A 110,349-nucleotide genomic window follows, 5' to 3' on the forward strand; every position below is an offset into this window, starting at 1 on the left:
TTCCAGCACCTGGTCCCACTGGGAAATATCCACTGGACGCTGGGCCGGACGGCCTACCACCGGCAGGTCCGGCAGTTCGCGGCCCACGGGGACGAAATAGCCGGACTTGGGTCTCGGCATCGCCAGCCCACTGTCTTCCAGCACGCGATAGGCCTGCTGCACCGTACTCAAGCTGACCCCATGTTCGGTGCTCAATGCCCGCACTGATGGCAGCCGGTCGCCGGGGCGGTAGAAGCCCTGTTCGATGCGGGTACCGAGCAATTCGGCGAGGTTCACGTAGAGGGTCATGGTGCGCTCCCGATGAGATGGACCACTGCAACCGATACAGTTGGGGTGGAAAATGACAATTCAGTGCTGGAAATAGCGAATCTGTATGCTTATAAAAAAAATGAGTTGAATCTGTATTGCTTTTGACCACCCGCGCATCATGAAACCTCTGGCTACCCAAGTAAACAGGAGCGATCAAAATGAACGGCTTGAGCGATGTGCGGCTGACGTTACACAGTCAGGAACTGGCGGCAGGGCAGGAGAAGGGGCTGCGTAGCGCGATGTTGCGCAATCCGCCGTCCGGCCTGAGCCGTTGGGCCCTGTTCTGGCATCGTCTGCATACACGCCAAGCCTTGCTGGAACTTACACCCGAACAGTTGCGTGACATCGGGCTGACTCGGGAGCAGGCGCGGGAGGAGGGGCTCAAGCCGTTCTGGCGGCTTTGAAGCGGTGTGGGTCCTGAGATTGCTATCGCGGGCAAGCCTTGCTCCCACAGATTTGCTTGCTTCCACAGATTTGAAATTGACCTGTGGGAGCAAGGCTTGCCCGCGATAGCGTCATCCGTAGTGCTGAAGTTCTTTAGACCAACTCTTTCAACCGATGCCACAACATCCCCAGCGCCAACAGCGGCGAGCGCAGGTGCTTGCCGCCAGGGAAAGTCATGTGCGGGACCTGGGCGAACAGATCGAAGCCGCTGCTGTGCTGCCCGCTGATGGCTTCGGCCAACAATTTGCCGGCCAGGTGCGTGGCATTCAGCCCATGGCCGGAATAGGCCTGGGCGTAATACACATTGGGTTGGTCCTTGAGCCGGCCGATCTGCGGCAAACGGTTGGCGCCGATGCCAATCATCCCGCCCCATTGATAATCGATTTTCACGTCCGCCAATTGCGGGAAGACCTTGAGCATCTTCGGCCGCATGTACGCGCCGATGTCCTGTGGGTCGCGGCCGGAATAGTGACAGGCCCCACCAAACAGCAAGCGTCGATCCGCTGAAAGCCGGTAGTAATCCAGCGCCACACGTTGATCGCAGACCGCCATGTTCTGTGGCAACAACGCCTGTGCCTGGGCCTGGCTCAAGGGTTCGGTGGCGATGATGTAGCTGCCGGCCGGCAGCACTTTGCCGCCCAGTTGCGGATTGAGTCCATTGAGGTAAGCGTTGCAGCCCAGTACCAGCGTCTTGGCGCGGACCGAGCCCAGTTGGGTGTGCACCTTCACTTCAGGACCGTACTCGATACGTGTGACCGCCGATTGCTCGAACAGCCTGACCCCCAGTTGCTGCGCGACGGCGGCTTCGCCCAGGGCCAGGTTCAGCGGATGCAGATGCCCCGAGCCCATGTCGATCAACCCACCGACATAACGATCCGAACCCACGACGCTGTGCATTTCGCTGGCTTGCAGCAGTCGGGTCGCGTGGCGATAACCCAGGCTGCGCAGTTCTTCGGCGTCTTCGGCGAAGCCTTCCAGGTCGCTGGGCTTGTTGGCGAGGTCGCAGTAACCCCAGGTGAGGTCGCACGGGATCTGGAAGCGCTCGACGCGCTGTCGGACGATTTCCACGGCCTCAAGGCCCATGAGCTTCATCTGGCGCACGCCGTCGGCGCCGATGATCGGCGCAAACTGATCGAGGCCATGGCCGACGCCACGAATCAATTGGCCGCCGTTGCGCCCGCTGGCGCCCCAGCCGATCCGGTGCGCTTCCAGCAGCACCACGCTCATGCCGCGCTCGGCCAGTTCGATTGCCGTGTTCAACCCGGAAAACCCGCCGCCGACGACGCAGACATCCGCCCGCAATTCACCCTGCAGCAGCGGATGGTCCGGTTGCGGCAGGCTGCTGGCGGCGTAATAAGAGGCGGCGTGCGCGTGGCTCGGGACAGGTTGCTGAACACGGGCGTTCATGTGCGTAATCCTGATTTTTGTGTTTGAGAAATTTTACGGAGCATAAGCTGGCGATTCCTTACTGGGCAACACCGGTCGGCTGGCGCTGTCTGGTGCGCGGCTTTTAAGGCAGAATCCTGGACCGTCTCCTTCGGTAACCGCCTCGATGAGCTGCAACAGTCAAAAAATCCGCACGCTACGCCAGCAGATTCCCTCGTTCGAGTGCGTACCGGGCTGCCATGACTGCTGTGGTCCGGTAACCACCTCGCCGGAGGAAATGGCCCGCTTGCCCCGCAAGACCCGCGCCGAACAGGACGCGGCCATGGAAGCGCTCGACTGCGTGCACCTGGGGCCCAACGGTTGCACCGTCTACGACGAGCGCCCGCTGATCTGCCGGCTGTTCGGCACCACGGCGACCTTGCCGTGTCCCAATGGCCGGCGACCGGTGGAACTGATTCATCCGCGGGTCGAGAAGCAGATTCATGAATACATGGCCAGCACTCGGCAGGTGTTGGTCTAGCGGTCTGAAATACCGAGTCGCAGCTTTCGCGAGCAGGCTCGCTCCCACAATGGATCTCCGTTGCCCACAAGAAGGTATTCACCACCGCACGATGTGGGAGCGAGCCTGCTCGCGAAAGCGGCCGTCCAGACGACCCCTGCCTTGGAAACCGTCATCAATCCGGAATCGGCAGGTTCAAGCTCTCCTTCACTTCTTCCATCACGATATAGCTCTTGGATTCGCGCACATGGGGCAGCTTGAGCAGGATGTCCCCCAGCAGCTTGCGGTACGAAGCCATCTCGGAAATCCGTGCCTTCACCAGATAGTCGAAGTCCCCTGACACCAGGTGACATTCCAGCACGTGAGGCAGTTTCAGCACGGCGCGTCGGAACTCCTCGAACGTGTCGCCGGATTTGTAGTCGAGGCTGATCTCGACAAACACCAGCAGGCTCCCCTTCAAGTGCTGCGGATTGAGCCGGGCGTTGTAGCCCATGATGATGCCCTCGCGCTCCAGGCGCCGTACCCGCTCGGTGCAGGGCGTGGTGGAGAGGCCGACCTTTTCCCCCAGCTCAGTGAAGGAGATGCGCCCGTCCGCCTGGAGAATGCGCAGGATATTGCGGTCGATCTTGTCCAGCTCACGTTTGGTCTGGGTGTTGGTACGCACAGGTGATGCGCCTCCGTGAAAAGGGTTTTTGCCGAGAATTCTCGCCAAATATAGGCGTTTATATAGTGAAAAGCACTGGCTAATCTTTCTTACACTGCGACCATCAAAGCTATGTACAACAAACGTCAGCGGTTATCCGCGATGAGGGCATCAACATGCGCGTTCTGGTCTTGGGTAGCGGCGTCATCGGCACCGTCAGTGCTTATTATCTGGCCCGTGCCGGGTTTGAAGTGGTGGTGGTCGACCGTCAGCCGGCGCCTGCCATGGAAACCAGTTTCGCCAACGCCGGCCAGGTGTCGCCGGGTTACGCCTCGCCGTGGGCCGCACCGGGCGTACCGCTCAAGGCCATCAAGTGGCTGCTGCAGCGCCACGCGCCGCTGGCGATCAAGGCCACTGCCGACATCGACCAATACCTGTGGATGGCACAGATGCTGCGCAACTGCACCGCCAGCCGCTACGCCATCAACAAGGAGCGCATGGTGCGCCTGTCCGAGTACAGCCGTGACTGCCTCGACGAGCTGCGCGCCGAAACCGGCATTGCCTACGAGGGTCGTAGCCTGGGGACCACCCAGCTGTTCCGCACCCAGGCCCAGCTCGATGGCGCGGCAAAAGACATCGCCGTCCTGAAAGAGTCGGGTGTGCCGTTCGAAGTACTCGACCGCGCGGGCATTGCCCGGGTTGAACCGGCCCTGGCGAATGTCACCGACATCCTGGCCGGCGCCTTGCGCCTGCCGAACGACCAGACCGGCGACTGCCAGATGTTTACCACGCGCCTGGCGGAAATGGCCGAGAAGCTCGGTGTGCAATTCCGCTTCGGCCAGGATATCCAGCGCCTGGACTTCGCCGGTGACCGCATCAACGGTGTCTGGATCGACGGCAAGCTGGAAACCGCCGACCGCTACGTCCTCGCCCTGGGCAGCTATTCGCCGCAACTGCTCAAGCCTCTCGGGATCCGTGCACCGGTGTATCCACTCAAGGGCTACTCCCTGACCGTGCCGATCACCAACCCGGCGATGGCGCCGACTTCGACCATTCTCGACGAAACCTACAAGGTCGCGATCACCCGCTTCGACAACCGTATTCGGGTGGGCGGCATGGCGGAAATCGCCGGTTTTGACCTGTCCCTCAACCCGCGTCGGCGCGAAACCCTGGAGATGATCGTCAACGACCTTTATCCTCAGGGCGGCGACTTGGCCCAGGCCAGTTTCTGGACCGGCTTGCGCCCGACTACCCCGGATGGCACGCCAATCGTGGGGGCTACGCCCTTCAAGAATCTGTTCCTGAACACCGGCCATGGCACCCTCGGATGGACCATGGCCTGCGGTTCCGGTCGCCTGTTGGCCGATCTGATGGCGAAGAAAAAGCCGCAGATCAGCGCCGAAGGCCTCGATATTTCCCGTTATGGCAGCAAACACCAGGAGTCTGCAAAACATGTCAATCCAGCGCCAGCTCACCAATGACCGCATGAGCCAGGTTGTCGTGCACAACGGCACCGTTTACCTGGCCGGACAGGTCGGCGACGACATGAACGCCGGTATTGAACAGCAGACCCGCGAAACCCTGGCCAATATCGAGCGCTTGCTGGACCTGGCCGGAACCGACAAGAATCGTTTGCTATCGGTGACGATCTACTTGAAGGACATCGAGGCGCACTTCGAAGGCATGAACGCCGTCTGGGACAAATGGTTGCCCAAGGGTGTCGCCCCGGCCCGTGCCACGGTGGAAGCCAAGTTGTGCGAGCCGGAGATCCTGGTGGAGCTGTCCGTCGTGGCCGCGTTGCCTTAAATACCGGCCCAAACGATCCCTCTCCCGGTGCTGTTGGTGGCTCATGCTGTCAGCCAGCACCGGTTTTTTATTCATGACCGCCTAGAAGCCTGCCGCCATGCGTCCTGCCCGTGCCCTGATCGATCTCCAAGCCCTGCGTCACAACTACCAATTGGCCCGCGAAGTCACGGGGGCCAAGGCCCTTGCGGTGATCAAGGCCGACGCCTATGGGCACGGCGCGGTGCGTTGCGCCGAGGCGCTGCAGGACACGGCGGACGGGTTCGCCGTGGCCTGCATCGAAGAAGCCCTGGAGCTGCGGGCCGGTGGCATCCGAGGGCCGATCCTGCTGCTCGAGGGTTTTTTCGAGGCCAGTGAGCTGCCGTTGATCGTCGAGCACGATTTCTGGTGCGTGGTGCATTCGTTGTGGCAGCTCGAAGCGATTGAAAAAGCCGCACTGAGCCAGCCAATCACGGTATGGCTCAAGCTCGATTCCGGCATGCACCGGGTCGGCCTGCATCCGGCGGATTACCAGGCGGCCTACCGTCGCCTGCTCGCCAGCGGCAAGGTGGCGAAGATTGTCTTGATGAGCCACTTCGCCCGTGCCGATGAACTGCACGATCCCAGCAGCACCGAGCAACTGGCGGTATTCGACAAGGCCCGCCAGGGCCTGGTAGCGCAGATCAGCCTGCGCAACTCACCGGCAGTATTGGGCTGGCCGCAGATACCCAGCGATTGGGTGCGCCCGGGCATCATGCTCTACGGGGCCACGCCCTTTGACGAGCCCAACGCCGTCGCCTCGCGCCTGCAACCGGTGATGACCCTGGAGTCGAAGATCATCTGCGTGCGCGAATTGCCCGCTGGCGAACCGGTGGGCTACGGTGCCCGTTTTGTGACCACGCAACCGACCCGGGTCGGCGTGGTCGCCATGGGGTATGCCGACGGCTACCCACGCCAGGCGCCCACCGGTACGCCGGTGCTGGTGGATGGGCAGCGCAGCCAGCTGGTCGGACGGGTGTCGATGGACATGCTGTGTGTCGACTTGACCGATATCCCCCAGGCCGGGCTCGGCTCGACCGTGGAGTTGTGGGGCAAGAACATCCTTGCCAGCGACGTTGCCAAGGCCGCCGATACCATCCCCTATCAGATTTTCTGCAACCTGCGGCGGGTGCCACGGCTCTATTCCGGGCATTGACGCACGGCGTCAGCTACCGAAAGTCGCTTCACCGAACAGGATTCGGGTCAAAGTGTTGTAAATACTGAACGCTGTCGCCATGATAACGCTCACTTTCCTCACAACCTGATTCCCTGGAGGCTCCAGCATTGGACGTCGGTGAACGACTGCAATCCATTCGTAAACTCAAAGGCCTTTCCCAGCGTGAGCTCGCCAAGCGCGCGGGCGTCACCAACAGCACTATTTCAATGATCGAGAAGAACAGCGTCAGCCCCTCGATCAGCTCGCTGCGTAAGGTCCTTGGCGGGATTCCCATGTCCATGGTCGAGTTTTTCTCCGAAGAAATCCTTCAGGAGAAACCGACTCAGATCGTCTATAAAGCCAACGAACTGATCGACATCTCCGACGGCGCCGTGACCATGAAGCTGGTGGGCAGGGCACACCCGAGCCGGGCGATTGCCTTCCTCAACGAAATCTATCCGCCTGGCGCCGACACCGGTGAAGAGATGCTCACCCATGAGGGCGAGGAAACCGGGATCCTGGTGGAAGGGCGGCTGGAGCTGGTGGTCGGTGTCGAAACCTTCGTGCTCGAAGCGGGCGACAGCTACTATTTCGAAAGCACCAAGCCCCACCGTTTCCGTAATCCGTTCGACGTGCCGGCGCGACTGATCAGCGCAGCCACACCGGCCAATTTCTAGAAAAAGCGGCGCCGGCCCGTACGGTAAAGGCGCCCAGGGAAGGAACCGTCATTGCAAACAAGACCCTTGCGACTTTGGGGTTGTTTCAGTGTGACGGGCTTACCGCTATACTTGCGCCCGCCTGCAAACCGTGGCCGCAGGCGTGACTAGCCACCATTGAGGGTGTACGCGTGAACCTAATTATGAAAATGCTGGCTGCACCAGCAACCGTATTGGCCCTATGGGCAGTCAGTGCCCAAGCGGCGACCACCGACGAAATCGCCAAGCGCCTCGAACCCGTCGGCCAGGTCTGCGTCCAGGGGAAAGAATGCAAAGGCATGGAAGTTGCCACTGCCGCTGGCGGCGCGGGTGGTGCCAAGAAGCCGGCTGAAGTGATTGCAAAGCATTGCAACGCTTGCCATGGCACCGGCCTGCTGGGCGCACCGAAAATCGGTGACAAGGCTGCCTGGAAAGAGCGCGCCGATCACCAGGGCGGTCTCGACGGCATCCTGGCCAAGGCCATTACCGGCATCAACGCCATGCCGCCTAAAGGCACCTGCGCCGATTGCTCGGATGACGACCTCAAGGGCGCCATCAAAGAGATGTCCGGCCTGTAATACGCCGATATCTTGCGCAAAAAAGCCGCTTACGAGCGGCTTTTTTGTGCCTGGGGTTTTTCCAGGGCTGTTCATCGCAACCAAGACGCGGCAAGCTCGGTCCAACCCACATTCATGGAATGTCCAGGAGGGTCCGATGGTGCAGTTGTGTTCAATCGAACAGGCGGTGGATGACGTGCTCGAGCGCCTGCCCGCGCATATTCATCTCGGCATGCCCCTGGGGCTGGGCAAACCCAACCTGTTCGCCAACGCGCTGTACCGGCGCATCGCACAACTGCCCGAGCGACAGCTGACGATCTACACGGCCTTGAGCCTGGGCCGGCCAAACCTGGGCGACGGTCTGCAGAAGCGCTTCCTCGAACCCTTTGTCGAACGGGTCTTCGGTGATTACCCCGAGCTGGATTACCTGGCCGATCTGCATCACGACAGCCTGCCGGTCAACATACGGGTCGAGCAGTTCTTCATGCAGCCCGGCAGTCTGCTGCACAGCGCGTCGGCCCAGCAGAACTATGTCAGCAGCAACTACAGCCATGCAGCCCGGGACATCAACGCCGCCGGCTTGAACCTGGTGGCGCAACTGGTGGCGAGCGATCCTGAGCATCCGGATCGCCTGAGCCTGAGCTGCAACCCGGACATCACCCTCGACCTGCTGCCGATGATCGCCAAGCGGCGCGCGGCCGGAGAGACCATCCTTCTGGTCGGCCAGGTGCACAACGATTTGCCGTACATGCCGGGCGACGCGGAAGTCGGTATCGACGCTTTCGACCTGTTGATCGACGAGAAGGACAGCCACACGTTGTTTTCCACGCCGAACATGCCGGTGGGCTTCCAGGACCATCTGATCGGCCTGCACGCCAGTACCCTGGTGCGCGATGGCGGGACGCTGCAGATCGGCATCGGCGCCATGGGCGATGCATTGACGGCGGCGCTGCTGGCGCGCCAGGCCGATAATGCCGGTTACCAGGCGTTGCTGGCGGACCTGAACCTTAGCCAGTGGGCGCAACTGATCGAGCGCGAGGGCGGGGTCGAGCCGTTTGCCAAAGGGCTGTACGGTTGCAGTGAGATGTTCGTCAACGGTTTGCTGGTGCTGGCCGAGGCCGGAATCATCCGGCGCAAGGTCTACCCCGACGTTCCGACCCAGGAACGGGCCAACGCCGGCACCCTCGACGAGGCCGCGCAACCTGACGGCATCTGCATACACGGCGGATTTTTCCTCGGGCCGCGCAGTTTTTATGAACGCCTGCGCGAGTTGCCGCCAAGCCGTCTGCTCGAATTCAACATGACGCGCATCAGTTACATCAACGAGCTGTACGGCCAGGAACAGCTCAAGCGCCTGCAGCGCCTCGACGCCCGTTTCATCAACACGGTCTTCACCATGACCCTGATGGGGGCCGGGGTGGCCGATCAGTTGGCAGACGGGCGGGTGCTCAGCGGCGTGGGCGGGCAGTACAACTTCGTTGCCCAGGCGCATGCGCTGGAGGGCGGACGCTCGATCCTGCTGCTGCGCAGTTGGCGTGAGGCCGGGGGCGAGATCAGCTCGAACATCGTCTGGGAATACGGTCATTGCACGATTCCCCGGCATCTGCGCGACATCGTGGTGACCGAGTACGGCATTGCCGACCTGCGAGGCAAGACTGACGCCGCGGTGATCGAGGCGTTGCTGAACATCAGCGATTCACGCTTCCAGCCCGGGTTGATCGAGCAGGCGCAAAGTGCCGGCAAGTTGCCGAAGGATTTCCGCCTCGACCCGCGCTTCGCCGACAACACATCGGAACGCTTGCAGGCGATCCAGGCACGCCATCCGAACCTGTTTCCCGAATACCCCCTGGGGTGTGATTTCGACGAGGTCGAGCGGGACCTGTTGCGGGCGCTGAACTGGCTCAAGAGCAAGTTCAAACTCACCGAGATCCTGGAATTGGGCAAGGCCGCGCTCGATGCGCCGGAGCCATGGGAGTTTGCCGGGCATCTGGAACGGATGCAGCTGGCCAGCCCTGAAGGGCTGAAGGAAGAGTTGTTTCAACGGTTGTTGCTGGCGGGGCTTAAGGCTACTGCGCCTTAGCAGCGTGCACATTCCACTGTGGGAGCGAGCCTGCTCGCGATAGCGGAGCGTCTGTCAGACACATTGGTGTAACAGACGCTCCGCTATCGCGAGCAGGCTCGCTCCCACAGGATTGAAATGGATGGTCAGTCGATGAAGGTCACGACCCCACCCGCCAGCGACTGCACCCGGGCCAACGACTCGACGCGATAGCCCTGGGCATCCAGTTCCGCACGGCCGCCCTGGAATGACTTCTCGATCACGATTCCCAGCCCGGCGACGGTGGCGCCGGCCTGCTTGATGATGGAGATCAGCGCCTGGGAGGCTTTGCCGTTGGCCAGGAAATCATCGATGATCAGCACCCGGTCGCTGCTGGTCAGGTGACGCGGGCTGATGGCGACGGTGCTTTCGGTTTTCTTGGTGAACGAATACACGGTGGCCGACAGCAGGTTTTCCGTCAGGGTCAGGGACTGTTGCTTGCGGGCGAAGATCACCGGTACGCCCAGGTTCAGCCCGGTCATGATCGCCGGGGCAATCCCAGAGGCTTCGATGGTGACGATCTTGGTGATGCCCGAGTCCTTGAACAGCGCGGCAAATTCGTCGCCGATCAGCTTCATCAACTGTGGGTCGATCTGATGGTTCAGGAAGGCGTCGACTTTCAGGACCTGGTCGGACAGCACGATGCCTTGTTCACGAATTTTCTGGTGCAGGGCTTCCATGAAGCCTCCTCTGATGACGCGTTCAGCGCCTGAAGTCGATGAAAAAAGTAAGTGATTCTAGCGCTTCAACATCGCGCGTATATCGGCCAGGGCACTGTTGCCGCGAACGACTTTGACTTCCGTCGGCGTGTCGTCGTTGCCTTCCCAGGCCAGGTCGTCCGGCGGCAGTTCATCGAGAAAGCGGCTGGGGGCGCAGTCGATCACTTCGCCGTATTGCTTGCGCTTGGCGGCGAAGGTGAAGGCCAGCGTCTGACGGGCCCGGGTAATCCCGACGTACGCCAGGCGCCGTTCTTCCTCAATGGTGTCGGCCTCGATGCTGGAGCGGTGCGGCAGGATTTCTTCTTCCATGCCCATGATGAACACGTAGGGGAATTCCAGGCCCTTGGAGGCGTGCAGCGTCATCATCTGCACACCTTCGGCGCCGTCTTCCTCTTCCTGCTGGCGTTCGAGCATGTCGCGCAGCACGAGTTTGCCGATGGCGTCCTCGACCGTCATGTCGCCGTCTTCGTCTTTTTCCAGGGTGTTCTTCAACGCCTCGATCAGGAACCAGACGTTGCTCATGCGGTAGTCGGCAGCCTTGTCGCTGGAGCTGTTGGTGCGCAGCCAGTTCTCGTAGTCGATGTCCATCACCATGCTGCGCAGTGCCGAAATCGGATCTTCCCCGGCGCACTGTTCGCGAACCTTGTCCATGAAGCGCTTGAAGCGCGCCAGGCGGTCGGTGAAGCGGCTGTCCAGATGTTCGCCCAGGCCGATTTCATCGGTGGCGGCGTACATCGAGATCTTGCGTTCGGTGGCGTAGTTGCCGAGTTTTTCCAGGGTGGTCGAGCCGATTTCCCGGCGCGGCACATTGATCACCCGCAGGAAGGCGTTGTCGTCGTCCGGGTTCACGATCAGGCGGAAGTAAGCCATCAGGTCCTTCACTTCCTGGCGTCCGAAAAAGCTGTTGCCCCCCGACAGGCGATAAGGGATCTGGTGATGCTGCAGTTTCAGCTCGATCAGCTTGGCCTGGTAGTTGCCGCGGTACAGGATCGCAAAATCGCTGTACGGCCGGTCGGTGCGCAGGTGCAGGCTGAGGATTTCCATGGCCACGCGCTCGGCTTCGGCGTCTTCGTTGCGGCAACGGATCACGCGGATCTCGTCGCCGTGACCCATCTCGCTCCACAGTTGTTTTTCGAACTCGTGGGGGTTGTTGGAAATCAGCACGTTGGCGCAGCGCAGGATGCGGCTGGTGGAGCGGTAGTTCTGCTCCAGCATCACTACTTTGAGCGACGGATAGTCTTCCTTGAGCAACATCAGGTTTTCCGGCCGCGCGCCGCGCCAGGCATAGATCGATTGGTCGTCGTCGCCTACCACGGTGAACTGGTTGCGCGTACCGATCAGCAGCTTCACCAGCAAGTACTGGCTGGCGTTGGTGTCCTGGTATTCGTCGACGAGCAGGTAGCGGACCTTGTTCTGCCATTTTTCGAGAATGTCGGCGTGGTCCTGGAACAGCTTGACCGGCAACAGGATCAGGTCGTCGAAGTCCACCGCGTTGAACGCCTTGAGCGTGCGCTGGTAGTGGGTGTAGACGATGGCGGCGGTCTGTTCCTTGGGGTTGCGGGCGTTTTCCAGGGCCTCGGGCGGCAGGATCAGGTCGTTTTTCCAGGCGCCGATCATGTTCTTGATCTCATCCACGCCGTCGTCGCCCGAGTATTCCTTCTGCATGATGTCGGTCATCAGGGCCTTGACGTCGGTCTCGTCGAAAATCGAGAAGCCCGGTTTGTAGCCCAGCCGCGCGTGTTCCTTGCGGATGATGTTCAGGCCCAGGTTGTGGAAGGTGCAGACCGTCAGGCCGCGGCCTTCACCGGCGCGCAGCAGGCCGCCGACCCGTTCCTTCATTTCCCGGGCGGCTTTGTTGGTGAAGGTCATGGCGACGATGTACTGGGCGCGGATGCCACAGTTCTGGATCAGATGCGCGATCTTTCGGGTGATTACGCTGGTCTTGCCGGAGCCTGCACCGGCGAGCACCAAAAGAGGGCCGCCGACATAGTTCACGGCTTCTTGCTGCCGGGGATTGAGTCGGGACATGACAGAGTCAGGGAGTCGTTTGCGAAATGGGCCGGCATTTTAACAGGCTCAGAGAATTGTGCTGCTCTGTCCGACTTGTGACGCACAGCGCATTGTCATTTGCCGCTTCTGCTACTTTCACGCAGGATGTGGGGCCAATTGCGTCCAGCGCAGGATTTGGAGTGGAAAAAAACCACCAAAACCGCGTATTTGAGAACCATTGGCATTGGTCATTGCCCATCGGCACGTCATAATGCCCGGCGCCTACCACCTTGCAGAGTCTAGGGAGTCAGCTTGTCAACGCCTGTCGAACCCTTGCGTTTGCTGTTATTGGCCCAAGAGCCTGCGTGGTCAGCAATATTGCGCGAGTGCCTGGCGCCCTTGGGGCCCTCGGTCGTGTTGATCAGCGCCCCGAACTGGGAGTCAGTCAGCAGCCTGTTCGAAGATAATCGCAACGCGGTGTTGCTGACCGTTGCGGCGTTGCAGCCGGCGCCGGGCCGTTGCAGCCTGCCGACGATCCTGTTGCTTGAGCACGAGCCGGCGGTTGCCCCCGACGGTGTCAGTGACTGGTTGGTGCGTGATGTCCTCGACAGCGCGACCCTGCGTCGTTGCCTGCGCCATGTGCGCGAACGCGGCGTGTTGGAAAACACCTTGCAGCGCCTCGCCGAACAGGACCCATTGACGGGGATCGCCAATCGCCAGGGTTTCCAGACGCTGCTGGCGGCGCGCCTGGCGGAAAACGACGGCCGTGGCCTGGCGCTCGGTCACCTGGACCTGGACAACTTTCGTCACGCCAACGACGCCCTCGGCCATCAGGCCGGTGACCGCTTGATTCTGCAAGTGGTGTCGCGGCTCAAAAGCTCGCTCGAGGCCGGCGATCAATTGGCGCGGTTGGGCAGTGATGAATTCGCCCTGTTGATCGACACCCGCCGCGCACCACAGCGGGCCGAGTGGATGGCCGAGCGTATTACCGAAGCCTTGGCCGAACCCTATTGGGTGGACGGTGAAAGCCTGCTGATCGGCTGCAGCCTGGGGGTTGCCCACGCTCGCGCCCAGGCCGGCGCCGATCCGCTGATGTGGCACGCCCACATCGCCATGCAGCAGGCCAAGAGCACCCAGGGCTGCACCTTTCATATCTTCAACGAGCGCATCAATCGCAATGCCCGCAGCCTCGCCGACCTGGAAAGCGAACTGCGCCGGGCACTGCGCCGTGACGAGTTGGAACTGCATTACCAGCCACGGCTGAACCTCGATGGCGGCCACATTGTCGGCCTCGAAGCGCTGGTGCGCTGGCGTCACGGCGAACGTGGCTTGCTGCCACCGAGTGAGTTCGTGCCGCTGGCCGAACAGAGCGGCCTGATCGTGCCGCTGGGCTACTGGGTGATTTCCCGGGCGCTGCGGGACATGCAGGCCCTGCGCGAGCGGGGGCTGGCGCCGTTGCACATGGCGGTCAACCTGTCGTTCCGGCAGTTTCAGGACAGCCAGTTGCTGCCGACCTTGAGTCGGCTGATTGCCGAGCGGGGTGTCGAGGCGCAATGGCTGGAGTTCGAACTCACCGAAACCGCCGTCATGCGCCGCAGCGAGCTGGTCAAGCAGACCATGGATGCCCTGGGCCGCCTGGGGGTGCGCTTCTCCCTGGACGACTTCGGCACCGGCTTCTCCTCGTTCGTGCACCTCAACAGCCTGCCGATCGCCTTGCTCAAGATCGACAAGAGCTTCGTCGGTGGCATGGAGCAGCGCGAAGAGAACCGCAAACTGGTGCACGCGATGATCAACCTGGCGCACAACCTCAACCTGGAAGTGGTGGCCGAAGGTGTGGAAACCCAGGAACAACTGGATCTGCTACGCGGCTTCGGTTGCGACCAGGTGCAGGGGTTCCTGATCAGCAAGCCGTTGCCGTTGCCGGAGTTGGTTGAGTACTTGACCTTCGAGGGTGATCAGCAATCGATGCTGGAAATCAGCTGACACAAAACCCTGTGGGAGCGAGCTTGCTCGCGATGGCGATAGATCTGTCCCACTTAGTTTGACTGACACTCCGCTATCGCGAGCTAGCTCGCTCCCACAGGGGCATATCTCAATCGGCCTGGATGGCCTCGAAACGCTGCCGTCCGGGCTCACTGCGAATCATCCGCTTCATCTTCCATTCAAACGCCGCTGTCAGGCTCACGGCCGCGCAGGCCAGCCCCAGGGCCAGGCCCCACCAGACGCCAGTCGGCCCCCAGTTCAGGTGGAACGCCATCCACCACGCCGCCGGCGCGCCGATCAGCCAATAGCAACCCAGCCCCACCAGGAAGGTGGTCTTGGCGTCCTTGAGCCCGCGAATGCAGCCCATGGCGATGGTTTGCGTGCCATCGAACAGCTCGAACCACGCCGCTACGGCCAGCAGGCTCACGGCCAGGTTGATCACCTCGCGAAACGCCGGGTCGTCGTGGTCCAGGAACAAGCCGATCAATTGATGGGGCAGCAGCCAGAACACCATGGCGAACGCCAGCATGGCAGCCGCGCCAAAGCCAATCCCGACCCGACCGGCCAGGCGTGCCATCAGCAGTTGCCCGGCACCGTAGTGCTGGCCGATGCGCATGGTGATGGCGTAGGACATCCCGGCCGGCACCATGAACGCCACCGAGACGATTTGCAGCGCGATCTGGTGGGCTGCCAACGGCGTGCTGCCCATGGTGCCCATGCACAGCGCGGCGAACGCAAACAGCCCGACCTCCACCGCGTAGGTGCCGCCAATCGGCAGGCCCAGGCGCCACAGTTCCTTGAGGTACTGGCGATTGGGCCGCGACAGGCCGTCGAGCAATGGATAGGCACGGTAGGCCGGGTGCCGATGGATATGCCAGGCCAGCGCCAGGGCCATGCAGTTGGCAACGATGGCCGTGACCAGGCCGATCCCCATCAAGCCGAGTTTCGGCAGGCCGAACATACCGGTGATGAGCGCGTAGTTGAGCAGGAAGTTGGCCACCGTGCCGCCGAGGCTGATCACCATGACCGGTGTAGCCCGGCCGATGGCGCTGGTGAAACCGCGCAGGGCCATGAAGCTCAAGTAGCCGGGCAGGGCGAACGGCAGCGCCAGCAGGAACTGTCCGGCGGACAGCACGTTGGTTTCGGTCTGGCCGAACATCAGCAGCACCGGCTTGAGGTTCCACAGCAGCAACCCGGCCATCAGCGCCATCAGCCAGGCCAGCCATAAACCGGCCTGGGTCAACCGGGTGGCGCCTTCGACATCGCCTGCGCCCTGGCGGATCGCGACCAGGGTGCCCACCGCAGCGATCACGCCGATGCAGAAGATCGACACGAACGAATAGGTGGCCGCCCCAAGCCCACCGCCGGCCAGGGCTTCGGGGCTCAGGCGCGCCATCATCACGGTGTCGGTGAGCACCATCAGCATGTGCGCCAACTGCGAGGCAATCAACGGCCCCGCCAGCCGCAGGATGGCCCAGAGTTCGGTACGCACCGGATGCCGCATGATCATCACGCTCCATCTTCAAACAAGGCAGTAAAGCAACGATTCTCGGCGCTCTCGGCGGATTGCACAAAGGGATAAAAAAGATCGCTGGCATGATTAAAACTCATGCTGGAGGCGTTTCTGGTAGGGTTTGCAAACAACGCCATGGAGCTTTTGCGATGTCTCGTCGTCTTCCTCCTCTTTATGCGCTGCGGGCATTCGAAGCCGCGGCGCGCTACAGCTCGTTCACCCGCGCCGCTGAAGAGCTGTCGATCACCCAGAGCGCCGTCAGCCGGCACATTCGCACGCTGGAAGATCACTTTGCCTGTCGGCTGTTCCTGCGCAGCGGCCGCAACCTGCAATTGACCGAGGCAGCGCGGTTGCTGTTGCCGGGCGTACGTGAGGGCTTCATGGCACTGGAGCGGGCCTGCCACACCTTGCATGGCGAGGATGGCATTTTGCGCATGAAGGCGCCTTCCACGCTGACCATGCGCTGGTTGTTGGCGCGCTTGAGTCGCTTCCGGCATTTGCAGCCCGGCAACGAGGTACAACTGACCAGTGCCTGGATGGACATCGATTCGGTGGACTTCAACGTCGAACCCTTCGATTGCGCCGTCTTGCTCGGCAACGGGCATTTTCCGGCGGACTGGGAAGCCAGTCTGCTGTTTCCCGAGGAATTGATCCCGGTGGGCGCGCCGAACCTGTTGAACGACCAGCCCTGGGATGTGGCGCGGTTGGCCAGTGCGGAGCTGCTGCACCCCACGCCCGATCGCCGGGACTGGCGCAATTGGCTGCAACGCATGGGGCTGTCCGACAAGGTCTCGCTCAAGGGGGGGCAGGTGTTCGATACCCTGGAGCTGGGCATGATCGCGGCGGCACGTGGCTATGGGGTCTCCATGGGCGACCTGTTGATGGTGGCCGAGGATGTCGCCCAGGGACGCCTGAGCCTGCCATGGCCGACGGCTGTCGCCAGCGGTGAACACTATTACCTGGTCTGGCCGAAAACCCGGCCGGGAGGTGAACGTTTGCGCCGGCTCAGCGACTTCCTCCAGGGTGAGGTGAAGGCCATGCAATTACCCGACGTGCAGCGTCTGGGCTGAAACGTTGCAGTTGGCGTGATAGCCACTTGACATTAATCCTTCCAAGCCGCTCAAGTATTTGGTTTTGCCGCCGACTCCGTGAAGATGGAACCTTCGTTCAGAAAGGCCAACTTACACCTCACCCGAATAAAATGCCGAGCGTGCGAGCGTGATCAGGATGATCCGGTCTCTCGGCCAGGAGCCGTCATGTCTCAACCCCGTGCCCGGATCGCCTCACAGCTAGGCCTTGCCCTCGCTGTGATATTGGCGGTCGTGATCTCCGGCAGTACCGTCTTCGCCCTGCGTTCGCTGGACGCTGCCAACCTTGCCACCCGTGAAGAACACCTGGCCAGCGAAGCGCGTCTGATGGCCGATCAGCTCAATACGTTCCACAGCACCTTGCGCGAGAGCACGCAGCGGTTGGCTGGTCTGTTCGAAAAGCGCTTCAGCGCGGGCCTGACCGTGCATCCGGACCAGCCGGTGACGGTGGCGGGCGTACAAACCCCAGGCTTGAGCCTGGGCAGCGAAGTGTTGAACAACAACTTCAAGGAAGTGGATGACTTCAAAACGATGACCGCCGGGGTTGCCACGGTTTTCGTGCGCAGTGGCGACGATTTCATCCGCGTCAGTACCTCAGTCAGCAAGCAGGACGGTACGCGGGCCATTGGTACCGTGCTCGACCGCGCCGGCCCTGCCTATGGTCCGGTGATCAGCGGACAGAGCTACATTGGCCGAGCCTTGCTGTTCGGACGCTTCTACATGTCGCAGTACACGCCTGTACGCGACAGCAGCGGCAAGATCATTGCCGTGTTGTATGTAGGCTTCGACTACACCGACGCGCAGAACGCGCAGTTCGAGAACCTCAAGCGCTTCCGCATTGGCCAGACCGGTTCCCTGGCGCTGCTGGACGAACAAAACAAATGGTTGGTACCGCCGGCCGGCGTGCAGGCGCTGGACAACGCTACCGCGGCCATCACGGGTCTGATCAAAAAACCGGGCAAGGGCGCGTTCTGGACAGATACCGCCGAAGATTTCTACAGCGTTGCCGTACCGTTCGAAGGTGGGCCGTGGGCGGTGGTGGCGAGCATGCCTAAGACCGAAATTCGCGCCGTGACCTGGAGCGTCGGTACGCAACTGGCCATTGGTAGCCTGCTGGCTATGTTGTTGGCGGTCGGCTCGGCGATGTGGTTGCTGCGCAGCAAGCTGGCACCGCTCGGCGATCTGGTACGCCAGGCCGAAGCCTTGGGCGCCGGTGACCTGAGCGTGCGCCTGAACGTGTCGAGCCATGATGAGATCGGTCAGTTGGCCCGTGCCTTCAACCAGATGAGCCAGGCCTTGTCGACCATGGTCGAGCACATCCGCAAGGCCTCCCAGGAGGTCAACAGCCGTGCCCAGGCGCTGTCCGGGTTGTCCAGCGGAGCGTATGAAGGCATGGAGCAGCAATCCGGTGAAATCACCAGCATGGCCGGCGCAGTGGAAGAGTTTAGTGCAACCTCGTTGAACATTGCCGACAACATGGGCAACACCGAGCGCCTGGCCCAGGAAAACGCCCAGCAGACCCGCATTGGCCGGACCTCGATGGACGAAGCATCGTCGTCACTGGAACAAATTGCCGGCGCGCTGAACAGCACCGCCACGGTCATCAATACCTTGGGCCAGCGTTCCCAGGAAATCGGCGGCATCGTGGGCGTCATTACCTCGATCGCCGAGCAGACCAACCTGCTGGCCTTGAACGCCGCCATCGAAGCGGCCCGTGCAGGCGAGCAGGGCCGTGGTTTCGCCGTGGTGGCCGATGAAGTTCGCAGCCTGGCTTCCCGCACTCGCCAGGCCACTGACGAAATTTCCGGCATGATCAACAGCATCCAGCAGGAAACCGGCAATGCCATCAGCACGATGGAGCAGGGCAACCTGTTGATGCAGGAAGGCCTGTCGCGCAACGCCAACGTGGCCACGGCCCTGGCGCGCATCGACGAGCAGAGCCGCTCGGCGGGCCAGCAGTTTGCGGCGATCACCACCGCCACCCAGGAACAAAGCAGCACCGCGACCCTGCTCAGCAGCAACCTGCAAAGCATCGCCATGGCCAACAGCGAACAGCGCCAGGTGGTCTCGAACCTGGCACTCACTGCCAAGGAACTGGAAAAACTGGCCCAGGACCTGCGCCAAGAGGTTGATCGGTTCCGCTGAGGCTTCTGCAACCCGCGCGAGCAAGCTCCCCCCCGAGATTAGTGTGGGAGCGAGCTTGCTCGCGAAGGCGGCTCTCCAGCCACATCTCTGCTCACTGACCCACCGCTATCGCGAGCAGGCTCGCTCCCACAAGGAATTGCGGTGATCCCACTTCTGACGCCCGCCGGGAATCAGTGTGGGAGCGAGCTTGCTCGCGATGACAGCCGCCCAGGCAACATCATCTCAATCTGATCCACTGCTATCCGAGCAAGCTCGCTCCCACAAAAGCTGCCATCCGGTGGTCGTTCCTTTTTTAAGGATATTGCTGTTTTTAAGCTTGCTGAAACGTTTCTTCAAGTCTATAAAAACCGCACAACTCCAATAAAAGGTCGTGACCATGACTCCGCTCAAACTCCTCGTTACCCTTGGCGCCCTGGGCGCTACCTCCCATGCGATGGCTTGGGACTACGTCCTGCTGGATACGGATAAATCCGCTCAGCCCTGGCAAATCACCAGCCAGCAACTGGGCGTGAAGACCGGCAAACCCTTTTCCGTGACGATGCGCACCCTGCACGGCGGCCGGCAGGAAGGCGTCAGCATCATCGACATCGACAATGGCACCCTGAAACTTTCGGTCGTCCCGACCCGTGGCATGAACGTGCTACAGGCTTCGGTCGGGAATGTGCGCATGGGTTGGGATTCGCCCGTCAAGGAAGTGGTCAATCCGGCGTTCATCGAACTCAACGGCCGAGGCGGGCTGGGCTGGCTCGAAGGGTTCAACGAGCTGGTCACCCGTTGCGGCTACGAGTGGGTCGGCCACCCCGGCATGGACAACGGTGAGCTGCTGACCCTGCATGGTCGCGCCGCCAATATTCCCGCCAACAAAGTCACCCTGCACATTGATGAAAAACCGCCCTACGCCATCACCCTGCGGGGCGAGTTGAAGGAGCAGGCGTTCAAGAAGGTCGACTTCTCGGTGCAGACCGAACTGGTCACCGAGCCCGGCAGCGTGACGTTCGCGCTCAGCGATACGCTGACCAACAACGGCGATTATCCGAAGGAATACCAAGCGCTCTACCACAGCAACTTCAGCACGCCGTTCCTGGAGCAGGGCGCTCGTTTCGCGGCACCGGTCAAGCAGGTTTCGCCGTTCAACGACAAGGCCAAGGGCGATTTGTCCGACTGGCAAACCTACCGGGGCCCGACCAAGGATTACGATGAAACCGTCTACAACGTCGTGCCATACGCTGATGCCAAGGGCGACACCCTCACCGTGCTGCACAACAAGGCCGGTAGCCTCGGTGTGTCGGTAGGCTTCAACACCAGCACGCTTCCGGTGTTCTCCCTGTGGAAAAACACCGATACCCAGGGGCAGGGCTACGTGACCGGGCTGGAGCCAGGCACCAGTTTTTCCTATAACCGCCGGTATCAGCGCCCTCTGGGTCTGGTTCCTACCATCGCGCCGAAAGAGCACAAGCAGTTCCAGATCCACTACAGCCTGTTGGCGGACAAGGGCGCTGTGGATAAGGCGCTCAAGCGCATCGACGCCATCCAGAACGATCAGAAAACCGAAGTCCGGGAAACACCGTTGGTTGACCTGAGCAAACCATGACGGGGTTCAAGCCGTAGTCGGCCGATACTGCAACGCTTCGGCCAGGTGTTCGCGACGGATGCTCCCCGCTTGCTCCAGGTCTGCCAGCGTCCTGGCGACCTTGAGCAAGCGATGGGCAGCACGCAGCGACAGGGTCAGCCGCTCGCAGGCGGTTTCCAGCCAGGTCTCATCGGTTGTGGATAACTTGCAGTGTTGGCGCAACCCCGGCAGATCGAGGAAGGCGTTGGCGCAGCCTTGGCGCTTGTGCTGACGCTCCCGGGCCTCGGCCACCTGCTCGGCGACCGTGGCTGTATCGTCCCCGGTTTCGCGCTTGGGGTTTAACGCCGTGGCTTCCCGGGCGACGGTCAAGTGCAGGTCGATACGGTCCAGCAGCGGCCCGGAGAGTTTGTTGCGGTAGCGCTGCACCATGTCCGGTGTACAACAGCAGCGGCCGCTGGGCTCGCCAAGATATCCACAGGGGCAGGGATTCATTGCCGCCACCAACTGGAAACGCGCCGGGAAGCGTACTCGGTCACGGGCGCGAGAAACCACGATGTGCCCGGACTCCAGCGGCTCTCTCAAGACTTCCAGTACCCTGCGGTCGAATTCCGGCAGCTCATCGAGAAACAGCACGCCATGGTGGGCGAGGGTGATCTCCCCTGGCTGCGGCTTTGACCCGCCACCCACCAGCGCCGGGCCGGAAGCCGAGTGGTGTGGCTGGCGAAACGGGCGTTGCGGCCAATGGCTCAACGGCACGCAACTGGCCACCGACTGGATGGCCGCGACCTCCAGGGCCTCGCTCTCGGCCAGGGGTGGCAACAGCCCTGGCAAACGGCTCGCCAGCAGGGTCTTACCGGTGCCCGGTGGCCCGCTGAACAACAGGTTATGAGCCCCCGCGGCGGCAATCAGCAAGGCCCGCTTGGCCCCGGCCTGGCCTTGGACTTCGTTCAGGTCGGGGTAGGGCTTGCTCGCCGAAAGCAGCCCGTTGGAAACGAAAGGCTCGACCGGCGTGTGACCGTTGAAGTGCGCTACCGCTTCGAGCAGATGGTCCACGGCGATCACCTTCAGCCCCGAGGCCAGGCAGGCCTCCTCGGCATTGGCCCGCGGCACCACCAGCATGCGCCCGGCCTTGCGCGCCGCCAGCGCCGCGGGCAATACCCCACGCACCGGTCGCACCGCGCCGGACAACGCCAGCTCACCCAGGCATTCCACGTCATCCAGCGTCAGGGTTGGCACCTGCACGCTGGCTGACAGGATCCCCAAGGCAATGGCCAGGTCGAAGCGGCCGCCGTCCTTGGGCAGGTCTGCCGGCGCCAGGTTCAGGGTAATGCGCCGTGCCGGGAAATTCAGCCCCGAATTGATGATCGCACTGCGCACCCGATCCTTGCTTTCCTTCACCGCCGCCTCCGGCAGGCCAACCATCGTCAGCGACGGCAAGCCATTGGCCAGGTGGACTTCAACGGTAACGGCAGGAGCCTCGACCCCTACTTGGGCGCGGCTGTGGACAATGGCAAGCGACATGAATCGTTCCTTGAGTGAATGAGGCGCCGCGTCCTGCGGCTCTGGAAGGTTAGTCGTGGGGGATGAGCTTGGGCGGGGAAATTGAAAGGGGAAATTTTGGCAGGATGTTGCGGCGTGCTGAGCAGCCTGAGTTTTGGCTAAAGAAGGCGAATGGCATGATGCCATTAAAGCCCCGGTTCTCTTCTACACTCCTAGAACTTAAAGGGAGGGGGTCGCATGAAGCTCTTGACGTGGCTGATAACAATTATTGTGCTGGCGGGGTGTGCAGGTCATAAAGGAACCGATTACCAGAATGCCAAATTGCACATGCTTTACATTGATGGGGATGGAAACCTCATTGATCCAAACAAAAAAACAATCATCGGAGAACGAGGCGATCTGAAGAAAACAAAAGCAGATGAGAAGGCGTATCTTGAAAGTATCCTGCAGAACTATCTAGCGCTCCGGAGCAAGGATAAAAAATTAAGAATTACCTTGTTCATACACGGCGGTTTGAATAATTTCTCTACCGCGGTTGACCGTCCTGGAAGAATGGTCGATGACATGCTCGCCGATCATCAATACCCTATCTTTATTGCTTGGAATTCCGATTTCTGGCCTAACTATGCTGATCATCTATTTAGAATTCGAAAAGGGTTGAACAGGCCGGTACTGGGTGCGCTGACCTCGCCCGTAGTGTTGGTTGAGGATTTAGGACGATCCTTGGTCAGGGTTCCATCTTCGCTATACAAGGAAGTTTCAGACCCTGTCGCGGTTTCCAAAAGCGTCAATAGCGTTGATGAGGCGGATTACCAAAGAAGAGTTGATAAGCTCGACGACATGGGATTCCAGATAAGTAATTCGCCGCCCCATGTCGGTGTTCGCAGTGATTACTACACCGTATGGAATCCAGTCAAGCTGGGGATGGCCCCCTTGGTCGACGGCTTTGGAACCGGAGCATGGGATGGGATGCTTCGTCGTACTGATTTGGTGTTGACTAAAAATATCGCGTTTGAAGGCGATTTAATCACCGAACCAGATAAAGAGTTCAAGGGGCCGGTTCGCTCTGCTGATACAGCCGTTACGGCACTGCTCCATCGTTTGGAGAAAAAGGGTGATCAACAGGGGGGCTCATATTCTGTTGATGGGAGTGAGATAAACATTGTTGGCCATAGTATGGGGGCGATTGTCGCGGTTAATATGCTTGCCAGACATCCGGATCTCAACGTGAATAACCTGGTGTTCATGGGCGCTGCTGCGCGGGTAAAAGAAGTCGAGAACGTCGTTGTGCCTTGGTTGATAACAAGGCCTGAAGTGGACTTCTGGAATTTGAGCCTGGATCCGTACAGAGAGATTGGTGAGAATTTCTTTTATGACTTCATGCCGCGTGGAAGTCTCTTGAACTGGATTGACTATACGTTTGGCGAAGTCAATTCATTCAAAGACCGAACGGCCGGGTCGTGGTGGAATATGACGCGGTTGGCTGAAGACATTTTTCCTGATGCCCAGATTGTCGATGACGTGGCGTGTTACAGACCGCTGCGCAATAGGGTGCATTTAACTCGCTTCCCTATAGACAATCACGGTAAGTGGCCACAGAAACATGGAGAGTTTGCTGACTATAAATTCTGGCGGGAGGGCTATTGGATGGCTGCGTCTGCGGTGAAGCTGGACAGGCCATAGAGGTTCACGGTAGCCAATGTGAAAGAGTGCGGAGCGTTAAGGCGCTCCGCGCTTACTCCGCACAAGTTCCTTGGCATCTCTGCTGACAATGTCTTCAGTTTGTGGACTTCTACGCTTTCTTCACTATCACGGGGGCCTCCAAAAAGTCCCGCCGGCGGGCAAATTGTCCGAGACCAGCCCTCTGCTAGACTCCGATTTGCCCAGTCGGCACTTGGCGGTATCAACGGCACAGCGAGGAAGTGGCCATGAACGATCTGCTGGCGCTGTTAACCGACAAGCGCTTCATGCCCCACGGGCATCGCTACATGTGGCGTCCGGATCTGCTATGGACCAATGTGATCGCCGATGGCTTGATCGCCCTGTCCTACGTCACCATCCCCTTCACCCTCCTGTACTTTATCCACAAGCGCAAGGACGTGCCGTTCGACTGGATGCTCGCGGCATTTGGCGTGTTTATCCTGGCCTGCGGGACCAGCCATGTGATGGAGATCCTGACCATCTGGCAGCCGTATTACTGGTTGATGGCGCTGGTCAAGGTAATCACCGCGATTGCCTCGGTGATTACCGCCATCCTGTTGGTCCGGCTGGTGCCGGCGGCCCTGAAGATCCCCAGCCCGCAGCAATTGGCCAAGGTCAACGACGAGTTGCGCGAGGCCCAGGCTGAACTGGTCACCACCGCGCGCCGCGCCGGCATGGCGGAGATCGCTACCAATGTGCTGCACAACGTGGGCAATGTGCTCAACAGCGTCAATGTGTCAGCCCAGGTCCTCTACGAGAAGGTGCACACCTCCAAGGGGCCAGGGGTGGCCAAGGTTGCCCAGTTGATGAAGGAGCATCCCGATGACCTCGGTGACTTCATCAGCAGCGATCCGAAAGGGCGCGCGCTACCGGACTATCTCGACAAGCTGGCCGACGCGCTGGCCGTCGAGCAGCAGGGCATGATCGCCGAGTTGGCACAGTTGACCCGCCGAATCGATCACATCAAGGAAATCGTCGCCACTCAGCAATCCTACGCCGGCAACGCCAGCGTGCTGGAGCCGGGCTCGTTGCGTGAGCTGGTCGAGGATGTCGTGCGCATTTGCGATGTGTCCCTGGCCCGTCACCACATCACGCTGATCAAGGAGTTCAGCGATGTTCCGCAAATGCCGCTGGACAAGCATCGAGTGCTGCAGATCCTGGTCAATCTGATCAACAACGCCAAGCAGGCGCTGGATGCGGGGGCGAACCGGCCGCCGCAGATCATCCTGCGCCTGAAGGTCGTTGACGAGGGGCGCGTGCGAGTCGAGGTCGAGGACAATGGCGAGGGGATATCGCAGGACAACCTTGCACGGGTGTTCGAGCACGGTTTCACCACGCGTGTCGACGGCCACGGTTTTGGCCTGCACAGCTGCATTCTGGCTGCGCACGAGATGGGCGGCGATCTGACCGTGCAGAGCGCCGGGCCGGGCAGGGGCGCGCTATTTATTCTGGTGCTGCCGCTGGCTTCGACTCCGGACCGAGTGGTTGAGCAGTCGGCATGAAGTCTGTCTCACGAAAGTCCAATTCATTCGTTTTACACCGACCAGACTCTAGAGCGAGGTCCGATCAGCGAGGCGGAGAAGCTTGATGTCGTCGAGAAACTCCGATGAGCACAGGTCGCAGAGCAATACCAGCGCCACAATTTATGAAGTTAACATCGCGACCACCTCCACTTGTTGACCTTTTCGAGATAGTTAGACCGATAGGGCCCTCCGCCAATCCTACCCAGCGTGCAAAACACCTCCCCAGCCCCAGGCGAGTAAGGAAGTTGTCTGCTAAAAATAACTCAGACGAAATTTCTCTGCTCCCTGAAATAGGAGAGGCGCATGCCGGAAATAACTTTGACAACTGCTGATACAAGCGGATGGACAAACTGCGTCAGACGCGATTTGCCTGAACGGTCGATTAGCCGATTGATACCCGATGGCGAGCGGAGCAATAGGCCGCTGGAGCCTCCCGGGGCGCTGGACGGAAATTATTGGAAAAGCAGCGGGGTCCCCGCCATTCGCAATCTGCACTACACGTACGTCGATACGATGTTTTCGCGCGTTGAGCAAAACGACGTTCTATGGTCAGACTCGGCATCCTGGTGCACGATGCTTTCTGTATGGTCGCCAGGAAAAGCAGGACTGGCGCATATCCCGCCCAGCCCGCTTGTCAGGGAAGAGGTTGATAAACTACTCGACAGTTTTCATACCATTCCCACCGAAATTCACATGGTGACCATGCCGGTACATCGCGACAGGGCTGACGGCTTTGCAATGGTGCGTCAATGCGTCATGAACTACTACGGGCACAACTACGCCGGTATCAAGGTTTTCCTGATCACTGGGTACAAGGGGAAGGAGTGGGAGCAGCGGCACCAGATTGGAGTGGACCCAAGGAGTGGCGCGTTTCCGGTTTTCAACTGAGCCAACTCGAAGCGCCGTACCAGTGGTTACTTGCAGAATTATTTCGCTCCGGCCACGTAAACAATCACCGTCACAGCCATCCCGAGCATGCCGCGGCTGATGTGTTCGTCAAGTAAGGTGGTCACCAGCGCCAGACCCCAAAACGGCTGCAGCAACTTAAAACATCGCTGCTCTCGGCAGTTCTACGGGGACACTCGTTATTCGATAGGTGGACTCATCTTTGCCTCAAGCTCGGCAACCTTGGCCTCCAGGCTTTCGAGCCGCGCCCGGGTCCGGGCCAGCACAACCATCTGGCTGTCGAATTCTTCCCGGCTTACCAGGTCCAGCTTGCTGAAGCCGCTTTGCAGCAGGGCTTTGAACTGGCTCTCGATTTCACTTTTGGGCAGTGGCGTGTCACCGCTCAAGATACGGGAGGCGTGGCCGCTCAGGGCGTCGAGGAGGTCTTTTGGCGCAAGCATGTGCAGGTGTCCTGAAAACAATGGCGGGCAGTGTATCACGCAGTGTCTATAGTCAATTCGCAAGCAAGGGATGCACGCTTTTCGCGCATGAGGCCGGGCGTCGCTGCACTGTTGTTGTGCGTATCGCTGCGGTTCATGGCGCAGTGCACGTCGAGCAGGTGGCCAAGAGACTGAAATCAGAGGGTTTGGGTGCAGATGGCAAGGTTTCTGCTTAGAGGCTGATGACCCATGCACTGATGCAGTCGCTGTGACGAATGCAGTGCAGCAGGCGGAACGGGGAGTTTCGTCAGGATCGGTTAACTGGCACCTGTCGGGCAACTTGGGCCGACGACGCGTTACAAAGCCAGGCACTGCGCTTAGACTTGAGTCGGGTTTGTTTTCCTGGGGCAAGTCCACCAATTCGGGAGAAAGTTTCATGAAGCTAGTCACTGCCATCATCAAGCCGTTCAAGTTGGACGACGTGCGCGAGTCGTTGTCCGAGATCGGCGTGCAGGGCATTACCGTTACTGAGGTCAAAGGCTTCGGTCGGCAGAAAGGTCACACCGAGCTGTATCGCGGCGCGGAATACGTGGTCGATTTCCTGCCCAAGGTGAAGATCGATGTCGCCATTGACGACAAGGATCTTGACCGGGTGATCGAGGCAATCACCAAGGCCGCCAACACCGGCAAGATCGGTGACGGGAAGATCTTTGTGGTCAATCTGGAACAGGCTATCCGCATCCGTACCGGCGAAACCGATACCGACGCCATCTAAGCCGCCAAACCCAACGCCCCAGGAGAAAACAATATGACTCTGCGTAAATTCGCAGGGCTAGGAGCCCTGTTGTCCTTCGCAATGCCTGGCCTGGCCATGGCAGAAGAAGCGGCAGCCCCAGTCCTGAACTCCGGCGACACCGCCTGGATGCTCACGGCCACGATTCTTGTACTGTTCATGACCATCCCTGGCCTGGCGCTGTTCTACGGCGGTATGGTTCGGTCGAAAAACCTTCTTTCCGTGATGATGCAGTGCTTTGCCATTACCGGTCTGATCAGCGTCCTGTGGGTCATCTATGGCTACAGCATCGCGTTCGACACCACCGGTATGGAGCAGGGCGTCGTCAACTTCAATTCCTTCATCGGCGGTTTCGGCAAAGCTTTCTTGGCAGGCGTCACGCCAGCCAGCCTGACCGGCCCGGCGGCGCTGTTCCCTGAAGCGGTGTTCATCACCTTCCAGATGACTTTCGCCATCATCACCCCGGCCCTGATCGTCGGCGCATTTGCCGAGCGGATGAAGTTCTCCGCCATGCTGATCTTCATGGGCGTGTGGTTCACCCTGGTGTATGCACCGATTGCCCACATGGTCTGGTCCGGTAACGGCGGCCTGCTGTGGGATTGGGGCGTGCTGGACTTCGCCGGTGGCACCGTGGTGCACATCAACGCCGGTATCGCCGGCCTGGTGGCGTGCCTGGTACTGGGCAAGCGCAAAGGCTTCCCGACCACGCCAATGGCACCGCATAACCTGGGTTACACCCTGATGGGCGCGGCCATGCTGTGGGTCGGCTGGTTCGGTTTCAACGCCGGTTCCGCTGTCGCCGCCAACGGCACTGCCGGCATGGCGATGCTGGTGACCCAGATCGCCACCGCTGCGGCGGCGCTGGGCTGGATGTTTGCCGAGTGGATCACCCACGGCAAGCCAAGCGCACTGGGCATCGCCTCGGGCGTGGTGGCGGGCCTGGTTGCAATCACCCCGGCTGCCGGCACCGTGGGCCCGATGGGCGCCCTGGTCATCGGCCTGGCGGCGGGCGTGGTGTGCTTCTTCTGCGCCACCACCCTCAAGCGCAAGCTCGGCTATGACGACTCCCTGGACGCCTTCGGCGTGCATGGCATCGGCGGTATCCTCGGCGCGATCCTGACCGGTGTGTTCGCAGCACCGGCACTGGGTGGCTTCGGCACCGTGACCGATATCGGCGCGCAAGTGTGGATTCAGTTCAAAGGCGTGGCGTTCACGGTGGTCTACACCGCGATCGTCACCTTCATCATCCTCAAGGTCCTGGACGCCGTCATGGGTCTGCGTGTCACCGAGGAAGAAGAAGCCGTGGGCCTGGACCTGGCCCAGCACAACGAGCGTGGTTACAACCTGTAAGCACGCGCAATAAAAAATGCCCGGTTCGCCGGGCATTTTTTTGTCTGGAATTTGTCATTGCTCACAAGGTGCAGCGGTTTTTCCGACGCCTTTTGTTGTGGATGCGACATGGGTTTTTATACCGCCAAAGGCTTACACCGAAGCAAGAATATTAGGCCCTTTGTTTTTTCCCAGAGCGCGCTAGAATGCGCGCCGAACGTGCGGAGATCTGTATGTGGCAACAGACGCTGATAACCCTGCGGGCAAGGCCTCGGGGCTTTCATCTGGTGACGGACGAGTTGCTTGCCGGCATGCCTGAACTCCAGGCGTGTCGTGTCGGTCTGTTGCATCTGTGGCTGCAGCATACCTCGGCTTCGTTGACCATCAACGAGAACGCCGATCCGGCGGTGCGTCGAGACTTCGAACGATTTTTCAATCGGCTAATCCCACAAGGAACCGCCGACTATGAGCACAACGACGAAGGCCTGGACGACCTCCCGGCGCACTTCAAGGCCAGTGTGCTCGGTTGTCAGATCAGCCTGCCGGTCACGGCGGGACGGCTGGCATTGGGTACCTGGCAAGGTGTTTATCTGGGCGAGCACCGTGATCACGGCGGTGCTCGTAAAGTCCTCGCCACCTTGTACGGTGATGGGGCGTAACCGCTGATTGCCGGCGGATGTTGAATTTTTTCTGGCAGCCTTCGAACAGATGGCGAAGCTGGGCTATAACTAATCTGCTTTTCGCAAGTCATGAGGTAGAACATGAGCGACGATGATCTGGAAAACGACGACCTCGAAGTAGGCGACGAAGACGAGACCGAAGAAGGCCTTGAAGCGGCGGCGGAAGACGTTGCCGACGACGATGGGCCCGATGTTCCGGTTCCTACCGCCAAAGGCAAGGCCAAGGCGGCCGTTTCGGTCGACGAGTTGCCGAGCGTAGAGGCCAAGAACAAGGAGCGTGATGCGCTCGCCAAGGCCATGGAGGAATTCCTGGCCAGGGGCGGTAAGGTGCAGGAAGTGGAGGCCAACGTGGTCGCTGATCCGCCCAAGAAGCCTGACAACAAGTACGGCAGCCGCCCTATCTGAGTATCGGCTTCATTGCTTGCTGAAAAAGCCCGCCGTCGCTGCGGGCTTTTTCATGGGTGCGATTCCATCCCCAGGCCAGGCGCAGCCCCTGTGGGAGCGAGCCTGCTCGCGATAGCGGCTTATCCGTCACATCAATGCTGGATGGGCCGCCGCCTTCGCGAGCAAGCTCGCTCCCACAGGGTTTTGTGCCTGGCGCAGAGCCTCAGGGCACAACAGGTCCAGGGTGGGAGCGAGCCTGCTCGCGATAGCGGCTTATCCGTCACATCAATGCTGGATGTGCCGCCGTCTTCGCGAGCAAGCTCGCTCCCACAGAGGGCTGTAGTGGCTACAGGGAGGGGATCAGCGCTGGCGATGCCACCCTGCCAATAACCCTGGCAGTTCGGTCAGGCTGCGGATTTCTGCATCCGGCGCGTGGTCGGCATTCCAGGGTTTGCCTGCCGGGTTGAACCACACCGCGCGCAGGCCGGCCTGTTGGGCGCCGGCGATGTCGTCGCCCGGGTGATCGCCAATGTGCACGGCGGTCTGCGCCGTGGCGCCGCCGCGTTGCAGGGCTTCGTGGAACAGTCGGGCGTCAGGCTTGGCGATGCCGATGTCTTCGGCGCACAAGGCGAACTTGAAATAGTCCGCCAGCCCCAGGCGCCGCACGTCGGCGTTGCCATTGGTGACCACACCGAGGGCGAAATGATTGGCCAGGATCTCCAGGGTGGGCTGTACCTCGGGGAAAATCTCCAGTTGATGACGGGCGTGCAGGAATGTCTCGAAGGCCTGGTCCGCCAGCTCAGAGGCTTGCCACTGGTCGTAGCCGGCTTCTTGCAGGGCTCGAAACAGCACCCGTCGGCGCAGGGCACTGATGCGGTGCTTCAGCCCAGGCTCCTCGCTCAGCACTTGTTCGCGAATCGAAAAAAGGTGCTCCACTGGCACGCCGCCCAGGTTCGGCGCGTTGTCGGTCAGCCATTGGCGGAGTATGGCTTCGGCGCTGGCGATCACCGGGGCGGTGTCCCACAGGGTGTCGTCCAGGTCGAAAGTGATCAGCTCGATGGTCATGATTCGTCGCCCTTGATGCGTTTGGCCCTGGGATGGGCACTGTCATAGACCGTCGCCAGGTGCTGGAAATCCAGGTGGGTGTAGATCTGGGTGGTCTTGATGTCCGAGTGCCCCAGCAGCTCTTGAACGGCGCGCAGGTCCTGGGAGGACTCCAGCAGATGGCTGGCGAAGGAGTGCCGGAGCATGTGCGGGTGCAGGTTCTGTCCCAGCTCCCGTTCGCCGGCAGCCTTGACCCGCAACTGAATCGCCCGCGGGCCGAGGCGCCGCCCCTGTTGGCTGACGAAGACCGCGTCGTCGGCGGGGTTGGTCAGCGCCCGCAGCGGCAGCCATTGCTCCAGGGCTTCACGGGCCTTGCGGCCGACGGGCAGCAGGCGGGTCTTGCTGCCCTTGCCGAGCACCTGGACCATGCCATCGGCCAGGTCCAGTTGATCCAGGTTAAGCCCCGTCAGCTCAGAAAGCCGCAGGCCGGAAGAATAGAACAGCTCGAGAATCGCCTGGTCACGCCGGGCCAGGAAGTCATCCTCGACGGCGCCTTCGAGCAGTTGCAGGGCGCGGTCGGTGTCGAGGGTCTTTGGCAATCGGCGCTCGCCCTTGGGCGGTGCCAGGCCGGTGGCCGGGTCGTGATCGCACAATCCTTCGCGGTTGAGGTAGTGATACAGGCCGCGTACTGCGGACAACAGGCGCGCCAGGCTGCGGGAGGATTGCCCTTGTTGATGCAGGCGGGCGATCAGGCTGCGCAAGCGCTGGATGTCCAGGGCCGCCCAGCTGCCGATGTTCTGCTTCTGGCACCAGCCCAGCACTTTTTCCAGGTCGCGGCGATAGGCCGACAGCGTGTGGGGCGACACCTGGCGCTCACTGCGCAGATGTTCGCAGTAGGCGTCCAGTTGCCGTTCCATCCTCAGCGTACCGAGCGCAGCGAACCGGCAACCCGTGGCAGCACCCGGCCGGTGACTTCGGCGATGTAGCTCAAGAACAGCGTGCCCACCGAACTTTTGTAGTGCTGCGGATCGCGGCTGGCGATGGCCAGCACGCCGTGCACGCCCTGGTGGGCGATGGCGACGACGGCGGTGGAGCCGATCTGCTTGCGCTGTTCTTCGCCGAACAGGAAGTCCAGCTCATGCTCGCGCAGGCTGCCGCTGACGCTTTTGTCTTCCGTGAGCAGGCCGCCGATGGCCGTCTGCGCTTCGGCGTGGGTCACCCAGCGGCCCACCGGCATGGCGTTGTCGCCGAACAGGATCAGGCTGACAAAGGGCACCTGGAAATCCTGGCGCAGGCTGTCTTCTACGCTCATGACCAGGTCTTCGAGGGTGCTGGCGTCCATCAGGGCCAGGATCAGCCGACGGGTCTTGTCGAACAGTCGGTCGTTGTCCCGAGCCACGTCCATCAGGTGCGAAAGACGATGGCGCATTTCGATGTTGCGCTCGCGCAGGATTTTCATCTGGTGTTCCACCAGCGACACGGTATCGCCGCGCCGGTGGGGGATGCGCATCGTCGCGAGCAGTTCTTCATGCTCGACGAAGAAGTCCGGATGAGCCTCCAGGTAAGCCGCCACGGCTGCGGTTTCCGGCAGGCTGGGGGATTCGTCGGGCTGTGGGGCTGGAACCTGTGGCTGGTCGGTCATGGGTTTGGCTCACTCAAAGACGAACTTGTCCTTCGTATACGCGCACTGCCGGGCCGGTCATCATCACCGGTTGGCCAGGGCCTGCCCATTCGATGGACAGGCGCCCGCCGGGCAGGTCGATCAACAACGGCGAATCCATCCACCCCTGGCTGATCGCAGCGACTGCGGCCGCACAGGCGCCAGTACCGCAGGCCTGGGTTTCCCCGGCGCCGCGTTCCCAGACGCGCAGTTGTGCGCGGTGGCGGTCGATGACTTGCAGGAAACCGACGTTCACTCGCGCCGGGAAGCGCGGATGATGCTCGATTTTCGGCCCCAGCTCATGCACCGGGGCACTGTTGATATCGGCCACGCGCAGCACGGCGTGGGGGTTGCCCATGGAAACCGCTGCCAGTTCCACCATGGCGCCGTCGACGTCCACCTGATAGCTCAAGGCCTGGGCCGGTGCCTGGAAGGGGATGTCCGCCGGTACCAGGCGCGGAGCGCCCATGTTGACGCCGATCTGGCCGTCGCTGCGTACATCCAGTTCGATGATGCCGCTCTTGGTCTCGACGCGGATCTGCCGCTTGGCGGTCAGGCGTTTGTCCAGCACGAAGCGGGCGAAGCAGCGCGCGCCATTGCCGCATTGCTCCACTTCCGAACCGTCGGCGTTGAAGATCCGATAACGGAAATCCACGTCCGGGTTATTGGGTGCCTCGACGATCAACAATTGGTCGAAACCGATACCGGTGTGCCGGTCCCCCCATTGCTTGGCGTGCTTGGGTAGGATATGCGCGTGCTGGCTGACCAGGTCGAGGACCATGAAGTCATTGCCCAGGCCGTGCATCTTGGTAAAACGCAGCAGCATGGTTTTACTCCGGCAGCAGGCTTTCGCCGGCAAACAACTCGGCTACCGTCTCGCGGCGACGCACTTCAAATGCCTGATCACCGTCCACCAGCACCTCGGCGCAGCGGCCGCGGGTGTTGTAGTTGGAACTCATGACAAACCCGTAGGCACCGGCCGAATGCACGGCCAGCAGATCGCCTTCTTCCAGCGCCAGCTCCCGACCCTTGGCCAGGAAGTCACCGGTTTCGCAGATCGGCCCGACGATGTCGTAGCTGCGGGCCGCGGTATCGCGAGGGCGCACGGCGGTGACGTCCATCCAGGCCTGGTACAGCGCCGGGCGGATCAGGTCGTTCATCGCCGCATCGACGATGGCGAAGTCCTTGTGCTCGGTGTGCTTGAGGTATTCGACCTGGGTCAGCAGCACGCCGGCGTTGGCGACGATGTAGCGGCCCGGTTCGAACATCAGCGCCAGGTCGCGCCCGTCGAGGCGCTCACGCACGGCCTTGATGTAGTCGGCCACCAGTGGCGGCTCTTCATCGCGATAGCGCACGCCGACACCGCCGCCGAGGTCGATGTGGCGCAGGTAGATGCCGCAATCGCCGAGGCGATCGACCAGCGCCAGCAGGCGGTCGAGGGCATCGATGAAGGGTTCCAGGGTGGTCAGTTGCGAGCCGATGTGGCAATCGACACCCAATACTTCCAGGTTCGGCAGTTGGGCGGCGCGCACGTACACGTCTTCGGCGTCGGCAATGGCGATGCCGAACTTGTTTTCCTTGAGACCGGTGGAAATGTACGGGTGGGTGCCAGCGTCGACGTCCGGGTTCACGCGCAGGGAGACCGGCGCGCGGACGCCCAGCTCGGCGGCGACGATTTGCAGGCGCTCCAGTTCGTCGGTGGACTCGATGTTGAAGCAGTGCACGCCAACTTCCAGGGCGCGGCGCATGTCTTCACGGGTCTTGCCGACACCGGAGAACACGATCTTGTCGGCGCTGCCGCCAGCGGCCAGCACACGCTCAAGCTCGCCACCGGAGACGATGTCGAAACCGGCGCCCAGGCGCGCCAGGACATTGAGCACACCCAGGTTGGAGTTGGCTTTTACAGCGAAACACACCAGGTGCGGCATGCCCTCGAGGGCATCGGCGAACGTCCGGTACTGGGCTTCGATGTGGGCGCGGGAATAGACATAGGTCGGCGTGCCGAAACGTTCGGCGATCGCGGACAGGGCAACCCCTTCCGCGAACAGCTCCCCGCCACGGTAGTTAAAAGCGTCCATGGCGTTCCCTTAGTAAGTGGTGGTATGGGTATCGTGCGAGTGGGATTTGGCTTGCGACGACTTGGCCTGTTCTTCAGGGGACTTGCTGTCATCAGGCAGGTACAGCGGACCTTTTTGACCACAGGCTGTCACGAGGCAGGCAACCGCGACGAGCGCAGCAAGGGAAGAGATCAGGCGCTTCATGGCGAAATCCTTGAAAATGCTTTAATTGCGCCGGAGTATACCGGCCACCCGTCAGCTTGCCTATGCAACGGGGCGCCCGTCCGGCGGCGCTGGTGGTCGTCAGTGGGTATATCCTTTGCAATCGCCGGGAAGCGTCCGTATCTTGCGGCGCTTGAGCATGAGCAGACATTTTCGAGGTTGCCGCAATGAGTTTGACTGAAGCCCGTTTCCACGATCTGGTCGATGCGACCCAGCAAACGCTGGAGGATGTGTTCGATGACAGTGGCCTGGACATTGACCTGGAAGTCTCTGCCGGTGTGCTCACCGTCAAGTTCGAGAACGGCAGCCAGCTGATTTTCAGTCGCCAGGAGCCGTTGCGGCAATTGTGGCTGGCGGCGGTCTCCGGTGGCTTTCACTTCGACTACGACGAAGAAAGCGAGCGTTGGATGTGCGACAAGAGCGAAGAGCAACTGGGCGAAATGCTCGAGCGCATCGTCAAGCAGCAGGCTGACGTGGAACTCGATTTCGAAGGCCTGTGACGGCGTGAGCCAGACCGCCCCGCTACGGCCACCCAAGCCGCTCTACAGCAACGTCAGCCCGGCCGTGCCATCGCCGTGTACCGGCGTGTGCAAACTGGATGAACAGAAGGTCTGCCTCGGATGTTCGCGCCACGTGGAACATATCCGCGAATGGCGCTCGGCCGACGACGAGCGTCGGCGGGTCATCTGCGCCGAGGCGGCTAAACGCAAATCCCTCTAGGAGCTGCCGAAGGCTGCGATCTTTTGGTCTTGGTCTTTGCGGTTTTCGCTTAAAGCTCAATTGCCCGGGTCAGGATCGCAGCCTCGTTGCACTCGTCAGCTCCTACTGATAGTGTCCGGTTACGCCTCAATCCATCGAGGCCCGTGAAAACCCCGCCTTTTTGTGGCGGGGTTTTGCTTTTTTTGTGCAGAAGAAAGGAGTCTGCCAGGATCATGACCGCACCTTCCATCACCCTTACCCGTCTGGACGTACAGCGTCTGGAACGCCTGATCGACAGCCTTGATGAAACGCTGCCGGGCGTGATTGCACTGCAAACCGAACTGGATCGCGCCGAGAACGTGGTGGGCCACGAAGAAGTGCCTGCCGATGTCGTGACCATGAACTCGCGCGTGCACTGCCGCGAAGAAAGCAGCGGCAAGGACTATCACCTGACGCTGGTTTATCCACAGGACGCAAATGCCGACGAAGGCCGGATCTCGATCCTGGCGCCAGTGGGCAGTGCGTTGCTGGGCCTTAAGGTCGGCCAGCACATCGACTGGCCGGCCCCGGGTGGCAAGACGCTGAAGCTGACGTTGCTGGAGGTCGAGTCGCAGCCGGTCAATGGTGGCGACTGCGCGTTCTGAACCCGTCTCAGACCTGGTTCAATGCCTCGTTCAGGGCGCGTTCCAGATCGGCCTTGTAGCGCAGGTACAAATTGCTTGAACAGGCGCCGTCGCCCACCAGGCCCGAAAGATCCAGGTCGGTGATGTAGCAGCGATAGCGCTGGGCTTCGCTGCGCTGTTCGACGATCTCCCTGGCGACCACGCGGAACAGTTGGTCGCCATGCTCCAGTTCGGAAAACTCCTGCTGATCGCAGTACAGGGTGACGTGCACCTGCCCGTGCGCCGCTTTGCCGATGATCGCCTGCACGTCATAGAACGGCTTGTTGACCAGCATCTGCGGGGCTTGCCGCGCTTCGATCCGGCGCGCCCGGCCGCTGCCTGAGGGCAATAACTGGTAGTACAGGGTTTCCAGGGTCAGCGGCTGGGCGGCATCCAGCGGCAGCAGGGCGTCGCGACGGTACAGTACCGATTGCAAAAAACGTTGCAGCGGCACCAGCAGGCTTTGTTCGTCGTGATAAGGCACGTGTTGTTGCCACAGTGCGTTGAACTCATCGAGCACGTACAGATCGGCCTCGTCTTCGTCGACGCGGTAGAACACCTGGATGCACTCGGGCTGGCCCATGGGCAGGATCAGCGCCAGGTCGTGGTCCTCCAGGGCCATCGGGTCCAGGTGCAAGGGGCTGTAGGCCGTCAGTTCCTCGCCCAGGTAATCCATCAGCGCCGACAGGCTGCCCAGCGCCACGTGATTGACCTGGCCGGGCACCAGCTCCAGCACGTGATAGTGCTGCTGGACCTGAAGCAGATAGCGGTGATTGAGCCTGCTCAGCAGCAGGGTCTGCGCCGTGTCGATGACTTCCTCCACGCGCCGCGCAATGAATTGGGCGCGGTTGTGGCAGAAACAGCGCACCTGCAAGCGCGGCTGGCGCTGGGTAACGGGCAGGTCGTTGAGGTAATCGCGCAGGCAGTCGAGCAGGGCGTGTTCGCCGTCAAAACGGTTGACCAGCACCTCATTCCAGCTGTTGAGCGTGACCTGGTCGAGGGTCAGCACCAGGTTTTCCCGGACCCCTGCATAGCTCAGGGAGTCGGTGCGCTCGGTGGTCATCAGGATATTCAGGTCGCGGTGGTGCTTGAGCGGGTCGACGCCGACGTTCACCAGGATCAGCACTTCGCTGGGCACGCTGGCGCGCAGCAACTGTGCTTCATCCACCGTGGTCAAGGGTAGGGCGATGGACTGTTGCAGGCTGCCCAGCAGGTTGAACAGTTCGAACTCGCTCAGGTCGCTGTCGCCTGGGTGCAGCGCCAGGCGCGTGCTGCTGTCGATCACGCCGTTGCGATGGCACCAGGTCAGCAGTTCCAGCAGCTCGCGGCAGCGCTTGATCGGCGCGAAGTTCTCCCACTCCAGGGCGTTGAGGCTGCCGTTGTAAAGCGCCCACTGGTTCTGCCCCGGTTCTTTCCTGTTGGGAGACTGGACCAGCGTCAGGGTGTCTTCGGCCAGGTCCGGCGCGATGCCAGGGTTGATGAACTCGACCTTGTCGGCCTTGCGTTCGAAGGCTGCGTACAGCCGCCGGCCAAGCACGTTGAGGTCGCGCTTGTTGATCAGGCTGACGGTTTTCTCGGTGCGGGCGAACTGGGTCAGGAAGCGGTAGCTGTGGGTGAGTTCGTTGACCAGGGCCCGTCGCTCGTGGCTGACCTGGCGGACTTTCCATTGGCTGCGGCTGTCCAGCAGCGCCAGTTGACGCTGGTCCCAGCCCCATTCCCGGGCCAGTCGCTCGAGCAGCACCCGTTGCCAGCCGCTACTGCGTACCTGGCCGGTGAGTTTGCGATTGACCTTCAAGTACAGCGCGCGGCGGATCAACTCCAGGCGTTCGGATTCGCCGCGGGCATTGAGGTATTCCTCGATGCGGCGGTAGACCAGCATGTACGGATCCAGCTCTTCGAGGTCCAGGCGATTGGCAAACACGGCCTGTTTGAAGCGCAGGCTCAGGCAGCGAACATTCGGGTGTTCGCTGGCATAGACCTCGGTCAGCAGCAGCTTGAGTACGGACTTGTAGGGCGACTCGATACCTTTGAACAACTGCCAGAGCCCGGCACCGACGAATTCGCCTGGCGGAATGTAGGCCAGGTGCCCCAGGTCCAGGGTTTCATCCGCTCGAATGAAACGCTTGGACATCAACGTATGGGTGTATTGCTCATAGTTCTCTTCTTCATAGACCGGCACCAGCCACCAGATCGGCGTGCGCCCGGCCAGCCAGATCGCGGTGCGGTAGAACTCGTCCAGCAGCAGGTAATGCTGGGTCGTGCCGCAATCGTCGGAACTGAGCTGGTTGTCACGGTCGCCCCGTACGAAACGCGCCGGGTCGATCAGGAAAAAGTGGGCTTCGGCGCCCTGGGTCGCGGCCCAGATCTCCAGCAACTGGCATTTCTTGCGCAGCTCGGCCAGTTCATCGTCGCTCAGGTCCGGCCCGTGGCACACCCACACGTCCATGTCGCTCTGGTCGGCTTGGGCCAGGGTGCCGAGGCTGCCCATCAGGAACAGGCCAAGGATCGGTCGTGGCGGGTTGCTCCCGTGCCGGGGCTTGTAGGAAAACGAACGGGTCAGCCGCTGGGCTTCGGCAAGGATATTGGCGTCAGGCTCGTAGTTCGACAGCCCGGCAGGCGTGCTGCCGGAAACGTAGCCGGGCAGCAGCGGATGGTTGACGTGGAAGAACAGCGGCAGCAACGTCAGCACGCCTTGCTGGCGCGGCGACAGGCCTTCGAGGGCGCGCTCCATCCGCACGGTGTTGAGCTTGAGAAAACGTGCGCGCAGCTGGCTCAGGACTTTGCGGTCGATTCCCTCGTCCAGATCGGGGCGTATTTCGTGATTGCGGGTCATGTCAGCTCAAACCGGCTCGCGGCGTCGAACGTGGGGGTGATGGCAGGTTAGCGCCCGATCTTGGGAATTCTTAAGCTGAAAACGGAATTCGGATGCCGGTTTTTTACGCAAGGCACCCGTGCGCCTGCGGAAATCCCGTAAAGGAGATTCCCGTGGGCGACAGGGGGGATCAGGCGGCTTCTTGCACGCTGAGTATCGTCAGGACGGTTTGGACGTTTTGGGCGGCATCTCGGCCCAGGCTTGTCAGGTAACCACCGTCGGGCTGGGTGATCAGTTCTTTTTCGAACAGGCGTTGGGCAGCGGCAATCGCTTTAGGGGCAGCGGTCTGATGAATTTTCAGGCCTTCCTGGGAACTGTCCAGGTTGAAGAGTGCAAGGATTTCCAGTTCGGCAACCAGCTCAGGGGTAAGCGACATAAGGACTCCAGACTTTCTAGGAATTTGGTCGACAGCGTCACTAAGGTGAGCGCACTCGGCCGAGCTGTCCAGTCTCAGTGTCATGCTTTTTTGTTTAAAGCGATTCTCTGTGGTCCGTAGGAGCTGTGTAGGAACTGTATAGGAGCTGCCGAAGGCTGCGATCTTTTGATCTTTCGCTCCAGACTCAATTGTCAGGGGAAAGATCGCAGCCTCGTTGCACTCGACAGCTCCTACACAGCTCCTACACAGCTCAGCTCCTACAGGGCGCAGCCGAGCGGGGAGCAAGCGCCGTTCAGTTCTTTTCCGGCGGCAACTCAGGCAAGGCGCGCAATGCGGCTTCGTACCACTGGGTATTGAACGGGCGATCTTCTTCCAGGATCGCATCGATCTCCACCGCCAGCACATGGGCCATCAGGTTGAGGATTTCTTCGCGCTCATAACCGACCAGGGTCAACTTGTTGAACGTGGCCTTGGCCGCAGGCGGATTGTCACTTTCTATCTGGTTTTCGATGGCCTGGATCAGCGTGTTCTCGACGAATTCTTCTTCGTCGTTGTCGATGTCGGTTGGCTCGCTCATGGCAGGCTCCTGTGAGAAAGGTCGCCAGTTTACCTGTATTCAGCGGCGTGATGCGCCTGGCAAGAAATGCCCCGGCGGTCTATAACCCAAGGCTGCCAACCCCGCACGGCCTGGAGGCTTTGTAATGCTCGAGCTTTATGGTTTCTCTGTCAGTAACTATTACAACATGGTCAAACTGGCGCTGTTGGAGAAGGGCCTGCCCTTCGAAGAAGTGCCGTTTTACCCCAACCAGACCCCCGAAGCGTGGGCCATCAGCCCGCGCGGGAAGGTGCCGGTGTTGAAAACCGAGCAGGGGTTTATCAACGAAACCAGCGTGATCCTCGAGTACATCGAACAAACCCAACCAGGCAAGGCCTTGCTGCCCAGTGACCCGTTCGAGCGGGCCCAGGTATTGGCCTTGTGCAGGGAAATCGAGTTGTACATCGAGCTGCCGGCGCGGGCTTGCTTTGCCGAGGCATTTTTCGGCATGTCGGTGCCCGAGGCCATCAAGGAAAAGACCAAGGCCGAATTGCTGCTGGGGTTCGCGTCACTGGCCAGGCACGGCAAATTCTCGCCCTATGTGGCGGGTGATAGCCTGAGTATTGCCGACCTGTATTTCTTCTACAGCGTTTCGCTGGCCCTCCAGGTGGGCAGGAAACTGTTCGATATCGACCTGCTGGCAGACATGCCGGCGGCCAAGGCGCTGATCGAGCGCTTGGAGCAGAATCCGCATGTGCAGCGGATTGCGGCGGATAGAGAGGCGGCGATGCCGGCGTTTTTGGCGATGATCGCTGCCAAGAAGTGATTTTTATAGCGTCTTGAAGGACGCCTTCGCGAGCAGGCTCGCTCCCACAGTAGATCTTCAGTGAGCACATATTCTGTGAACATGGAGATCCAGTGTGGGAGCGAGCTTGCTCGCGATGCTTTTAGCGGCTGGCGAGCAACGCCTGGCCGCGTACCACGGCTGCCTTGACCTGCGCCGGCGCGGTGCCGCCGATGTGGTCGCGGGCATTGACCGAGCCTTCGAGGGTCAGCACGGCAAACACGTCCTGTTCGATCTGGTCGCTGAACCGGCGCAGTTCGTCCAGGCTCATTTCCGCCAGATCCTTGCCACTGTCCACGCCGTACTTCACGGCATGACCGACGATCTCGTGGCAGTCGCGGAACGGCAGGCCACGGCGCACCAGGTAATCGGCCAGGTCCGTGGCGGTGGAGAAGCCGCGCAGGGCCGCTTCGCGCATCACTGCATGCTTGGGCTTGATGGCCGGGATCATGTCGGCGAAGGCCCGCAGCGAGTCGCGCAAGGTGTCGGCGGCGTCGAACAGCGGTTCCTTGTCTTCCTGGTTGTCCTTGTTGTAGGCCAGCGGCTGGCCTTTCATCAAGGTCAGCAGGCCCATCAATGCGCCGAACACCCGGCCACTCTTGCCCCGTACCAGTTCCGGCACGTCAGGGTTTTTCTTTTGCGGCATGATCGAGCTGCCGGTGCAGAAGCGGTCCGGCAGGTCAATGAACTGGAATTGCGCACTGGTCCACAGCACCAGCTCTTCGGAGAAGCGCGACAGGTGCATCATCGCGATGCTCGCGGCGGCGCAGAATTCGATGGCGAAATCGCGGTCCGAGACGTTATCCAGCGAGTTGCCGCCCACGGCGTCGAAGCCCAGCAACTGCGCGGTGTATTCACGATCGATCGGGTACGTGGTGCCGGCCAGCGCGGCGCTGCCCAGGGGCATGCGGTTGGTGCGCTTGCGGCAGTCCACCAGGCGCTCGTAGTCGCGGCTGAGCATTTCGAACCAGGCCAGCATGTGATGCCCAAACGTTACAGGTTGGGCGGTTTGCAGGTGCGTGAAGCCCGGCATGATGCTCTCGGCCTCGCGCTCGGCTTGCTCCAGCAGGCCTTTTTGCAGGCGAGTGATTTCGGCCAGGATCAGGTCGATCTCATCGCGCAACCACAGGCGGATGTCGGTGGCGACCTGGTCGTTGCGGCTGCGGCCGGTGTGCAGTTTCTTGCCCGTCACGCCGATGCGGTCGGTCAGGCGCGCTTCGATGTTCATGTGCACGTCTTCAAGGTCGACGCGCCAGTCGAACTGGCCGGCCTCGATTTCAGCCTGGATGGTCTTCAGGCCGTCGATGATGCTGTCGCGCTCGGCATCGGTCAGCACGCCGACCTTGGCCAGCATGGTGGCGTGGGCGATCGAGCCCATGATGTCGTGGCGATACAGGCGCTGGTCAAAGTTGACGGAGGCGGTGAAGCGGGCGACGAAGGCGTCGACGGGTTCACTGAAGCGGCCGCCCCAGGACTGATTGGTCTTGTCAGTGCTCATGAATTCGCTCGTGATCGGCTGTGGAAAAAATAGCGGTTAAAGGCTGCGGCGGATGATAGCAGGGTTGCCGGGACTGGCGCTGGCACTGGTCGGCAGGTTTTTTCGATGCAAGCCTGGGATCCAACCGGGTTTTCCCGCAACGATATTTTTCGATTGAGCAATATCGTCGTGGCAACCGTCTACAGTGGACTGTAGGACTTTTGCTTTTTCCACCCATGGCGCAGCGGATATAGATAAGAAGGGGGTGCTCATATTGGTCAGATCGACAGTTAACAATCCCTACGGCGACGCCGTGCGACAACGGGCCTCGGGCATCGGTCGGCAAGCGCTGGTAAAGATAGGCAACCGCCTCGCGGCACTTTTTGGCCCTCGAACGAGTCTTAGCGTGGATCGCCGTGACGGATGTCACGTCCCCTGTCTACGCTATCCTTGTGCGAGACTCACGCAGGAATCCAGCGCAATATGAATGTCCTGATCGTTGATGACGAACCACTGGCCCGCGAGCGCCTGAGCCGAATGGTTGGCGAGCTCGAGGGTTACAGTGTCCTGGAGCCGAGCGCCACCAATGGCGAAGAGGCATTGGCCCTTATTGACAGCCACAAGCCGGATATCGTGCTGCTCGACATTCGCATGCCTGGCCTGGACGGTCTGCAGGTTGCGGCGAAGTTGTGCGAACGAGAGTCGCCGCCAGCGGTGGTGTTCTGTACCACCCGGGACGATTTCCCACCCGAAGTGCTACAGGCCGGCGCCGTGGGCTACCTGGTCAAGCCGGTGGCGGCCGAGGCGTTGCTCGAAGCCTTGCGCAAGGCCGAGCGACCCAACCGCGTGCAACTGGCAGCGCTGACCCGTCCGGCCGCCGAAAGCGGCAGCGGCCCGCGCAGCCATATCAGTGCGCGCACCCGCAAAGGCATCGAGCTGATCCCGTTGAACCAGGTGGTCTATTTCATTGCCGACCACAAATACGTGACCTTGCGCCATGAGAGTGGCGAGGTGTTGTTGGATGAGCCACTCAAGGCCCTCGAAGACGAGTTCGGCGAGCGTTTCGTACGCATCCACCGCAACGCCCTCGTGGCCCGTGAACGTATCGAGCGTTTGCAACGTACCCCCCTCGGGCATTTCCAACTGTTCCTCAAGGGCCTCAATGGCGATGCGCTGATTGTCAGCCGACGGCACGTGGCCGGCGTGCGCAAGATGATGCAGCAGCTTTAATGCGGCGGTCCAAGGCGTTCGATGCGTTTCATTTCGAGGATTTGGCGGCCAGGGAGGCCTTGGGGTCGTGATTCAAATCAAAGCGGTTTTGGCTGAGCTGTTATTATCTGCCGTATCTTTTAAGTACGGATTGATCCATGTCCCCTCGCGAGATCCGCATCGCCACCCGTAAAAGTGCCTTGGCCCTCTGGCAGGCCGAATACGTCAAAGCCCGCCTGGAAGCGGCCCATCCCGGCCTGATCGTGACCCTGGTGCCCATGGTCAGTCGCGGTGACAAGCTGCTGGATTCGCCGCTGTCGAAGATCGGCGGCAAGGGCCTGTTCGTCAAGGAACTGGAAACCGCGTTGCTGGACAACGAAGCCGACATCGCCGTGCATTCGATGAAAGACGTGCCCATGGACTTCCCCGAAGGCCTGGGCCTGTTTTGCATCTGCGAGCGGGAAGACCCACGCGATGCGTTCGTCTCCAACACGTTTTCCAGTCTGGAAACACTGCCTGCCGGGAGCGTGGTCGGTACTTCCAGCCTGCGTCGCCAGGCACAGTTGCTGACTCGCCGTCCGGACCTGCAAATCCGTTTCCTGCGCGGTAACGTCAACACGCGGCTGGCCAAGCTCGATGCCGGTGAGTACGACGCGATCATCCTCGCCGCCGCCGGCCTGATCCGCCTGGGCTTTGAAGATCGCATCACCTCGGCCATCAGCGTCGACGACAGCCTGCCGGCCGGTGGACAAGGGGCGGTGGGCATCGAGTGCCGCAGCGCCGACAGCGACATCCACGCCTTGCTGGCGCCGCTGCACCATGAAGACACCGCCACGCGGGTATTCGCCGAACGCGCCCTCAACAAACACCTCAATGGCGGTTGCCAAGTGCCGATCGCCTGTTACGCCGTGCTGGAAGGCGAACAGGTCTGGTTGCGCGGGCTGGTGGGCGATCCCAACGGTGGCCGGCTGCTCAGCGCTGAAGCCCGGGCGCCGCGCCACGATGCCGAGGCGTTGGGCGTGCGGGTGGCCGAAGACCTGTTGAGCCAGGGCGCCGCCGACATTCTCAAGGCGGTCTACGGCGAGGCCGGCCACACGTGACGGGGTGGCGGCTGCTGCTCACCCGGCCGGCGGACGAGTCGTCGGCGCTGGCGGCTGTCCTGGCCGAAGCGGGGGTCTACAGCAGCAGTCTGCCCTTGCTGGATATCGAGCCGGTCCCGCTGTCCGATGCCGGGCGGGCGATATTCCAGGCGCTGGACCAATACTCTGCCGTGATCGTCGTCAGCAAACCGGCCGCACGCCTGTGCGTCGAGTTGCTGCACCAATACTGGCCCCAGCCTCCAGACCAACCATGGTTCAGCGTGGGTGCGGCCACCGGGCAGATTCTCGTCGATGCCGGTCTCACGGTGTTTTATCCCGATAACGGCGATGACAGCGAAGCCTTGCTGGAACACTTGGTCTTGCGCCAGGCTGTTGCGCGGCCCGACCCCAAGGTGTTGATCGTGCGGGGCGAGGGCGGGCGTGGCTTGCTGGCAGAGCGTTTGCGCGAGCAAGGTGCTAGTGTCGATTATCTGGAATTGTACCGTCGCCACTTGCCCGACTACGGCGAAGGGGCGTTACCGGCGAAAGTCGAAGCGGAACGCTTGAACGCACTGGTGGTCAGCAGTGGGCAGGGCTTCGAGCATCTGCAGCGGCTGGCCGGCGATGCGTGGCCGGCCCTGGCGCGGTTACCGTTGTTTGTTCCAAGCCCAAGGGTTGCCGAGATGGCGCGTGCCGCCGGGGCCCGAACAGTTGTGGATTGTCGTGGCGCCAATGCCGCGGCTTTGCTGGCGGCGTTACGGGAACACTCCGTGCCGTTTTCTAATGCAAAGGATGGATACGTGAGCGAAACAGCCTTGCCAAAAGAAGATCTAGACCAGCCAGCGATCGATGCGCCGGTTGAAACTCCGCCCCCGGTGGCGCCGCGTCGCGGCAACGGGTTGGCCATTGTTGCATTGCTACTCGGGGCCGCCGGCGTGGCCGTGGGCGGTTGGGGCGTGTGGCAGGTGCGTCACCTGCAAACCAACAACCAGCAGCAGTCAGCCCAGGTCCAGGCACTGAATGACCAGGCCCAGAGCCTCAAGCTCAACGAGCAACGCCTGAGCGAGCGCCTGGCGCAATTGCCTCCGGCCGAAGAGCTGGAGGAGCGGCGGCGCCTGGTGGCCCAGTTGCAAAGTGACCAGCAGCACCTGAACCAGCGCCTGGAAACCGTGCTCGGTGCCAGCCGCAAGGATTGGCGCCTGGCCGAGGCCGAGCACCTGTTGCGCCTGGCCAGCCTGCGTCTTTCCGCCCTGCAGGACATCAACAGTGCCCAGGCGCTGGTCCAGGGGGCGGACGAAATCCTGCGCGAGCAGAACGACCCCGGCTCGTTCGCCGCTCGCGAGCAACTGGCCAAGACCCTCGCCGCATTGCGCAGCACCGAACAACCGGATCGCACCGGGCTGTTCCTGCAACTGGGGGCCTTGCGTGACCAGGTCCTGGAACTGACTGAGCTGGCGCCCGAGTACAAGGACCGCGGTGAATCCCTGCTGGGCCTGACCGCCGACGGCGATGGCGCCAGTCGTTGGGCACAGTGGTGGGACCAGATCTCGCGCTATATCCGTATCGACTTCAACGCCGATGAGAATGTTCGTCCGCTGCTGGCCGGGCAAAGCCTGGTGCAAGTGCGCCTGGCCTTGAGCCTGGCGCTGGAGCAGGCGCAATGGGCCGCCCTCAATGGTCAGGCGCCGGTCTACACCCAGGCGCTGGCCGAGGCCCGGGACGTGTTGAAGAACAACTTCAACCAGGACAACCCGCAAAGCAAGATCATGCTCGAACGCGTGGGTGAGCTGTCCAAGCAGCCGGTGACGGTGGTCACCCCGGACCTGACGGGCACGCTGAGCAGCGTCCAGGCTTACCTTGAGCGCCGCAACCTCAATGCCCAGGAATCGGTCAAGCCGCTGCCCGCGCCTGGCGCGCAGGAGGCCACGCCATGAAGCGTCTCTACGTGATTCTGTTCGTGGTCATTGCTGCCGCTGCTTTGCTGGGCGTGGCGATTGCCGAGCATTCGGGTTACGTGCTGGTGGCGTACAAGAACTTTCGTTATGAAGCGGGCCTGTGGGTCACCCTGGCACTGGTGGCGGTGCTCTGGCTGGTGTGGCGAGGCCTGAGGGCGCTGATCGGGCTGGTGACTACGTCGAGTGGCGTGGTCAACCCGTGGTCGCGGCGCAACCGCAGCCGGCGGGTGCAAGTGGCGATCGAGCATGGCCAGTTGGACCTGGCCGAAGGTCGCTGGGCCAGTGCCCAACGACACCTGCATCGTGCCGCCGAAGCCGAGCGCCAGCCGCTGCTGTATTACCTCGGCGCCGCCCGTGCGGCCAACGAACAAGGTCTTTACGAGCAGAGCGACAGCTTGCTCGAGCGCGCTCTGGAGCGTCAGCCCCAGGCGGAACTGGCCATTGCCCTGACGCACGCACAATTGCAGACGGACCGAGGCGATACCGACGGTGCATTGACCACGCTGCAGGCCATGCATGAGCGTCATCCCCATAACGTCCAGGTCCTGCGCCAACTGCAACGCCTGCATCAGCAGCGCGGCGACTGGTCGGCGGTGATCCGGCTGTTGCCGGAGCTGCGCAAGGACAAGGTCCTGCCGCCGGCTGAACTGGCGGAACTGGAACGTCGCGCCTGGGGTGAGAACCTCAGCCTGGCAGCCCACCGTGAGGAGGACGGCAGCGTCGGTTTGCAGTCGCTCAATCGCGCCTGGCAACAACTGACCTCCGCGCAACGCCAGGAGTCGGCGCTGGTGTTGGCCTATGCCGAGCAGTTGCGCCAGTTGGGGGCTCAGGTCGAGGCCGAAGAGGTGCTGCGAAATGCGCTCAAGCGTCATTATGACAGCCATCTGGCGCGCCTCTACGGGTTGGTGCGGGGCAATGATCCGATCCGCCAGTTGCAAACAGCCGAAGGCTGGCTCAAGGATCATCCGGCCGATCCAAGCCTGCTGCTGACCCTGGGGCGCCTATGCCTGCAGAGCAGTTTGTGGGGCAAGGCGCGGGACTATCTGGAAAGCAGCCTGCGCGTCCAACGCAACCCCGAAGCCTGTGCTGAACTGGCGCGATTGCTGGCGCAGCTGGGAGATGCCGAGCGCAGCAATCAGTTGTTCCAAGAGGGGTTGGGGCTGTTGGACGAGCGCCTGCTGGCCGCGCCGTTGCCGGTTCCGGCTCAGGTGTTGTCCACTTGAGAGGGCATAGTGGAGAGGGCGCTTGCTCTCGCTCGGCTGATGCCCTGTAGGAGCTGCCGAAGGCTGCGATCTTTTGATCTTTGATCTTTGATCTTTCGCTTGAGATTCAAGTATTAGGGAAAAGATCGCAGCCTCGTTGCACTCGACAGCTCCTACACAGCTCCTACACAGCCCCTACACAGCTCCTGCATGCACCCGGCGGGAGCAAGCTTGCTTGCCACAGGTATGTGTAAACCTTGAAAGAGAGGGGGCGAATACCGGTCCGGTTTTGGGGCTTTGGTCATGGCTTCAGTAAAGTCCTACAGCCCATCGCGCTGAATCCTCTTTGGCCTGTCGGGAATTCCCTACATCCCTGGTGAAGTGTCTGCGCGGACCTGCCTTGAAAGGCCCGAGGGCTTTCCTCTACCGTAACTGCTTGTCTCTTCTGTTACGGAACCGCCATGTCTTTGGCCAGCTCACGCTTCTTGTTTTTCATGGCTTCCATCGCCGCAGCCCTGGCTTTGGGCATCGCCACTTATCTGGAATATTCGGTCGGCCTGACGCCTTGCAGCCTGTGTGTCTTGCAGCGGTTGTGCCTGATGCTGTTCCTGGCGAACAGCCTTGTGGCATGCGTACACGGTCCAGGTCAGAGAGGCAGTCTCTTCTATGGTTCGGCAGGGTTGGTTTTTGCGACGGGGGGAATGACCCTGGCATGGCGTCAGGTCTTGATGCAAAGCCATTCGTTCGAGCCGTTTCCTGATTGTATTGCCCAGCCCAAGCTGGTGGACTCGTGGTGGTGTGCGTTGCATCGCGTCCTCGACGGCGCGGCCGATTGCGCGAATATCACCTGGACGCTGTTCGACCTGAGTATTCCCGAATGGAGCCTGTTGTTTTTTCTCGCGGTGTCCAGTGCGATGACCTATCTGCTGCTGCGCCTTGCCCGGAGTGCTCTGGTACGACCGCTCAGCGGCGATACGTCGCAGATGCTCCGGGCCGTGGATTAAACACTTGTATGAACTTTATCTCCTGCGTACCTTGAAGCCATTGTCGTGCGGGCATAATCTGGCCCGCACGTGTTATTGGAATTGTGCCGCTCGATCATGTTGTGTCTGGCTTGTCCCTGATCATCAGGCGTGCACAGGCTGCGAGTGGCATGACTCACAAGGGAAGAAATCACCATGCTCGAAAGTTGTCAGAATGCTCAGGAACGCTGGGGTGGGGTGCATCTGCTGATCGATCGCTGGTTGCAGGAGCGTCACGAGCTGGTTCGGGCCTACGATGCCCTTGGCGATAAGCCTGAAGCGCTGAGCGAAAGCCGCAAACCCTTGCAGGAGTTCTGCGGTGTGCTGGTCGACTATGTGTCTGCCGGTCATTTCGAGATCTACGAACAACTGACGGGCGAGGCCAAGGCCTTCAACGACAAGCGCGGCCTGGAACTGGCCGAGCAGATCTACCCGCGCATCGACGTCATCACCGAAAAGCTGCTGGCGTTCAACGACCTGTGCGATGAAGGCAAGTGCGTAGCGGAAAAATTCAAGGAGCTGGGCGGCTTGCTGCACGAACGTTTCGAACTGGAAGACTGCCTGATCGAAGTGCTGCACAACGCTCACAAGGAAGAAGCCGCGGTCCAGGCCTGAGGGTTTCGCGGTCATGAAAAAACGGTGCGCATTGCGCACCGTTTTTTATTGGGCCCGCGTCAGGTCGTCGCGCCCAGCAATTCGATTTCAAACACCAGTGGCGTGTACGGCGGGATCACATCTCCCGCCCCTTCGGCGCCATAGGCCAGGGTCGATGGAATCACCAGCCGCCATTTTGCGCCTACCGGCATTTGCGGCAACGCACTGCGCCAGCCGTCAATCACACTGTCGAGGTTGAACCACTGGGCCTGGTGGTTGGAGTCGAATACGGTACCGTCCGGCAATCGACCGGTATACAGCACCTGGACTTTGCCGTGAGGACCGGCCTTCGCGCCGTGGCCGGGCTTGATCTCGGTCAGCAGGATGCCGTCTGCGAGTTGCTGGACGCCGGGACGGTTCTTTTCTTCGTTGAGAAATTTCTGCTCCGTTTTCAACGCGGCTTCGATCTGCGGCGTCGTCGATTGCGAATTCAGTTGTGCCTGGTGCTCGGCCAGGATCTGTTCGATGCGTTCATCCTTGAGGGCCAGCGGCTTGCCCAGGTAGGCCTGTTGCAATCCTTCGACCAAGGCCTTGATCTGCAGGTCCGGCACGTCCTGGCGCAGGCGTTCGCCAAGGCTTGCGCCCAGGCTGTAAGCCAAATCGTGGGCATCGTTTGCGCTGGTTTTTTCAACGGCCTGGACCGTGGAGCAAGCCATGCACAGGAATAAAAACAGGTGACGCGACATGTGTGCTCTCCGGCCTCGAATCGAGGAATTATGCCAGTGCCGATATCTGTAGAGGTGGATTGCCAAGGCACTGGCGCAGAAGATTTTTCGTCCCTTGCAACGCAACGTCTTGTGTACTGTCAACATGCCCTAGCGGCGGTTGAAGCAGAGGTCTAGTATGAGCCGCACTCACGTCAGTCAGGAGGTAAACCATGTCGGCCACCAAGAAGCCTGTAAACACTCCGTTGCACTTGCTCCAACAACTCTCGGGCAGCTTGCTCGAACATCTGGAAAATGCCTGCTCCCAAGCCCTGGCTGATGCTGAAAAACTGCTCGCCAAACTTGAAAAACAACGCGGCAAAGCGCAGGAAAAACTGCACAAGTCGCGCACCAAATTGCAAGACGCAGCCTCCGCTGGCAAGGCCAAGGCACAAGCCAAGGCCAAAGATGTAGTGAAAGAACTCGAAGACCTGCTCGATGCCTTGAAGGATCGTCAGTCCGAGACCCGCACCTACATTCTGCAACTCAAGCGTGATGCCCAGGAAAGCCTGAAACTGGCCCAAGGTGTCGGTCGCGTGCAGGAAGCCGCAGGCAAGGCGCTGACGCTTCGTGCTGCCAAGCCTGCCGCTGTATCGGCCAAGAAGCCGGCGGCTAAACCCGTCGCGGCAAAAGCTCCGGCCAAAGTCGCTGCCAAGCCTGCGGCGAAAGCACCGGCAAAAGCTGCCAGCAAGCCTGCTGCCAAACCGGTCGCTGCCAGTGCTGCAAAACCTGCGGCAAAAAAACCAGTCGTCAAAGCGGCGGCCAAGCCTGCCGCAAAAACGGCGGCCGCTAAACCTGCTGCCGCCAAGCCCGCTGTAAAAGCTGCTGCAAAACCTGCTGCAAAACCTGCCGCTAAAACCGCCGCCGCCAAACCTGCCGCGACGAAAACCGCTGCCGCTAAACCTGCTGCCAAAGCGGCGGTAAAAGCCACTGCAAAACCTGCTGCGGCCAAGCCTGCTGCCAAGCCAGCAGCAACCAAAACTGCTGCGGCCAAGCCTGCAGCGAAAACGGCTGCCAAGCCAGTCGCTGCCAAAGCGCCCGCCAAAGCAGTGGCTAAACCCGCCGCCAAACCGGCAGCGGCAAAACCGGCTGCCAAGCCAGCTGTCGCGAAGCCGGCCGCTGCAAAACCTGCTGCAAAACCTGCTGCCAAGCCAGCGGCCAAGCCTGCCGTGAAAAAGCCAGTCGCTGCAAAACCTGCGACTGCGCCAGCCGTCAAGCCAGCGACACCGGCTCCGACCGCGGCACCGGCTCCAACCGCCAGCACTCCGGCCGCGGCGACCAGCCCATCCGCTGCCGTTGCGCCGAGCACCAGCAGCACCCCAACCAGCGCTTCCTAAGTGCCGGACACCGCGACGCGCAGCTGATGCAGCGCGTCGCGGCTCGCTGGCCCGGCATTCGCCGCCAGCCCTTGCAGCCATTGCTCTGAATCGTTCTGTTGTGCCCCGGGCCAATCCTTGGCCAGCGCGTCCAATCGCTCCAGCAATTGCCGTTCGGCTGCCAATTCCAGTTGCTTGACCTGCTCGCGCAGGCTATCGAGTGCCGCGTCCTGAAGGGTGCTGGTTTTCCATTGGCTGCGAAGCGTGCGCAGTGGCCGCACCACCTCGGCATCCCACGGCTCGGCCAATAGTCGAAGCTGCTGCAGCCTGTGTTCATTGCAGGCCACGCCGCGCTGCGCCAGCCACAGGCCACAAAGCAGCAGGCAGACGTTGGCGCCGGCGTCTTGTGACGCCAGGCAGGCAGGCTCTACGCCAGGCTTGGCATAGAGGTCGAGGGAAAAGCTCCACAGGTCTGGGGACATCGTGCTACTCGCGCCAGTTGCGAGCGAAGCTGGTAGACTCCGCCGCCATTATGATCCGACTTCAGAACCTGACTTTACAGCGTGGCCCGCAACGTCTGCTAGAAGACGCCGAGCTGACCCTGCACGCCGGCCACAAAGCCGGCCTCATCGGTGCCAACGGCGCCGGCAAATCGAGCCTGTTCGCCTTGCTGCGAGGCGAGCTGCACCCGGACTCGGGTGATTGCCTGTTGCCGGCCGATTGGCGCATCGCCCACATGCGCCAGGAGGTCGACACTCTCGAGCGCCTGGCGGTGGACTACGTGCTCGATGGCGACCTGCGCCTGCGCCAGGTGCAACGTGACCTGGCTGCGGCCGAAGCGGCCCATGACGGTGCCGCACAGGCCCGCCTGCACGCGGAACTCGACAGTGCCGATGGTTACACCGCCGATGCCCGTGCGCGCAAACTGCTCGCTGGCCTGGGCTTTACCAATGAGCAGATGGATCGCCAGGTCGGGGACTTCTCCGGTGGCTGGCGGATGCGCCTGAACCTGGCCCAGGCCTTGATGTGTCCTTCGGATCTGCTGTTGCTCGATGAGCCGACCAACCACTTGGACCTCGACGCTATCATCTGGCTCGAAGACTGGCTCAAGAGTTACCCGGGCACGCTGCTGCTGATTTCCCACGACCGTGATTTCCTCGACGCGGTGGTGGATCACGTGGCCCATGTCGATCAGCGCAAGCTCACTCTGTACCGCGGCGGCTACAGCGCCTTCGAGCGCGCGCGTGCCGAACGCCTGGCCCAGCAACAGCAGGCCTACGAGAAGCAACAGGCGCAACGTGCGCACATGGAAAGCTACATCGCCCGCTTCAAGGCCCAGGCCACCAAGGCCCGCCAGGCCCAGAGCCGGATCAAGGCGCTGGAGCGGATGGAAGAGTTGTCGGCGGCCCACGTCGATTCGCCGTTCGATTTTGTCTTCCGCGAATCGACCAAGATTTCCAGCCCGTTGATCGACCTGTCCGACGCGCGCCTGGGCTACGGCGACAAGACCGTGCTGGAGAAGGTCAAGCTGCAACTGACCCCAGGTGCGCGGATCGGTCTGCTGGGGCCCAACGGCGCCGGCAAGTCGACCCTGATCAAGAACCTTTCCGGTGAACTCGAGCCTCTGGCCGGGCGTCTGACCCGGGGCGAGAACACGGTGGTCGGCTACTTCGCCCAGCATCAGCTCGATTCCCTGGACTCCAAGGCCAGCCCGCTGTTGCACCTGCAACGCCTGGCACCGACCGAGCGTGAGCAGACCCTGCGCGATTTCCTCGGCGGTTTCGATTTCCGCGGAGCGCGCATCGACGAGCCGGTGCTGAATTTCTCCGGTGGCGAAAAAGCGCGCCTGGCGCTGGCGTTGATCGCCTGGGGCCGGCCAAACCTGTTGCTGCTCGACGAACCGACCAACCACCTGGACCTGGAGATGCGCCTGGCTTTGACCATGGCCTTGCAGGAATTCAGTGGTGCGGTGCTGGTGGTGTCCCACGATCGGCATTTGCTCAAGAGCACCACGGATAATTTCTTCCTGGTGGCTGACGGCAAGGTCGAGGAGTTCGACGGCGACCTGGAAGACTACGCCCGTTGGCTGGTGGAATACCGTCAGCGCAACGCGCCGGTCAGCAGCACGCCGGTCAACCCGGACAAGACCGACAAGAAAGCCCAGCGCCAGGCCGCCGCCGCATTGCGCCAGCAACTGGCGCCGCACAAGCGTGAGGCCGACAAGCTCGAAGCCGAGCTGGGCAAGCTGCATGAAAAACTGCAGAAGATCGAAACCAGCCTTGGCGATAGTGGTCTCTACGAGGCAGCGCGCAAAGATGAGTTGCGCGACCTGCTGGCCGAGCAGGCCAAGCTGAAGGTTCGGGAAGCGGAACTCGAGGAGGCGTGGATGCAAGCACTGGAACTGCTGGAAAACCTGCAAGCGGAGCTGGAGGCGTTGTCCTGATGGAAGCGTTGGCGTTGCCTATACCTGTCATGTGGATCGAGCCGATCTGGCTGGGTGTGCAAATCCTGCTGATCCTGCTGGCCGGTTATGTCGCGCAGCGTGTCGTGGCGCGGGCCCTTACGGGCCTGGGTGAGCGTTACCCGTTCCCACCCCAACTGGTCATTATCCTGCGGGGTGTGCTGCGCTGGCTGATCATGGGCACTGCGGTGCTGGTGGTGCTCGAGCGCCTGGGCGTCTCGGCCACGGTGCTATGGACCGCACTGTCGGGCTTCGTCGCGGTGGCAGCGGTGGCGTTCTTTGCCATCTGGAGCGTGCTGTCGAACCTGTTCTGCGCCGTTTTGATCTACACCGTCGGACCGTTTCGCCTGGGCGATGTGGTCGAGCTGGTGGACACCACCGACAAGCCCGGCATCAAGGGGCGCGTGGTGGCGATCAATCTGCTGTACACCACGCTGATCGAGCCCGAGGAACTCGGCACCGGCAGCGCCATGGTGCAAGTGCCCAACAGCCTGTTCTTCCAGCGTTCGGTGCGGCGCTGGCGCGGCAGCGAGGCGTTTCCGGTGGGTGGTTTCGTCGAGTAAGGGACTGCTACGCAACCCAGCGAGAACAAGCTCCCTCGCCACGGTGTTCATACCGGCTTAGGCGCTTGTGCAAAAAACGGTGGTCAACGGCCTGGCGGCGCATTAGCTTAGTCGTTTCGACGAATCCGAGCCGAGGTGTGCAATGTTGCTGGAAACATGGCTGGCGTTTTTTGCCGCCTGTTGGGTGATTAGCCTTTCCCCAGGTGCCGGTGCCATTGCATCGATGTCCAGTGGCTTGCGCTACGGCTTCTGGCGCGGTTACTGGAACGCCTTGGGCCTGCAATTGGGCCTGGCGTTGCAAATCGTGATCGTCGCCGCCGGTGTTGGCGCGATCCTTACGGCGTCGGCCACTGCGTTCTATGCGATCAAATGGTTCGGCGTGGCCTACCTGGTCTACCTGGGTATCAAACAGTGGCGCGCCATTCCCGGTGACATGACCGACGATGCGGGCCCGCGGCCCATCGGCAAGCCCCTGGCACTGGTGTTTCGCGGCTTTCTGGTCAATGTCAGCAACCCCAAGGCGCTGGTGTTCATGCTGGCGGTGTTGCCGCAGTTCATCAATCCCCATGCGCCGTTGATCCAGCAATACCTGATCCTGGGCGTGACCATGATCATCGTCGATCTCATCGTCATGGCCGGGTACACCGGGCTGGCGTCCAAAGTCCTGCGGCTGTTGCGCACCCCGAAACAGCAACGGCGAATGAACCGTGCCTTTGCGGGTATGTTCATTGGCGCGGCGGGTTTGCTCGCGACGATTCGCAAGGCTGCGGTGTAAAACCGAGCGTGAGTGGAGCTGTAGGAGCTGTCGAGCGAAGCGAGGCTGCGATCTTTTCCCAGGCACTTGAATCTCAAGCGAAAGAAAAAAAGATCGCAGCCTCGCTTCGCTCGGCAGCTCCTACGAGGTCAGCGCAGGATCACCGGCGCCGTATCCCGAGGCAGGTTGTTGCGCTGCACCGGCTCGCTGGGTTGTTGGTAGCTCGGGCCGCCGAGCTGTTCGCTCAGTTGCCGCGCCACGTCTTCCCCCAGGGCCTTGGAGACATCGCGCACCACCCGCGGGCGGTTGAGGCTGATGTGCACGTCCCGGTGGTTCAACAGCTTGGTGTCCTGGCCTTCGCCCATGGCCGTAAAGGCCGAGGTGATTTCATAGGTCTTGGTGTTGATCAGGCTGAAGTCTGCCACCAGGGTCAGCGCCAGCACCGCCGAATAGCTATCGGTATTGGCTAGCTCGTTGATGTCGCGGGTGAAGTCGATGTCCGACACCGTGCCGAACAGCACGTAGTCGGCACCCTTGAAGTTCCCGGCCTTGATGCGCTTGATCACGTCATAGACATCACCCGTGGACGCCGCGGTGTGGGGTGTGCCCTGGGTCAGCTGGAACATCCCGCTGCGCAGGATCTCGCCCTTGATGTCGCCGGTGAACTTGCGCAGTTCGCCCTGCTCGATGTAGCTGCTGGTGGCTTCCATCTCGTCGTAGCTCGAGGAAGCGCTGGCGCTGTAAGGGTTCGCCTGGAAGTTGCTCTGCGCTGAAACGGTGTGGATGTATTCCTCCACCCGTTCCTGGTACGCAAGGTCGGTCACTGCGACTTTCGGGGCCGCCTGCACGCCAAATGCGCAGGCCAGGGCCATGATGCCTATCCATGTGCGCATGGCTTAACGCTCCGTGGTCTTGCGGATTTCTTTTTCGTCCATCCACTCGGCCAGACCGCTTTCGACGTCGATCAATTGCAGGCTGAATTTGTAGAAGACGTCCTTGTAGTCGCTGCTGCGCTTGACGATCGAGCTGATGGAGCCTTCGAGACGGTACTTGGCAGCGATCATGTTGCCGGTCTTGGCCACGGTGCTTTTCTTGTACAGGCCGCTCTGGTTCTGCAACTTGAGCTGGTCGACCTGGCTATCCATGGCGGTGTTGTCGCTGGCAAAACGGGCAGCCCCGGTCTTCATCAGCTGGGTCTTGATGCTGGTGGTGATTTCACGGGTGTCGATGTATTCGCTGGTCTTGTTCTTCACGTCATAGACCTGGACCACCGGGCGACCCTGCAGGATGCCGGACTGGGCCAGGGAGCGGGTCATGGACTCGGCGATCATTTGCAGGTCGGTGGAACCGAACTCGTTGGTCACGGTTTCCACGGCCTTGGTGTCGCCGTAGCTGATGTTCTTGTTGCCCAGCACCGGCGAGTTGTTGGCACAGCCGCTGACCAGCAAGGCGGCGAGGGCGAGGGAGGAGATGCGTACGAACATGTGTGTGCTCTCAATAACTGTATAAAAGGTTTTGTGGCGAGGGGATTTATCCCCGCTGGCTGCGCACTGTAGGAGCTGCCGAAGGCTGCGATCTTTTGATCTTTCGCTTGAGACTCAAGTGTCTGGGGAAAGATCGCAGCCTCGTTGCACTCGTCAGCTCCTACACAGTGCCTACATCAGCTCCTATGGCCCAGGCTCAAGGGGTATTGATTTCCAAACGGAAATCCACCGCCTTGGGTGTCGGTGCGATGGCCGGCAGGAAACTGGTCTGTTCGCCGTACAGCGTCAGGCTTTTCCAGGTTTCTTCCTCGGCGATCGGAAAGCCTTCCGGCCCCAGCCAGGCAAAGCGGTAATACATCGTCTTGTTGTTGTAGCTGGTGTTGCTCAGCTGCACGTTGACGGTCATGTAGCCGTTTTCCCGGGCCACGCGCATGGCGCCGACCACGATGTTTTTGGTCTTGCCCATCGCCACGACCTTGCTGGCGGCGCTGCCCGGCTCCGGTGGCGGCGGGGTGGCGCAACCGGCCAGCAAGGCCAGGGCGCCGACGGCGATCAGTTTTAAACGCATGTGAACAAGACTCCGTTCTTAAGGTTGCTTGAGGGCAAGGGCGGTCGGGTTGGCGCTTGGCATCACCTGGGCAGCCAGGCCACCGGCGAACACCTGGTTACCCACCGCCCGCAGGCTGATGACCTGGTAGCGCTGGTCGACGGTGACCTTGACCACCGAACCGCCCACCGAGCTTGGCAAGGTGACCTGGTGCTCGCCTTTCTTCAGGCGCAGGCGCACCACCTGGGTGTAGTCGGGCAGGGTGCGCCAGGTCCGGGTATCGGCACCTTCGAGTACGGCCGAGGTGAGGCCGACGGCCAGGCCGGCCAGGGGGTTGGTCTCGTTGATCTGCTTTTGCGCCACGCCACGGGTGACGGCGCGCACGGTGGTGCGCAGGATGATGCCCGGCATATCGTCGCGCAGGGCGCGGCGGGACATGGCGGTGGTGCTGTTGAGCTGGGTCAGGTCCAACTGACGGCCGTCAACACCGATCTGGCTGAAGGTGGCCGTGGAGGTGTCAGGTTTGATCAGCGGGAACGACAACGGCGTGATGACCACGTTGCCGCTGATCGGCAAGGGCAGGGGAATGCGGATCGAGTCCCGGGACGGTGCCAGGCCACTCTGCACCACGATCAGGATGTCGCTGTCATCGTTCTTGGTGGCAGGCTTGTCGAGGTTGAGCAGGGCCTGTTCCAGCAGCGGCGTGTTGGGGCGCAGTTCGGCGGCCTTGCGGTAACCCGGTGCGGCCAGGTCCTTTTCACCCAGGGCTTCATAGACGAAGCCGGCCAGGTAATGGCTGAACGCGCTCTGATAACTGTTTTTCAGGCTGACCACTTCCGGGGCGTCGAGGCTGGCCACCGGGTAACCCTTGAGGTCCTTGTATTCGGTCTTGACCCCTTGCTTCTCGGCGTCTTCCTCGCGCTTGAGGTATTCCTTGTCCCGCAGGTCGGCGATCACCGCCTCGCGTTCGTGGGTCTTCTTGATCTGGGTCCGCGCCCCGTCGAAGTCATTCACGGCCAGCAGGTTCAGCGCCATCTGCGTGGTCAGCATGACCTTTTCGTAATCGTAGCCTTCGTAGCGGCGGACTTTATCGTTGACCAGGAAGCTGCCGAACTGGGCCAGGTACTTGGCTGTGTCGAGTTTGACCGCGTCTTCCCATTGGCCTACCTGCTGATCGGCGCTGGTCCAGGCAATCTGGCTGCCAGACAGGTCGCCCTTGGCGCGCAGCAGTTCACCTTTCTCGAAGTAATACAGCAGGTCCTTGTCCTGGTTGGTGTTGTTCTTTTCCAGCAGCGTCAATGCGCCGTCGACGTTGCCGGAAGCCAGCTGCTGGTTGGTCTGGGCCAATTCGCTGTCGTAGTTGCGAAAAGCCGAACAGCCGGACAACAAGGTGATCGCACCGAGGGCGACCGAAAAAACGGCACGGGATGCCATGAATATTTCTTCCCTGAGTAACAGCCGGGGTTTGCGGGTCGGGCTGGAGCGATCCCACGGACAAACGTCGGGACGCTGTCGGTTCCTCATAAGAAGAGGAGCTTTTATGCCATCGAACAATAAGAAGGCGGCGCGATTATAAACATGGCGCTTGGCTATGTAATGGCTTTTCAATCTCGAAATGCCGTTTTTGTGACATCACCTCCAAAGCGGGAATCCGATGAAAATGTGCCGTCAAAGCACATCGGCTCTTGAGCCAAAGTCATTGGAAGTGAACAATGTGTTACTTCTTATTACCAATCGAGAGTCATTCATGACTGCGCCGTTCCGTTTCCTGGCCTGGCTTGTACTGCCATTGCTTGCGCTGTGCAGCACCTCGCTGCTGGCCGACACCGTCGAGGGCGCCCCGCAGGCGCTGCATTTGCTGGATTACATCGGTGCGGACTACCCGGCGACGGTCGAGGCCGGCAAGGTCATCGAGGACGGGGAATACCGCGAGCAGTTGGAATTCACCCAGGTGCTGGAAGGGTTGATCGCCGGGCTGCCGGCCAAGCCGGAAAAGGCTGAATTGACCCAGGGTATCGACACCTTGCGCAGCGCTATCACCCAGCGCCAGGACGGCAGTGACGTCGCCCGCCTAGCGCGGCAACTAGGGGCCAAGCTGGCGGTGGCATATGAAGTCAGCCAGGCGCCGGTGATCACCCCCGATCCCTCCCGCGGTGCGCCGCTGTATGCCCAGAATTGCTCGGTGTGCCACGGCGCCAACGGTGCCGGCGACGGTCCAGCAGGTGTCGGCCTGGAACCGCCACCCGCCAACATGCGGGACGCCCAGCGCCTGGATCGCCTGAGTCTCTATGCGATCTACAACACCGTCGGCATGGGCATCGAAGGCACCGACATGCCGGCCTTCGCCGATCAGCTCGACGACCGTCAGCGCTGGGACCTGGCGACCTACATCGCCAGCTTCAGCGCCGACCCGGCCGCCGCCAAAAGCGAACAGGTCTTCAACCTCGCTGACCTGGCGCGCCAGACCCCGGCCGAAGTCCTCGCCGCGCAAGGCCCGGCAGCGGCGGCGACGTTCCGTGCCCAGCGCGCCCAGCCGCCGCAAGTGCAACGAGGCCCGGCGCAGTTGCTCGACTACACGGCGGCCACCCTGGATAAAAGCATCGCGGCGTACCGTGCCGGAGACCACGACCAGGCCTACGACCTGTCGGTAGCCGCTTACCTGGAAGGTTTCGAGCTGGTGGAAAGCTCGCTGGATAACGTCGACGCCAACGTGCGCAAGGACACCGAAAAGTCCCTGATGGCCTACCGTCAGTCTCTGCAGGACGGTTTGCCTATCGAGCAGGCGGTACAGCGGCTGGACGCGGCCAAGGCCAAGTTGAAGGAGTCAGCCGGCCTGCTGGGCGGTGATGGCTTGAGCTGGTCGCTGAGCTACATCTCCGGCTTGCTGATTCTGCTTCGCGAAGGGCTGGAAGCGATCCTGGTGCTGGCGGCGATCCTGGCGTTCCTGCGTAACACCGGCCAGCAGTCGGCGGTGCGCAGCGTTAACGTCGGTTGGGGCCTGGCGCTGTTGGCTGGCCTGGCGACCTGGGGGCTGGCGGCGTATGTGATCGACGTCAGCGGCGCCCAGCGCGAGCTGCTTGAAGGCGCGACGGCGTTGTTCGCCAGTGTGATGGTGCTGTGGCTGGGTGTGTGGATGCACGACCGTCGCCACGCAGCGGCCTGGCAGGACTACATCAAGAGCAGCCTGGTGGGCGGCGGTGGGCGTTTTGGTTTTGCGATCCTGGCGTTCTTCTCGGTCTATCGCGAACTGTTCGAGGTGATCCTGTTCTACGAAACCCTGTGGCTGCAAGCGGGGCCCGCCGGGCACAACGCGGTACTGGCCGGTGGCGCGACGGCGCTGGTGTTGCTGGTGGGGCTGGCCTGGGTGATCCTGCGCGGCTCGGCGAAACTGCCGCTGGCGCTGTTCTTCAGCATCAATGCCGCGTTGCTGTGCGCGCTGTCGGTGGTATTCGCCGGTCATGGCGTGAAGGCGTTGCAGGAAGCCGGGATTTTCGGCACCCATCCGGTGGCGTTCTTCGACTTCGACTGGCTGGGCATTCATGCCGATGCCTATTCGCTGGCCGCTCAAGTGGTGGCGATCCTGGCGATTGTGGTGCTGTATGGGCGCAGTTGGGTGGCGGATAAGCGTCGGGTCCAGGTTTCCTGAAAAGCATTCGCTGCGCTCATAATCGCGGGCAAGCCTTGCTCCCACACAAGCTTTTCTCCCACAGGCTATGGGAGCAAGACTTGTGGGAGCAAGGCTTGTGTGGGAGCAAGGCTTGCCCGCGATGCTTTTAATCTAGAGGAAACCATTCAATGCGCGTATGGATCGACGCCGATGCCTGCCCCAAGGCGGCGAAGGAACTGGTGGTCAAGTTCGCCTTGAAGCGCCGGTTCGAGGTGGTGCTGGTGGCCGGTCAGCCGCAGATCAAGCCGGCCCTGGCTTGTGTGAAGCTGATCGTGGTGCCCAGTGGTCCTGATGCGGCGGACGATTACCTGGTGGAGCACGCCGAGCCGGGTGAACTGGTGATCTGCAGCGACGTGCCCTTGGCCGACCGGTTGGTGAAGAAGGGCGTCGCCGCCCTGGATCCACGAGGCAAGGAGTTCGATGCCCAGAACATGGGTGATCGGCTGGCGGTGCGCAACCTGTTCACTGATTTGCGTGAACAGGGCCACATGGGCGGCGGCCCGGCGGCGTACAGCGAGCGGGACAAGCAGGGGTTTGCCAATGCCCTGGATCGGATCCTGACGCGCCTGGCCCGAATCGCTTAAGCCTTGCCCGACCCCCTGTGGTGGTGGGGTCAGGCGTCGTTCTCGTGCGTCAGTTCCAACACCCGGTCCACCAGCTTGTTGATACCCGCAGCCGCTTCGCTGATGTTCTGCGCCAGCATGTAGGCCGGGGTGCTGACCAGTTTGCGCGCGCGGTCTTCAACGATATCGGTGACGGCGCACTCTTCGTGAGTGCCCCCCATTTTGGTCACGGCGGCGGCAGTGTCGACGTCGTTGCCGATGGTGCAGACCACACCCGGGCCATAGATTTTCGCCGCCAGGGCCGGGGAGATGCAGATCAGCCCGACCGGTTTGCCAGCCTCGGCAAAGGCTTCGGTCAGTGCCAGGACCTCTGGCTGGACCGTGCAGCCAGCGCCTTCGACGGCAAAGTTGGAGAGGTTTTTCGCCGAGCCAAAACCACCGGGTATGATCAGGGCGTCGAAATCCTCGGCCCTGGCTTCACGCAAGTCCTTCACGTTGCCCCGGGCTATCCGCGCCGATTCCACCAACACGTTGCGGCTCTCGGGCATTTCCTCGCCGGTCAGGTGATTGATCACGTGCAACTGGGCAATGTTGGGGGCGAAGCACTGGACGTGAGCCCCACGCTGATCGAGACGCAGCAAGGTGATCACGCTTTCGTGGATCTCGGCGCCGTCATACACGCCACAGCCGGAAAGGATCACTGCAATTTTTTTGCTCATGGGCTTTTCTCCAGATTCATGGCGTTAAATGTCTACTAATTTGTCACTCGTTGCCATAGGGGGATCGGGCAGCTACACCTAATCTGCCGACTATCTCCCTGCCTTGCATGCCCGGGTTGCGTCATGAACTTCATCCTGTATGCCGTGCCGTTCTTCTTCGTGCTGATCGCCGTCGAGTTGCTGGCCGATCGCTGGCGGGGCGTGAGCCACTACCGTGTGGCAGACGCGATCAACAGCTTGAGCACCGGCGTGCTGTCGACCACAACGGGCCTGTTGACCAAGGGCGTGGGGCTGGTGACCTACGCCTTTGCGTTGAAACACCTGGCTGTCATCGAACTGCCGGCCGACCGGGCCTGGACCTGGGTGTTTGCCTTTGTGCTCTACGACTTCTGTTATTACTGGCTGCACCGCATGGGCCATGAACGCAACATCCTCTGGGCCGCCCATTCGGTGCACCACCAGAGCGAGGACTACAACCTTTCCACGGCGTTGCGCCAGACCAGCACCGGGTTCCTGCTGAGCTGGATCTTCTACCTCCCGCTCGCTGTGCTGGGCGTGCCGCTGGCGGTCTTCGTCAGCGTCGCGGCGTTGAATCTGCTGTACCAGTTCTGGGTCCACACCCAGCACATTCCCAAGCTCGGCTGGCTGGAGTGGTGCTTCGTTACGCCGTCCAATCATCGTGCCCACCATGCACAGAACCCTCTCTACATGGATCGCAACTACGGCGGGGTGTTCATTATTTGGGACCGCCTGTTTGGCACCTTCCAGGAAGAAGACGCCAACGAGCCGGTGATTTTCGGCGTGACCACGCCGTTGGCGAGTTGGAATCCGGTGTGGGCCAACCTGCAGTTCTATGCGCAGCTGTGGGCCGATGCGCGGCGGGCCGGGCGTTGGTGGGACAAGCTGCGGATCTGGTTCATGCCCACCGGTTGGCGACCGGCGGACGTCGCGGCCAAGTACCCGCTGAACAAGCCGGACTTGAGCCTGTTCCGCAAATTCGAAGTGCCGTTGGATGTTCGTCAGCAGTGGTACGTGGGGCTGCAGTTCTGCGCCTACATTGCCTTGGGCAGTTATCTGATGAACCTTGAAGCCAACCTGCCGATCGCCGCCCTGGTGCTGGGTTGGGGCGCGGTGGCGTTCGGGCTGTTCGTGTTGGGGGTGGCCCTGGAGAATCGCCCGTGGGCGTTGCGGCTGGAGCTGTTGCGACTGGCCTCGAACCTGCCGCTGGTATGGCTGGCGCCACTGGCCGGGTTGTGGCCGGCCAGCCCCGTGACCTGGGCCGGGTTGCTCAGCTACAGCCTGCTCAGCGGCATCGGGCTGTATTGCTGCCGTACCCGGTTTACTCGGTTGGCGTCGTAGGTTCGCCGGACCTGGCTTGCTCCAGGCGCTCGGCTTCGAGGACTTTCCTGGCCAGGCGCGCATTCTTGATGCGTCGGCGCAGCCACAAGACCAGGCCCAGCACCAGCAGTGCGCCGAGTACCCACAATTCATACTTCTTGATGCTGCCCAGCATGCCTTCGAGCACCGCGCCAAAGTGGTACGCGGCCGCGGCCAGCGCCGTGGCCCAGACCGCCGCACCGATGCCGTTAAGTAGCAGGTAACGACCTGGCGGATAGCCTGACAGGCCGATCGCCACCGGCATCACCGTGCGCAGGCCATAGACGAAGCGGAAGCTCAGGACCCAGATGTCCGGATGTCGGCGAATGTGCTCCAGCGCCCGATCCCCCATCAACTGCCAGCGCGGCTTGCGCGCCAGGAGCTTGCGCCCGTGCTTGCGGCCCAGGAAATACCACAGCTGATCGCCCGCGTAGCTGCCGCAGAACGCCACGACGACCACCAGATTGATGTCCATGTAGCCACGGAACGCCAGGAAACCTGCGAGCACGAGGATAGTTTCGCCTTCGAAGAACGTGCCGATAAACAAGGCCAAGTAGCCGAAGTCATGCAGAAATTGTTGGAGCATTGTCTGGGTGCTGGCGAAATGAACGCGCAGCCTAACCCTTCAGACACATTCAGGAAAGTATCGAAATGTGTCTCGACGTGAACAATTCCTACAATGACAATAACTGCGACGACAGGACGCAGGTGCACACAACTGTAATGTCTTCGTCATAATGGGCGCTTATAACTGTCACGCTCGCCCGTCAGCACGGGCTCAGGAGTCTGCCGTGAGCTTTACCCCCGCCAATCGTCTGTTCCCTGCTACCCGCCTGCGTCGCAACCGTCGTGATGAGTTCTCTCGTCGGCTGGTGCGTGAAAACGTGCTGACCACCAATGACCTGATCCTGCCGGTATTCGTGCTGGACGGTGAGAACCGTCGCGAAGCGGTGGCGTCGATGCCCGGGGTGGAACGCCTGACCATCGACCTGCTGCTCGAAGAAGCCGCCCACTGGGTCGAGTTGGGCATTCCGGCGCTGGCGCTGTTCCCGGTCACGCCGCCGACCCTCAAGTCCCTGGACGCCGCCGAAGCCTGGAACCCGCAAGGCATCGCTCAACGCGCGACCCGCGCCTTGCGCGCGCGCTTCCCGGAGCTGGGGGTGATCACCGACGTGGCGCTGGACCCGTTCACCACCCACGGGCAGGACGGTATCCTCGATGAAGAAGGCTACGTGCAGAACGACGTTACCGTCGATGCACTGGTCAGGCAGGCCCTGTCCCACGCCGAGGCCGGTGCTCAGGTGGTGGCGCCGTCGGACATGATGGACGGGCGCATCCAGGCGATCCGCGAAGCCCTCGAGGTGGCCGGTCACGTCAACGTGCGGATCATGGCCTACTCGGCCAAGTACGCCAGCGCCTATTACGGCCCGTTCCGCGACGCGGTCGGCTCGGCCCTGAACCTGGGCAAGGCCAACAAGGCCTCTTATCAGATGGACCCGGCCAACAGTCAGGAAGCCTTGCACGAAGTGGCGGCTGACTTGTCAGAAGGGGCAGACATGGTCATGGTCAAGCCTGGCATGCCCTACCTCGACATTCTTTGCCGGGTCAAAGACGAATTCAAAGTGCCGACCTTTGTTTATCAGGTCAGCGGCGAGTACGCGATGCACATGGCCGCGATCCAGAACGGCTGGTTGGGCGAAGGGGTGATCCTGGAGTCCTTGACCGCTTTCAAGCGCGCAGGTGCTGATGGCATCCTGACTTACTTTGCCGTGCGCGCCGCCCAATTGTTACGAGAGCAGAAATAGCCTCCCAGGAACTTGCGATGAATACCGAAGGACTCTCCGAAGTTGCCGTAAAAGATGCTCAGCCCGTGGTCGAGCAGATTGCCGAGACACCGCCGACGCTGGAGCCTGCTGCCCCGGCGGTCGTCGAGCCCGCACCGGCCCCGGCGATTGTGATTCCCAGCCTGGATGACAGCAGCTTGTACATCCATCGGGAGCTGTCGCAATTGCAGTTCAACATCCGCGTGCTGGAGCAGGCGCTGGACGAGTCCTACCCGCTGCTGGAACGGCTGAAGTTCCTGCTGATCTTTTCCAGCAACCTGGATGAGTTTTTCGAAATCCGCGTCGCCGGGCTGAAGAAGCAGATCACCTTCGCCCGTGAACAGGCCGGCGCCGATGGCCTGCAACCGCACCAGGCCCTGGCGCGCATCAGCGAACTGGTCCACGGTCATGTGGACCGGCAGTACGCGATCCTCAACGACATCCTGTTGCCGGAGTTGGAAAAGCACCAGGTGCGCTTCATCCGTCGCCGCTATTGGACCACCAAGCTCAAGACTTGGGTGCGCCGCTATTTCCGCGACGAGATCGCGCCGATCATCACCCCGATCGGCCTCGATCCGACGCACCCGTTCCCGCTGCTGGTCAACAAGAGCCTGAACTTCATCGTCGAACTGGAAGGCATCGACGCCTTCGGTCGCGATTCCGGCCTGGCGATCATTCCGGCGCCACGCCTGCTGCCGCGTATCATCCGCGTGCCGGAAGACGTCGGCGGCCCTGGCGACAATTATGTGTTCCTGTCGTCGATGATCCACGCCCATGCCGATGACCTGTTCCAGGGCATGAAGGTGAAGGGTTGCTATCAGTTCCGCCTGACGCGTAACGCCGACCTGTCGGTGGACACCGAGGATGTCGAAGACCTGGCCCGCGCCCTGCGCGGCGAGCTGTTCTCCCGTCGCTACGGTGACGCGGTGCGCCTGGAGGTGGCCGATACCTGCCCCAAACACCTGTCCGATTACCTGCTCAAGCAGTTCAACCTGCATGAGACGGAGCTGTATCAGGTCAACGGCCCGGTCAACCTGACCCGACTGTTCAGCATCACCGGCCTGGACAGCCATCCGGAGCTGCAATACCTGCCGTTCACGCCGCAGATCCCGAAACTGCTGCAAAACAGCGAGAATATTTTCAGCGTGGTCAGCAAGCAGGACATCCTGCTGCTGCACCCGTTCGAGTCGTTCACGCCAGTGGTCGACCTGCTGCGCCAGGCCGCCAAGGATCCCCACGTCCTGGCGGTGCGCCAGACCCTGTACCGCAGCGGCGCCAACTCGGAAATCGTCGATGCCCTGGTGGACGCGGCGCGAAACGGCAAGGAGGTCACGGCCGTGATCGAATTGCGCGCGCGCTTCGACGAGGAGTCCAACCTGCAACTGGCCAGCCGCCTGCAAGCGGCCGGTGCGGTGGTGATCTATGGCGTGGTCGGCTTCAAGACCCACGCCAAGATGATGCTCATCCTGCGCCGTGAAGCCGGTGAGATCGTGCGTTACGCCCACTTGGGCACCGGCAACTACCACGCCGCCAACGCTCGCCTGTACACCGACTACAGTTTGCTGACCTCTGACGATGCCTTGTGCGAAGACGTCGGCAAGCTGTTCAGCCAGTTGATCGGCATGGGCAAGACCCTGCGCATGAAGAAACTGCTGCATGCGCCGTTCACCCTGAAAAAGGGCATGCTGGACATGATCGCCCGGGAGACGCAGTTCGCCCTGGACGGCAAGCCGGCCCACATCATTGCCAAGTTCAACTCGCTGACCGACCCGAAGATCATTCGTGCGTTGTACAAGGCCAGCCAGTCGGGCGTGCGCATCGACCTGGTGGTGCGTGGCATGTGCTGCCTGCGACCGGGCATTCCGGGGGTGTCCCACAACATCCACGTACGCTCGATCATCGGGCGCTTCCTGGAACATACGCGGGTGTTCTACTTCCTCAACGGCGGAGAGGAGCAGATGTTCCTGTCCAGCGCCGACTGGATGGAGCGCAACCTCGACAAGCGGGTCGAGACCTGCTTCCCGGTGGAAGGCAAGAAGCTGATCCTGCGGGTCAAGAAAGAGCTGGAAAGCTACCTTACCGACAACACCCACAGCTGGAGCTTGCAGTCGGATGGCCGTTACATCCGCAACACGCCGACCGGTAACCAGAACCCGCGCAGCGCCCAGGCGACCTTGCTCGAGCGCTTGAGCAGCCCGGTGTTGGCGGTTCGTTAAACGCTCGAAGGTTGGGGGCAGGCTTAGCTTTTGTGGCGAGGGAGCTTGCTGTGGCGAGGGGATTTATCCCCGCTGGGCTGCGCTGTAGGAGCTGCCGAAGGCTGCGATCTTTTGATCTTTCGCTTGGGACTCAAGTGTCAGGGGAAAGATCGCAGCCTCGTTGCACTCGACAGCTCCTACACAGCCAGCGGGGATAAATCCCCTCGCCACAAGAGATCTGCGTTGCAGTCGATAATCAGTGGATGTTCAACACAATCCCGACCCGGGTCAGCCATTCCGCTTCCTGGGCGAAGTCGGCCTGGGTCAATTGATTCTCTTCCAGCCAATTTTCGGGAAACAGCACATCCAACTGATCGCCATTGGCGTGCAGGACCACCTGGGGCATTTCCTGGGTGCCACGGATGTGATGGAACAGGATCGCAAAGCGCAGCAGCACGCACAGGCGAATCAGCTTGATGCCGTCATCGCCGAACTCGGCAAATTTATCCTTGGGGATATTGCGCCGATGGCCGCGCACCAACAGCGCGAGCATTTGCTGGTCTTCCCGGGAAAACCCCGCCAGGTCCGAATGCTCGATCAGGTAGGCGCCATGCTTGTGGTAGTGATAGTGGGCAATATCCAGGCCCACTTCATGGACCTTGGCGGCCCAGCCCAGCAACTCGCGCCAGACTCCGTCGTTAAGGTCCCAGTCGTCGGCCACCTGGTCGAAGGCGTGCAGCGCCTTGCGCTCGACCCGTACGGCTTGTTCCAGGTCGACGTGATAACGCTCCATGAGCGAGCCCAGGGTACGCTCGCGCACGTCTTCGTGATGATGACGCCCCAGCAGGTCATACAGCACGCCTTCGCGCAGGGCGCCTTCACAGTGGTCCATGCGTTGCAGTTCGAGGGCGTCGAAAATCGCCTCGAGGATCGCCAGGCCCGCGGGGAAAATCGCCCGGCGGTCGGGCTTGATGCCTTCGAAATCGATCTTGTCCGCTTCGCCGAGCTTGAACACCCTGCGCTTGAGCCAGGCCAGGCCCTCGGCGTTGACCTCACCGGTGCCGTGGCCGCCGGCCTTGAGGGCCAGGCCGATGGCGCGAATGGTCCCTGAGGAGCCGATGGCTTCGTCCCAGGTCAGGCGGTGCAGGGCGTGTTCGATGCTCATGATTTCCAGGCGCGCCGCCGTGTAGGCCTGGGCGTAGCGGGCCGGGGTGATCTTGCCGTCGCGGAAATAGCGCTGGGTGTAGCTGACGCAGCCCATCTGCAGGCTTTCGCGCAGCAGCGGTTCGAAGCGCTGGCCGATGATGAATTCGGTACTGCCGCCACCGATGTCCGCCACCAGGCGCTTGCCCGGGGTGTCGGCCAATGTGTGGGAGACGCCCAGATAGATCAGGCGGGCTTCTTCACGCCCGGAAATGACTTCCACCGGATGCCCGAGGATTTCTTCGGCGCGGCGGATGAACTCGCCACGGTTGCGCGCCTCGCGCAGGGCGTTGGTGCCCACGATCCGCACTGCGCCCAGGGGCATGCCGTTGATCAGTTGGGCAAAGCGCTTGAGGCAATCGAGCCCGCGCTGGATGGATTCTTCGCTCAGCTTGCGCTCTTCGTCGATACCGGCGGCCAGTTGGACCTTCTCGCCGAGCCGCTCAAGAATGCGGATTTCACCGTTCTGGGCCTTGGCGACGACCATGTGGAAGCTGTTGGAGCCCAGGTCTATGGCAGCGATCAGGGACAGATTCTTGGCTTGGGATGGCGGCATGGTCAAAAAGTCTCGGTCGATAACCTCGCCATCCTGCCACGATCGACCGCTTACGCCAACGCGCCTGAACCAAACCCTTGAGCCAGAGCAGCTTGCAGGGTGCCTTGTGGCGAGGGAGCTTGCTCCCGCTGGGCCTGTAGGAGCTATGTAGGAGCTGACGAGTGCAACGAGGCTGCGATCTTTCCACTGCCAATTGAGTCTGGAGCGAAAGATCAAAAGATCGCAGGCTTCGCCAGCTCCTACAGAACCGAGCGGGAGCAAACTCCCTCGCCACAGAGTGTTCCTTGGCTGAGAAAATCAGGCCGGCTCGACCATCCCGATAAAATTCGCCAGTTCGGCCGTCTGCGGATTGGCGAACAGCACCTTGGGATCGCCCACCTCATGCACCTTGCCCTGGTGCATGAACACCAGCTTGTCGCCGACTTCCCGGGCAAAACGCATTTCATGGGTGACCATGATCAGCGTCATGCCTTCCTTGGCCAACTGGCGCACCACGCTGAGCACTTCATTGACCAGCTCCGGGTCCAGGGCCGAGGTGATTTCGTCGCACAGCAGTACCTTCGGCGACATCGCCAGCGCCCGGGCAATCGCCACCCGTTGTTGCTGGCCGCCGGACAAACGATCCGGGAAGGCATCGAATTTCTCGCCGAGCCCGACCCGTTCCAGCATCTGCCGCGCCAGCACGGCCGCCTTGGCCTTGGGCACTTTTTGCACAACTTGTGGCGCGAGCATGACGTTCTCGCCCACCGTCAGGTGCGGGAACAGGTTGAACTGCTGGAACACCATTCCGACTTTCTGCCGCAGGCTGCGCAGGTCGGCGCGGGCCGCATCGAGGTATTCGCCGTCGACTTCGATCACGCCATCGTTGATCGATTCCAGGCCGTTGAGGGTGCGCAGCAAGGTGGATTTGCCCGAGCCGCTGCGGCCGATGATCGCCACCACCTGGCCTTCCTCGACACTCAGGTCGATGCCTTTGAGCACGTGATGATCGCCGTAGTATTTATGCAGGGCGGTAATTCTAAGCAGAGGCATGCAGTCTCCTTTCCAGGTAGCGCGCACTGAGGGACAAGGGGTAGCAGAGCAGGAAATAACCGAGGGCGACCAGGCCATAGACCATGAACGGCTCGAACGTGGCGTTGGCGAGCATGCCGCCGGTCTTGGTCAGTTCGGTAAAGCCAATGATCGAGGTCACGGCCGTGCCCTTGACCACTTGCACCGAAAAGCCCACGGTCGGCGCCACGGCGATGCGCAGGGCCTGGGGCAGGATCACGTAGCGCAACTGCTCCAGCGGGTTGAGGGCCAGGCTCGCCGAGGCTTCCCACTGGCCGTGGGAAATCGAGTCGACACAACCGCGCCAGATCTCCGCCAGGTAGGCGCTGGTAAACAGCGTCAAGGCAATTGCCGCCGCCATCCAGGGGGAAATCTCCACCCCGGCCAGGGCCACGCCGAAGAACACCAGGAACAACTGCATCAACAGCGGTGTGCCTTGGAACAGTTCAATGTAGGTACGGGCGATGTTGCGGGGCAGGGCGCTCTTGGAGATGCGCAGCACCATGATCAGCAAACCGATCACGCCGCCACCGATAAACGCCACCAGCGACAGCGCCAGGGTCCATTGCAGGCCGGTGAGCAGGTTGCGCACCACGTCCCAGAAAGTGAAATCGCTCATCGGCCGCTCCCGTTGCTGTTTTTGTACAGGCAGCGGCGGCCCACCCAGTTGAGGAACTGGCGGATCAACAGCGCCATGCACAAGTAGATGAGCGTGGTCAGCGCATAGGTTTCGAACGCGCGGAAGTTACGTGACTGGATGAAGTTGGCGGCAAAGCTCAACTCTTCGGTGGCGATCTGCGAACAGACCGCCGAGCCGAGCATCACGATGATGATCTGGCTGCTCAACGCCGGCCAGACCTTGCCCAGCGCCGGCAGCAGCACCACGTGGCGGAAGGCCTCGAAGCGGCTCATCGCCAGGGCCGCGGCGGCTTCCAGTTGCCCCCTTGGGATCGCCTGGATGCCGGCGCGAATGATCTCGGTGGAGTAGGCGCCGAGGTTGATCACCATCGCCAGCACCGCCGCCTGCCATTCGGAAATCTGCAGGCCCAGGGACGGCAAGCCGAAGAAGATGAAAAACAGCTGCACCAGGAACGGCGTGTTGCGGATCAACTCCACGTACACGCCGAAGATCGCCGCGAACGGACGAATGTTCCACGCCCGCACCACGGCCCCGACGATGCCCAGGCTGACCCCGAGCAACGTGCCGATGGCCGTCAGTTCCAGGGTGAACAGCGCACCGCGCAACAGCAGCTCGGTGTTTTGCACCACCGGTAGAAAATCGAACTGATAAGCCATGCTCAGCCTCTCAAGCGACGGTCAGAGATCGGCCGGCAGCGGCTGCTTGAGCCAGGTCTGGGAGTTTTTCTCCAGGCTGCCATCGGTCTTGGCGGTGGCGAGGATCTGGTTGACCTTGTCCAACAGCGCCGGCTCGTTCTTGTTCACGCCCACGTAAACCGGCGAGTCCTTGAGTTTTACCTTCAGCGCCGGAACACGCTTGGGGTTGCGTTCGCTGATGGCGACCATCACCACGTTGCCGCTGGCGATCAGGTCGACCTGGCCGGCCAGGTAGGCGGCGATGGTCGAATTGTTGTCTTCGAAGCGCTTGATGGTGGTGCCTTCGGGGGCGACCTTGGTCAGCTCGATGTCTTCGATGGCGCCACGGGTGACGCTGATGGTCTTGCCCTTGAGATCGTCCAGGTTGTTGATGGCGGCGTCAGGCGGGCCGAACACGGCCAGGTAGAACGGCGCGTAGGCGCTGGAGAAGTCGATGACCTTCTCCCGTTCCGGGTTCTTGCCCAGGCTGGAAATCACCAGGTCGACCTTGCCGGTGGTCAGGAAGGGGATGCGGTTGGTGCTGTTGACCGGCGTCAGCTCAAGCTTGACCTTGAGCTGGTCGGCCAGCAGTTTTGCGGTGTCGATGTCCAGGCCGCGGGGTTTCATGTCCGGGCCTACCGAACCGAATGGCGGGAAGTCCTGGGGCACGGCGACCTTGAGGGTGCCACGCTTGACCACGTCTTCCAGGCCATCGGCGTGGGCGGGTAGCTGACAGAGCATCAGGCTGGCAAACAGGGCTGTGAGCAGGGCGCTGCAACGCTGAATCATGGCGAATCTCCGCAATCGGTGATGTGATTTCTGCGTTCGGACAGAGCACAGGCCATGCCAAGGCGACTTTTCAGCGGCCCAAGCCGCGGTTTTGCTGGTGGGGAGCGGTCTTACTGGTCTGAACAGTCATGGCGTTTTTCGCACCGTTATCGGGCGTCGGTATTTGTCGCCGAACCCTGCTGGGGCACGACTTGCCGGGCGCGGCGAATAGCTTTACAACTAGCCGCTCACTGGCCCGGTTCGTCTTAAAAATCATGAATTCCATCGCTCGCGCCGTTCCTGAAGTGGCCCTGCAAGCCATCCGCAAACTGATCGTCGATGAAGGCTTCGGCCCGGGCGATGCGTTGCCGTCGCAACGGGACCTGGCGCTGCAATTGGGGGTGAGCCGGGCGTCGCTGCGCGAAGCGCTGTCATCCCTCAGTGCCCTGGGCATGATCAGCGTGCAGCCGGGCAAAGGGGTGTTCGTGCAGGCCCTGGTAGAGGCCTCGCGCAGCGAATCGGCGCCGGGCTGGCCGTTCGCGGCCCAGGCCTCGCCAGTGGATATCTTCCAGTTGCGCTACGCCCTGGAGGGTTTCGCGGCGGGGTTGGCGGCGGTGACCCTCAGCGCCGATGAGCTGGACATGCTGCAAGACAATGTCGAAGCCATGCGCCGGGAATTGAAGACCGGCGATTTCGACGCCGCTGCGCGGCTGGATTTCGAATTTCATCGGCGAATCCTGTTGGCCAGCGGCAACCAGGCGATGCTGAGCATCCTTACTGCCAGCGCCGACATCTTCCTGGAAAGCCAGAAACTACCGTTCATCAGGGCGGAGCGGGCGATGGAAACCTGGCAGGAGCATCGCAAGATCCTTCGCGCCCTGGCCCGTCGGGCTTCAGGCGCTGCGCAAAAAGCCATGCAGGAACATGTACGTAACGCTGCACTGCGTACCGGGATTTCCTTCGTCGCCCCCGCGGCTTCGTGACCTCGGCCATACCCAAAGCCATCGACCGCCATAGCGAGACTCAATCAACTGCGGCTTCCTGAACCCGGGAAGGGCCGCTATGATGGGCCACGTTTTTTTGCTGACAACCCCGGAGATTTCCATGAGCAGCGATCTGATCAAACACGTTAGCGACGCTAGCTTCGAGGCTGACGTACTCAAGGCCGAAGGCGCGGTACTGGTCGACTATTGGGCTGAGTGGTGCGGTCCCTGCAAAATGATTGCCCCGGTCCTGGACGAGATTGCCGAGACCTACAAAGGCAAGCTGACCGTTGCCAAGCTGAACATCGACGAAAACCAGGAGACTCCGGCCAAGCACGGCGTGCGCGGTATCCCGACCCTGATGCTGTTCAAGAACGGCAACGTCGAAGCCACCAAAGTAGGTGCGCTGTCGAAGTCGCAACTGGCTGCTTTCCTCGACGCCAACATCTAAGCGCCGAATGCCACTGGAAAAGCCCCGCAAATCGCGGGGCTTTTTCGTTATTCGGGGCTAGACGCTTGCAAACCCAGGTGGTACATTCGGCCCCGCACTGGTTTCTCCATTGCCCCCTGCAAGCCGTCGCCGACGCTCTCCTTTCGAATAAGTACGCGATCCTGTCGCCTTCTCCGCGGCGCGGCCTCATTAAGCCAAAAGCTTAATTTCCCCCCTCCATAAATGATTACGTCATTCCTATATGAATCTGACTGAACTCAAGCAAAAGCCGATTACCGAACTGCTCGAATTGGCCGAACAGATGGGCATAGAAAATATGGCCCGTTCGCGCAAGCAGGACGTGATTTTCTCCCTGCTCAAGAAGCACGCGAAAAGCGGCGAGGAAATCTCCGGTGATGGCGTGCTGGAGATTCTCCAGGACGGCTTCGGCTTCCTTCGCTCCGCAGACGCTTCCTATCTCGCCGGCCCAGACGATATCTACGTCTCGCCGAGCCAGATCCGTCGCTTCAACTTGCGCACCGGTGACACCATCGTTGGCAAGATTCGCCCTCCGAAGGAAGGCGAGCGTTACTTCGCCCTGCTCAAGGTCGACACGATCAACTTCGATCGTCCGGAAAACGCGAAAAACAAGATTCTCTTCGAGAACCTGACCCCGCTGTTCCCGACCGTGCGCATGAAGATGGAAGCCGGCAACGGTTCCACCGAAGACCTCACCGGTCGTGTCATCGACCTGTGCGCACCCATCGGCAAGGGCCAGCGTGGCCTGATCGTGGCGCCGCCGAAAGCGGGCAAGACGATCATGCTGCAGAACATCGCGGCCAACATCGCCCGTAACAACCCTGAAGTTCACCTGATCGTGCTGCTGATCGACGAACGTCCGGAAGAAGTGACCGAGATGCAGCGCACCGTGCGCGGCGAAGTGGTCGCCTCGACGTTCGACGAACCGCCGACCCGCCACGTGCAGGTTGCCGAAATGGTGATCGAGAAGGCCAAGCGCCTGGTCGAGCACAAGAAGGACGTGGTGATCCTGCTGGACTCCATCACCCGTCTGGCCCGTGCCTACAACACCGTGATCCCGAGCTCCGGCAAGGTGCTGACCGGTGGTGTCGATGCCCACGCGCTGGAAAAACCGAAGCGTTTCTTCGGCGCCGCGCGGAACATCGAGGAAGGCGGTTCGCTGACCATCATCGCCACCGCGCTGGTTGAAACCGGTTCGAAGATGGACGAAGTGATCTACGAGGAATTCAAGGGCACCGGCAACATGGAGCTGCCTCTGGATCGCCGTATTGCCGAGAAGCGTGTGTTCCCGGCCATCAACATCAACCGTTCCGGCACACGCCGCGAAGAGTTGCTGACCGCCGACGACGAGTTGCAGCGCATGTGGATCCTGCGCAAGCTGCTGCATCCGATGGATGAAGTCGCCGCCATCGAGTTCCTGGTCGACAAGCTGAAGACGACCAAGACCAACGACGAGTTCTTCCTGTCGATGAAACGCAAGTAACACGAAGCAACGCTTCAAAAAAGAGCGCCCTTAACAGGGGCGCTCTTTTTTTTGCTGAAGTTTGTATCAAAATCGACACTTTTAAAGGCCGGCAGTGTCCTTCCTGTTGGTATTGTATATTTTAAGGCAACGAGCGTTATGCACACATTTGGCAATCGCCGTGATATCGACGGCTTGAGGGCCTTGGCTGTTATCCCGGTGGTGTTGTTTCATTTCGGCTTCAGCACGTTCAGCGGCGGCTTTGTCGGGGTCGATGTCTTCTTTGTCATTTCCGGGTTCCTGATAACCAGCATCCTGTTCCGTGAGATCAGTGCGCAGCGTTTCAGCTTCGTCGATTTCTGGGCCCGACGTGCGCGACGTATCCTTCCGGCTTTGAGCCTGGTGCTGTTGGTAACCTTGGCCCTGGGCTGGTCGCTGCTGACGGCAAAGGACTTTTCGGAACTTGGCCGGACGGTTCGTTATCAGTCGCTGTTCATTTCAAACATCTTGTTCATGCGTGAAGACGGCTACTTCGAGCCAGCGTCAGACCTGAAGCCGCTGCTTCATACCTGGTCATTGGCTGTCGAGGAGCAGTACTACATTTTCTTTCCGCTGCTGATGGTGTTGTTGATGCGTCATGTGCGTCATTGGCGCTGGATGCTGTTTGCCGTCTTGCTGATTTCCTTCGGGCTGAACATCGCTTATATCGACCGCAAGCCTGACGTCGCTTTTTTCTCCTTGCCGACACGCGCCTGGGAGCTGTTGTGCGGTGCGATGCTCGCGGTATTGCCCACCTCCAGACACGCTGTGAGGCCGTGGCTCTATCAGTTGGCGGGTGTGGCCGGGTTGGCGGCGGTGCTGCTGGCTGTTTTCACCTTTGACAGGACTACGACGTTCCCGGGTTGGGCCGCTCTACTGCCTGTTCTCGGCGCCACCGCGCTGATTTGGTCCGGGGCGCAGGGTTCGACCTGGGTCGCTCAACTGCTCGGTGCCAGGGTGCTCGTCTGGATTGGTTTGATTTCCTATTCCCTTTACCTGTGGCATTGGCCGGTCTATGTCTACGCCAATGCTGTTTCCATCGACGGTATCGAGCATCTGGAGGCGGTGGGCTGGATGTTGCTGGCGTTGAGTCTTGCCTGGCTGAGCTGGCGTTTCGTCGAACTTCCGTTTCGTGAGAAACGCTTGCTGCCCGGACGCAAGCCTGTGTTGGTAGGAGGTTTGCTGGCCATGGTTGCCCTGGCGGTGACAGGCTCGGTGGTGCGTTCGGCGGATGGCTTTCCACAACGCCTTACCGGCAAGGCGCTGGAATATGCGCAGGCGTTGGATTGGAAGGCCGGGCAGATGGAATGCATGCTGGTGACCTCGGACAAGAGTCTGGACAAGGCGTGCCTGATTGGCGGGAGCAAAGAAACCCCGGCGACTCAACTGTTCTGGGGTGACAGCCATGCCGCGGCGTTGTTGCCGGCGATTGAAGATAACGCCACACGTGAGGGGCGCCCGGTATGGCTCTACAGCATGAGCGCCTGCCCGCCGATCCTGAGCGACGATCTGCGTCAGCGTTGCAGGGATTTTAACGAAAACACCATGGAGCAGGTTCGCCGTCTGCAGATCAAAGATGTGGTGCTGGCCTCCAATTGGAGTCTTTACGTTTACGGTCGCGAGGATGGCGACAAGAAGGTGTTGCTCAATCCTCGTGACAACAGGGGCGAGGCCGAGGCGCGTATGGCTGCGGCGCTCAAGGCACGGGTGGCAATGTTGAGGGAGGCGGGCGTGCAAGTGTGGTTGTTCAAGGAAGTCCCGTTGCAGCGCAAGGGGGCTATCAGTCGATTGACCAGCCTGGCCCGTGTCGGGCGTTCGGCCGAGGGGTTGGGGCGTCCACTGCAGGAACACTTGGCACGCCAGGGGTTTCTAAGTGCCTTGTTCGATTCGATGAGCGCTGCCGATCCGGGGGTGCATGTCATCGACCCGACCCCGCTGATGTGTTCGGGCCAAATCTGCAGCATAGAGGTCAACGGCTATTCTCAGTACAGGGACGAGGATCATCTGTCTGACCTTGGCAGCGCCCGGCTGAGCCCATTGTTTACCCCGATGCTGCTGGGTACGACTGACAATTGATCGCGGCCATGCATGCTCGGGCTGCTGTTTGGACGTTAGAGCAGGTAGGATGTACGCCTATTTTCGGGGTGGCATCTCAATGAAATTCAAGGATCTTCGGGATTTCGTGCAGCAGCTTGAGCAGCGCGGCGAGTTGAAACGCATCCAGGTTCCCATCTCTCCAGTGCTGGAGATGACGGAAGTCTGCGACCGTACGCTTCGGGCCAAAGGCCCGGCGCTGTTGTTCGAAAACCCGACGGGCTACGACATTCCGGTCTTGGGCAACCTGTTCGGCACGCCGGAGCGCGTGGCCATGGGCATGGGCGCCGAAGCCGTCAGCGAACTGCGCGAAATCGGCAAGCTACTGGCGTTCCTCAAGGAACCCGAGCCGCCCAAAGGCCTGAAAGACGCTTGGTCCAAACTGCCGATTTTCCGCAAGATCATTGCCATGGCGCCGAAAGTCGTCAAGGACGCGGTTTGCCAGGAAGTGGTGATCGAGGGCGATGATGTCGACCTGGCCATGCTTCCAGTGCAGACCTGTTGGCCGGGCGACGTGGGGCCGCTGATCACCTGGGGCCTGACCGTGACCAAAGGCCCGAACAAGGATCGCCAGAACCTGGGCATCTATCGTCAGCAGGTGATTGGTCGCAACAAGGTCATCATGCGCTGGCTGAGCCATCGCGGCGGTGCACTGGACTACCGTGAGTGGTGTGAAAAACACCCCGGCCAGCCATTCCCGGTGTCGGTGGCCCTGGGCGCGGACCCGGCGACCATCCTCGGCGCCGTCACGCCGGTGCCCGACAGCCTCTCCGAATATGCGTTCGCCGGCCTGTTGCGAGGCAACCGCACCGAGCTGGTGAAATGCCGCGGCAACGACCTGCAAGTGCCGGCCACCGCCGAGATCATCCTCGAAGGGGTGATCCATCCTGGTGAAATGGCCGATGAAGGTCCGTATGGCGACCACACCGGCTACTACAACGAAGTCGACAGTTTCCCGGTGTTCACGGTCGAGCGCATCACCCATCGGATCAAGCCGATTTACCACAGCACCTACACCGGTCGTCCGCCTGATGAGCCGGCTATTCTGGGGGTGGCGCTGAACGAAGTGTTCGTGCCGATCCTGCAGAAGCAGTTTCCGGAAATCACCGATTTCTATTTGCCGCCGGAAGGCTGTTCGTATCGCATGGCCGTGGTGACCATGAAGAAGTCGTATCCGGGGCACGCCAAGCGGGTGATGCTTGGTGTCTGGTCGTTTTTGCGACAGTTCATGTACACCAAGTTCGTTATCGTCACTGACGACGATATCAACGCACGGGACTGGAACGACGTGATCTGGGCCATCACCACGCGCATGGACCCCAAGCGCGACACGGTGATGATCGAGAATACGCCGATCGACTACCTCGACTTCGCCTCGCCGGTGTCCGGCCTGGGGTCGAAGATGGGGCTCGATGCCACGCATAAATGGCCCGGTGAAACCACCCGTGAGTGGGGCCGGGTTATCGTCAAGGATGAGGCCGTTACCCAACGGATCGATGCCATCTGGAATCAGTTAGGAATAGATTGATGCGTGTAACCTTGCAGCCTTCCGGGGCGGTGCTGGAGATCCGGCCCGCCGAGCGGATTCTCGATGGCGCGCGGCGCCTGGGCTATGAATGCCCGCAAAGCTGCCGCAACGGCAACTGCCACGTCTGTGGCGCGTTGTTGGTGGAAGGCCGCGTGGAGCAGGCGGGCGAGGTGCGCGATCATGGTGAGATCTTCACCTGCATCGCCGAGCCGCTGGAGGACTGCGTGGTGTTGTGGGATGGCGTGCTTTCGCCGGGTGAGCTACCGGTGCGCAACCTGGCGTGCCAGGTGGTCGAGTGCGCCGACATGGGAGGCGATGTCTGGCGCGTGCACCTGCGGGCGCCGGCCGGCAAGCCACCGCGCTATCACGCCGGGCAGTACCTGATGATCGAACGGGAGAACGGCGAAAAATCGGCCTTCTCCCTGGCCTCGGCGCCGCATTCGGGGCGCGAGCTGCAATTGCACGTATTGGTGCGCGAAAGCAGTGCACAAGCCTTGCTGGAGCAACTGCGGCGCAACCCCAGCGTGCGTATCGAGATGCCTTTTGGCGACACGCATTTGTCCGAACTGCCCGATGGACCGTTGGTGTTGATCGCCGCCGGAACCGGCATGGCGCAGATGCACAGCCTGATCGAGCATTGCCGGGCAGCGGGTTTCAAGCACCCGGTGCACCTGTATTGGGGCGTGCGCCGGCCGGAAGATTTCTATGAAATCGAGCATTGGGACGAATGGAAAAAACTGCCGAACCTGTTCCTGCATAAAGTCGTCAGCGACTTGTGCGGCTGGAAAGGGCGCTGCGGCATGCTCCACGAAGCCGTGTGCGAGGACATCAGCGATCTTTCCGGCGTGCACGTCTACGCCAGCGGCTCGCCGGCCATGATCTACGCCACGCTCGATGCGCTGGTGGAAGCCGGAATGGACGCCCATCAAATGCGCGCCGACGTGTTTGCGTATGCGCCGCGGGCTTGAGCCACTCTTGAAATTTGCCTGAGGTCTGCTTTTGTGGCGAGGGAGTTTCCGCTTTTTGGGAGCAAGGCTTGCCCGCGAAACAGGCAACTTGGTCTCTGAAAGACCGCATCGCTCTCATCGCGGGCAAGCCTTGCTCCCACAGGGTTATAGGCCTGACGATATATCGATTCAATATTTAGCGCGCGCCTTAGATGTCGTTAAGGTATATGCCAACATCATAGGCAGGAGTGGCATCCAACTTGCCTTGATCTCTATGTGCGCCAGCATCATGACGGCGCGCGACCGAACTCTTTGACCCGCGAGGAGCCAACCGCTACCGGCCATGACCGCTATCGAATCCGCCATTACCTGTGCCTTGTACCCGCCACGACTCGAGCTGGGGCCGCAACTGACCCGTGAGCAATTGCTCGCCTCGATGCAATTGACCATGAGCCTCCACCAGGGCGGTCCGGTCTGGCTGTTCGCGTACGGTTCATTGATCTGGCGGCCCGAATGCACGGCGGTGGAGCGGATGCGTGGCCGGGTCCATGGTTATCATCGCGGTTTGTATCTGTGGTCCCACGAACATCGCGGTACGCCGGAGTTGCCGGGGCTGGTGTTCGGGCTGGATCGCGGCGGCTCGTGCAGCGGTTTCGCCTACCGATTGCCGGAGGAGAACCTCGAGGATTCGCTGTTTGCCCTGTGGCAGCGCGAGATGCCGGTCCCGTCCTATCGCCCGCACTGGCTCAGTTGCCGTCTCGAGGATGGCAGCCGGGTGCAAGCCTTGGGGTTCGTGCTGGAGCGACACCTGCCCAGCTATGCCGGCAACCTGCCGGACCATGTGCTGAGCCAGGTGTTTGAAAGCGCCTGTGGGCGTTACGGCACCACTCGCGATTACGTCGAGCAGACCATCCACGCCCTGCGCAGCCACGCCATGCCAGACCGGAATCTGGAGGCGCGGCTCAAACGCTGCAAATCAGCGCTGGATCAGGCGACCGCTTCGCGGCTCTGACTGGCGATCTGCTTGTGCCACAGGGTAGGCGCGAGGAAGGCCATCGCCAGCAGGCAGGCACCGATCAACAGCACAAAACCACCGTTCCAGCCAAAATGGTCCACGGTGTAGCCCATGGCGGCACTGGCCGCGACCGAACCACCCAGGTAACCGAACAAACCGGTGAAGCCTGCGGCGGTACCAGCGGCCTTCTTCGGCGCCAGTTCCAGTGCCTGCAAACCGATCAGCATCACCGGGCCGTAGATCAGGAAACCGATGGAAACCAGGGCAATCATGTCGACGGCGGGGTTGCCGGCCGGGTTCAGCCAGTACACCAACGTCGCCACGGTCACCAGGGCCATGAACACCATGCCGGTCAGGCCACGGTTGCCGCGGAAGATCTTGTCCGACATCCAGCCACACAGCAGCGTGCCGGGAATGCCCGCCCACTCGTAGAAGAAATAGGCCCAGGAACTCTTGTCCACCGTGAAGCCCTTGGCTTCCTTGAGGTAGGTCGGCGCCCAGTCCAGCACGCCGTAGCGCAGCAGGTAGACAAACACGTTGGCCATGGCGATGTACCAGAGCATTTTGTTGCGCAGCACGTATTTGACGAAGATTTCCTTGGCGCTGAATTCGTTCTCGTGACTGGCGTCGTAGCCTTCCGGGTAGTCGTTCTTGTATTTCTCGATCGGCGGCAGGCCCACCGATTGTGGGGTGTCGCGCATGGTCACGAAGGCAAACACCGCAACGACGAGTGCTACAGCGGCGGGCACATAGAATGCCGCGTGCCAATCATTGAACCAGCCCATCCCCAATAGGAACAACGGGCCGATCAGGCCGCCGCCGACGTTGTGCGCCACGTTCCACACCGACACCACGCCGCCGCGTTCTTTCTGCGACCACCAATGCACCATGGTCCGTCCGCTGGGCGGCCAGCCCATGCCCTGGGCCCAGCCGTTGATGAACAGCAGGATGAACATCATGGTCACGCTGGAGGTTGCCCAGGGCGCGAAACCGAACACGAACATCACCCCTGCCGAGACCAGCAAGCCAAAGGGCAGGAAATAGCGCGGGTTGGAACGGTCGGACACCAGGCCCATCAGGAACTTCGACAGCCCATAGGCGATGGCGATGGCCGACATGGCCAGGCCCAACTGACCGCGGGTGTAACCCTCGTCGATCAGGTATGGCATGGCCAGGGAGAAGTTCTTGCGCAGCAGGTAATAGCCGGCGTAGCCAATGAAAATCCCGGCGAAGATCTGCCAGCGAAGGCGTCGGTAGGTGCTGTCTATTTTTTCTTCAGGCAGGACTGCCTGGTGTGCGGCAGGTCGAAAGAAAGCAAACATTCAAGAGCTCCAAATTTCTTGTTTTGACTGCGGATGCGAATGTTACAGTTTCGTTACCGAAAATAGCATCGGTTCGCATCAACAAAAAAGCCGGAATGTTGGAGATCTTGTGTTCTTTTATGAACATGTCGCTCAGGTATAAATGAAGGGCGGTATGGGAATGGCGGGACCGGGTCGTAGGGCTTCGACCCGGTTTAAAAAAGTTCAGGTAAGCAATCAGCGAACCTGAATCACCACTTTTCCGACCGCCTTGCGTTGGCCAAGATCATTGATGGCTTGTGCGGCATTGCTCAGCGGGTACACCTGCGACACCAGCGGCTTGAGCTTGCCCTCGGCAAACCAGCCGAACAATTGCCGGAAGTTGGCGGCGTTGTCCTGGGGCTGGCGCTGGGCGAAGGAGCCCCAGAACACGCCCACCACGGCGGCGCCCTTGAGCAGCGCCAGGTTCACCGGCAGTTCGGGGATGCGTCCGCTGGCGAAACCGACCACCAGCAACCGGCCGTTCCAGGCGATGGCGCGGATGGCCTGGTCGAACAGGTCGCCACCCACCGGGTCGTAGATCACATCGGCACCCTGGCCGTCCGTGAGACGCTTGATTTCATCCTTCAGGCTGGTTTCGGTGTAGTTGATCAATTCGTCAGCGCCGGCCGCCTTGGCCACGGCGAGTTTCTCCGCGCTGCTGGCAGCGGCGATCACCCGGGCGCCCATGGCCTTGCCGATCTCCACCGCCGCCAGGCCGACACCACCGGATGCACCGAGCACCAGCAGGGTCTCGCCGGGTTGCAGGTTGGCCCGTTGCTTGAGGGCGTGCATCGAGGTGCCGTACGTCATGCTGAAGGCGGCGGCGGTGTTGAAGTCCATGGACGCAGGAATCGGCAACACGTTGTAGCCAGGTACCGCCACCTGTTCGGCAAAGCTGCCCCAGCCGGTCAGCGCCATCACCCGGTCGCCAACCTTCAAGTGGCTGACTTTCTCTCCCACTTCGCTGACCACGCCAGCGGCTTCGCCGCCGGGGGAGAACGGGAAGGGTGGCTTGAATTGGTATTTGCCCTCGATGATCAACGTGTCAGGGAAGTTCACCCCGGCGGCATGCACGTCCAGCAGCACTTCGTTTTTCTTGGCGACGGGGCTGGCGACGTCTTCCAGCACCAGCGATTCGGCGGGGCCGAATTCTTTGCACAGCACGGCTTTCATCAGGGCTATTCCTTTGGGAGTGATGGCCGATAAGTGTAGGTGTGAGAGACAACGGGTCAACGAGCATGCCCTGCCCTGATAGCCGGCTATAAGCTTGTGCTTGAACGGCGGGGCGGTATGCTGGGCCGCAAACCGGATGAGGAATCAATTGTGAAAGCGTGGATCATGTTGATGCTGGCCCTGTCGTTGCCTGTGGCAGCGATGGCCGAAGAGGGCAAGGAAGCGAAGGAAGGCGAGGCGCCGAAGGTCAGCTACATCACCCTCAGCCCACCCTTTGTCGGCAACTATGGGCTCGACGGTTCGGCGAAGCTGAGGGTCTACAAGGCCGATGTGGCCCTGCGCGTGACCGGTGACGCCGCCGCTGCGGCGGTCAAGGCCAACGAGCCGCTGATCCGCAACCAGTTGGTGGCGCTGTTCGCCCAGCAGACCACCGAGGCCATGAATAACCTGGAAGCCAAGGAAAAGCTGCGCCAGGAAGCGTTGAAGCAGACCCAGCAGGTGATGAGCGACGAAACCGGCAAGCCGATGGTCGATGACCTGTTGTTCAACAATCTGATCATTCAGTAAACCGGCTCGATCGCAGCCTTTGGCAGTGCCCGGATCTCCTGGCGCTGCCCAAGGCTGCTTTTTTTCGTCAAGACGCCAGGCTTTTCCGAAACCGGGCCAGGGCGATTGCAAAGAACAATAGCCCGATGGCCGCCAGCGCCAGCAGGTCCGGCCAGATCACGCCAGGGCCGGCATCGCGGAACAGGATCGCCGCGCTGAGGCTGACGAAATGCGTCGAGGGCGAGCCCTGCATCACCCATTGCAACCACTGCGGCATGCTGTCCAGCGGTGTACTGCCGCCCGACAACAGCAGCATCGGGATGATGACCGGGATCGCCAGCAAACCGAATTGCGGCGTCGAACGGGCGAGGGTGGCGAGGAAGATGCCCAGTGAGGTGCTGGCGAACAGGTAGAGTGCGGTCACCAGCAGGAAGAGCACCATGGAGCCGGCGAGTGGAACCCCCAGGGCGAACTTGACGATGATTTCCAGCGACGCCCAGGTGCACAGCACCACCACCAGCAGGTTGCTCCAAATTTTCGCCAGCATGATTTCCAATGCCGTCAGCGGCAGCACCAGCAAGTGGTCGAGGGTGCCGTGCTCGCGCTCGCGCAGCAGCGCGGTCCCCGTCAGGATGATGGCCAGGATCGTGATGTTGTTGACGATCTGGATCACCGCCAGGAACCAGCCACCTTCCAGGTTGGTATTGAACAGCGAGCGCGTGGTCAGCCTCACGGGCGTTGCTTCGCTCGTTTGTGCCTGGCCGGCGTAGGTCGTCAGTTCCTGTTGGAAAATCCGTCCGATGTAGCCGGCGCCCATGAACGCCTGGCTCATGGCCGTGGCGTCGACGTTGAGTTGCAGCGTCGGTTCGCGTCCTGCGAGCAGGTCGGCCTGGAAGTTGGCGGGCACGTTAATGACAAAGGTGTAGCGGCCACTGTCCATGACCTTGTCCAGTTCGGCATAGGGCAAGGCCACCGGGTTCTGGAACTCCGGCGGTTGCAGGACCTGGGCCAATTGGCGCGAGAGATGGCTCTGGTCTTCGTCCACTATTGCGACACTGGCGTTGTGGACGCCGATTACCGAACCGGCGGCCGGCATGTAGATCGCCACCGTGAAGGCGTAGCCCAAAAACAGCAGCAGGACGGAGTCGTAGCGCAGGCTGGTCAGCTCCTTGAGCCCCAGACGCCAGATATGTGAAAGCGTGTGCATCAGGCCTCCTGCTTTTTCAGCATGATCAGGCTGAGCCCGGTGAAGGCCAGGAAAAACCCGCCCAGCGCCAGGCATTGCGGCCATAGCTGGCGTAGATCCAGGGCCTTGGTGAAGGTGCCGACGGCGATATCGAGGAAGTAACCGGCGGGAAACAACTGACCCATCACCGAAGCGGCGCCATCCAGGGACGAACGCGGCACGATCAGCCCCGAAAACTGGATGGTCGGCAGGCTGGTGATGATCATGGTGCCGAGGATTGCCGCGATCTGGGTGCGGGTGAACGCCGAGATCAGCATTCCCATGCTGGTGGTTGCCAGTACATAGAGCAGGCCGCCCACCGCCAGCGTCAGGCCGCTGCCCTTGAACGGCACACCGAACAGCCAGCGGTTCATCGCTGTCAGCAGGGCCAGGTTGATCAGGCTGACCGCCAGGTAGGGCACTTGTTTGCCCAGCAGGAACTCCAGGCGGGTCAGCGGCGTGGCGTAGAAATTGGTGATCGAGCCCAGCTCCTTCTCCCGCACGATGCCCAGCGCCGTCAACATGGCCGGAATGAACGCCAGGATCAGCGCCATGACCCCGGGGCCGATGGCGTTGACGCTGACCACGTCCTGGTTATAGCGAAAGCGCGTCTCCAGCGTCGCGCCGGGTTGCCGGGTCGGCGCGCGACTGCTGAATTCAGCCAGTTGCTCAAGGTTGGCCTGGTGCACGGCCTGGACGTAGTTGCGACTGGTCTCGGCTCGAAACGGTATGCCGCCGTCCAGCCAGGCGCCCACCGTCGGTTGGCGGCCGGCGTAAAGGTCACGACCGAAGCCGGGGGGGATTTCCAGGGCCAGCTTGATCTCCGAGCGCTGCAAGCGTCGGTGCAGCTCCTTTGCGTCGCGGATGATCGGCTGCTCTTCGAAGTAGCGTGAGCTGCGGAACGCTTCCAGGTAGGCACGGCTTTGCGGGCTCTGATCCTGGTCATACACGGCGAAGGCCAGTTTCTCCACATCGAGGGAAATACCGAAGCCGAAGACCACCATCATGAACAAGGCGCCCAGCAAGGCGAACGCCATCCGCACTTTGTCGCGCAGCAGCTCCTTGCCCTCACGGCTGGCGACGGCCCACAGGCGACCGAGGCTCAGGCCGCGCCGGTCCCGGGGGGCGTCGGCACTGTCGAGGGTCACGGGGGCGGCGTCTTGCTGCGTCTCGCCCTGGGCTTTTTCCAGGCAGGTGACGAACGCGGCTTCCAGCGTCTGGCCGTTGAACTGCGCCTGCAAGGCTGCCGGCGTGTCACAAGCCAGGACCTTGCCGGCGTGCATCAGCGAAATGCGATCGCAGCGCTGGGCCTCGTTCATGAAGTGCGTGGAAAGGAAAATCGTCACGCCCTGTTCGCGAGACAGCTCGATCAGCAGCCGCCAGAAGTCATCCCGCGCAGCCGGGTCGACACCCGAGGTCGGCTCATCGAGGATCAGCACTTCCGGGCGATGCAACACCGCCACCGCCAGGGACAAACGCTGACGCAGGCCCAACGGCAGCGCGCCGGAAGGCTGGTCCGCCAACGCCTGGAGATTGAAGCGCTGGATCAGTTCGTCGATGCGTTGGCGGCTCTCCGCCGTGGGCAGGTCGAACAGTTTTGCGTGCAGTTCCAGGTTCTGGCGCACGCTCAGTTCGCCGTACAGCGAAAAGCTCTGGGACATGAAACCCACCCGCTTGCGGGTGGCGAGGTCCTTGGCATTGACCGGGTTGCCCAGCAGCCGGGCACTGCCTTCGCTGGCGGGGATCAACCCGGTCAGCACCTTCATGGTGGTGGTCTTGCCGCAACCGTTGGAACCCAGGAATCCAAAGATCTCACCGCGACCAATCGCGAAACTGACGTTGTCGACGGCGGTGAAATCACCGAAGCGCAGGGTGAGGTCGTGGGCTTCGATGGCAATGTCGGTGGTGTTGGCGCTCCTGGGGGGAATCACCAGCGGTTCGGCGTCGCGACCGCTGTCGCCCTGGAAATGGGTGAAGGCCGAATCGAGCTTGCCGTCCGGGGTGACCTTGGCCAGCTCCGCACTCAAGCCCTTGGCGATCAAGCGACCGTTGTCGAGCATCAGGCAGTGCTCGAATTGTTCGGCCTCCTCCATGTACGCGGTGGCGACCAGCAGGGTCAGTTGCGGGCGTTGTCGTCGCACGTCTTCTATCAGTTCCCAGAAGCGTCGCCGGGACAGCGGGTCCACGCCGGTGGTGGGTTCGTCGAGAATCAGCAGGTCCGGTTCATGGATCAGCGCGCAACACAGGCCGAGCTTCTGTTTCATGCCGCCGGAGAGCTTGCCCGCCGGGCGATCGGCAAAACGCTGCAGGTCTGTGGCCAGCAGCAAAGTGCCCATGCGTTGTTCGCAGTCTGCCCGCGATAACCCGAACAACGTGCCGAAGAACCGGATGTTCTCGCGTATCGACAGGTCCGGGTAAAGGTTGCCTCCCAGCCCCTGGGGCATGAAGGCAATGCGTCGGTAGAGGGTGTTGCGATGGCGTCGGTCGTCGATCGAGGCGCCGAGCACGTCCAGTTGGCCGTGCTGGAGTTTCTTCACTCCGGCAATCAGCCCCAGCAGGCTCGACTTGCCGGCGCCGTCCGGGCCGATCAGGCCGCAGCGAGTGCCGACGGGCAGGCTGAAGGCGATATCGCTCAACGCCATCTGCTGGCCGTAGCGATGCTCGATGCCCGAGGCGTGCAATGCCTCGTCGCGGGCGGTGCTCATTGCAGGTTGGCCGGCCAGTCGATGGGGGCCGTGCGCACATAGCCGGCGCCGGGCATGCCAGGTTTGGCCTGGGGCACTTCGCCGGGTCGGGTCAGGTGTACCTTGACGCGGAACACCAGTTTCTGGCGCTCATCACGGGTTTCGACTTCTTTCGGGGTGAACTGGGATTTGGCCGCGACGAAGCTGACCTTGGCCGGCAGCGGTCGCTCGGGCAGGGCGTCGAGCAGCAGTCGTGCTTCATCGCCCACCGCCAGTTTCCCGGCCACCGAGGCCGGCAGGTAGAGATTCATGTATTGGTCGTTCGGATCGATCATCAGCAGCACTCGGCCGCCTGCGCCCAGTACTTCACCCGGCTCGGCCAGGCGCAACTGGATCACGCCGTCGAGTGGCGCCCGCAACGTACTGTCATCTATTTCACTGGTGAGCTGGGCCACTTGGGCCAGGGTCGCGCCGATCGCCGCATTCGCTGCCGATACCTGGGCCCGTGCGGCGTTGACAGCGGCGTTGGCGGTGTCGACGCGGGCTTGTTGCTGGTCGATGACCTGGCCGCTGGCATAACCGCGCTTGAACAGTTCCTGGGTCCGCTTGAGTTCCTGGTGAGCGAGCAATTGTTCGCTCTGGCGCAACTGCACGTTGGCTTCGGTGGCGGCAAGGTTCTGCCGGGCACGCACGACTTCGGCCTCGGCCTGGTTGCGCTGGGCCTCCAGGGTGCGGGTGTCCATGCGCGCCAGCACTTGGCCCTTGATGACGTTGTCGCCTTCGTCGACATGAACCTCGGCCAGGCGTCCGGGCGTCTTGCTGGCGATCTGGACCTCGGTGGCCTCCAGGCGACCGTTGCCCATGCTCAAGCCTTCCGGCAGGCGATCGTGAAGTGACTTCCAGTAGCCGAAACCGCCGGCGGCCAGCAACACGGTCATCAAGGCAAAGGCAAAAAAACGCGAGGTACGATGGTTCGTCGACATGTCCGGCATCCTGCGGCTATAGCATCGAAGTCTGCGGGATCAATGACCAATCCAGCTTGATATCCATCAACTCATCGGCGATCAGCGCAGGGCAATCACCGCGGCCCACTGTTCGGCCGTGACAGGCATCACCGACAGTCGCGAGCCTTTCTGCACCAATGGCATTTCAGCCAGGGCGGTCTGTTGCTTGAGGTAGTCGAGCTTCAGCACGAGGGGAAACGTTTCGACGTGGGCTACGTCGATCGCGGTCCAGGGATTTTTGTCCGGGCCGGCCTTGGGGTCGAAGTAATGGCTGTCGGGTTCCAGCGCTGTCGGGTCGGGGTAGCCCGCGCGGACGATCCGGCCGATCCCGGCAATGCCTGGCTCGGGGCAACTGGAGTGGTAGAAAAAGAACGCGTCGCCCACCGCCATGGTCCGCAGGAAGTTACGCGCCTGGTAGTTGCGAACCCCGTCCCAGCGTGCCTGGCCGAGCTTTTCCAAGCCTTGGATGGATAATTCGTCGGGCTCGGACTTCATCAGCCAATAGGCCATGATTGCTACTCCTTGGCGGTGTTGAAAAAAATAGTTCAGCGATTTTATGACAAACCGACAGTCGGTTGACGCCAGAGTTTGCGTGTCGGGGCCGGTTGCCGCAAAATGCCGGCCTTCCAAGCTTGACGCTGCTGCACGGCCAATAAGAAAACCGCTGCTGTCATCGTGTGTGATATGCCTTGAGGGGGGCAATCGATGAAACGCAAACCGGATTTGTTGTGGATCTTGGTCATTCTGTTCGGTCTGGGTGTCGTGACCACGGGTTACGCCCAAAGCCTGTGGGCCAACAAGACCGACGCGCCGGTGGAAATCACCCAACCCGCGTCATCGTTCAAACGCTGAATCCGCTTTCCTGGCGCCGCTGATGACTGCGGCGCCTACCCTGCGATATACCAATGCCTGTCGCTGACCGTTCCCTGCAGCGGCACGTCCCAGCTTGCCTGCGCCAATCGTTCGACTTTCTGGCATTCATGGGCCAGCCCCAATAGCGTCGGCTTGCGCCACTGCTTGCGTCGCGCCAGATACGCCAGGCTGCGGTCATAAAAGCCGCCGCCCATGCCCAATCGACCCCCCGCATCGTCAAACCCCACCAGTGGCAACAGCACCAGGTCCAGCGTCCAGACCTTGCGTTGCCGGGCGAGGTTCTTGCGCGGTTCAGGAATACGAAACCGGTTGGGCTGCATTTTTTCGCCGGGGTGGATGCGCTGGAAGACCATCTTGGTCTGCGGCCATGGGCTGAGCACGGGCAGGTAAGTGGCCTTGCCCCGGCGTTGGGCTGCGCGCAGCAGCAGGCGCGGATCGATTTCGCCGTCGTTGGGCAGGTACAGGGCGATGTGCCGCGCACGGCGAAACAGCGGATGCTGGGCCAGTTGCTTGTACAGCCCGCGTGCGGCTTGCCGTTGCTGGGCCGGCGTCAGGGCGCGACGGGCCTGGCGCAGCAGGCGTCGAAGTTGCGGGCGGGGCAGCAGCGCAGGTTCGGTCATATCAGTGCTTCACGCAGTGGCGATGCCACAGCGTAACCGCAAAACAGGCTACTCAGAAATGCCGGCGCCGGAAACGACAATGCCAGTCCGCATGGACTGGCATTGTCTGGAATCAGGCTCCCCGGATGAACCGCTGTCGGCTTAGCCCTTGAACCCGAAAGTTCAAGGTGGAAGTTGCAGGGGGCGTTAAGGCTTTCCGTCAAGCGGACATGCACACCGGCCCCAACGTGCAACCCCCGTGGTTGTGCGTATCGGCTCAGGGACATCACCAACTGGCAAGCACCCCAGGGAGTGATGCGAGTATACCCCAGGCAGCCTCGCGAATCAGCCCTTGCTGACGTCTGGATCGGTGGCGAGCACCAGATCCACCCGATCGAGCAGGTCGCGCACCTGTTCACGGGTCGAGCCGCTGACCTGCAGGTCAGGCGTATCCTGGCGATGCAGCAGGTCGTGGGTGATGTTCAAGGCGGCCATCACGGCGATGCGGTCGGCACCGATGACTTTGCCGCTGCTGCGGATCTCGCGCATCTTGCCGTCCAGGTAACGGGCGGCGCTCACCAGGTTGCTACGCTCTTCCTGGGGGCAGATGATCGAATATTCTTTGTCGAGGATCTGCACGGTAACGCTATTGCTTGAACTCATGAGTCTTGCTCCAGGGCCTTGAGGCGCGAAATCATCGATTCGACCTTACGCCGGGCGATTTCGTTTTTTTCAATGAGGTGCGCGCGTTCCTCGCGCCAGGTTTTTTCCTGAGCTAATAGGAGTCCGTTTTGGCTCTTAAGTTGCTCGACCCGGTCAATTAGCAGTTCGAGTCTGGCCATCAGCGCTTGCAGGTCGGTGTCTTCCATTGTGTCCACTGAAGATTGTGTCTGATGGAGGGTATGGGTCGCACAGCCTCTGATAGTCTTGGCGAGTCTGTCGATGTAGGATACAAGGCCTCCATTCTAGACATAGCGCCGTCTGGCGCCTAGCTGCCCATGCCCATTCAGAATTCCCCGTATCAAGCATTCGCCACCCTGCTGAGCACCAGCGGTCATCCTGTCTCGCCTGCCGAACTGCATGGCCTGCTGCTCGGTCGCAGCTGCGCCGGCGCCGGTTTCGATGCCGCCGGCTGGTTGGCCGACGCCGCCGAGTTGTTGGAAGGCGAGCCGGCGGACAACGTCCGCAACGCGCTTATCGGCCTGCAGGAAATGGTCAAGGGCGAGCTGACCAGCGACGACATGACCGTCGTCCTGCTGCTGCCCACTGACGACGCCCCCTTGGCCGACCGCGCCGCTGCGCTGGGCCAGTGGTGCCAGGGTTTCCTCGCCGGCTTCGGCCTGACCCGCCGCGAATACGCCTTGAGCGAAGAGGCCAAGGAAGTGTTGCAGGACCTGGCCGCGATCTCCCAGGTCCAGGATGCCCTGGAAGAGTCCGATGACGGCGAAAGCGACTACATGGAAGTGATGGAGTACCTGCGGGTCGCGCCATTGCTGCTGTTCACCGAGACCAAGAAAACCGATGCAGCGGCCCCCAAGCCGTCCTTGCATTAATTTGTAGAGGGAACACCGTCTGCCCATGATTCATATCCCGAAATCGGAATACAGCCGTCGCCGCAAGGCCCTGATGGCGCAGATGGAACCCAACAGCATCGCAATCCTGCCCGCCGCCGCCGTTGCGATCCGCAACCGCGACGTCGAGCACGTCTACCGCCAGGACAGTGACTTCCAGTACCTCAGCGGCTTTCCCGAGCCGCAAGCGGTGCTGGTGCTGATGCCGGGCCGCGCCCATGGCGAATACATCCTCTTTTGCCGCGAGCGCAACGCCGAACGTGAGTTGTGGGACGGCCTGCGTGCCGGCCAGGAAGGGGCGATCCGTGACTACGGCGCCGACGACGCGTTTCCCATCACGGACATCGACGACATCCTGCCGGGCCTGATCGAAGGCCGCGACCGGGTGTATTCGGCCATGGGCAGCAACCCGGAATTCGACCGGCACCTGATGGAATGGATCAACGTGATTCGCTCCAAGGCCCACCTCGGCGCCCAACCGCCGAACGAATTCGTTGCCCTGGATCATCTGCTGCATGACATGCGCCTGTATAAATCGGCGGCAGAAGTGAAAGTGATGCGCGAAGCGGCGCGGATTTCCGCCCAGGCGCACATCCGAGCGATGCAGGCGGCGCGTCCGGGGCTGCATGAGTTCAGCCTGGAAGCCGAGCTGGACTATGAGTTCCGCAAGGGCGGGGCGAAGATGCCGGCCTATGGTTCGATCGTCGCGGCGGGGCGCAACAGCTGCATCCTGCACTACCAGCAGAACGACGCGCTGCTCAAGGACGGCGACCTGGTACTGATCGACGCCGGCTGTGAAATCGACTGCTACGCCAGCGACATCACCCGAACCTGGCCGGTCAGTGGCAAGTTCTCACCCGAGCAGAAGGCGATCTACGAAGTGGTGCTGGCTGCCCAGGAAGCCGCGTTTGCCCAGATCGCGCCGGACAAACACTGGAACCAGGCCCACGAAGCGACGGTACGGGTGATTACCGAGGGGTTGGTGCACCTTGGGCTGCTGGAGGGTGAGGTGGATGCGCTGATCGCCAGCGAGGCCTACCGGGCGTTCTACATGCACCGCGCTGGCCACTGGCTGGGCATGGACGTGCACGACGTGGGCGAATATCGGGTCGGCGGCGAGTGGCGGGTACTTGAGGTTGGCATGACGCTGACGGTGGAGCCGGGCATCTACATCGGCCCGAACAACCGCAGCGTAGCGAAAAAATGGCGCGGCATTGGCGTGCGCATCGAGGATGACGTGGTAGTGACCAAAACCGGTTGTGAAATCCTGAGCCACGGCGTACCGAAGACGGTCGCCGACATCGAGGCCCTGATGGCCGCCGCCCGGACGCAAGCGGCATGAGCCGGGTCAATCTGGCGATCGTCGGCGGCGGCCTGGTCGGCGCGAGCCTGGCGCTGGCCCTGCAGGCCGGTGCCAAGGCCCGGGGCTGGAAGATCATGCTGATCGAGCCCTTCGCTCCCGGCGATGCCTGGCAGCCAAGCTACGACGCCCGGTCCTCGGCATTGTCCTACGGCGCCCGGCAGATTTATCAACGCTTGGGTGTCTGGCAGGAGATTTCCCGCCGCGCCGAACCGATCAAGCAGATCCATGTGTCCGACCGCGGGCGGTTTTCCACGGCGCGGTTGTCGGCCATGGAAGAGGGCGTGCCGGCGCTGGGCTACGTGGTGGAGAACGCCTGGCTCGGCCAGTGCCTGTGGCAAGGCTTGGACAAGGAGGTGGTCAGTTGGCGCTGCCCGGCGCAGGTCACCCGCATGGAACCGCTGGTCGGCGGTTATCGCCTGACCCTGGACGACGAAACCACCCTGGAATGCGACCTAGCCGTACTGGCCGATGGCGGCCGCTCCAGTTTGCGCGAGCAGTTGGGTATCGGCGTGCGCAGTCGACCCTACGACCAGAGCGCCTTGATCGCCAACATCACCCCCAGCGAAGCCCACAACGGCATGGCCTTCGAACGTTTCACCGATGACGGCCCGATGGCCTTGTTGCCACTGCCGGAGAATCGTTGCGCGCTGGTCTGGACCCGCCAGGGCATGGACGCACAACGGTTGGCGGCCCTCGACGAGCGCAGTTTCCTCAGTGAATTGCAGGGCGTGTTCGGTTATCGCCTGGGCACCCTGAAACAGGTGGGCGTGCGACATCTGTACCCACTGGCGCTGGTGGAGGCCGAAGAACAGGTCCGTCCGCACCTGGCGATCCTGGGCAATGCCGCCCACAGCCTGCACCCGATTGCCGGGCAGGGGTTCAACCTGTCCCTGCGCGATGCCCAGGCCCTGGCCGATGCCTTGCTCGACAGCGAAAGCGAGCCTGGGGATTTTGCCGTGTTGCAAACCTATCGCGAGCGCCAGCGAATGGATCAGGTCCTGACCGTGGGCTTCTCCGACCAGGTCACGCGGCTGTTCGCCAGCAACCTGCCGTTGGTGTCCCTGGGCCGCAACCTCGGCCTGTTGGGCCTCGACTTGCTGCCGCCGGCCAAGCGCTGGTTCGCCCGCCAGGCCATGGGGCTGGGGACGCGTCCCGATGCTTGAGCCCGGGGCTGTCATTTCTTTTCATGGGCGACCGATGTCGCCAGCAAAACAGGCTTAGAGCATGGAATTGCGTGCAGATCTGCTGATTGTCGGCGCCGGTATGGTCGGCAGCGCCCTGGCGCTGGCGTTGCAGGGCAGTGGCCTGCAAGTGCTGTTGCTCGACGGCAGCCCGATGAGCGTCAAACCTTTCGATCCCCAGGCCGCGTTCGAGCCCCGGGTCAGTGCCTTGTCGACGGCCAGCCAGCGGATCCTCGATCGCCTGGGTGTCTGGGACGGCATCACCGCCCGACGCGCCAGCCCCTATACCGACATGCACGTCTGGGACGGCAGCGGCACCGGGCAGATCCATTTCTCGGCCGCCAGCCTGCACGCCGAGGCGCTTGGGCACATCGTTGAAAACCGTGTTGTGCAGGACGCCTTGCTGGATCGACTGCATGACTGCGACCTGGGCCTGCTGGCCAATGCCCGGCTGGAACAGATGCGTCGTTCCGGTGACGACTGGCTGCTGACCCTGGCCGATGGCCGCACGTTGCGCGCGCCCCTGGTCATCGCGGCTGACGGCGCGAATTCCGCTGTACGCCGCCTGACCGGCGTTGCCACGCGCGAATGGGATTACCTGCACCACGCCATCGTCACCAGCGTGCGCAGCGCCCGGCCGCATCGAATGACGGCCTGGCAACGGTTTACCGACAACGGTCCGCTGGCGTTCCTGCCACTTGAGCGTGACGGCCAGCACGATTGGTGCTCGATTGTCTGGTCCACCACCCCCGGTGAAGCGCAGCGCTTGATGGCGCTCGATGAAACTCAATTCTGCAGCGAGCTGGAACGGGCCTTCGAAGGCCAGCTCGGCACGGTACTGAGTGCCGACCCACGGCTGTGTGTGCCGCTGCGCCAGCGACATGCCAAGCGCTATGTGGCCGAAGGGCTGGCGTTGATCGGCGATGCGGCCCATACCATTCATCCGTTGGCCGGGCAGGGCGTGAACCTGGGCTTCCTCGACGCCGCCGTGCTGGCCGAAGTGCTGTTGCAGGCGGCCGGGCGTGGCGAGCGACTGGCGGACGTGAAGGTGCTGAGCCGCTACGAGCGGCGACGCATGCCCCATAACCTGGCGCTGATGGCGGCGATGGAAGGTTTCGAGCGTTTGTTTCAGGCCGATCCATTGCCAGTGCGCTGGTTGCGTAATACCGGGCTGAAGCTGGTGGACCGCATGCCTGAGGCCAAGGCGCTGTTCGTGCGCGAGGCGCTGGGGTTGATTGGGGATTTGCCGGATCTGGCCAAGGCCTGAGAGGTGTATTGGGGCTTATGGCCCTATCGCGGGCAAGCCTTGCTCCCACAAAAGCTTGTCCCACATTGCACACCTGTGGGAGCAAGAGCTTGTGGGAGCAAGGCTTGCCCGCGATGGCGGACCCAGAATACCGCCCATCTCAAAGCTGCAACATTTGGAAATGTGTCCAGCCATTGTTCGATTGAGATGCCAAATGTGAGTCCTTATCATTTGCGCTTCGTTCATAATCCAGAGACCGCTACCATGTTGGCAACCAAGCGCCTGCTGTCCGCCCTCGCCTTGACCCTGATCGGTACCACTGCCGCCCAGGCTGCCGATGAGGTGGTGGTCTACTCTTCGCGCATCGACGAACTGATCAAGCCGGTCTTCGATGCCTACACCAAGAAAACCGGCGTGTCGGTAAAGTTCATCACCGACAAGGAAGCGCCGCTGATGCAGCGGATCAAGGCCGAAGGCGAGAACGCCACTGCCGACCTGCTGCTTACCGTCGATGCCGGCAACCTTTGGCAAGCCGAGCAGATGGGCATTCTCCAGCCGTTCACGTCACCGGTGATCGACGCCAACATCCCGTCCCAATACCGCGCCTCTTCCCACGCCTGGACCGGCTTGAGCCTGCGGGCGCGGACCATTGTCTACTCCACCGAGCGGGTTAAACCCAGCGAATTGACCACCTATGAAGCGCTGGCTGGCAAAGAGTGGGAAGGCCGCCTGTGCCTGCGGACCTCGAAGAAGGTCTACAACCAGTCCCTGACCGCCACGCTGATCGAAACCCACGGCGCGGAAAAAACCGAGGAAATCCTCAAGGGCTGGGTCAAGAACCTGTCCACCGACGTCTTCTCCGACGACACCGCGTTGCTTGAAGCAATCAACGCTGGCCAGTGCGATGTCGGCATCGTCAACACCTACTACTATGGCCGCCTGCACCAGCAGAAGCCGGACCTGAAGGTGAAGCTTTTCTGGCCGAACCAGGCCGACCGCGGCGTGCACATCAACCTCTCGGGCATTGGCCTGACCAAGCATGCACCGCATCCGGAAGCCGCGAAGAAACTGGTGGAGTGGATGACCACGCCGCAAGCGCAAAACATCTTCGCTGACGTGAACCAGGAATTCCCGGCCAACCCGAAAGTCGAGCCGTCCAAGGAAGTGGCAGCCTGGGGCAAGTTCAAGGCCGACACCCTGCCGGTGGAAGTCGCGGGTAAACGCCAGGCCGAAGCCATTCGCATGATGGATCGCGCTGGCTGGAATTAATCCAAGTCAGACACGGCTCCCTGTGGCGGTTGTAAGATAGGTGCCCGCGCGAATGCGCGGGCATCATCATTTAAACGAGAGCACCCCTTGGCCCACCCCGCCCAACGTCGTTGGTACCCCCTGGTCTTTGCCATTGCCGCGCTGGTCCTGTTGCCCTTGAGCGTCTTGCTGCTGTCCTGGCAGAGCGTTGATCAGCAGATCTGGTCCCACTTGTGGGATACGCAAATGCCACGCTTGTTGGGCAACACCCTCACGTTGATCCTTGGTGTGGGTGTCGGGGTGACGTTGCTGGGCGTCAGTCTTGCCTGGCTCACCAGCCTGTGTGAGTTCCCCGGGCGACGCTGGCTCGACTGGGCGTTGATGCTGCCGTTTGCGATTCCGGCCTACGTGTTGGCGTTTGTCTTCGTTGGCCTGCTGGATTTTGCCGGCCCCGTGCAGACGCTGATGCGGGAATGGTTCGGCAGCGGCCTGCGCCTGCCCCGGGTCCGTTCCACCGGTGGGGTGATCCTGGTGCTGGTGCTGGTCTTTTACCCTTACGTCTATCTGCTGGCGCGCAGCGCCTTCCTGGCCCAGGGCAAGGGGCTGATGGAAGCCGCCCGGGTACTCGGGCAGTCGCCCTGGCAGGCGTTCTGGCGTGTGGCGCTGCCGATGGCCCGGCCGGCCATCGGTGCGGGCGTGGCGCTGGCGCTGATGGAGACCCTGGCGGATTTCGGCGCGGTGTCGGTGTTCAACTTCGACACCTTTACCACCGCGATCTACAAGACCTGGTATGGCTTCTTCAGCCTCTCCAGCGCTGCCCAACTGGCCAGCCTGCTGTTACTGGCGGTGATGCTGGTGCTCTACGGCGAACGTCGGGCCCGTGGTGCCCACCGAGCCAGTAACGAGCGTCCCCGAGCCAAGGCTTTGTATACGTTGCGCGGTCTCAAGGCCGTGGCAGCCAGCGGTTGGTGTTTCCTGGTGTTTGCCTGCGCGTTTGTCATTCCGGTGCTGCAGTTGCTGGCGTGGTTCTGGCAGCGCGGTCGTTTCGACCTGGACGAACGTTATGCCGGGCTGATCGTCCACACTCTCTACTTGGGCGGCCTGGCCGCGCTGATCACCGTTTGCGTGGCCTTGCTGCTGGCGTTCGCCCGGCGGCTGGCGCCAACCCGTCCGATTCGTGCCGGCGTCGGCCTGTCGAACCTGGGCTATGCCTTGCCCGGCTCGGTGCTGGCGGTGTCGATCATGCTTGCATTCAGCTACCTGGACCGTGAGCTGGTCATCCCGCTGTCGACCTGGCTCGGCGGTGCAGGCAAGCCGTTGCTGCTGGGCAGCCTGTCGGCGCTGCTGCTGGCGTACCTGGTGCGCTTCCTGGCCGTGGCCTACGGTCCGCTGGAGAGCAGCCTGGCGCGAATTCGTCCGTCGTTGCCCGAGGCGGCACGCAGTCTTGGGGTCAGTGGGCCACGACTGTTTTTCAAAGTGTATCTGCCGTTGCTGTTGCCCGGTACCTTGAGCGCGGGGTTGCTGGTGTTCGTCGACGTGCTCAAGGAAATGCCCGCGACTCTGCTGATGCGCCCGTTCGGCTGGGACACGCTGGCGGTGCGGATCTTCGAGATGACCAGCGAAGGGGAGTGGGCCCGGGCCGCGTTGCCGGCGCTGACGTTGGTATTGGTGGGGTTGTTGCCGGTCATCGGATTGATACGACGTTCGGCCCATCGAAACAGCTAGGTGTCAGTCCTACCTCATGCGGCTACAATGCGCGGCATTCGGTGCGGTCCGTCTGTCGGACCGGGCAACTGAGAACGTCAGAAAACTCCTTTTTTCAGACGTTCGCGCTATGCAGTGCCCGTCCGCACCTTCGCCAAGCCCGGAAGGAGAAACCCATGGGACAGCGTACGCCTCTGTATGACCTTCATCTCGCCCTCGGCGCGAAGATGGTCGATTTTGGCGGTTGGGATATGCCTTTGCACTACGGCTCGCAAGTCGAGGAACACCATCAGGTGCGTCGCGACTGCGGTGTGTTCGATGTCTCCCACATGACCGTGATCGATGTCGCAGGCGTCCAGGCCAAGGTCTGGCTGCAGCGTTTGCTGGCCAATGACGTCGATCGTTTGCAAGACACAGGCAGTGCCTTGTACAGCGCGATGCTCAATGAGCGCGGCGGCATCGTCGACGACATGATCATCTACCGGGTCGAGGACGGCTATCGGCTGGTCTTCAACGCCTCGACCCGCGATCAGGACCTGGCCTGGATGCAGGCACAACTCGGTGGCTACGACGTGCAACTGCATGAGCGTCCCGAACTGGCGATGCTGGCTATCCAGGGCCCCCAGGCCCGGCAGAAGATTGCCGAACTGGTGACGCAACCGCGTGGGCAAATCATCCAGCAACTCAAGCCTTTCGAAGGTCGCGCCGACGGCGAATGGTTCATCGCCCGGACCGGCTACACCGGCGAAGATGGCCTGGAGATCGTCCTGCCCGCCCAGGAGGCCCCGAGTTTCTTCAACGACCTGGTAGGCGCCGGCATTTCGCCCATCGGCCTTGGCGCCCGCGATACCCTGCGCCTGGAGGCCGGCATGAACCTCTACGGCCAGGACATCAATCAGGATGTTTCGCCGCTGGCCTCGAACATGGCCTGGAGCATCGCCTGGGAACCGGCCAGCCGTCAGTTCATCGGGCGCAGTGCGCTGGAAGCCGAGCTTGCCAGCGGAGTGCAGCACAAACTGGTCGGGCTGGTGCTGGAAGAGCGGGGTGTCTTGCGCGCCCATCAGGTGGTTCGCATCGCCAATGTTGGCGAAGGGGAGATCACCAGTGGTAGTTTTTCTCCTACGCTTAGCAAGTCGATCGCCCTGGCACGTGTTCCGATGGCTACCGCCGATCGTGCCGAGGTAGAAATTCGCGGCAAGTGGTACCCGGTACGGGTGGTCAAACCGACCTTCGTCCGCCATGGCAAAACCCTGATCTAACCTTTTGCGGCGGGCCGCTGGCCGCTGACACTTTCTCTTGAGGACACAGAATATGAGTGATATCCCTGCCGAACTGCGTTTTGCCGAAAGTCATGAGTGGGCACGCCTGGAAGCTGACGGTACCGTCACCGTGGGCATCAGCGATCATGCGCAGGAAGCCTTGGGCGATGTGGTATTTGTCGAGCTGACAGAAGTCGGTAAGGTTTTTTCCGCCAATGACCCGGCGGGTGTGGTTGAGTCGGTCAAAGCTGCTTCCGATATCTACTCGCCGATTGCAGGTGAAGTGATTGCGGTCAATGAAGAGCTGAGCGGTTCGCCGGAGCTGCTGAACTCCGATCCGTATGGCGCCTGGATCTTCAAGCTCAAGCCAAGCGACAAGGCCGACCTGGACAAGCTGCTCGATGCGGCAGGCTACAAGTCCGCTATCGGCGAATAAGGACGACTGTACCTGTGGGAGCGAGCTTGCTCGCGATAGCGATGGATCAGCAGCATTGATGTTGACTGACACGCTGCTATCGCGAGCAAGCTCGCTCCCACAGGGGTTGGGAAAGCCTTGGGGTGTCCACCGGGCAAAAAAATGCCGCTCAATCGAGCGGCATTTTTTATTGGCCGGGAATCAGTCCTGGGCGACGGCGTTTTTCGCCAGGATCGCGTTGGCCAGTTCCATGTCGGTGGCTTGCAGGCCTGGGTTGTCGGCACGCACTTTCTGCATCGCCGCTTCCAGGTAAGGGCCCCGAATACCGCCGTCACTGGCGACGAAGCTGCCGGCGTCGTCTTGGGCGGCGACGATCAGCTTGTGATCCTTGAAGGTCAGGTAGGTGGAACCGGTGGTCGCACCGGATGAAATGACGTTACGCCAAAACGTGTCGGCCATTGCCGAGCCAACAGGAAGAGACAGCAAGGCTAGGGTAGCGACAGCAAGTTTGAGACGCATGATAGGTGACTCCACTGGGTTAACTATGACGTTGGATTACCTGCGTCTCTATTCAGTTCCATGACTTGTCAGTCAGCCCGTTCCACCTGCAGCACCGCGCCTTCCTGCGCCACCACCCTGACCCGCGTGCCCACGGACGACTCGGGCCCCTTGGCCAGCCAGACGCTGTCGGCCACCTTGATCTTGCCGCGGCCATCGACAATCGCCTCATGAACCTGGAAAACCTTGCCGATCAGCTCTTGCCCGCGCAGGTTCAGGTGTGGCTGATCGCTTTCGCGCACCGCGCTGCGCTGGCGTCGCCACCAGTACAGCGCTGTTGCGATGGCGAACAGGCCGAACAACAGGAACTGCAGCTCCCACGGCATCTGCGGCAGGATGAACGTGAGCACGCCGACCGCCGCGGCGGCCATGCCGATCCACAGCAAGTAGCCGCCGGCGCCGAACACTTCAAGAATCAGCAGGATGACGCCCAGCGCCAGCCAGTCCCAGTACGACATGTTTTGCAGGAACCCCCACATATGCGCGCCTCAGGCTTTCTTGCTGTCGAAGGTGGCCTTGACGATTTCGCCGATGCCGCCGACCGCACCGATGACCTGGCTGGCTTCCAGCGGCATCAGGATCACCTTGCTGTTGTTGGCCGAAGCCAGTTTGCCCAGCGCATCGATGTATTTCTGCGCGACGAAGTAGTTCACGGCCTGGACGTTGCCGTCGGCAATCGCCTGGGACACCACTTGGGTGGCCAGCGCTTCGGCTTGTGCCTGGCGCTCGCGGGCCTCGGACTCCAGGAACGCGGCCTGGCGGCTGCCCTCGGCCTCGAGGATTTGCGCCTGCTTCTTGCCTTCGGCGGTGAGAATCGCCGACGCGCGCAGGCCCTCGGCTTCGAGGATCTGGGCACGCTTGATACGTTCGGCTTTCATCTGCCCCGACATGGCGGCCATCAGGTCGGCCGGCGGGCTGATGTCCTTGATCTCGATCCGGGTGATCTTGATCCCCCACGGCGCTGTGGCTTCATCGACGGTGCGCAGCAGTTTTTCGTTGATACCGTCGCGCTGGCTCAACATCGCGTCCAGCTCCATGGACCCCAGCACGGTGCGGATATTGGTTTGCAGCAGGTTGCGGATGGCGTGTTCAAGGTTGTTGACCTCGTAGGCCGCCTGGGCTGTATTGACCACCTGGAAGAAACACACGGCGTCGATCTGTACCGTGGCGTTGTCGGCAGTGATGACTTCCTGGGGCGGGATGTCCAGCACGCTTTCCATGACATTGATCTTGCGCCCGATGCGATCCATCACCGGGATGATGATGTTCAGGCCGGGCTTGAGGGTGTTGGTGTAGCGGCCGAACCGCTCGACGGTCCATTGGTAGCCCTGGGGCACGACCTTGAAACCCATGAACAGGATGGCGACCACGAGGCCGATGAAAAGTAAAAGTACACTACCGATCTGCATGACGGTTCCCTGTGCGAATTGAGATGGACCTGCGAGCCCTGAGTGTAGGGCAAGCGGCCATTATCTTCGCTATGGTCCTTGTGGCTAGGGGATTTAGCGACACATTGAGTCCTGTAGGAGCTGCCGAAGGCTGCGATCTTTTGATCTTGATCTTTCACTTCCGGCTCAATTGTGTGGGACAAGATCGCAGCCTCGTTGCACTCGACAGCTCCTACACAGCTCCTACGGCTCAGCGGGGATCAATTCCCCGCCGCTACTTCTGCTCGCTCTGCGGCGTCACCCGCAGCACTTCCTCGACCGTGGTCAAGCCTGCCGCCACCTTTTGCGCCCCCGACAGGCGCAGGCTGCGCATGCCTTCCTTGAATGCCTGGCGGCGTACCGCCAGCAGGTCGGTGTCGGGGTGGATCAAGGCCTTGACGCTGTCGGTCAGTTGCATGATTTCGTAGACGCCAGCGCGACCGCGGTAACCGGTGTCGCGGCATTCCAGGCAACCGACGGCCTGTTGGGCGTTGCTCGGCAGTGGCGCTTGCCAGGGCCGCGTCAGGGTTTGCCAGTCGTCTTCATCCAGGGTCAGGGGGGCCTTGCATTGAGGGCACAGGGTGCGCACCAGCCGCTGGGCCATGACCCCGAGCACGGTGGCCTTGATCAGGTAATGGGGCACACCCAGCTCCAGCAGACGACTGATGGCGCTCGGCGCGTCGTTGGTGTGCAGCGTCGACAGGACAAGGTGCCCGGTGAGCGCCGCCTGGATCGCCATTTCGGCGGTCTCCAGGTCGCGGATCTCACCGATCATGATGATGTCCGGGTCTTGTCGCATCAGCGCCCGCACCCCGGCGGCGAAGGACAGGTCGATGTTGTGCTGGACCTGCATCTGGTTGAAGGACGCCTCGACCATTTCAATCGGGTCCTCGATGGTGCAGAGGTTCACTTCCGGCGTCGCCAGCTTCTTGAGGGTGGTATAGAGCGTGGTGGTCTTGCCGGAACCGGTGGGCCCGGTCACCAGGATGATGCCGTTGGGCTGGCGGGTCATGTCCTGCCAGCGACGCAGGTCGTCGGCGGAGAAGCCGAGTTGGTCGAAGTCCTTGAGCAACACTTCCGGGTCGAAGATCCGCATGACCATTTTTTCGCCGAACGCGGTGGGCAAGGTCGACAGGCGCAATTCCACTTCGCCGCCGTCCGGGGTCTTGGTCTTGACCCGGCCGTCCTGGGGTTTGCGTTTTTCCGCGACGTTCATCCGCCCCAGGCTCTTGAGACGGCTGACGATTGCCATCGTGACCTGCGGCGGGAACTGATAGACGGTGTGCAGCACACCGTCGATGCGAAACCGCACGGTGCCCTGCTCGCGGCGCGGTTCGATGTGGATATCACTGGCGCGCTGCTGGAAGGCGTACTGGAACAGCCAGTCGACGATATTGACGATGTGGGCGTCGTTGGCGTCCGGCTCCTGGTCGCTGGCGCCCAGGTTGAGCAACTGCTCGAAATTGCTCAGGTTGCTTGGTTGCTGATCGACCGTGGTGGCGCCGCTGACCGATTTGGCCAGGCGATAGAACTCCACGCTCAAGCGCTGGATGTCCACCGGGTTGGCGACCACCCGCTTGATCGGCAGCTTGAGCACGTGGGTCAGGTCGGCTTCCCAGCTGTTGACGTAGGGCTGTGCGCTGGCGACGGTGACGGCGTCGCGATCGACCGCCACCGCGAGGATCTTGTGGCGCTGGGCAAAGGCATAGGACATCAAGGGCGTCACGGCCGCGACGTTGATTTTCAACGGGTCGATGCGCATGTAGGGTTGGTCGACCTGCTGGGACAACCACAGGGTCAGGTTCTCCAGGTCCAGGCGCTTGCCGGGGCGGCTGAGGTCGTCCAGATGCTGGTTGGCGATGAACTCCAGCGGATGCAACTGGCTATTGGCGCTGTGGCGTCGGCGGGCGTTCAGCGCGGTTTCGGCTGAATCCTGGCTGATGAGGCCCTGGGTGACCAGTTGGCGCAGCAGATCGTTGAGGTCCAGCCAGCGGTCCTGAGTGGCGTGTTTGGTGGACATGCGGGTTCCTATTGGACAATTGCAGCAAAGCCGCGATACAGACGCCTCGGCGTCCTCGCTCGGTCTGCAAAAGAATAGTCCCGACGCAGTAGACCGTTGGGCCACTACCCGACCAATGCGTTGCGAAATCTTGCCCTTGAAGGCTCATCCCGCTGCATGGGCCGGCCCAACGTGCGCAATATCAGCGTCTTGCAGGTCCACCGAACAGACACTGATCAGGTTACGTAGTTTTTCAGCGATGACCTGGGCACGGTGCCAGCTCAGCCCATCCATGACGATGTCCAGCGCCAGCACATCGCCTGGGCGTTCGACATGAACCTGCTGCGGCGTCAGGCCCTGCAAGGCAAACAGGTTCAACGCCCGGCACAGTAAATCCGGTTCGGCTTCGGCCAATATCTGGTACTGCACCCGGCAATGGGTATTGGCGGCGTGCCAGACGTCGGCGCGGGTCGGGGTCGTGGCAACGGCTTCGAGTGGGGGCATGTTCGGTCTCCTTGGTGGCGGGAGAAATATTTACATGCGAGCCGGGGTATTTCTTATCTAAGATGAGTGATTCTGGTGAGGTTTTGAATCGCTTGATTCTCTAAATCAATCATTTCGGGTTTGATCATGCACAGCGAATTGGATAGCTACGACCGCAGGATACTGGCGCTGCTGCAGGAGGATGCCTCGCTGTCCAGTGCGCAGATCGCCGAACAGGTCGGCTTGTCTCAATCGCCATGCTGGCGACGGATCCAGCGGATGAAGGAGGAGGGCATCATTCGCGGCCAGGTGACCCTGCTGGATCGCAAGAAAATCGGTCTTAACACGCAGATCTTCGCCGAAATAAAGCTCAACGCCCACGGTCGTTCGAACTTCACCGAATTCACCGAGGCGATCCGCGGCTTCCCCGAAGTGCTGGAGTGTTACGTGCTGATGGGTTCAGTGGATTTTCTGTTGCGCATCGTCACAGCGGACATCGAGGCGTATGAGCGATTCTTTTTCGAAAAGCTGTCGATGGTGCCGGGGATCCAGGAAGTGAACTCGATCGTGGCGCTGTCGGAAATCAAGTCGACGACGAGTTTGCCGGTGCTGCGCTGAGCTTGTTTCTGCGGTGTTTGTGCTGGCCTCATCGCGAGCAAGCTCGCTCCCACAGTTGATCTTCAGTGGCCACAAGATGTGTGTACAACACTGATCCAATGTGGGAGCGAGCCTGCTCGCGATGGCGGTATTACAGGCGCAGCAACGTCTTCCAGGCCCGATTCTGGTAAACCGCAATCGCCTGTTGCTTGCGCGCATCCAGCGTTTCGTCGGTGATCGGTTGGTTGGCCAGTTGCGCCAGTTTGTTCAGTTCACCATAGAGGCGATCCATTTCCGGGATCTCCAGTACATGGCGGGCGTGGTGCAGCCAGGCCTGGATGCGTTCGATGCGCGGCAGTTGCTCGGCCAGGTCTTCCGGCTGCTGCTGATAGCGTTGCAGTTGCAGGGACGAGGACTCTTCGCCGAGCAGGCGCGGCAGCCAGCTGCCCAGTTGCGCCGCGCCCTGGCGATTGCCACGGGTGTTGCGCTCGGCGGCCCAGCTGCGCGCCAGCAGCCAGCGGGAAGTGTTGAGGGAAAACAGGCCCCAACGCGGGTCTTGCAGCTCTTCAAGGAACTGTTCCGGCGCCGCCTTGCGCACGTCTTCGTCATCCAGGCCGGCCTGGACCAGTGGGCGCCAGTCTTCCAGCAACGCGTCCAGGGCCAGGCGCAAGTCGTGGGTCGATTGGCGCGGTGCGGCCTGGCCGAGGCTGCTGAGCAGGGCGCGCAGTTCGGCGAGGTTTTCCACCCAGTCCTGCAGCAGGCGCCAGTGGCCGTTGAAACGGTATTGCTCGGCCAGGCGTTGGCTGCTGCCGAGCAGATGCCAGCTCAGCGCGGCGAAGGCGTCATCCAGCGGCGTTTCGGCGGTCAGTTGCGGGGCGGGCAGGCTCAGGGCGTAGCTGCCTGCGTCATACAGGCGATAGCCACGCTCGGCCTTGCTGATGTCGCAAGGCATCAAGGGCAGGGTCGCGGCCAGCTCGGCGGCCAGTTCCAGCAGGGCGGCGGGCTCGCCTTCGCGCAGTTCCAGCTCCAGTTCGCAGATTTCTTCCTTCTGCTTGCCGACCACCACGTGGCCCAGATCCAGGGCGGCTTCGATAACCACTTTGCTCTTGCCACGGCCCCAGGCGATTTCAGCGCGCTCGCGAACGAAATCGGTGGTGAAGATGGCCTTGAGGGTTTTCTTGTCCAGTTCGGCCAAGGCCTCGGGCCAGCATTCGCCGTCGAGCTTCTTCAGGTCGAGCTTGGCCTTGGGCAGGTGCCAATCGTACTCGTTGCGCTCGGACAGGCCGGCGATGCTCTGGCCGCGGGTCTTGAGGGTCTGGATCACCTCTTCGCCGTCGCGACGCAGACGCAGGGCGACCTTGGCCTGGGCCAGGTCACGCTCCGGCGTGTCGAAATACTGGTTCATCAGTTCGTGGCGTTCCCAGCCACTCTTGTTGCGTTTTTTCAGCAGCGGATGCTCGCGCAAGGCTGCCAGGGTCTCGCGGCTGACGCGGAGTTTGATTTCGGTTTCTTTCTGCATGGCCGGAAAATCCAGGGATCGGGTGTGCAGCCGGGGGAAGGTGTGGCTGCCAAGGCCGTGCAGTGTACAGGACTCACTCGCCCTAGGTTTATTCCTGGGTCCAGATGGTTCTATGATGAACGTCAATCTGTAAGCCCGGAGTCAGCGATGCCTTTGCCGTCCATGAAAGATCAATTCGCTGCCCTGATCGCCGCACCTTCGGTCAGTTGCACCCAGCCTGGGCTGGACCAGTCCAACAGTGCCGTGATCGAGCTGCTGGCAGGCTGGCTCACTGAGCTGGGGTTCTGCTGTGATATCCAGCAGGTCAGCCCTGGCAAATTCAACCTGCTGGCCAGTTTCGGCAGCGGTCCCGGCGGCCTGGTGCTGGCCGGCCACAGCGACACGGTGCCGTTCGACGGCGCGTTGTGGCAGACCGATCCGCTGAAGCTCACCGAGGTCGATGGCCGCTGGGTCGGCCTGGGCAGTTGTGACATGAAGGGTTTTTTCGCCTTGGCCATCGAAGCGGTCAAGCCGCTGCTGGACCAACCGTTCAAGCAACCATTGCTGATCCTCGCGACCTGTGACGAAGAAAGCTCCATGGCCGGCGCCCGTGCCCTGGCCGATGCCGGCCGACCACTGGGGCGCGCGGCGGTGATCGGCGAGCCGACCGGCCTGCGGCCGATTCGCCTGCACAAAGGCGTGATGATGGAGCGCATCGACATTCTCGGGCGCAGCGGTCACTCCTCCGATCCGAGCCTGGGCCACAGCGCGCTGGAAGCCATGCACGATGCCATGGGCGAATTGCGCGGCCTGCGCCTGCAATGGCAGCGTGAGTTCCGTAATCCGCAGTTCAGCGTGCCACAACCGACGCTGAACTTCGGTTGCATCCATGGTGGCGACAATCCCAACCGCATCTGCGGCCAGTGCTCCATGGAATTCGACCTGCGCCCCTTGCCGGGCATGGACCCGCAGGTGCTGCGGGCGGCGATCCAACAGAAGTTGGACCCCATCGCCGAACGCCATAAAGTCAAGATCGACTACGCACCGCTGTTCCCCGAAGTGCCACCCTTCGAGCAGGCCGAAGACTGCGAGCTGGTACGGGTGGCCGAGCGACTCACCGGCCATCGTGCCGAAGCAGTGGCGTTTGGCACCGAAGCGCCTTATCTTCAGCGCCTTGGCTGCGAAACCCTGGTGCTCGGCCCTGGCGATATCGCCTGCGCCCACCAGCCGGGCGAGTACCTTGAAATGTCACGTCTGCAACCTACCGTACAGTTGTTGCGGCAGTTGATCGGCCATTACTGCCTGACGCCGGCCACGGCCGGTTAAATTGCGCCCTTGCGGGGCCGTATTCATCACATGAGGAGAGCGCGCGTGTCGCCAAGCCTGTTCCGACGATAACCACCAGCCCCGTTGTGCGTTCTGTTTCGTCTTTTTTTGGCTGTTATTTATTACAGGTCCAGGTTCATGCCCGAATACGTCAATTGGCTTCGTCACGCTTCGCCCTACATCAACGCCCACCGCGATTGCACCTTCATCGTCATGCTGCCCGGCGACGGGGTGGAACACCCTAATTTCGGCAACATCGTCCATGACCTGGTGCTGCTGCACAGCCTCGGCGTGCGCCTGGTGCTGGTCCATGGTTCGCGCCCGCAGATCGAGACCCGCCTCGCTGCACGGGGCCTCACGCCCCATTATCACCACGGCATGCGCATCACCGATGCCGCGACGCTGGAGTGCGTGATCGACGCGGTCGGCCAGTTGCGCATCGCCATCGAGGCCCGCCTGTCCATGGACATGGCGTCCTCGCCCATGCAGGGCTCGCGGCTGCGGGTCGCCAGCGGCAACCTGGTCACCGCGCGTCCCATCGGTGTGCTCGAAGGCGTGGATTATCACCACACCGGTGAAGTGCGCCGGGTCGATCGCAAGGGTATCAATCGCCTGCTGGACGAACGCTCCATCGTGCTGCTGTCGCCGTTGGGTTATTCGCCCACCGGCGAGATCTTCAACCTGGCCTGTGAAGACGTTGCCACCCGGGCAGCCATCGACCTGGCAGCCGACAAGCTGCTGCTGTTCGGGGCCGAGCAGGGACTTATCGGTGAGGACGGGCGGCTGGTTCGCGAATTGCGCCCGCAACAGGTTCCGGGCCATATGCAACGCCTGGGCAGCGACTATCAGGCCGAACTGCTGGACGCGGCGGCCCAGGCCTGTCGTGGCGGGGTGGCGCGTAGCCATATCGTCAGCTATGCCGAGAACGGTGCGCTGCTGACCGAACTGTTCACCCGCGATGGCAGCGGTACGTTGGTGGCCCAGGAGCAATTCGAGGTGGTACGCGAGGCGGCCATTGAGGATGTTGGCGGCCTGCTGGACCTGATCAGCCCGCTGGAAGAGCAGGGGATCCTGGTGCGTCGCTCCCGCGAAGTGCTGGAGCGCGAGATCGAACAGTTCAGCGTGGTCGAGCGCGAAGGCATGATCATCGCCTGCGCGGCGTTGTACCAGATCGCCGACTCGGACGCCGGGGAGCTGGCCTGCCTGGCAGTGAACCCGGAGTACCGCCACGGTGGCCGCGGCGATGAGCTGCTGGAACGGATCGAAACCCGGGCCCGCGCCCAAGGGCTCAAGACGTTGTTCGTACTGACGACCCGGACTGCCCACTGGTTCCGTGAACGTGGCTTTGAACCCAGCAGTGTCGAGCGCCTGCCGGCGGCGCGGGCTTCGCTCTACAACTATCAGCGTAATTCGAAGATCTTCGAAAAGGCCCTGTAATCCCCTGGTCATTCCTACCTGCGTGGGACTGTCGCAGGTTGCGTCTTTTTGATTTCAGACAATGAATCGTCAGACGCATAGCGATCAAGATCGCAACCTTCGCAGTTCCCGGCGCGTAGCCAATGAACATCAAGAGCATGCCTCTATGCCGGGGATTTCCTTTTTGGGAGGTCCCGACAGAAAACCATTCAGTAATCAGCAGGCTGGCCGATACGCCGGGTCACGGTTTACGAAGCGCAGATGACGGCTATATTTCCAAACGAGCTGAAAACTGTTGAAACAATTCTTTTTGGAATTATAAAGAATCCATTATCCTGCGGGCCGGTGTAGAGGGGTTAGACCATAGTCGTAGTCATAAATGCTTACGATTGACTTGTCAGTCACGGTCTGGCGCTAATCGCGCATCCGCGGAATCCGGGCGTTCGATCCGGAACCAAAGACACACAAGAATTAGAAAACGAGAGGAGCGAAGCATGAACAAGTCCACCTTGGCCCTGGCTGTGGCCGTTGGGGTTTTGGCGCAGCAGGCAGGCGCCGCCGGTTTTATCGAGGACAGCAAGGCATCCGTCA

At 61.5% G+C, this 110,349-nt stretch carries 105 protein-coding genes, 1 other RNA gene and 3 pseudogenes (2 of these 109 running past the window's edge); 62 read left to right on the plus strand and 47 right to left on the minus strand.

Features of this window, described 5'->3' with window-relative positions; all coding sequences use genetic code 11:
• A protein-coding gene (locus ASC85_RS11710; RefSeq protein WP_057449431.1) for an aminotransferase-like domain-containing protein crosses the window boundary here: on the minus strand, window positions 1-288 show its 5' portion. 1,146 nt of this gene lie to the left of the window's left edge; the window shows 288 of its 1,434 coding nt (coding positions 1-288); the start codon lies at window positions 286-288; its stop codon lies off the left edge, out of view.
• A gap of 179 nt (window positions 289-467) precedes the next feature.
• Between ASC85_RS11710 and ASC85_RS11715 the strand changes: the two genes are divergently transcribed.
• On the plus strand, window positions 468-713 hold the full coding sequence (locus ASC85_RS11715) for a DUF1127 domain-containing protein (protein WP_057449432.1): 246 nt from the start codon (window positions 468-470) through the stop codon (window positions 711-713).
• 133 nt (window positions 714-846) lie between these two features.
• Here ASC85_RS11715 and ASC85_RS11720 read toward each other — a convergent pair whose 3' ends face one another.
• On the minus strand, window positions 847-2,160 hold the full coding sequence (locus tag ASC85_RS11720; RefSeq protein WP_057449433.1) for an NAD(P)/FAD-dependent oxidoreductase: 1,314 nt from the start codon (window positions 2,158-2,160) through the stop codon (window positions 847-849).
• 145 nt (window positions 2,161-2,305) lie between these two features.
• On the opposite strand from ASC85_RS11720, the gene ASC85_RS11725 reads away from it, so the two are divergent.
• On the plus strand, window positions 2,306-2,659 hold the full coding sequence (locus tag ASC85_RS11725; protein ID WP_003206850.1) for a YkgJ family cysteine cluster protein: 354 nt from the start codon (window positions 2,306-2,308) through the stop codon (window positions 2,657-2,659).
• A gap of 154 nt (window positions 2,660-2,813) precedes the next feature.
• Here ASC85_RS11725 and ASC85_RS11730 read toward each other — a convergent pair whose 3' ends face one another.
• Window positions 2,814-3,302 carry an Lrp/AsnC ligand binding domain-containing protein gene (locus ASC85_RS11730; RefSeq protein WP_003206849.1) on the minus strand — a complete coding sequence of 163 codons (489 nt, stop codon included), beginning with the start codon at window positions 3,300-3,302 and terminating at the stop codon, window positions 2,814-2,816.
• A gap of 155 nt (window positions 3,303-3,457) precedes the next feature.
• Between ASC85_RS11730 and dadA the strand changes: the two genes are divergently transcribed.
• From dadA to ASC85_RS11760, 6 genes are all read left to right on the plus strand, one after another.
• A complete protein-coding gene (dadA, locus tag ASC85_RS11735) occupies window positions 3,458-4,762 on the plus strand; it encodes a D-amino acid dehydrogenase (protein ID WP_014340848.1) in 1,305 nt (434 codons plus the stop codon).
• Window positions 4,734-5,087 (plus strand): RidA family protein, encoded by a 354-nt coding sequence (locus ASC85_RS11740; RefSeq protein ID WP_046064458.1) that lies wholly within the window; start codon window positions 4,734-4,736, stop codon window positions 5,085-5,087. The genes dadA and ASC85_RS11740 overlap by 29 nt, the downstream gene beginning before the upstream one ends.
• A gap of 97 nt (window positions 5,088-5,184) precedes the next feature.
• Window positions 5,185-6,258 carry an alanine racemase gene (gene alr, locus ASC85_RS11745; protein WP_057449434.1) on the plus strand — a complete coding sequence of 358 codons (1,074 nt, stop codon included), beginning with the start codon at window positions 5,185-5,187 and terminating at the stop codon, window positions 6,256-6,258.
• 128 nt (window positions 6,259-6,386) lie between these two features.
• Complete coding sequence (locus ASC85_RS11750) at window positions 6,387-6,935, plus strand: cupin domain-containing protein (protein WP_003206841.1); 549 nt, start codon at window positions 6,387-6,389, stop codon at window positions 6,933-6,935.
• 182 nt (window positions 6,936-7,117) lie between these two features.
• The gene (locus tag ASC85_RS11755) at window positions 7,118-7,531 is read left to right on the plus strand and encodes a c-type cytochrome (protein WP_057449435.1); all 414 of its coding nucleotides are present in this window, start codon (window positions 7,118-7,120) and stop codon (window positions 7,529-7,531) included.
• Window positions 7,532-7,667: 136 nt separating this feature from the next.
• Window positions 7,668-9,590 (plus strand): acetyl-CoA hydrolase/transferase C-terminal domain-containing protein, encoded by a 1,923-nt coding sequence (locus ASC85_RS11760; protein WP_057449436.1) that lies wholly within the window; start codon window positions 7,668-7,670, stop codon window positions 9,588-9,590.
• Window positions 9,591-9,715: 125 nt separating this feature from the next.
• On the opposite strand, the gene ASC85_RS11765 is transcribed toward ASC85_RS11760, so the two are convergent.
• Together ASC85_RS11765 and rep are read right to left on the minus strand one after the other, a co-directional pair.
• Window positions 9,716-10,288, minus strand: coding sequence for a xanthine phosphoribosyltransferase (locus tag ASC85_RS11765; RefSeq protein ID WP_014340844.1), 573 nt, complete (start codon window positions 10,286-10,288; stop codon window positions 9,716-9,718).
• A 57-nt stretch (window positions 10,289-10,345) separates the two neighbouring features.
• A complete protein-coding gene (gene rep, locus ASC85_RS11770; protein ID WP_013694550.1) occupies window positions 10,346-12,355 on the minus strand; it encodes a DNA helicase Rep in 2,010 nt (669 codons plus the stop codon).
• A gap of 273 nt (window positions 12,356-12,628) precedes the next feature.
• Between rep and ASC85_RS11775 the strand changes: the two genes are divergently transcribed.
• The gene (locus ASC85_RS11775) at window positions 12,629-14,299 is read left to right on the plus strand and encodes a putative bifunctional diguanylate cyclase/phosphodiesterase (protein WP_057449437.1); all 1,671 of its coding nucleotides are present in this window, start codon (window positions 12,629-12,631) and stop codon (window positions 14,297-14,299) included.
• A gap of 109 nt (window positions 14,300-14,408) precedes the next feature.
• Here ASC85_RS11775 and ASC85_RS11780 read toward each other — a convergent pair whose 3' ends face one another.
• Window positions 14,409-15,803: a NorM family multidrug efflux MATE transporter gene (locus tag ASC85_RS11780; RefSeq protein ID WP_057449584.1), complete on the minus strand. Its 1,395-nt coding sequence runs from the start codon at window positions 15,801-15,803 to the stop codon at window positions 14,409-14,411.
• A gap of 158 nt (window positions 15,804-15,961) precedes the next feature.
• Here ASC85_RS11780 and ASC85_RS11785 point away from each other — a divergent pair, with 158 nt between their 5' ends.
• The 4 genes and pseudogenes from ASC85_RS11785 to ASC85_RS11795 all read left to right on the plus strand — a co-directional run bounded on the left by ASC85_RS11785 (window position 15,962) and on the right by ASC85_RS11795 (window position 20,636).
• Window positions 15,962-16,882: a LysR substrate-binding domain-containing protein gene (locus ASC85_RS11785; RefSeq protein ID WP_003206829.1), complete on the plus strand. Its 921-nt coding sequence runs from the start codon at window positions 15,962-15,964 to the stop codon at window positions 16,880-16,882.
• Window positions 16,883-17,227: 345 nt separating this feature from the next.
• A pseudogene (locus tag ASC85_RS33800) lies at window positions 17,228-18,142 on the plus strand (Cache 3/Cache 2 fusion domain-containing protein); the annotation flags it as partial.
• 180 nt (window positions 18,143-18,322) lie between these two features.
• Entirely contained in the window at window positions 18,323-19,045 is a 723-nt protein-coding gene (locus ASC85_RS33805) for a methyl-accepting chemotaxis protein (protein WP_431496259.1), read from the plus strand.
• A gap of 376 nt (window positions 19,046-19,421) precedes the next feature.
• The gene (locus ASC85_RS11795; protein WP_057449439.1) at window positions 19,422-20,636 is read left to right on the plus strand and encodes an aldose 1-epimerase family protein; all 1,215 of its coding nucleotides are present in this window, start codon (window positions 19,422-19,424) and stop codon (window positions 20,634-20,636) included.
• A gap of 6 nt (window positions 20,637-20,642) precedes the next feature.
• Here the strand turns inward: ASC85_RS11795 and ASC85_RS11800 are convergent, their stop codons facing one another.
• Complete coding sequence (locus tag ASC85_RS11800; RefSeq protein WP_057449440.1) at window positions 20,643-22,136, minus strand: YifB family Mg chelatase-like AAA ATPase; 1,494 nt, start codon at window positions 22,134-22,136, stop codon at window positions 20,643-20,645.
• A 216-nt stretch (window positions 22,137-22,352) separates the two neighbouring features.
• Here ASC85_RS11800 and ASC85_RS11805 point away from each other — a divergent pair, with 216 nt between their 5' ends.
• The 3 genes from ASC85_RS11805 to ASC85_RS11815 all read left to right on the plus strand — a co-directional run bounded on the left by ASC85_RS11805 (window position 22,353) and on the right by ASC85_RS11815 (window position 26,227).
• Complete coding sequence (locus ASC85_RS11805) at window positions 22,353-23,798, plus strand: alpha/beta fold hydrolase (protein ID WP_057449441.1); 1,446 nt, start codon at window positions 22,353-22,355, stop codon at window positions 23,796-23,798.
• Window positions 23,799-24,043: 245 nt separating this feature from the next.
• On the plus strand, window positions 24,044-25,318 hold the full coding sequence (locus ASC85_RS11810) for a sensor histidine kinase (protein ID WP_057449442.1): 1,275 nt from the start codon (window positions 24,044-24,046) through the stop codon (window positions 25,316-25,318).
• A 324-nt stretch (window positions 25,319-25,642) separates the two neighbouring features.
• Window positions 25,643-26,227: a hypothetical protein gene (locus ASC85_RS11815; RefSeq protein WP_057449443.1), complete on the plus strand. Its 585-nt coding sequence runs from the start codon at window positions 25,643-25,645 to the stop codon at window positions 26,225-26,227.
• 197 nt (window positions 26,228-26,424) lie between these two features.
• Here the strand turns inward: ASC85_RS11815 and ASC85_RS11820 are convergent, their stop codons facing one another.
• Window positions 26,425-26,685: an accessory factor UbiK family protein gene (locus tag ASC85_RS11820; RefSeq protein WP_003206819.1), complete on the minus strand. Its 261-nt coding sequence runs from the start codon at window positions 26,683-26,685 to the stop codon at window positions 26,425-26,427.
• A 415-nt stretch (window positions 26,686-27,100) separates the two neighbouring features.
• On the opposite strand from ASC85_RS11820, the gene glnK reads away from it, so the two are divergent.
• The 4 genes from glnK to sutA all read left to right on the plus strand — a co-directional run bounded on the left by glnK (window position 27,101) and on the right by sutA (window position 29,871).
• Window positions 27,101-27,439, plus strand: coding sequence for a P-II family nitrogen regulator (gene glnK, locus ASC85_RS11825; RefSeq protein ID WP_002555808.1), 339 nt, complete (start codon window positions 27,101-27,103; stop codon window positions 27,437-27,439).
• 33 nt (window positions 27,440-27,472) lie between these two features.
• Window positions 27,473-28,807, plus strand: coding sequence for an ammonium transporter (locus tag ASC85_RS11830; protein WP_053190072.1), 1,335 nt, complete (start codon window positions 27,473-27,475; stop codon window positions 28,805-28,807).
• Between the two features lie 212 nt (window positions 28,808-29,019).
• The gene (locus tag ASC85_RS11835; RefSeq protein WP_057449585.1) at window positions 29,020-29,445 is read left to right on the plus strand and encodes a secondary thiamine-phosphate synthase enzyme YjbQ; all 426 of its coding nucleotides are present in this window, start codon (window positions 29,020-29,022) and stop codon (window positions 29,443-29,445) included.
• Between the two features lie 102 nt (window positions 29,446-29,547).
• Complete coding sequence (gene sutA, locus ASC85_RS11840; protein ID WP_057449444.1) at window positions 29,548-29,871, plus strand: transcriptional regulator SutA; 324 nt, start codon at window positions 29,548-29,550, stop codon at window positions 29,869-29,871.
• Between the two features lie 339 nt (window positions 29,872-30,210).
• Here the strand turns inward: sutA and ASC85_RS11845 are convergent, their stop codons facing one another.
• Genes ASC85_RS11845 through lptM form a run of 6 tightly spaced genes read right to left on the minus strand, consistent with a single transcriptional unit; the run spans window position 30,211 to window position 34,815 of the window.
• The gene (locus tag ASC85_RS11845) at window positions 30,211-30,915 is read right to left on the minus strand and encodes an HAD family hydrolase (RefSeq protein WP_057449445.1); all 705 of its coding nucleotides are present in this window, start codon (window positions 30,913-30,915) and stop codon (window positions 30,211-30,213) included.
• Entirely contained in the window at window positions 30,912-31,811 is a 900-nt protein-coding gene (gene xerC, locus ASC85_RS11850; RefSeq protein ID WP_003206809.1) for a tyrosine recombinase XerC, read from the minus strand. The genes ASC85_RS11845 and xerC overlap by 4 nt, the downstream gene beginning before the upstream one ends.
• 2 nt (window positions 31,812-31,813) lie before the next feature.
• Complete coding sequence (locus tag ASC85_RS11855) at window positions 31,814-32,536, minus strand: DUF484 family protein (protein WP_003206807.1); 723 nt, start codon at window positions 32,534-32,536, stop codon at window positions 31,814-31,816.
• A gap of 13 nt (window positions 32,537-32,549) precedes the next feature.
• Window positions 32,550-33,380, minus strand: coding sequence for a diaminopimelate epimerase (dapF, locus tag ASC85_RS11860; protein WP_057449446.1), 831 nt, complete (start codon window positions 33,378-33,380; stop codon window positions 32,550-32,552).
• Window positions 33,381-33,384: 4 nt separating this feature from the next.
• Window positions 33,385-34,632 (minus strand): diaminopimelate decarboxylase, encoded by a 1,248-nt coding sequence (gene lysA, locus ASC85_RS11865; protein ID WP_018605421.1) that lies wholly within the window; start codon window positions 34,630-34,632, stop codon window positions 33,385-33,387.
• A gap of 9 nt (window positions 34,633-34,641) precedes the next feature.
• Window positions 34,642-34,815: an LPS translocon maturation chaperone LptM gene (gene lptM, locus ASC85_RS31105; protein ID WP_013694543.1), complete on the minus strand. Its 174-nt coding sequence runs from the start codon at window positions 34,813-34,815 to the stop codon at window positions 34,642-34,644.
• A 185-nt stretch (window positions 34,816-35,000) separates the two neighbouring features.
• Between lptM and cyaY the strand changes: the two genes are divergently transcribed.
• The 3 genes from cyaY (at window position 35,001) to rnk (ending at window position 36,176) form a co-directional block, all read left to right on the plus strand.
• Window positions 35,001-35,333: an iron donor protein CyaY gene (gene cyaY, locus ASC85_RS11870; RefSeq protein WP_057449447.1), complete on the plus strand. Its 333-nt coding sequence runs from the start codon at window positions 35,001-35,003 to the stop codon at window positions 35,331-35,333.
• A 4-nt stretch (window positions 35,334-35,337) separates the two neighbouring features.
• Window positions 35,338-35,553: a DUF1289 domain-containing protein gene (locus ASC85_RS31115; protein ID WP_082534366.1), complete on the plus strand. Its 216-nt coding sequence runs from the start codon at window positions 35,338-35,340 to the stop codon at window positions 35,551-35,553.
• Window positions 35,554-35,765: 212 nt separating this feature from the next.
• Window positions 35,766-36,176: a nucleoside diphosphate kinase regulator gene (gene rnk, locus ASC85_RS11875; RefSeq protein WP_014340819.1), complete on the plus strand. Its 411-nt coding sequence runs from the start codon at window positions 35,766-35,768 to the stop codon at window positions 36,174-36,176.
• Between the two features lie 7 nt (window positions 36,177-36,183).
• On the opposite strand, the gene ASC85_RS11880 is transcribed toward rnk, so the two are convergent.
• From ASC85_RS11880 to ASC85_RS11890, 3 genes are all read right to left on the minus strand, one after another.
• A complete protein-coding gene (locus tag ASC85_RS11880) occupies window positions 36,184-39,027 on the minus strand; it encodes a class I adenylate cyclase (protein ID WP_057449448.1) in 2,844 nt (947 codons plus the stop codon).
• A gap of 169 nt (window positions 39,028-39,196) precedes the next feature.
• Entirely contained in the window at window positions 39,197-39,442 is a 246-nt protein-coding gene (locus ASC85_RS11885) for a TIGR02647 family protein (protein ID WP_003206789.1), read from the minus strand.
• A gap of 292 nt (window positions 39,443-39,734) precedes the next feature.
• On the minus strand, window positions 39,735-40,019 hold the full coding sequence (locus tag ASC85_RS11890; protein ID WP_046065760.1) for a hypothetical protein: 285 nt from the start codon (window positions 40,017-40,019) through the stop codon (window positions 39,735-39,737).
• Between the two features lie 124 nt (window positions 40,020-40,143).
• Here ASC85_RS11890 and ASC85_RS11895 point away from each other — a divergent pair, with 124 nt between their 5' ends.
• A complete protein-coding gene (locus ASC85_RS11895; protein ID WP_057449449.1) occupies window positions 40,144-40,803 on the plus strand; it encodes a glutathione S-transferase family protein in 660 nt (219 codons plus the stop codon).
• Between the two features lie 121 nt (window positions 40,804-40,924).
• Here ASC85_RS11895 and argH read toward each other — a convergent pair whose 3' ends face one another.
• Window positions 40,925-42,319, minus strand: a complete 1,395-nt coding sequence (gene argH, locus ASC85_RS11900; protein ID WP_003206783.1) for an argininosuccinate lyase — start codon at window positions 42,317-42,319, stop codon at window positions 40,925-40,927.
• A 316-nt stretch (window positions 42,320-42,635) separates the two neighbouring features.
• On the opposite strand from argH, the pseudogene ASC85_RS33040 reads away from it, so the two are divergent.
• The 8 genes and pseudogenes from ASC85_RS33040 to ASC85_RS11930 all read left to right on the plus strand — a co-directional run.
• Window positions 42,636-42,785: pseudogene (locus ASC85_RS33040) on the plus strand (sensor histidine kinase); the annotation flags it as partial.
• Window positions 42,782-43,528 (plus strand): LytR/AlgR family response regulator transcription factor, encoded by a 747-nt coding sequence (locus ASC85_RS11905; RefSeq protein ID WP_003206780.1) that lies wholly within the window; start codon window positions 42,782-42,784, stop codon window positions 43,526-43,528. The pseudogene ASC85_RS33040 and the gene ASC85_RS11905, both read left to right, overlap by 4 nt.
• Window positions 43,529-43,665: 137 nt before the next feature.
• Window positions 43,666-44,607 (plus strand): hydroxymethylbilane synthase, encoded by a 942-nt coding sequence (gene hemC, locus ASC85_RS11910; protein WP_057449450.1) that lies wholly within the window; start codon window positions 43,666-43,668, stop codon window positions 44,605-44,607.
• Window positions 44,604-45,350: pseudogene (locus ASC85_RS33045) on the plus strand (uroporphyrinogen-III synthase); the annotation flags it as partial. The gene hemC and the pseudogene ASC85_RS33045, both read left to right, overlap by 4 nt.
• Before the next feature lie 36 nt (window positions 45,351-45,386).
• Entirely contained in the window at window positions 45,387-46,520 is a 1,134-nt protein-coding gene (locus ASC85_RS33050) for a uroporphyrinogen-III C-methyltransferase (protein ID WP_057449586.1), read from the plus strand.
• On the plus strand, window positions 46,517-47,764 hold the full coding sequence (locus tag ASC85_RS11920; protein ID WP_057449451.1) for a heme biosynthesis protein HemY: 1,248 nt from the start codon (window positions 46,517-46,519) through the stop codon (window positions 47,762-47,764). The genes ASC85_RS33050 and ASC85_RS11920 overlap by 4 nt, the downstream gene beginning before the upstream one ends.
• A 440-nt stretch (window positions 47,765-48,204) precedes the next feature.
• Window positions 48,205-48,747 (plus strand): disulfide bond formation protein B, encoded by a 543-nt coding sequence (locus tag ASC85_RS11925; protein ID WP_057449452.1) that lies wholly within the window; start codon window positions 48,205-48,207, stop codon window positions 48,745-48,747.
• A 174-nt stretch (window positions 48,748-48,921) separates the two neighbouring features.
• Window positions 48,922-49,380 (plus strand): Rsd/AlgQ family anti-sigma factor, encoded by a 459-nt coding sequence (locus ASC85_RS11930; RefSeq protein WP_003206770.1) that lies wholly within the window; start codon window positions 48,922-48,924, stop codon window positions 49,378-49,380.
• Window positions 49,381-49,439: 59 nt separating this feature from the next.
• Here the strand turns inward: ASC85_RS11930 and ASC85_RS11935 are convergent, their stop codons facing one another.
• Entirely contained in the window at window positions 49,440-50,105 is a 666-nt protein-coding gene (locus tag ASC85_RS11935; protein WP_057449453.1) for an FKBP-type peptidyl-prolyl cis-trans isomerase, read from the minus strand.
• Window positions 50,106-50,296: 191 nt separating this feature from the next.
• Between ASC85_RS11935 and ASC85_RS11940 the strand changes: the two genes are divergently transcribed.
• A complete protein-coding gene (locus ASC85_RS11940) occupies window positions 50,297-51,460 on the plus strand; it encodes an AlgP family protein (RefSeq protein ID WP_057449454.1) in 1,164 nt (387 codons plus the stop codon).
• Here ASC85_RS11940 and ASC85_RS11945 read toward each other — a convergent pair.
• Complete coding sequence (locus tag ASC85_RS11945; RefSeq protein ID WP_057449455.1) at window positions 51,457-51,921, minus strand: TIGR02444 family protein; 465 nt, start codon at window positions 51,919-51,921, stop codon at window positions 51,457-51,459. The two genes, ASC85_RS11940 and ASC85_RS11945, sit on opposite strands and share 4 nt — an antisense overlap.
• A gap of 50 nt (window positions 51,922-51,971) precedes the next feature.
• Between ASC85_RS11945 and ASC85_RS11950 the strand changes: the two genes are divergently transcribed.
• The 3 genes from ASC85_RS11950 to rhtB all read left to right on the plus strand — a co-directional run bounded on the left by ASC85_RS11950 (window position 51,972) and on the right by rhtB (window position 55,238).
• Window positions 51,972-53,882: an ATP-binding cassette domain-containing protein gene (locus ASC85_RS11950; protein WP_057449456.1), complete on the plus strand. Its 1,911-nt coding sequence runs from the start codon at window positions 51,972-51,974 to the stop codon at window positions 53,880-53,882.
• On the plus strand, window positions 53,882-54,463 hold the full coding sequence (locus tag ASC85_RS11955; RefSeq protein WP_014340805.1) for a mechanosensitive ion channel family protein: 582 nt from the start codon (window positions 53,882-53,884) through the stop codon (window positions 54,461-54,463). Before ASC85_RS11950 ends, ASC85_RS11955 begins: the two co-directional genes overlap by 1 nt.
• 142 nt (window positions 54,464-54,605) lie before the next feature.
• Entirely contained in the window at window positions 54,606-55,238 is a 633-nt protein-coding gene (rhtB, locus tag ASC85_RS11960; RefSeq protein ID WP_057449457.1) for a homoserine/homoserine lactone efflux protein, read from the plus strand.
• 128 nt (window positions 55,239-55,366) lie between these two features.
• Here rhtB and ASC85_RS11965 read toward each other — a convergent pair whose 3' ends face one another.
• The 4 genes from ASC85_RS11965 to ASC85_RS11980 all read right to left on the minus strand — a co-directional run bounded on the left by ASC85_RS11965 (window position 55,367) and on the right by ASC85_RS11980 (window position 58,682).
• Window positions 55,367-56,110: a hypothetical protein gene (locus ASC85_RS11965; RefSeq protein WP_057449458.1), complete on the minus strand. Its 744-nt coding sequence runs from the start codon at window positions 56,108-56,110 to the stop codon at window positions 55,367-55,369.
• Window positions 56,111-56,113: 3 nt separating this feature from the next.
• Complete coding sequence (gene lpoB, locus ASC85_RS11970) at window positions 56,114-56,701, minus strand: penicillin-binding protein activator LpoB (protein WP_003177333.1); 588 nt, start codon at window positions 56,699-56,701, stop codon at window positions 56,114-56,116.
• A gap of 196 nt (window positions 56,702-56,897) precedes the next feature.
• Window positions 56,898-57,269: a YcfL family protein gene (locus ASC85_RS11975; protein ID WP_003206754.1), complete on the minus strand. Its 372-nt coding sequence runs from the start codon at window positions 57,267-57,269 to the stop codon at window positions 56,898-56,900.
• 18 nt (window positions 57,270-57,287) lie between these two features.
• Window positions 57,288-58,682: a COG3014 family protein gene (locus ASC85_RS11980; protein ID WP_057449459.1), complete on the minus strand. Its 1,395-nt coding sequence runs from the start codon at window positions 58,680-58,682 to the stop codon at window positions 57,288-57,290.
• A gap of 313 nt (window positions 58,683-58,995) precedes the next feature.
• Between ASC85_RS11980 and ASC85_RS11985 the strand changes: the two genes are divergently transcribed.
• Both ASC85_RS11985 and ASC85_RS11990 read left to right on the plus strand, forming a co-directional pair.
• A complete protein-coding gene (locus ASC85_RS11985) occupies window positions 58,996-60,894 on the plus strand; it encodes a cytochrome c/FTR1 family iron permease (RefSeq protein ID WP_057449460.1) in 1,899 nt (632 codons plus the stop codon).
• A 149-nt stretch (window positions 60,895-61,043) separates the two neighbouring features.
• Window positions 61,044-61,499 (plus strand): YaiI/YqxD family protein, encoded by a 456-nt coding sequence (locus tag ASC85_RS11990; RefSeq protein ID WP_057449461.1) that lies wholly within the window; start codon window positions 61,044-61,046, stop codon window positions 61,497-61,499.
• A 29-nt stretch (window positions 61,500-61,528) separates the two neighbouring features.
• Here ASC85_RS11990 and elbB read toward each other — a convergent pair whose 3' ends face one another.
• Complete coding sequence (gene elbB / locus ASC85_RS11995) at window positions 61,529-62,197, minus strand: isoprenoid biosynthesis glyoxalase ElbB (RefSeq protein ID WP_057449462.1); 669 nt, start codon at window positions 62,195-62,197, stop codon at window positions 61,529-61,531.
• Window positions 62,198-62,320: 123 nt separating this feature from the next.
• Here elbB and ASC85_RS12000 point away from each other — a divergent pair, with 123 nt between their 5' ends.
• Complete coding sequence (locus ASC85_RS12000; protein ID WP_057449463.1) at window positions 62,321-63,556, plus strand: sterol desaturase family protein; 1,236 nt, start codon at window positions 62,321-62,323, stop codon at window positions 63,554-63,556.
• Here the strand turns inward: ASC85_RS12000 and ASC85_RS12005 are convergent.
• Entirely contained in the window at window positions 63,537-64,160 is a 624-nt protein-coding gene (locus tag ASC85_RS12005) for a DedA family protein (protein ID WP_057449464.1), read from the minus strand. The genes ASC85_RS12000 and ASC85_RS12005 overlap by 20 nt on opposite strands.
• 205 nt (window positions 64,161-64,365) lie before the next feature.
• Between ASC85_RS12005 and hemB the strand changes: the two genes are divergently transcribed.
• Both hemB and ppk1 read left to right on the plus strand, forming a co-directional pair.
• Window positions 64,366-65,379 carry a porphobilinogen synthase gene (gene hemB, locus ASC85_RS12010; RefSeq protein ID WP_057449465.1) on the plus strand — a complete coding sequence of 338 codons (1,014 nt, stop codon included), beginning with the start codon at window positions 64,366-64,368 and terminating at the stop codon, window positions 65,377-65,379.
• A 17-nt stretch (window positions 65,380-65,396) separates the two neighbouring features.
• Window positions 65,397-67,613 carry a polyphosphate kinase 1 gene (ppk1, locus tag ASC85_RS12015; RefSeq protein WP_057449466.1) on the plus strand — a complete coding sequence of 739 codons (2,217 nt, stop codon included), beginning with the start codon at window positions 65,397-65,399 and terminating at the stop codon, window positions 67,611-67,613.
• A 235-nt stretch (window positions 67,614-67,848) separates the two neighbouring features.
• On the opposite strand, the gene ppx is transcribed toward ppk1, so the two are convergent.
• The 5 genes from ppx to ASC85_RS12040 form a co-directional block, all read right to left on the minus strand.
• A complete protein-coding gene (ppx, locus tag ASC85_RS12020) occupies window positions 67,849-69,351 on the minus strand; it encodes an exopolyphosphatase (protein WP_003206738.1) in 1,503 nt (500 codons plus the stop codon).
• A gap of 297 nt (window positions 69,352-69,648) precedes the next feature.
• A complete protein-coding gene (locus tag ASC85_RS12025; RefSeq protein WP_057449467.1) occupies window positions 69,649-70,383 on the minus strand; it encodes an amino acid ABC transporter ATP-binding protein in 735 nt (244 codons plus the stop codon).
• On the minus strand, window positions 70,370-71,020 hold the full coding sequence (locus ASC85_RS12030; RefSeq protein ID WP_003206735.1) for an amino acid ABC transporter permease: 651 nt from the start codon (window positions 71,018-71,020) through the stop codon (window positions 70,370-70,372). Before ASC85_RS12030 ends, ASC85_RS12025 begins: the two co-directional genes overlap by 14 nt.
• Entirely contained in the window at window positions 71,017-71,697 is a 681-nt protein-coding gene (locus ASC85_RS12035) for an amino acid ABC transporter permease (RefSeq protein WP_057449468.1), read from the minus strand. Before ASC85_RS12035 ends, ASC85_RS12030 begins: the two co-directional genes overlap by 4 nt.
• A 21-nt stretch (window positions 71,698-71,718) precedes the next feature.
• On the minus strand, window positions 71,719-72,504 hold the full coding sequence (locus ASC85_RS12040) for a transporter substrate-binding domain-containing protein (protein WP_014340791.1): 786 nt from the start codon (window positions 72,502-72,504) through the stop codon (window positions 71,719-71,721).
• A gap of 254 nt (window positions 72,505-72,758) precedes the next feature.
• Between ASC85_RS12040 and ASC85_RS12050 the strand changes: the two genes are divergently transcribed.
• The 7 genes from ASC85_RS12050 (at window position 72,759) to ASC85_RS12080 (ending at window position 81,017) form a co-directional block, all read left to right on the plus strand.
• Window positions 72,759-73,466: a FadR/GntR family transcriptional regulator gene (locus ASC85_RS12050; RefSeq protein WP_057449470.1), complete on the plus strand. Its 708-nt coding sequence runs from the start codon at window positions 72,759-72,761 to the stop codon at window positions 73,464-73,466.
• A gap of 121 nt (window positions 73,467-73,587) precedes the next feature.
• Window positions 73,588-73,917, plus strand: a complete 330-nt coding sequence (trxA, locus tag ASC85_RS12055; protein ID WP_003206727.1) for a thioredoxin TrxA — start codon at window positions 73,588-73,590, stop codon at window positions 73,915-73,917.
• Between the two features lie 241 nt (window positions 73,918-74,158).
• The gene (gene rho, locus ASC85_RS12060) at window positions 74,159-75,418 is read left to right on the plus strand and encodes a transcription termination factor Rho (protein ID WP_003206716.1); all 1,260 of its coding nucleotides are present in this window, start codon (window positions 74,159-74,161) and stop codon (window positions 75,416-75,418) included.
• Window positions 75,419-75,556: 138 nt separating this feature from the next.
• On the plus strand, window positions 75,557-77,512 hold the full coding sequence (locus ASC85_RS12065; RefSeq protein WP_057449471.1) for an acyltransferase family protein: 1,956 nt from the start codon (window positions 75,557-75,559) through the stop codon (window positions 77,510-77,512).
• Window positions 77,513-77,591: 79 nt separating this feature from the next.
• On the plus strand, window positions 77,592-79,058 hold the full coding sequence (ubiD, locus tag ASC85_RS12070; protein WP_057449587.1) for a 4-hydroxy-3-polyprenylbenzoate decarboxylase: 1,467 nt from the start codon (window positions 77,592-77,594) through the stop codon (window positions 79,056-79,058).
• Window positions 79,058-80,026 (plus strand): CDP-6-deoxy-delta-3,4-glucoseen reductase, encoded by a 969-nt coding sequence (locus ASC85_RS12075; protein ID WP_057449472.1) that lies wholly within the window; start codon window positions 79,058-79,060, stop codon window positions 80,024-80,026. Before ubiD ends, ASC85_RS12075 begins: the two co-directional genes overlap by 1 nt.
• 322 nt (window positions 80,027-80,348) lie before the next feature.
• Window positions 80,349-81,017, plus strand: coding sequence for a gamma-glutamylcyclotransferase (locus tag ASC85_RS12080; protein WP_057449473.1), 669 nt, complete (start codon window positions 80,349-80,351; stop codon window positions 81,015-81,017).
• On the opposite strand, the gene glpT is transcribed toward ASC85_RS12080, so the two are convergent.
• Window positions 80,993-82,342, minus strand: a complete 1,350-nt coding sequence (glpT, locus tag ASC85_RS12085) for a glycerol-3-phosphate transporter (RefSeq protein WP_057449474.1) — start codon at window positions 82,340-82,342, stop codon at window positions 80,993-80,995. The genes ASC85_RS12080 and glpT overlap by 25 nt on opposite strands.
• 216 nt (window positions 82,343-82,558) lie before the next feature.
• Window positions 82,559-83,536 carry an NADPH:quinone oxidoreductase family protein gene (locus ASC85_RS12090; protein ID WP_057449475.1) on the minus strand — a complete coding sequence of 326 codons (978 nt, stop codon included), beginning with the start codon at window positions 83,534-83,536 and terminating at the stop codon, window positions 82,559-82,561.
• A 150-nt stretch (window positions 83,537-83,686) separates the two neighbouring features.
• On the opposite strand from ASC85_RS12090, the gene ASC85_RS12095 reads away from it, so the two are divergent.
• Window positions 83,687-84,103: a flagellar basal body-associated protein FliL gene (locus ASC85_RS12095; RefSeq protein ID WP_057449588.1), complete on the plus strand. Its 417-nt coding sequence runs from the start codon at window positions 83,687-83,689 to the stop codon at window positions 84,101-84,103.
• Between the two features lie 67 nt (window positions 84,104-84,170).
• Here ASC85_RS12095 and ASC85_RS12100 read toward each other — a convergent pair whose 3' ends face one another.
• The 4 genes from ASC85_RS12100 to ASC85_RS12115 form a co-directional block, all read right to left on the minus strand.
• A complete protein-coding gene (locus ASC85_RS12100) occupies window positions 84,171-85,289 on the minus strand; it encodes an ABC transporter permease (protein WP_013694520.1) in 1,119 nt (372 codons plus the stop codon).
• Complete coding sequence (gene rbbA / locus ASC85_RS12105; protein WP_057449476.1) at window positions 85,289-88,012, minus strand: ribosome-associated ATPase/putative transporter RbbA; 2,724 nt, start codon at window positions 88,010-88,012, stop codon at window positions 85,289-85,291. Before rbbA ends, ASC85_RS12100 begins: the two co-directional genes overlap by 1 nt.
• Window positions 88,009-88,974 (minus strand): HlyD family secretion protein, encoded by a 966-nt coding sequence (locus tag ASC85_RS12110; RefSeq protein ID WP_057449477.1) that lies wholly within the window; start codon window positions 88,972-88,974, stop codon window positions 88,009-88,011. The genes rbbA and ASC85_RS12110 overlap by 4 nt, the downstream gene beginning before the upstream one ends.
• Before the next feature lie 81 nt (window positions 88,975-89,055).
• The gene (locus ASC85_RS12115; RefSeq protein ID WP_057449478.1) at window positions 89,056-89,505 is read right to left on the minus strand and encodes an EVE domain-containing protein; all 450 of its coding nucleotides are present in this window, start codon (window positions 89,503-89,505) and stop codon (window positions 89,056-89,058) included.
• Between the two features lie 195 nt (window positions 89,506-89,700).
• Here ASC85_RS12115 and ASC85_RS32595 point away from each other — a divergent pair, with 195 nt between their 5' ends.
• Window positions 89,701-89,847, plus strand: a complete 147-nt coding sequence (locus ASC85_RS32595; protein WP_003206689.1) for a hypothetical protein — start codon at window positions 89,701-89,703, stop codon at window positions 89,845-89,847.
• Between the two features lie 35 nt (window positions 89,848-89,882).
• Here ASC85_RS32595 and ASC85_RS12120 read toward each other — a convergent pair whose 3' ends face one another.
• The 4 genes from ASC85_RS12120 to ASC85_RS12130 form a co-directional block, all read right to left on the minus strand.
• Window positions 89,883-90,488, minus strand: a complete 606-nt coding sequence (locus tag ASC85_RS12120) for a 5-formyltetrahydrofolate cyclo-ligase (protein ID WP_057449479.1) — start codon at window positions 90,486-90,488, stop codon at window positions 89,883-89,885.
• A 114-nt stretch (window positions 90,489-90,602) separates the two neighbouring features.
• A non-coding RNA gene (gene ssrS / locus ASC85_RS31130) (6S RNA) lies at window positions 90,603-90,782 on the minus strand.
• 30 nt (window positions 90,783-90,812) lie between these two features.
• Window positions 90,813-91,130 (minus strand): cell division protein ZapA, encoded by a 318-nt coding sequence (locus ASC85_RS12125; RefSeq protein WP_003177364.1) that lies wholly within the window; start codon window positions 91,128-91,130, stop codon window positions 90,813-90,815.
• Window positions 91,127-91,336, minus strand: coding sequence for a TIGR02449 family protein (locus ASC85_RS12130; RefSeq protein ID WP_003177365.1), 210 nt, complete (start codon window positions 91,334-91,336; stop codon window positions 91,127-91,129). Before ASC85_RS12130 ends, ASC85_RS12125 begins: the two co-directional genes overlap by 4 nt.
• A gap of 129 nt (window positions 91,337-91,465) precedes the next feature.
• Between ASC85_RS12130 and ASC85_RS12135 the strand changes: the two genes are divergently transcribed.
• The 8 genes from ASC85_RS12135 to gcvH all read left to right on the plus strand — a co-directional run bounded on the left by ASC85_RS12135 (window position 91,466) and on the right by gcvH (window position 100,475).
• On the plus strand, window positions 91,466-92,020 hold the full coding sequence (locus tag ASC85_RS12135; protein ID WP_057449480.1) for a YecA/YgfB family protein: 555 nt from the start codon (window positions 91,466-91,468) through the stop codon (window positions 92,018-92,020).
• Between the two features lie 25 nt (window positions 92,021-92,045).
• Complete coding sequence (gene pepP / locus ASC85_RS12140; protein WP_057449481.1) at window positions 92,046-93,380, plus strand: Xaa-Pro aminopeptidase; 1,335 nt, start codon at window positions 92,046-92,048, stop codon at window positions 93,378-93,380.
• On the plus strand, window positions 93,377-94,564 hold the full coding sequence (ubiH, locus tag ASC85_RS12145) for a 2-octaprenyl-6-methoxyphenyl hydroxylase (RefSeq protein WP_057449482.1): 1,188 nt from the start codon (window positions 93,377-93,379) through the stop codon (window positions 94,562-94,564). The genes pepP and ubiH overlap by 4 nt, the downstream gene beginning before the upstream one ends.
• Before the next feature lie 67 nt (window positions 94,565-94,631).
• Window positions 94,632-95,849 carry a 2-octaprenyl-3-methyl-6-methoxy-1,4-benzoquinol hydroxylase gene (locus ASC85_RS12150; protein WP_174553539.1) on the plus strand — a complete coding sequence of 406 codons (1,218 nt, stop codon included), beginning with the start codon at window positions 94,632-94,634 and terminating at the stop codon, window positions 95,847-95,849.
• Window positions 95,850-96,092: 243 nt separating this feature from the next.
• Window positions 96,093-97,097 (plus strand): extracellular solute-binding protein, encoded by a 1,005-nt coding sequence (locus ASC85_RS12155; RefSeq protein ID WP_046063198.1) that lies wholly within the window; start codon window positions 96,093-96,095, stop codon window positions 97,095-97,097.
• Window positions 97,098-97,184: 87 nt separating this feature from the next.
• Complete coding sequence (locus ASC85_RS12160; protein WP_057449483.1) at window positions 97,185-98,801, plus strand: ABC transporter permease; 1,617 nt, start codon at window positions 97,185-97,187, stop codon at window positions 98,799-98,801.
• Between the two features lie 155 nt (window positions 98,802-98,956).
• Window positions 98,957-100,039 carry a glycine cleavage system aminomethyltransferase GcvT gene (gene gcvT / locus ASC85_RS12165; protein WP_057449484.1) on the plus strand — a complete coding sequence of 361 codons (1,083 nt, stop codon included), beginning with the start codon at window positions 98,957-98,959 and terminating at the stop codon, window positions 100,037-100,039.
• A gap of 52 nt (window positions 100,040-100,091) precedes the next feature.
• On the plus strand, window positions 100,092-100,475 hold the full coding sequence (gene gcvH / locus ASC85_RS12170; RefSeq protein ID WP_057449485.1) for a glycine cleavage system protein GcvH: 384 nt from the start codon (window positions 100,092-100,094) through the stop codon (window positions 100,473-100,475).
• Window positions 100,476-100,655: 180 nt separating this feature from the next.
• Here the strand turns inward: gcvH and ASC85_RS12175 are convergent, their stop codons facing one another.
• The 5 genes from ASC85_RS12175 to ASC85_RS12195 form a co-directional block, all read right to left on the minus strand.
• Window positions 100,656-100,976 carry a DUF2388 domain-containing protein gene (locus ASC85_RS12175; RefSeq protein ID WP_170846005.1) on the minus strand — a complete coding sequence of 107 codons (321 nt, stop codon included), beginning with the start codon at window positions 100,974-100,976 and terminating at the stop codon, window positions 100,656-100,658.
• A gap of 65 nt (window positions 100,977-101,041) precedes the next feature.
• Window positions 101,042-101,491, minus strand: coding sequence for an NfeD family protein (locus ASC85_RS12180; protein WP_057449486.1), 450 nt, complete (start codon window positions 101,489-101,491; stop codon window positions 101,042-101,044).
• Window positions 101,492-101,500: 9 nt separating this feature from the next.
• A complete protein-coding gene (locus ASC85_RS12185) occupies window positions 101,501-102,421 on the minus strand; it encodes an SPFH domain-containing protein (RefSeq protein WP_003206668.1) in 921 nt (306 codons plus the stop codon).
• A gap of 253 nt (window positions 102,422-102,674) precedes the next feature.
• A complete protein-coding gene (locus ASC85_RS12190) occupies window positions 102,675-104,459 on the minus strand; it encodes a GspE/PulE family protein (RefSeq protein WP_057449487.1) in 1,785 nt (594 codons plus the stop codon).
• 144 nt (window positions 104,460-104,603) lie between these two features.
• Window positions 104,604-104,942 carry a hypothetical protein gene (locus tag ASC85_RS12195; RefSeq protein WP_057449488.1) on the minus strand — a complete coding sequence of 113 codons (339 nt, stop codon included), beginning with the start codon at window positions 104,940-104,942 and terminating at the stop codon, window positions 104,604-104,606.
• A 126-nt stretch (window positions 104,943-105,068) separates the two neighbouring features.
• Here ASC85_RS12195 and ASC85_RS12200 point away from each other — a divergent pair, with 126 nt between their 5' ends.
• Complete coding sequence (locus tag ASC85_RS12200) at window positions 105,069-105,539, plus strand: Lrp/AsnC family transcriptional regulator (protein WP_057449489.1); 471 nt, start codon at window positions 105,069-105,071, stop codon at window positions 105,537-105,539.
• Window positions 105,540-105,669: 130 nt separating this feature from the next.
• On the opposite strand, the gene ASC85_RS12205 is transcribed toward ASC85_RS12200, so the two are convergent.
• Entirely contained in the window at window positions 105,670-107,037 is a 1,368-nt protein-coding gene (locus tag ASC85_RS12205; RefSeq protein ID WP_057449490.1) for a CYTH domain-containing protein, read from the minus strand.
• 147 nt (window positions 107,038-107,184) lie between these two features.
• Here ASC85_RS12205 and argE point away from each other — a divergent pair, with 147 nt between their 5' ends.
• From argE to ASC85_RS12220, 3 genes are all read left to right on the plus strand, one after another.
• Window positions 107,185-108,342 (plus strand): acetylornithine deacetylase, encoded by a 1,158-nt coding sequence (gene argE, locus ASC85_RS12210; protein WP_057449491.1) that lies wholly within the window; start codon window positions 107,185-107,187, stop codon window positions 108,340-108,342.
• A 138-nt stretch (window positions 108,343-108,480) separates the two neighbouring features.
• Window positions 108,481-109,779 carry an amino-acid N-acetyltransferase gene (gene argA, locus ASC85_RS12215; protein WP_057449492.1) on the plus strand — a complete coding sequence of 433 codons (1,299 nt, stop codon included), beginning with the start codon at window positions 108,481-108,483 and terminating at the stop codon, window positions 109,777-109,779.
• A 473-nt stretch (window positions 109,780-110,252) separates the two neighbouring features.
• Window positions 110,253-110,349 carry the beginning of an OprD family porin gene (locus ASC85_RS12220; RefSeq protein ID WP_057449493.1) on the plus strand. It continues 1,223 nt past the right edge of the window, so the window shows 97 of its 1,320 coding nt (coding positions 1-97); it begins with the start codon at window positions 110,253-110,255; the stop codon falls past the right edge of the window.

This window comes from Pseudomonas sp. Root401 (assembly GCF_001425105.1).
Classification (GTDB): Bacteria; Pseudomonadota; Gammaproteobacteria; order Pseudomonadales; family Pseudomonadaceae; genus Aquipseudomonas; species Aquipseudomonas brassicacearum.

What these genes read in the sequence shown, in the direction of transcription:
- ASC85_RS12130 (WP_003177365.1), bottom strand. Translation starts at nt 91,336, where the DNA reads ATGGAAGACACCGACCTGCAAGCGCTGATGGCCAGACTCGAACTGCTA.
- ASC85_RS11925 (WP_057449452.1), top strand. Translation starts at nt 48,205, where the DNA reads ATGTCTTTGGCCAGCTCACGCTTCTTGTTTTTCATGGCTTCCATCGCC.
- argE (WP_057449491.1), top strand. Translation starts at nt 107,185, where the DNA reads ATGCCTTTGCCGTCCATGAAAGATCAATTCGCTGCCCTGATCGCCGCA.
- ubiD (WP_057449587.1), top strand. Translation starts at nt 77,592, where the DNA reads ATGAAATTCAAGGATCTTCGGGATTTCGTGCAGCAGCTTGAGCAGCGC.
- ASC85_RS12050 (WP_057449470.1), top strand. Translation starts at nt 72,759, where the DNA reads ATGAATTCCATCGCTCGCGCCGTTCCTGAAGTGGCCCTGCAAGCCATC.
- ASC85_RS12180 (WP_057449486.1), bottom strand. Translation starts at nt 101,491, where the DNA reads ATGTGGGGGTTCCTGCAAAACATGTCGTACTGGGACTGGCTGGCGCTG.
- gcvT (WP_057449484.1), top strand. Translation starts at nt 98,957, where the DNA reads ATGGGACAGCGTACGCCTCTGTATGACCTTCATCTCGCCCTCGGCGCG.
- ASC85_RS12005 (WP_057449464.1), bottom strand. Translation starts at nt 64,160, where the DNA reads ATGCTCCAACAATTTCTGCATGACTTCGGCTACTTGGCCTTGTTTATC.
- ASC85_RS11880 (WP_057449448.1), bottom strand. Translation starts at nt 39,027, where the DNA reads ATGACCCGCAATCACGAAATACGCCCCGATCTGGACGAGGGAATCGAC.
- ASC85_RS11755 (WP_057449435.1), top strand. Translation starts at nt 7,118, where the DNA reads ATGAAAATGCTGGCTGCACCAGCAACCGTATTGGCCCTATGGGCAGTC.
- rep (WP_013694550.1), bottom strand. Translation starts at nt 12,355, where the DNA reads ATGTCCCGACTCAATCCCCGGCAGCAAGAAGCCGTGAACTATGTCGGC.
- ASC85_RS11975 (WP_003206754.1), bottom strand. Translation starts at nt 57,269, where the DNA reads ATGCGTTTAAAACTGATCGCCGTCGGCGCCCTGGCCTTGCTGGCCGGT.
- ASC85_RS11980 (WP_057449459.1), bottom strand. Translation starts at nt 58,682, where the DNA reads ATGGCATCCCGTGCCGTTTTTTCGGTCGCCCTCGGTGCGATCACCTTG.
- ASC85_RS12155 (WP_046063198.1), top strand. Translation starts at nt 96,093, where the DNA reads ATGTTGGCAACCAAGCGCCTGCTGTCCGCCCTCGCCTTGACCCTGATC.
- rnk (WP_014340819.1), top strand. Translation starts at nt 35,766, where the DNA reads ATGACCGCACCTTCCATCACCCTTACCCGTCTGGACGTACAGCGTCTG.
- ASC85_RS11950 (WP_057449456.1), top strand. Translation starts at nt 51,972, where the DNA reads ATGATCCGACTTCAGAACCTGACTTTACAGCGTGGCCCGCAACGTCTG.
- ASC85_RS12025 (WP_057449467.1), bottom strand. Translation starts at nt 70,383, where the DNA reads ATGCCTCTGCTTAGAATTACCGCCCTGCATAAATACTACGGCGATCAT.
- ASC85_RS12120 (WP_057449479.1), bottom strand. Translation starts at nt 90,488, where the DNA reads ATGACCGAACCTGCGCTGCTGCCCCGCCCGCAACTTCGACGCCTGCTG.
- ASC85_RS12110 (WP_057449477.1), bottom strand. Translation starts at nt 88,974, where the DNA reads ATGTCGACGAACCATCGTACCTCGCGTTTTTTTGCCTTTGCCTTGATG.
- ASC85_RS11795 (WP_057449439.1), top strand. Translation starts at nt 19,422, where the DNA reads ATGACTCCGCTCAAACTCCTCGTTACCCTTGGCGCCCTGGGCGCTACC.
- pepP (WP_057449481.1), top strand. Translation starts at nt 92,046, where the DNA reads ATGATTCATATCCCGAAATCGGAATACAGCCGTCGCCGCAAGGCCCTG.
- ASC85_RS12200 (WP_057449489.1), top strand. Translation starts at nt 105,069, where the DNA reads ATGCACAGCGAATTGGATAGCTACGACCGCAGGATACTGGCGCTGCTG.
- ASC85_RS11765 (WP_014340844.1), bottom strand. Translation starts at nt 10,288, where the DNA reads ATGGAAGCCCTGCACCAGAAAATTCGTGAACAAGGCATCGTGCTGTCC.
- ASC85_RS11885 (WP_003206789.1), bottom strand. Translation starts at nt 39,442, where the DNA reads ATGTCGCTTACCCCTGAGCTGGTTGCCGAACTGGAAATCCTTGCACTC.
- glnK (WP_002555808.1), top strand. Translation starts at nt 27,101, where the DNA reads ATGAAGCTAGTCACTGCCATCATCAAGCCGTTCAAGTTGGACGACGTG.
- ASC85_RS12090 (WP_057449475.1), bottom strand. Translation starts at nt 83,536, where the DNA reads ATGAAAGCCGTGCTGTGCAAAGAATTCGGCCCCGCCGAATCGCTGGTG.
- ASC85_RS12065 (WP_057449471.1), top strand. Translation starts at nt 75,557, where the DNA reads ATGCACACATTTGGCAATCGCCGTGATATCGACGGCTTGAGGGCCTTG.
- ASC85_RS12035 (WP_057449468.1), bottom strand. Translation starts at nt 71,697, where the DNA reads ATGGCTTATCAGTTCGATTTTCTACCGGTGGTGCAAAACACCGAGCTG.
- lysA (WP_018605421.1), bottom strand. Translation starts at nt 34,632, where the DNA reads ATGGACGCTTTTAACTACCGTGGCGGGGAGCTGTTCGCGGAAGGGGTT.
- argH (WP_003206783.1), bottom strand. Translation starts at nt 42,319, where the DNA reads ATGAGCACTGACAAGACCAATCAGTCCTGGGGCGGCCGCTTCAGTGAA.
- ASC85_RS12190 (WP_057449487.1), bottom strand. Translation starts at nt 104,459, where the DNA reads ATGTCCACCAAACACGCCACTCAGGACCGCTGGCTGGACCTCAACGAT.
- sutA (WP_057449444.1), top strand. Translation starts at nt 29,548, where the DNA reads ATGAGCGACGATGATCTGGAAAACGACGACCTCGAAGTAGGCGACGAA.
- ASC85_RS11845 (WP_057449445.1), bottom strand. Translation starts at nt 30,915, where the DNA reads ATGACCATCGAGCTGATCACTTTCGACCTGGACGACACCCTGTGGGAC.
- ASC85_RS12195 (WP_057449488.1), bottom strand. Translation starts at nt 104,942, where the DNA reads ATGCCCCCACTCGAAGCCGTTGCCACGACCCCGACCCGCGCCGACGTC.
- ASC85_RS11895 (WP_057449449.1), top strand. Translation starts at nt 40,144, where the DNA reads ATGCTCGAGCTTTATGGTTTCTCTGTCAGTAACTATTACAACATGGTC.
- ASC85_RS11820 (WP_003206819.1), bottom strand. Translation starts at nt 26,685, where the DNA reads ATGCTTGCGCCAAAAGACCTCCTCGACGCCCTGAGCGGCCACGCCTCC.
- dadA (WP_014340848.1), top strand. Translation starts at nt 3,458, where the DNA reads ATGCGCGTTCTGGTCTTGGGTAGCGGCGTCATCGGCACCGTCAGTGCT.
- ASC85_RS11935 (WP_057449453.1), bottom strand. Translation starts at nt 50,105, where the DNA reads ATGTCGCGTCACCTGTTTTTATTCCTGTGCATGGCTTGCTCCACGGTC.
- argA (WP_057449492.1), top strand. Translation starts at nt 108,481, where the DNA reads ATGCCCGAATACGTCAATTGGCTTCGTCACGCTTCGCCCTACATCAAC.
- ASC85_RS11740 (WP_046064458.1), top strand. Translation starts at nt 4,734, where the DNA reads ATGTCAATCCAGCGCCAGCTCACCAATGACCGCATGAGCCAGGTTGTC.
- hemC (WP_057449450.1), top strand. Translation starts at nt 43,666, where the DNA reads ATGTCCCCTCGCGAGATCCGCATCGCCACCCGTAAAAGTGCCTTGGCC.
- ASC85_RS11930 (WP_003206770.1), top strand. Translation starts at nt 48,922, where the DNA reads ATGCTCGAAAGTTGTCAGAATGCTCAGGAACGCTGGGGTGGGGTGCAT.
- ASC85_RS11965 (WP_057449458.1), bottom strand. Translation starts at nt 56,110, where the DNA reads ATGCGCACATGGATAGGCATCATGGCCCTGGCCTGCGCATTTGGCGTG.
- rbbA (WP_057449476.1), bottom strand. Translation starts at nt 88,012, where the DNA reads ATGAGCACCGCCCGCGACGAGGCATTGCACGCCTCGGGCATCGAGCAT.
- ASC85_RS11810 (WP_057449442.1), top strand. Translation starts at nt 24,044, where the DNA reads ATGAACGATCTGCTGGCGCTGTTAACCGACAAGCGCTTCATGCCCCAC.
- ASC85_RS11990 (WP_057449461.1), top strand. Translation starts at nt 61,044, where the DNA reads ATGCGCGTATGGATCGACGCCGATGCCTGCCCCAAGGCGGCGAAGGAA.
- lptM (WP_013694543.1), bottom strand. Translation starts at nt 34,815, where the DNA reads ATGAAGCGCCTGATCTCTTCCCTTGCTGCGCTCGTCGCGGTTGCCTGC.
- ASC85_RS12040 (WP_014340791.1), bottom strand. Translation starts at nt 72,504, where the DNA reads ATGATTCAGCGTTGCAGCGCCCTGCTCACAGCCCTGTTTGCCAGCCTG.
- ASC85_RS11945 (WP_057449455.1), bottom strand. Translation starts at nt 51,921, where the DNA reads ATGTCCCCAGACCTGTGGAGCTTTTCCCTCGACCTCTATGCCAAGCCT.
- ASC85_RS11905 (WP_003206780.1), top strand. Translation starts at nt 42,782, where the DNA reads ATGAATGTCCTGATCGTTGATGACGAACCACTGGCCCGCGAGCGCCTG.
- ASC85_RS11855 (WP_003206807.1), bottom strand. Translation starts at nt 32,536, where the DNA reads ATGACCGACCAGCCACAGGTTCCAGCCCCACAGCCCGACGAATCCCCC.
- ASC85_RS12125 (WP_003177364.1), bottom strand. Translation starts at nt 91,130, where the DNA reads ATGAGTTCAAGCAATAGCGTTACCGTGCAGATCCTCGACAAAGAATAT.
- gcvH (WP_057449485.1), top strand. Translation starts at nt 100,092, where the DNA reads ATGAGTGATATCCCTGCCGAACTGCGTTTTGCCGAAAGTCATGAGTGG.
- ASC85_RS11920 (WP_057449451.1), top strand. Translation starts at nt 46,517, where the DNA reads ATGAAGCGTCTCTACGTGATTCTGTTCGTGGTCATTGCTGCCGCTGCT.
- ASC85_RS11805 (WP_057449441.1), top strand. Translation starts at nt 22,353, where the DNA reads ATGAAGCTCTTGACGTGGCTGATAACAATTATTGTGCTGGCGGGGTGT.
- ASC85_RS11955 (WP_014340805.1), top strand. Translation starts at nt 53,882, where the DNA reads ATGGAAGCGTTGGCGTTGCCTATACCTGTCATGTGGATCGAGCCGATC.
- dapF (WP_057449446.1), bottom strand. Translation starts at nt 33,380, where the DNA reads ATGCTGCTGCGTTTTACCAAGATGCACGGCCTGGGCAATGACTTCATG.
- ASC85_RS11985 (WP_057449460.1), top strand. Translation starts at nt 58,996, where the DNA reads ATGACTGCGCCGTTCCGTTTCCTGGCCTGGCTTGTACTGCCATTGCTT.
- ASC85_RS11725 (WP_003206850.1), top strand. Translation starts at nt 2,306, where the DNA reads ATGAGCTGCAACAGTCAAAAAATCCGCACGCTACGCCAGCAGATTCCC.
- glpT (WP_057449474.1), bottom strand. Translation starts at nt 82,342, where the DNA reads ATGTTTGCTTTCTTTCGACCTGCCGCACACCAGGCAGTCCTGCCTGAA.
- ASC85_RS11800 (WP_057449440.1), bottom strand. Translation starts at nt 22,136, where the DNA reads ATGTCGCTTGCCATTGTCCACAGCCGCGCCCAAGTAGGGGTCGAGGCT.
- ASC85_RS11760 (WP_057449436.1), top strand. Translation starts at nt 7,668, where the DNA reads ATGGTGCAGTTGTGTTCAATCGAACAGGCGGTGGATGACGTGCTCGAG.
- xerC (WP_003206809.1), bottom strand. Translation starts at nt 31,811, where the DNA reads ATGGAACGGCAACTGGACGCCTACTGCGAACATCTGCGCAGTGAGCGC.
- ASC85_RS12100 (WP_013694520.1), bottom strand. Translation starts at nt 85,289, where the DNA reads ATGCACACGCTTTCACATATCTGGCGTCTGGGGCTCAAGGAGCTGACC.
- ASC85_RS12000 (WP_057449463.1), top strand. Translation starts at nt 62,321, where the DNA reads ATGAACTTCATCCTGTATGCCGTGCCGTTCTTCTTCGTGCTGATCGCC.
- ASC85_RS12205 (WP_057449490.1), bottom strand. Translation starts at nt 107,037, where the DNA reads ATGCAGAAAGAAACCGAAATCAAACTCCGCGTCAGCCGCGAGACCCTG.
- ppk1 (WP_057449466.1), top strand. Translation starts at nt 65,397, where the DNA reads ATGAATACCGAAGGACTCTCCGAAGTTGCCGTAAAAGATGCTCAGCCC.
- ASC85_RS11940 (WP_057449454.1), top strand. Translation starts at nt 50,297, where the DNA reads ATGTCGGCCACCAAGAAGCCTGTAAACACTCCGTTGCACTTGCTCCAA.
- ASC85_RS12030 (WP_003206735.1), bottom strand. Translation starts at nt 71,020, where the DNA reads ATGAGCGATTTCACTTTCTGGGACGTGGTGCGCAACCTGCTCACCGGC.
- ppx (WP_003206738.1), bottom strand. Translation starts at nt 69,351, where the DNA reads ATGCCGCCATCCCAAGCCAAGAATCTGTCCCTGATCGCTGCCATAGAC.
- ASC85_RS11890 (WP_046065760.1), bottom strand. Translation starts at nt 40,019, where the DNA reads ATGAGCGAGCCAACCGACATCGACAACGACGAAGAAGAATTCGTCGAG.
- rhtB (WP_057449457.1), top strand. Translation starts at nt 54,606, where the DNA reads ATGTTGCTGGAAACATGGCTGGCGTTTTTTGCCGCCTGTTGGGTGATT.
- cyaY (WP_057449447.1), top strand. Translation starts at nt 35,001, where the DNA reads ATGAGTTTGACTGAAGCCCGTTTCCACGATCTGGTCGATGCGACCCAG.
- ASC85_RS33805 (WP_431496259.1), top strand. Translation starts at nt 18,323, where the DNA reads ATGGCCGGCGCAGTGGAAGAGTTTAGTGCAACCTCGTTGAACATTGCC.
- ASC85_RS11830 (WP_053190072.1), top strand. Translation starts at nt 27,473, where the DNA reads ATGACTCTGCGTAAATTCGCAGGGCTAGGAGCCCTGTTGTCCTTCGCA.
- ASC85_RS12075 (WP_057449472.1), top strand. Translation starts at nt 79,058, where the DNA reads ATGCGTGTAACCTTGCAGCCTTCCGGGGCGGTGCTGGAGATCCGGCCC.
- ASC85_RS11835 (WP_057449585.1), top strand. Translation starts at nt 29,020, where the DNA reads ATGTGGCAACAGACGCTGATAACCCTGCGGGCAAGGCCTCGGGGCTTT.
- ASC85_RS11715 (WP_057449432.1), top strand. Translation starts at nt 468, where the DNA reads ATGAACGGCTTGAGCGATGTGCGGCTGACGTTACACAGTCAGGAACTG.
- ASC85_RS12185 (WP_003206668.1), bottom strand. Translation starts at nt 102,421, where the DNA reads ATGCAGATCGGTAGTGTACTTTTACTTTTCATCGGCCTCGTGGTCGCC.
- ASC85_RS12135 (WP_057449480.1), top strand. Translation starts at nt 91,466, where the DNA reads ATGCCCATTCAGAATTCCCCGTATCAAGCATTCGCCACCCTGCTGAGC.
- elbB (WP_057449462.1), bottom strand. Translation starts at nt 62,197, where the DNA reads ATGAGCAAAAAAATTGCAGTGATCCTTTCCGGCTGTGGCGTGTATGAC.
- trxA (WP_003206727.1), top strand. Translation starts at nt 73,588, where the DNA reads ATGAGCAGCGATCTGATCAAACACGTTAGCGACGCTAGCTTCGAGGCT.
- ASC85_RS11815 (WP_057449443.1), top strand. Translation starts at nt 25,643, where the DNA reads ATGCCGGAAATAACTTTGACAACTGCTGATACAAGCGGATGGACAAAC.
- ASC85_RS12115 (WP_057449478.1), bottom strand. Translation starts at nt 89,505, where the DNA reads ATGGCCTATTGGCTGATGAAGTCCGAGCCCGACGAATTATCCATCCAA.
- alr (WP_057449434.1), top strand. Translation starts at nt 5,185, where the DNA reads ATGCGTCCTGCCCGTGCCCTGATCGATCTCCAAGCCCTGCGTCACAAC.
- ASC85_RS11780 (WP_057449584.1), bottom strand. Translation starts at nt 15,803, where the DNA reads ATGCGGCATCCGGTGCGTACCGAACTCTGGGCCATCCTGCGGCTGGCG.
- ASC85_RS11720 (WP_057449433.1), bottom strand. Translation starts at nt 2,160, where the DNA reads ATGAACGCCCGTGTTCAGCAACCTGTCCCGAGCCACGCGCACGCCGCC.
- ASC85_RS11785 (WP_003206829.1), top strand. Translation starts at nt 15,962, where the DNA reads ATGTCTCGTCGTCTTCCTCCTCTTTATGCGCTGCGGGCATTCGAAGCC.
- rho (WP_003206716.1), top strand. Translation starts at nt 74,159, where the DNA reads ATGAATCTGACTGAACTCAAGCAAAAGCCGATTACCGAACTGCTCGAA.
- lpoB (WP_003177333.1), bottom strand. Translation starts at nt 56,701, where the DNA reads ATGTTCGTACGCATCTCCTCCCTCGCCCTCGCCGCCTTGCTGGTCAGC.
- ubiH (WP_057449482.1), top strand. Translation starts at nt 93,377, where the DNA reads ATGAGCCGGGTCAATCTGGCGATCGTCGGCGGCGGCCTGGTCGGCGCG.
- ASC85_RS32595 (WP_003206689.1), top strand. Translation starts at nt 89,701, where the DNA reads ATGAAACGCAAACCGGATTTGTTGTGGATCTTGGTCATTCTGTTCGGT.
- ASC85_RS12080 (WP_057449473.1), top strand. Translation starts at nt 80,349, where the DNA reads ATGACCGCTATCGAATCCGCCATTACCTGTGCCTTGTACCCGCCACGA.